The organism is Pseudomonas sp. FW305-7, from assembly GCF_058786735.1.
Map to the genome: position 1 here is coordinate 53,419 of NZ_JBYSZA010000017.1, position 87,434 is coordinate 140,852.

75 protein-coding genes (1 of these 75 running past the window's edge) are annotated in these 87,434 nt (G+C 59.0%); 26 read left to right on the top strand and 49 right to left on the bottom strand.

Going from position 1 to position 87,434, the window contains the following annotated elements:
• The 5 genes from surE to AC3WMT_RS19765 form a co-directional block, all read right to left on the bottom strand.
• A protein-coding gene (surE, locus tag AC3WMT_RS19745) for a 5'/3'-nucleotidase SurE (protein ID WP_103303015.1) crosses the window boundary here: on the bottom strand, positions 1 to 52 show its start. The gene continues 698 nt to the left of window position 1, outside the view; 52 of the gene's 750 nt are visible here — the first part of the coding sequence; the start codon lies at positions 50 to 52; its stop codon lies beyond the left edge, outside the window.
• Complete coding sequence (gene truD / locus AC3WMT_RS19750) at positions 40 to 1,098, bottom strand: tRNA pseudouridine(13) synthase TruD (RefSeq protein ID WP_103303016.1); 1,059 nt, start codon at positions 1,096 to 1,098, stop codon at positions 40 to 42. The genes surE and truD overlap by 13 nt, the downstream gene beginning before the upstream one ends.
• A complete protein-coding gene (gene ispF / locus AC3WMT_RS19755; RefSeq protein WP_103303017.1) occupies positions 1,095 to 1,568 on the bottom strand; it encodes a 2-C-methyl-D-erythritol 2,4-cyclodiphosphate synthase in 474 nt (157 codons plus the stop codon). The genes truD and ispF overlap by 4 nt, the downstream gene beginning before the upstream one ends.
• Before the next feature lie 43 nt (positions 1,569 to 1,611).
• Positions 1,612 to 2,457, bottom strand: a complete 846-nt coding sequence (fghA, locus tag AC3WMT_RS19760) for an S-formylglutathione hydrolase (RefSeq protein ID WP_103303018.1) — start codon at positions 2,455 to 2,457, stop codon at positions 1,612 to 1,614.
• A gap of 65 nt (positions 2,458 to 2,522) precedes the next feature.
• Positions 2,523 to 3,635 (bottom strand): S-(hydroxymethyl)glutathione dehydrogenase/class III alcohol dehydrogenase, encoded by a 1,113-nt coding sequence (locus AC3WMT_RS19765; protein ID WP_103303019.1) that lies wholly within the window; start codon positions 3,633 to 3,635, stop codon positions 2,523 to 2,525.
• Between the two features lie 116 nt (positions 3,636 to 3,751).
• Between AC3WMT_RS19765 and AC3WMT_RS19770 the strand changes: the two genes are divergently transcribed.
• Positions 3,752 to 4,648, top strand: a complete 897-nt coding sequence (locus tag AC3WMT_RS19770; protein WP_103303020.1) for a LysR family transcriptional regulator — start codon at positions 3,752 to 3,754, stop codon at positions 4,646 to 4,648.
• 116 nt (positions 4,649 to 4,764) lie between these two features.
• Here AC3WMT_RS19770 and ispD read toward each other — a convergent pair whose 3' ends face one another.
• The 23 genes from ispD to rpsB form a co-directional block, all read right to left on the bottom strand.
• Positions 4,765 to 5,472: a 2-C-methyl-D-erythritol 4-phosphate cytidylyltransferase gene (ispD, locus tag AC3WMT_RS19775; protein WP_103303021.1), complete on the bottom strand. Its 708-nt coding sequence runs from the start codon at positions 5,470 to 5,472 to the stop codon at positions 4,765 to 4,767.
• Entirely contained in the window at positions 5,469 to 5,747 is a 279-nt protein-coding gene (gene ftsB, locus AC3WMT_RS19780; protein WP_007908838.1) for a cell division protein FtsB, read from the bottom strand. The genes ispD and ftsB overlap by 4 nt, the downstream gene beginning before the upstream one ends.
• 171 nt (positions 5,748 to 5,918) lie before the next feature.
• Positions 5,919 to 7,208, bottom strand: a complete 1,290-nt coding sequence (gene eno / locus AC3WMT_RS19785) for a phosphopyruvate hydratase (protein WP_093436567.1) — start codon at positions 7,206 to 7,208, stop codon at positions 5,919 to 5,921.
• Between the two features lie 156 nt (positions 7,209 to 7,364).
• Positions 7,365 to 8,210 (bottom strand): 3-deoxy-8-phosphooctulonate synthase, encoded by an 846-nt coding sequence (gene kdsA / locus AC3WMT_RS19790; protein WP_103303022.1) that lies wholly within the window; start codon positions 8,208 to 8,210, stop codon positions 7,365 to 7,367.
• 5 nt (positions 8,211 to 8,215) lie between these two features.
• The gene (gene pyrG / locus AC3WMT_RS19795) at positions 8,216 to 9,847 is read right to left on the bottom strand and encodes a CTP synthase (protein ID WP_103303023.1); all 1,632 of its coding nucleotides are present in this window, start codon (positions 9,845 to 9,847) and stop codon (positions 8,216 to 8,218) included.
• Positions 9,848 to 10,121: 274 nt separating this feature from the next.
• The gene (gene tilS, locus AC3WMT_RS19800; protein ID WP_103303024.1) at positions 10,122 to 11,450 is read right to left on the bottom strand and encodes a tRNA lysidine(34) synthetase TilS; all 1,329 of its coding nucleotides are present in this window, start codon (positions 11,448 to 11,450) and stop codon (positions 10,122 to 10,124) included.
• A 132-nt stretch (positions 11,451 to 11,582) separates the two neighbouring features.
• Positions 11,583 to 12,530: an acetyl-CoA carboxylase carboxyltransferase subunit alpha gene (locus AC3WMT_RS19805; protein ID WP_038357918.1), complete on the bottom strand. Its 948-nt coding sequence runs from the start codon at positions 12,528 to 12,530 to the stop codon at positions 11,583 to 11,585.
• Positions 12,531 to 12,669: 139 nt separating this feature from the next.
• The gene (dnaE, locus tag AC3WMT_RS19810) at positions 12,670 to 16,191 is read right to left on the bottom strand and encodes a DNA polymerase III subunit alpha (RefSeq protein ID WP_103303025.1); all 3,522 of its coding nucleotides are present in this window, start codon (positions 16,189 to 16,191) and stop codon (positions 12,670 to 12,672) included.
• 76 nt (positions 16,192 to 16,267) lie between these two features.
• Positions 16,268 to 16,894: a ribonuclease HII gene (rnhB, locus tag AC3WMT_RS19815; RefSeq protein WP_007908845.1), complete on the bottom strand. Its 627-nt coding sequence runs from the start codon at positions 16,892 to 16,894 to the stop codon at positions 16,268 to 16,270.
• Positions 16,895 to 16,905: 11 nt separating this feature from the next.
• Complete coding sequence (lpxB, locus tag AC3WMT_RS19820; protein WP_103303026.1) at positions 16,906 to 18,036, bottom strand: lipid-A-disaccharide synthase; 1,131 nt, start codon at positions 18,034 to 18,036, stop codon at positions 16,906 to 16,908.
• Between the two features lie 2 nt (positions 18,037 to 18,038).
• A complete protein-coding gene (gene lpxA, locus AC3WMT_RS19825; RefSeq protein WP_103303027.1) occupies positions 18,039 to 18,815 on the bottom strand; it encodes an acyl-ACP--UDP-N-acetylglucosamine O-acyltransferase in 777 nt (258 codons plus the stop codon).
• The gene (gene fabZ, locus AC3WMT_RS19830) at positions 18,812 to 19,252 is read right to left on the bottom strand and encodes a 3-hydroxyacyl-ACP dehydratase FabZ (RefSeq protein WP_003222142.1); all 441 of its coding nucleotides are present in this window, start codon (positions 19,250 to 19,252) and stop codon (positions 18,812 to 18,814) included. The genes lpxA and fabZ overlap by 4 nt, the downstream gene beginning before the upstream one ends.
• A 106-nt stretch (positions 19,253 to 19,358) precedes the next feature.
• Positions 19,359 to 20,414, bottom strand: a complete 1,056-nt coding sequence (gene lpxD, locus AC3WMT_RS19835) for a UDP-3-O-(3-hydroxymyristoyl)glucosamine N-acyltransferase (protein ID WP_103303028.1) — start codon at positions 20,412 to 20,414, stop codon at positions 19,359 to 19,361.
• Between the two features lie 3 nt (positions 20,415 to 20,417).
• On the bottom strand, positions 20,418 to 20,921 hold the full coding sequence (locus AC3WMT_RS19840; protein ID WP_007908849.1) for an OmpH/Skp family outer membrane protein: 504 nt from the start codon (positions 20,919 to 20,921) through the stop codon (positions 20,418 to 20,420).
• A 45-nt stretch (positions 20,922 to 20,966) separates the two neighbouring features.
• Entirely contained in the window at positions 20,967 to 23,342 is a 2,376-nt protein-coding gene (gene bamA / locus AC3WMT_RS19845; RefSeq protein ID WP_103303029.1) for an outer membrane protein assembly factor BamA, read from the bottom strand.
• Positions 23,343 to 23,416: 74 nt separating this feature from the next.
• Positions 23,417 to 24,769 carry a sigma E protease regulator RseP gene (gene rseP / locus AC3WMT_RS19850; RefSeq protein ID WP_103303030.1) on the bottom strand — a complete coding sequence of 451 codons (1,353 nt, stop codon included), beginning with the start codon at positions 24,767 to 24,769 and terminating at the stop codon, positions 23,417 to 23,419.
• Between the two features lie 54 nt (positions 24,770 to 24,823).
• Positions 24,824 to 26,014, bottom strand: coding sequence for a 1-deoxy-D-xylulose-5-phosphate reductoisomerase (gene ispC, locus AC3WMT_RS19855; RefSeq protein ID WP_103303031.1), 1,191 nt, complete (start codon positions 26,012 to 26,014; stop codon positions 24,824 to 24,826).
• The gene (locus tag AC3WMT_RS19860) at positions 26,011 to 26,817 is read right to left on the bottom strand and encodes a phosphatidate cytidylyltransferase (protein WP_103303032.1); all 807 of its coding nucleotides are present in this window, start codon (positions 26,815 to 26,817) and stop codon (positions 26,011 to 26,013) included. The genes ispC and AC3WMT_RS19860 overlap by 4 nt, the downstream gene beginning before the upstream one ends.
• Entirely contained in the window at positions 26,817 to 27,572 is a 756-nt protein-coding gene (uppS, locus tag AC3WMT_RS19865) for a polyprenyl diphosphate synthase (RefSeq protein WP_103303033.1), read from the bottom strand. The genes AC3WMT_RS19860 and uppS overlap by 1 nt, the downstream gene beginning before the upstream one ends.
• A gap of 14 nt (positions 27,573 to 27,586) precedes the next feature.
• A complete protein-coding gene (frr, locus tag AC3WMT_RS19870) occupies positions 27,587 to 28,144 on the bottom strand; it encodes a ribosome recycling factor (protein ID WP_096819627.1) in 558 nt (185 codons plus the stop codon).
• Complete coding sequence (gene pyrH / locus AC3WMT_RS19875; RefSeq protein WP_011332683.1) at positions 28,141 to 28,884, bottom strand: UMP kinase; 744 nt, start codon at positions 28,882 to 28,884, stop codon at positions 28,141 to 28,143. Before pyrH ends, frr begins: the two co-directional genes overlap by 4 nt.
• Before the next feature lie 209 nt (positions 28,885 to 29,093).
• A complete protein-coding gene (gene tsf / locus AC3WMT_RS19880) occupies positions 29,094 to 29,957 on the bottom strand; it encodes a translation elongation factor Ts (RefSeq protein ID WP_103303034.1) in 864 nt (287 codons plus the stop codon).
• Positions 29,958 to 30,160: 203 nt separating this feature from the next.
• On the bottom strand, positions 30,161 to 30,898 hold the full coding sequence (rpsB, locus tag AC3WMT_RS19885) for a 30S ribosomal protein S2 (protein ID WP_103303035.1): 738 nt from the start codon (positions 30,896 to 30,898) through the stop codon (positions 30,161 to 30,163).
• Positions 30,899 to 31,271: 373 nt separating this feature from the next.
• Between rpsB and map the strand changes: the two genes are divergently transcribed.
• From map to AC3WMT_RS19905, 4 genes are all read left to right on the top strand, one after another.
• A complete protein-coding gene (gene map, locus AC3WMT_RS19890; protein WP_103303036.1) occupies positions 31,272 to 32,054 on the top strand; it encodes a type I methionyl aminopeptidase in 783 nt (260 codons plus the stop codon).
• 41 nt (positions 32,055 to 32,095) lie between these two features.
• A complete protein-coding gene (locus tag AC3WMT_RS19895) occupies positions 32,096 to 34,798 on the top strand; it encodes a [protein-PII] uridylyltransferase (protein ID WP_103303037.1) in 2,703 nt (900 codons plus the stop codon).
• A gap of 60 nt (positions 34,799 to 34,858) precedes the next feature.
• Positions 34,859 to 36,061 (top strand): succinyldiaminopimelate transaminase, encoded by a 1,203-nt coding sequence (gene dapC / locus AC3WMT_RS19900; RefSeq protein WP_103303038.1) that lies wholly within the window; start codon positions 34,859 to 34,861, stop codon positions 36,059 to 36,061.
• A 194-nt stretch (positions 36,062 to 36,255) separates the two neighbouring features.
• Positions 36,256 to 36,975 (top strand): M12 family metallopeptidase, encoded by a 720-nt coding sequence (locus tag AC3WMT_RS19905; protein WP_256583490.1) that lies wholly within the window; start codon positions 36,256 to 36,258, stop codon positions 36,973 to 36,975.
• Here AC3WMT_RS19905 and AC3WMT_RS19910 read toward each other — a convergent pair.
• Positions 36,968 to 38,599 carry a Na+/H+ antiporter gene (locus tag AC3WMT_RS19910; RefSeq protein WP_103303039.1) on the bottom strand — a complete coding sequence of 544 codons (1,632 nt, stop codon included), beginning with the start codon at positions 38,597 to 38,599 and terminating at the stop codon, positions 36,968 to 36,970. The two genes, AC3WMT_RS19905 and AC3WMT_RS19910, sit on opposite strands and share 8 nt — an antisense overlap.
• A 294-nt stretch (positions 38,600 to 38,893) precedes the next feature.
• Between AC3WMT_RS19910 and AC3WMT_RS19915 the strand changes: the two genes are divergently transcribed.
• From AC3WMT_RS19915 to AC3WMT_RS19930, 4 genes are all read left to right on the top strand, one after another.
• On the top strand, positions 38,894 to 39,256 hold the full coding sequence (locus tag AC3WMT_RS19915) for an ArsC family reductase (protein ID WP_103303040.1): 363 nt from the start codon (positions 38,894 to 38,896) through the stop codon (positions 39,254 to 39,256).
• A gap of 31 nt (positions 39,257 to 39,287) precedes the next feature.
• Positions 39,288 to 40,322, top strand: a complete 1,035-nt coding sequence (gene dapD / locus AC3WMT_RS19920) for a 2,3,4,5-tetrahydropyridine-2,6-dicarboxylate N-succinyltransferase (protein ID WP_011332675.1) — start codon at positions 39,288 to 39,290, stop codon at positions 40,320 to 40,322.
• Between the two features lie 132 nt (positions 40,323 to 40,454).
• A complete protein-coding gene (locus AC3WMT_RS19925) occupies positions 40,455 to 41,660 on the top strand; it encodes an aminotransferase class V-fold PLP-dependent enzyme (protein ID WP_103303041.1) in 1,206 nt (401 codons plus the stop codon).
• Positions 41,657 to 42,061 (top strand): SufE family protein, encoded by a 405-nt coding sequence (locus tag AC3WMT_RS19930; RefSeq protein ID WP_103303042.1) that lies wholly within the window; start codon positions 41,657 to 41,659, stop codon positions 42,059 to 42,061. The genes AC3WMT_RS19925 and AC3WMT_RS19930 overlap by 4 nt, the downstream gene beginning before the upstream one ends.
• 115 nt (positions 42,062 to 42,176) lie before the next feature.
• Here AC3WMT_RS19930 and tcdA read toward each other — a convergent pair whose 3' ends face one another.
• Positions 42,177 to 42,995: a tRNA cyclic N6-threonylcarbamoyladenosine(37) synthase TcdA gene (tcdA, locus tag AC3WMT_RS19935; RefSeq protein WP_103303043.1), complete on the bottom strand. Its 819-nt coding sequence runs from the start codon at positions 42,993 to 42,995 to the stop codon at positions 42,177 to 42,179.
• Between the two features lie 214 nt (positions 42,996 to 43,209).
• Between tcdA and AC3WMT_RS19940 the strand changes: the two genes are divergently transcribed.
• The 4 genes from AC3WMT_RS19940 (at position 43,210) to AC3WMT_RS19955 (ending at position 48,428) form a co-directional block, all read left to right on the top strand.
• Positions 43,210 to 45,801 carry a glycosyltransferase gene (locus AC3WMT_RS19940; RefSeq protein WP_103303044.1) on the top strand — a complete coding sequence of 864 codons (2,592 nt, stop codon included), beginning with the start codon at positions 43,210 to 43,212 and terminating at the stop codon, positions 45,799 to 45,801.
• Between the two features lie 213 nt (positions 45,802 to 46,014).
• Complete coding sequence (gene dapE, locus AC3WMT_RS19945; RefSeq protein ID WP_103303046.1) at positions 46,015 to 47,166, top strand: succinyl-diaminopimelate desuccinylase; 1,152 nt, start codon at positions 46,015 to 46,017, stop codon at positions 47,164 to 47,166.
• Positions 47,166 to 47,975 (top strand): putative RNA methyltransferase, encoded by an 810-nt coding sequence (locus AC3WMT_RS19950; protein ID WP_103303047.1) that lies wholly within the window; start codon positions 47,166 to 47,168, stop codon positions 47,973 to 47,975. Before dapE ends, AC3WMT_RS19950 begins: the two co-directional genes overlap by 1 nt.
• Positions 47,976 to 48,050: 75 nt before the next feature.
• The gene (locus AC3WMT_RS19955) at positions 48,051 to 48,428 is read left to right on the top strand and encodes a hypothetical protein (RefSeq protein WP_103303048.1); all 378 of its coding nucleotides are present in this window, start codon (positions 48,051 to 48,053) and stop codon (positions 48,426 to 48,428) included.
• Between the two features lie 131 nt (positions 48,429 to 48,559).
• Here the strand turns inward: AC3WMT_RS19955 and AC3WMT_RS19960 are convergent, their stop codons facing one another.
• The gene (locus tag AC3WMT_RS19960) at positions 48,560 to 48,769 is read right to left on the bottom strand and encodes a cold-shock protein (RefSeq protein WP_007908870.1); all 210 of its coding nucleotides are present in this window, start codon (positions 48,767 to 48,769) and stop codon (positions 48,560 to 48,562) included.
• A 238-nt stretch (positions 48,770 to 49,007) separates the two neighbouring features.
• Here AC3WMT_RS19960 and plsB point away from each other — a divergent pair, with 238 nt between their 5' ends.
• From plsB to AC3WMT_RS19975, 3 genes are all read left to right on the top strand, one after another.
• Positions 49,008 to 51,509, top strand: a complete 2,502-nt coding sequence (gene plsB / locus AC3WMT_RS19965) for a glycerol-3-phosphate 1-O-acyltransferase PlsB (RefSeq protein WP_103303049.1) — start codon at positions 49,008 to 49,010, stop codon at positions 51,507 to 51,509.
• Positions 51,510 to 51,617: 108 nt separating this feature from the next.
• Positions 51,618 to 52,016 carry a YbaY family lipoprotein gene (locus tag AC3WMT_RS19970; RefSeq protein ID WP_103303050.1) on the top strand — a complete coding sequence of 133 codons (399 nt, stop codon included), beginning with the start codon at positions 51,618 to 51,620 and terminating at the stop codon, positions 52,014 to 52,016.
• A gap of 27 nt (positions 52,017 to 52,043) precedes the next feature.
• The gene (locus AC3WMT_RS19975) at positions 52,044 to 52,733 is read left to right on the top strand and encodes a DUF4197 domain-containing protein (RefSeq protein ID WP_103303051.1); all 690 of its coding nucleotides are present in this window, start codon (positions 52,044 to 52,046) and stop codon (positions 52,731 to 52,733) included.
• Here the strand turns inward: AC3WMT_RS19975 and AC3WMT_RS19980 are convergent.
• From AC3WMT_RS19980 to AC3WMT_RS19990, 3 genes are all read right to left on the bottom strand, one after another.
• The gene (locus tag AC3WMT_RS19980; protein ID WP_103303052.1) at positions 52,730 to 54,118 is read right to left on the bottom strand and encodes a Fic family protein; all 1,389 of its coding nucleotides are present in this window, start codon (positions 54,116 to 54,118) and stop codon (positions 52,730 to 52,732) included. The genes AC3WMT_RS19975 and AC3WMT_RS19980 overlap by 4 nt on opposite strands.
• Positions 54,119 to 54,985: 867 nt before the next feature.
• Positions 54,986 to 58,054, bottom strand: a complete 3,069-nt coding sequence (locus AC3WMT_RS19985; protein ID WP_103303053.1) for an efflux RND transporter permease subunit — start codon at positions 58,052 to 58,054, stop codon at positions 54,986 to 54,988.
• 6 nt (positions 58,055 to 58,060) lie between these two features.
• Positions 58,061 to 59,161 carry an efflux RND transporter periplasmic adaptor subunit gene (locus tag AC3WMT_RS19990; RefSeq protein WP_103303054.1) on the bottom strand — a complete coding sequence of 367 codons (1,101 nt, stop codon included), beginning with the start codon at positions 59,159 to 59,161 and terminating at the stop codon, positions 58,061 to 58,063.
• A 94-nt stretch (positions 59,162 to 59,255) separates the two neighbouring features.
• Between AC3WMT_RS19990 and AC3WMT_RS19995 the strand changes: the two genes are divergently transcribed.
• Positions 59,256 to 59,891, top strand: coding sequence for a TetR/AcrR family transcriptional regulator (locus AC3WMT_RS19995; RefSeq protein WP_103303055.1), 636 nt, complete (start codon positions 59,256 to 59,258; stop codon positions 59,889 to 59,891).
• A gap of 132 nt (positions 59,892 to 60,023) precedes the next feature.
• On the opposite strand, the gene AC3WMT_RS20000 is transcribed toward AC3WMT_RS19995, so the two are convergent.
• Positions 60,024 to 60,806, bottom strand: a complete 783-nt coding sequence (locus AC3WMT_RS20000) for a class I SAM-dependent methyltransferase (RefSeq protein WP_103303056.1) — start codon at positions 60,804 to 60,806, stop codon at positions 60,024 to 60,026.
• 93 nt (positions 60,807 to 60,899) lie between these two features.
• Here AC3WMT_RS20000 and AC3WMT_RS20005 point away from each other — a divergent pair, with 93 nt between their 5' ends.
• Entirely contained in the window at positions 60,900 to 61,520 is a 621-nt protein-coding gene (locus tag AC3WMT_RS20005) for an energy transducer TonB (RefSeq protein ID WP_103303057.1), read from the top strand.
• 3 nt (positions 61,521 to 61,523) lie between these two features.
• Here AC3WMT_RS20005 and AC3WMT_RS20010 read toward each other — a convergent pair whose 3' ends face one another.
• From AC3WMT_RS20010 to ppc, 7 genes are all read right to left on the bottom strand, one after another.
• Complete coding sequence (locus AC3WMT_RS20010; protein ID WP_103303058.1) at positions 61,524 to 62,216, bottom strand: extensin-like domain-containing protein; 693 nt, start codon at positions 62,214 to 62,216, stop codon at positions 61,524 to 61,526.
• Positions 62,217 to 62,218: 2 nt separating this feature from the next.
• Positions 62,219 to 63,055, bottom strand: a complete 837-nt coding sequence (locus AC3WMT_RS20015; RefSeq protein WP_103303059.1) for an isocitrate lyase/PEP mutase family protein — start codon at positions 63,053 to 63,055, stop codon at positions 62,219 to 62,221.
• Between the two features lie 33 nt (positions 63,056 to 63,088).
• Positions 63,089 to 63,949, bottom strand: a complete 861-nt coding sequence (locus tag AC3WMT_RS20020) for a DUF72 domain-containing protein (protein ID WP_103303060.1) — start codon at positions 63,947 to 63,949, stop codon at positions 63,089 to 63,091.
• The gene (locus AC3WMT_RS20025) at positions 63,949 to 64,257 is read right to left on the bottom strand and encodes a hypothetical protein (RefSeq protein ID WP_103303061.1); all 309 of its coding nucleotides are present in this window, start codon (positions 64,255 to 64,257) and stop codon (positions 63,949 to 63,951) included. Before AC3WMT_RS20025 ends, AC3WMT_RS20020 begins: the two co-directional genes overlap by 1 nt.
• Before the next feature lie 324 nt (positions 64,258 to 64,581).
• Positions 64,582 to 65,256, bottom strand: coding sequence for a tRNA (adenosine(37)-N6)-threonylcarbamoyltransferase complex dimerization subunit type 1 TsaB (gene tsaB / locus AC3WMT_RS20030; protein ID WP_103303062.1), 675 nt, complete (start codon positions 65,254 to 65,256; stop codon positions 64,582 to 64,584).
• Positions 65,257 to 65,350: 94 nt separating this feature from the next.
• Positions 65,351 to 65,998: an adenylate kinase gene (gene adk, locus AC3WMT_RS20035; RefSeq protein ID WP_103303063.1), complete on the bottom strand. Its 648-nt coding sequence runs from the start codon at positions 65,996 to 65,998 to the stop codon at positions 65,351 to 65,353.
• Between the two features lie 301 nt (positions 65,999 to 66,299).
• The gene (gene ppc / locus AC3WMT_RS20040) at positions 66,300 to 68,930 is read right to left on the bottom strand and encodes a phosphoenolpyruvate carboxylase (RefSeq protein ID WP_103303064.1); all 2,631 of its coding nucleotides are present in this window, start codon (positions 68,928 to 68,930) and stop codon (positions 66,300 to 66,302) included.
• 215 nt (positions 68,931 to 69,145) lie between these two features.
• Between ppc and AC3WMT_RS20045 the strand changes: the two genes are divergently transcribed.
• From AC3WMT_RS20045 to lptF, 3 genes are all read left to right on the top strand, one after another.
• Entirely contained in the window at positions 69,146 to 69,490 is a 345-nt protein-coding gene (locus tag AC3WMT_RS20045; protein WP_103303065.1) for a pilin assembly protein, read from the top strand.
• A 366-nt stretch (positions 69,491 to 69,856) separates the two neighbouring features.
• A complete protein-coding gene (locus tag AC3WMT_RS20050; RefSeq protein WP_103303066.1) occupies positions 69,857 to 70,261 on the top strand; it encodes a DUF4398 domain-containing protein in 405 nt (134 codons plus the stop codon).
• Positions 70,262 to 70,316: 55 nt separating this feature from the next.
• Positions 70,317 to 71,105 (top strand): lipotoxin F family OmpA-related lipoprotein LptF, encoded by a 789-nt coding sequence (lptF, locus tag AC3WMT_RS20055; RefSeq protein WP_016983302.1) that lies wholly within the window; start codon positions 70,317 to 70,319, stop codon positions 71,103 to 71,105.
• Positions 71,106 to 71,627: 522 nt separating this feature from the next.
• Here the strand turns inward: lptF and AC3WMT_RS20060 are convergent.
• The 7 genes from AC3WMT_RS20060 to prfB all read right to left on the bottom strand — a co-directional run bounded on the left by AC3WMT_RS20060 (position 71,628) and on the right by prfB (position 78,589).
• Positions 71,628 to 71,957 carry a PA3694 family proteiin gene (locus tag AC3WMT_RS20060; protein ID WP_103303067.1) on the bottom strand — a complete coding sequence of 110 codons (330 nt, stop codon included), beginning with the start codon at positions 71,955 to 71,957 and terminating at the stop codon, positions 71,628 to 71,630.
• Complete coding sequence (locus AC3WMT_RS20065) at positions 71,954 to 72,859, bottom strand: alpha/beta hydrolase (protein WP_103303068.1); 906 nt, start codon at positions 72,857 to 72,859, stop codon at positions 71,954 to 71,956. Before AC3WMT_RS20065 ends, AC3WMT_RS20060 begins: the two co-directional genes overlap by 4 nt.
• Before the next feature lie 181 nt (positions 72,860 to 73,040).
• Positions 73,041 to 74,318, bottom strand: a complete 1,278-nt coding sequence (locus tag AC3WMT_RS20070; RefSeq protein ID WP_103303069.1) for a flavohemoglobin expression-modulating QEGLA motif protein — start codon at positions 74,316 to 74,318, stop codon at positions 73,041 to 73,043.
• A gap of 32 nt (positions 74,319 to 74,350) precedes the next feature.
• Positions 74,351 to 74,905 (bottom strand): hypothetical protein, encoded by a 555-nt coding sequence (locus AC3WMT_RS20075; RefSeq protein ID WP_103303070.1) that lies wholly within the window; start codon positions 74,903 to 74,905, stop codon positions 74,351 to 74,353.
• Between the two features lie 155 nt (positions 74,906 to 75,060).
• Positions 75,061 to 75,774: a TetR/AcrR family transcriptional regulator gene (locus tag AC3WMT_RS20080; RefSeq protein WP_103303071.1), complete on the bottom strand. Its 714-nt coding sequence runs from the start codon at positions 75,772 to 75,774 to the stop codon at positions 75,061 to 75,063.
• 105 nt (positions 75,775 to 75,879) lie between these two features.
• A complete protein-coding gene (gene lysS, locus AC3WMT_RS20085) occupies positions 75,880 to 77,382 on the bottom strand; it encodes a lysine--tRNA ligase (protein ID WP_103303072.1) in 1,503 nt (500 codons plus the stop codon).
• A 111-nt stretch (positions 77,383 to 77,493) separates the two neighbouring features.
• Positions 77,494 to 78,589, bottom strand: a protein-coding gene (gene prfB, locus AC3WMT_RS20090) for a peptide chain release factor 2 (protein ID WP_098967418.1) whose coding sequence is annotated in 2 segments (ribosomal slippage) — positions 77,494 to 78,516 and positions 78,518 to 78,589 — 1,095 coding nt in all. Because the reading frame shifts where the segments join, the coding sequence is not laid out codon by codon here.
• A gap of 251 nt (positions 78,590 to 78,840) precedes the next feature.
• Between prfB and AC3WMT_RS20095 the strand changes: the two genes are divergently transcribed.
• The 5 genes from AC3WMT_RS20095 to AC3WMT_RS20115 all read left to right on the top strand — a co-directional run.
• Entirely contained in the window at positions 78,841 to 80,907 is a 2,067-nt protein-coding gene (locus AC3WMT_RS20095; protein WP_103303073.1) for a type VI secretion system Vgr family protein, read from the top strand.
• Positions 80,904 to 81,599, top strand: a complete 696-nt coding sequence (locus AC3WMT_RS20100; protein ID WP_158249165.1) for a DUF4123 domain-containing protein — start codon at positions 80,904 to 80,906, stop codon at positions 81,597 to 81,599. The genes AC3WMT_RS20095 and AC3WMT_RS20100 overlap by 4 nt, the downstream gene beginning before the upstream one ends.
• Positions 81,596 to 85,324, top strand: coding sequence for a toxin VasX (locus tag AC3WMT_RS20105; protein ID WP_103303075.1), 3,729 nt, complete (start codon positions 81,596 to 81,598; stop codon positions 85,322 to 85,324). The genes AC3WMT_RS20100 and AC3WMT_RS20105 overlap by 4 nt, the downstream gene beginning before the upstream one ends.
• Complete coding sequence (locus AC3WMT_RS20110; protein WP_103303076.1) at positions 85,321 to 86,385, top strand: hypothetical protein; 1,065 nt, start codon at positions 85,321 to 85,323, stop codon at positions 86,383 to 86,385. Before AC3WMT_RS20105 ends, AC3WMT_RS20110 begins: the two co-directional genes overlap by 4 nt.
• Positions 86,386 to 86,525: 140 nt before the next feature.
• On the top strand, positions 86,526 to 87,434 hold a 909-nt coding region (locus tag AC3WMT_RS20115), incomplete at its 3' end, for a hypothetical protein (protein ID WP_492577921.1).

The following is an 87,434-nucleotide window of genomic DNA, read 5'->3' on the forward strand; positions in this document are numbered from 1 at the left end:
CGGCGAGACCGGGTGCGGTTACCCCATCGTCGTTAGAAATCAGAATACGCATGGGCTGTCCGTCTGCCCCACCGGCACCAGATCAACGAGTTCGCGCACCAATACAGTGGCGAAGCATCCGGCCGGGAGGACGAATTCCAGTTGCAGAATGTCAGGCTGGGGATAATGCCACGTCAACCCGCCAATGGGCAGCCGCAGGATGCGACGTTCGTGGCTCATGCCGGCGTGAATCAACCAATCACGCAGCTCCGCTTCACGGGCGGCAATCCCCTGCTCCAGATCATGGACAGCGCCAGCGGCGGGCGAGTCACCTTCGCCCCACTGCGGCCCGGTCGGGTGCAGATCGAGAATCGCCAGGCGTGGGTCGCTGCACTCGGCTTCACCGGCCGGGAAAAAACTGCGGCTGTCAGTGAATGCGAGCAGATCGCCGACTTGTGCCTTTTGCCAGGTGCCATCGGCGACCCGCGCCGCGAGCACCTGATTGAACAGGAAACTGCGCGCGGTCGAGAGCAGGCGTGAACGCACATTGCGCTGCTCCGGCAAGGCCTTGCGCGCCGCCCACGAACGCGCATCAACGACGTTGCCGCCGTCATGGCCGAAACGCTGGGCGCCGAAATAATTGGGAATGCCTTGTTTGGCGATCAGTTGCAGACGCTCTTCAATGGCAGCTCTGTCACCGGCAAACTGAGTCAGGCGCAACGTGAAACCGTTGGCCGAATGCGCACCGCGTTGCAACTTGCGTTTGTGGCGGATGGTCTTGAGGATCTTCAGCGTGTCATTTTCCGCTGCCGTCAGATCGGGGTCAGCCTTGCCTGGCAGTTGCACGCTGAACCACTGACGGGTCAACGCCTGGCGATCCTTGAGGCCGGCATAGCTGACGGTACGCAACGGCACACCCGCAGCCTTGGCGATACGCCGCGCTGCCTCTTCGGTGTTCAGGCCACGCTTTTCCACCCAGATCCACAGATGTTCGCCATCGCCGCTGAACGGGATATCGAGCACTTCATCGACCTGAAAATCTTCAGCGACCGCTTTCAGTACGGCGCTGCCCAGGGATTCGCCATAGGCACGCGGGCCGAGCAATTGCAGTTCGTTCATGCGCGCAGCAACAAGGCAACGGAGTGCACGGCGATGCCTTCTTCGCGACCGACAAAGCCAAGCTTTTCGGTGGTGGTAGCTTTCACGTTCACTTGATCCAACTCAACTTGAAGATCCGCCGCGATCAGCGCGCGCATCGATTCGATATGCGGAGCCATTTTCGGCGCCTGGGCAACGATGGTGTTGTCGACGTTGCCGACTTTCCAGCCTTTGGCATGGATCAGCGCGACCACATGACGCAGCAGTGCGCGGCTGTCGGCGCCCTTGAATTGCGGGTCGGTGTCCGGGAAGTGTTTGCCGATATCGCCCAGCGTCGCCGCGCCGAGCAAGGCATCGCTCAAGGCGTGCAGCAGGACGTCACCGTCGGAATGAGCGAGCAGCCCGAAGCCGTGTGCAATGCGCACGCCGCCCAGAGTAATGAAATCGCCTTCAGCGAAACGGTGCACATCATAGCCGTGGCCAATACGCATAAAAAAACGCCCCGATTTTTGTCAGGGCGTGATTCTACCTGCATTAATCCCGAAGGGCGCGTGCGTGATGCTGCAAGTGGTCGTCAATGAAGCTTGAGATGAAGAAATAGCTGTGGTCGTAGCCCGGTTGCAGGCGCAGCGTCAGTGGATGGCCTGCCTGTTTGGCTGCTTGTTGCAGCGCTTCTGGCTTGAGTTGGTTGGCGAGGAAGTCGTCGCGATCACCTTGATCGACCAGCAGTGGCAGTTTCTCAAAAGCTTCAGCAATCAACGCGCAGGCATCCCATTCTTTCCACTTCGAACGGTCTTCGCCCAGGTAACGGGAAAAAGCCTTTTGGCCCCACGGGCAATCCATTGGATTGTTGATCGGTGAAAACGCCGACACCGACTGGTAACGCCCCGGATTACGCAACGCACAAATCAACGCACCGTGGCCGCCCATGGAGTGGCCGCTAATACTGCGCTTATCGGACGCCGGGAAATGCGCTTCAACCAGTGAAGGCAATTCCTGCACGACATAGTCATGCATCCGATAGTGACGGGACCAGGGTTCCTGCGTGGCATTCAGATAAAACCCTGCACCCAGGCCGAAATCCCAGGCATTGTCAGGATCGCCCGGCACATCAGGGCCACGCGGGCTGGTGTCCGGTGCGACGATGATCAATCCCAGTTCGGCAGCCATGCGCATCGCGCCAGCCTTCTGCATGAAGTTCTCATCGGTGCAGGTCAGACCCGAAAGCCAGTACAGCACCGGCAACGTGCCGCCCTGCTCTGCCTGCGGTGGCAGGTACACGGCAAATACCATGTCACAACCGAGCACATCGGAGCGATGGCGATAGCGTTTGTGCCAGCCGCCGAAACTCTTCTGACAGGAGATATTTTCCAGACTCATGTAAAGACTCCTACGCGGTCACGGCAGCAAGCCTTCGAGACTTGCGGCCATGTCGCCACGATTGATCAGAAATGAATAACGGTACGAATGCTCTTGCCTTCGTGCATCAGGTCGAACGCCTTGTTGATGTCTTCCAGGCCCATGGTGTGGGTGATGAAGGTATCCAGCGGAATTTCACCGCTCTGGGCCATGTCGACATAGCTTGGCAACTCGGTACGACCACGCACACCGCCGAACGCAGAACCGCGCCAGACGCGACCGGTGACCAACTGGAACGGACGGGTAGCGATTTCCTGGCCGGCACCGGCCACGCCGATGATCACCGACTCGCCCCAGCCTTTGTGGCAGCACTCAAGCGCTGCGCGCATCAGTTGCACGTTGCCGATGCATTCGAAGGAGAAGTCGACGCCGCCATCGGTCATGTCGACGATCACTTCCTGGATCGGACGATCAAAATCTTTCGGGTTCACGCAGTCGGTGGCACCCAATTGTTTAGCGATTTCGAACTTTGCCGGGTTGATATCGATGGCGATGATGCGCGCAGCCTTGGCCTTCACTGCGCCGATCACTGCAGACAGGCCGATACCGCCCAAACCGAAGATCGCCACGGTGTCACCCGGTTTGACCTTGGCAGTGTTGAGGACTGCGCCGATACCGGTGGTGACGCCACAGCCGAGCAGACAGACCTTTTCCAGCGGTGCATCCTTGGAGATTTTGGCGACGGAGATTTCCGGCAATACGGTGTATTCCGAGAAGGTCGACGTACCCATGTAGTGGAAAATCGTCTCGCCTTTGTAGGAAAAACGCGAAGTGCCATCCGGCATTAAACCTTTGCCCTGGGTCGCGCGAATCGCCTGACACAGGTTGGTCTTGCCCGACTTACAGAATTTGCACTGGCCGCATTCCGGGGTGTACAGCGGAATCACGTGATCGCCGACGGCAACCGAAATCACACCTTCGCCGATGGCTTCAACGATTGCGCCACCTTCGTGGCCAAGGATCGACGGGAAGATGCCTTCCGGGTCAGCGCCGGACAAGGTGTAGGCGTCAGTGTGGCAGACCCCGGAAGCCACCACACGCAGCAGCACTTCACCGGCCTTGGGCATGGCGACATCGACTTCTACGATTTCCAGCGGCTTCTTGGCTTCGAAGGCAACGGCGGCGCGCGACTTGATCATGCTGACTCTCCAGTGAATCCATTGAATAAAAAAGCAGACAAGGAGTGTAATACATGGCCTGACGATGAATAATCCGGACAAAAGCAAAACATTATTGCCACACAGGGATAATCCTGATGTCCGAAAACCGTTGGGAAGGCATTGACGAGTTCGTCGCCGTCGCCGAATGCAGCCAATTCACCGCCGCTGCCGAACGTCTTGGGGTTTCTTCCTCGCACATCAGTCGACAAATCGTACGACTGGAAGAGCGTTTGCAGACGCGACTGCTGTATCGCAGCACCCGACGGGTGACGCTGACCGAAGCTGGACAGACTTTCCTGCAACATTGCCAGCGCTTGCAGGATGGTCGTGAAGAGGCTTTGCGCGCAGTCGGCGACCTGACCAGCGAACCGAAGGGCATGCTGCGCATGACCTGTGCCGTTGCCTACGGTGAACGTTTTATCGTGCCGCTGGTAACGCGGTTCATGGGGCTCTACCCACAACTGCGCATCGATATTGAATTGAGCAATCGCCAACTCGACCTGGTACACGAAGGACTGGATCTGGCGATCCGGTTGGGACGCCTGCAGGATTCGCGATTGGTCGCGACGCGCCTGGCGCCAAGGCGCATGTACCTGTGTGCGTCACCGTCCTACCTCGAACGGTACGGCCGCCCACACAGTTTGTCGGAACTGAGCCGCCACAATTGTCTGATTGGTAGCTCGGACATATGGCAACTGGAGCAAAACGGGCGGGAATTTTCCCAGCGCGTGCAGGGAAACTGGCGCTGCAACAGTGGGCAAGCGGTGCTGGATGCGGCGCTGCAAGGCGTCGGGTTGTGTCAGTTGCCGGATTATTACGTGCTGGAGCATCTGCACAGTGGTGCGTTGATTTCGCTGCTGGAGACGCATCAGCCGCCGAATACCGCAGTGTGGGCGCTGTATCCGCAACAACGGCATTTGTCGCCGAAGGTGCGCAAACTGGTGGATTATTTGAAGGTGGGGTTGGCTGAGCAGCCGGAGTATCAGGAATGAGTTTGCGTTGCCTGTAAATGCGCTATCGCGAGCAGGCTCGCTCCTACAGGGGAACGCATTTCAAAATGCAGGAGTGAGCCTGCTCGCGATGGCGATTCAACAGGCAACACAGAAATTCAGCAGCGGTTAGCCCAACGCTGACGCAACCATTCGAGATCTTCCGGTCGGGTGACTTTGAGGTTATCCGCCCGCCCTTCAACCAGACGCGGCGCCAGGCCTGCCCACTCCATCGCCGAAGCTTCATCCGTAATCACAGCATCGGCAACAAGGCTATCCGCCAATGCACGATGCAACGCCCCCAGGCGAAACATCTGCGGCGTATACGCCTGCCAGATCACGCTGCGATCCACGGTCTCAACCACACGGCCGTGTTTGTCGACCCGCTTCAACGTGTCGCGCGCAGGCACCGCCAGCAAACCGCCCACCGGATCATCCGCCAGTTCATCCAGTAATTTGTCGAGATCTTCGCGACTCAGATTCGGTCGTGCCGCATCGTGCACGAGCACCCAATCCTCATCATCAGCACCTTGCGCATGCAAATGCAGCAAGGCATTGAGCACCGAGCCGGAGCGCTCGGCCCCGCCCTCAACGCGCTGAATACGCGGATCGCTGACGCAGGCCAGATTCGGCCAGTAAGGATCATCAACCGCAAGACTGACCACCAAACCCTTGAGGCTTGGGTGATCAAGGAAACAGCCAAGGCTGTGTTCGAGAATTGTGCGTCCGCCCAGTTGCAGGTATTGCTTGGGACGGTCCGCGGCCATTCGGGCACCGACGCCCGCGGCAGGAATCACGGCCCAGAAGGCCGGCAGGGAATTGATCATTGGGCCAACTGGTAAAGGGTTTCACCGTCCTTGACCATGCCCAACTCGTGACGAGCCCGTTCTTCAACGGTCTCCATGCCTTTTTTCAGCTCGCTGACTTCAGCGTCCATCACCCGGTTGCGCTCCAGCAAACCTTCGTTCTCGGCATGTTGATCAGCAATCTGCTGATTCAGCTCGGCAACTTGCGCCAGACTGCCATTGCCCACCCACAGGCGGTACTGCAGACCGGCCAGCAGCAAGAGCAAAACGAGAAACAACCAGTAAGGACTGCGCATCGAATATCAGGTATCCAGTGAAAAAAGACAGCCACGCCAAAACTTTGAAGCATCTGATAGCACGAAGCCTGGAAGACCCAGGCTTGTGCTGTTAAGGCATCAGATTAGTGGCAAATCCATCGCTGTCACGACTTTTTCGACACAATCCGGTGTCCTTTTATCAGTTTCCGCTTAACCGCGGAATTCGCTGCGACCGTTGTACTTGGCTTTGCCATTCAACTGCTCTTCGATACGCAGCAGTTGGTTGTACTTCGAAACGCGGTCGGAACGGCACAGCGAACCCGTCTTGATCTGGCCAGCCGAGGTGCCCACAGCCAGGTCGGCAATGGTCGAATCTTCGGTTTCGCCCGAACGGTGCGAGATCACGGCGGTGTAACCGGCAGCCTTGGCCATCTGGATGGCTTCCAGGGTTTCGGTCAGGGTGCCGATCTGGTTGAACTTGATCAGGATCGAGTTGGCGATCTTTTTATCGATGCCTTCTTTCAGGATCTTGGTGTTGGTCACGAACAGGTCGTCGCCCACCAGCTGAGTCTTCTCGCCGATCTTGTCGGTGAGGATCTTCCAGCCAGCCCAGTCGGACTCGTCCAGACCGTCTTCGATCGAGATGATCGGATAACGTTCGGTCAGGCCTTTCAGGTAGTCAGCGAAACCTTCCGCGGTAAACACCTGACCTTCGCCGGACAGGTTGTACTTGCCGTCTTCGTAGAATTCGCTGGCCGCGCAGTCCAGGGCCAGGGTCACGTCGGTGCCCAGCTTGTAACCGGCGTTGGCCACAGCTTCCGAGATCACTTTCAGCGCGTCTTCGTTGGACGCCAGGTTCGGTGCGAAACCGCCTTCGTCGCCAACGGCGGTGCTCAAGCCACGGGCCTTCAGCACAGCTTTGAGGTGATGGAAAATCTCGGTGCCCATGCGCAGACCTTCCGAGAAAGACTTGGCGCCAACCGGCTGCACCATGAATTCCTGGATGTCGACATTGTTATCGGCGTGCTCGCCACCGTTGATGATGTTCATCATCGGCACCGGCATCGAGTAAACACCCGGCGTGCCGTTGAGGTTGGCGATGTGTGCGTACAGCGGCAGATCCTGATCCTGCGCAGCAGCCTTGGCCGCAGCCAGGGACACGGCGAGGATGGCGTTGGCGCCCAGGGTCGCTTTGTTTTCAGTACCGTCGAGCTTGATCATCGCGTGATCCAGGGCTTTCTGGTCGCTTGGGTCAGTACCCAGCAGCAGATCGCGGATCGGACCGTTGATGTTGGCTACCGCTTTGAGCACGCCCTTGCCCAGATAACGGCTCTTGTCGCCATCACGCAGCTCGAGCGCTTCACGCGAGCCAGTGGATGCACCGGACGGCGCGCAAGCGCTGCCGATGATGCCGTTGTCGAGAAGCACGTCCGCTTCCACGGTGGGATTGCCACGGGAGTCGAGAACTTCACGACCTTTGATGTCGACGATTTTTGCCATTGTTGTAAACACTCCAAAGTTGACGAAAACGACGCAGCTAGAGGAAATCTTTTTACCGTCGGCAAGTGGTGTGCAGCGGGCAGCTTGCAGACGACAACGCACATGCCCGAGGGCATGTGCGACAAATCGTGCGGTACTTTACCGGAGAAATGAGTGTTACGCGGTTTCTACCGTCGGAAAACTCTTAACCAGTTCGTCCAAAGCTTTGAGCTGGGCCAGGAATGGCTCCAGTTTGTCCAGACGCAAGGCGCAAGGGCCGTCGCATTTGGCGTTGTCCGGATCCGGATGCGCTTCGAGAAACAGACCCGCCAGCGACTGGCTCATACCGGCCTTCGCCAGATCCAGAACCTGTGCACGGCGACCGCCGGCAGAGTCGGCACGACCGCCCGGCATTTGCAGCGCGTGGGTCACGTCGAAGAATACCGGGTACTCGAACTGCTTCATGATGCCGAAGCCGAGCATGTCGACCACGAGGTTGTTGTAGCCGAAGCTCGAGCCACGCTCGCAGAGGATCAATTGATCGTTACCCGCTTCCACGCACTTGTTCAGGATGTGTTTCATTTCCTGAGGCGCGAGGAACTGGGCTTTCTTGATGTTGATCACTGCATTGGTCTTGGCCATCGCGACGACCAGATCGGTCTGACGCGACAGGAAGGCCGGCAGCTGGATGATGTCGCAGACCTCAGCGACGACCGCTGCCTGTTCAGGCTCGTGGACGTCGGTGATGATCGGCACGCCGAAGGCTTGTTTGATGTCCTGGAAGATGCGCATGCCCTCTTCCAGGCCAGGACCGCGATAAGAGGCCACAGAAGACCGGTTGGCCTTGTCGAAACTGGCCTTGAACACATAAGGGATACCGAGTTTTTCGGTGACCTTCACGTACTCTTCGCAAACCTGCATGGCCATGTCACGGCTTTCCAGCACGTTCATGCCGCCGAACAGCACCATGGGTTTGTCGTTGGCAATCTCGATGTCGCCGACGCGGATGATCTTCTGTGCCATCGGGGTTACGCCTTCTTCTGGTGTTGAGCCAACGCTGCTTTGACAAAACCGCTGAACAGCGGATGGCCATCACGCGGTGTCGAGGTGAACTCAGGGTGGAACTGGCAAGCGACGAACCATGGATGATCCGGCGCTTCAACCACTTCAACCAGCGCTGCGTCAGCGGAGCGACCGGAGATTTTCAGGCCGGCTTCGATGATTTGTGGCAGCAGGTTGTTGTTCACTTCGTAACGGTGACGGTGACGTTCGACAATCACGTCCTTGCCATAGCAATCGTGAACTTTGGAGCCGGCTTCAAGCAGGCATTCCTGAGCGCCGAGGCGCATGGTGCCGCCCAGATCGGACGCTTCGGTACGCACTTCGACGGCACCGGTGGCGTCTTCCCACTCGGTGATCAGACCGACAACCGGATGGCCGCTGGCGCGGTCGAACTCGGTGGAGTTGGCGTCTTTCCAGCCCATGACGTTACGAGCGAACTCGATGACCGCCACTTGCATGCCGAGGCAGATACCCAGGTACGGAACCTTGTTTTCGCGAGCGTACTGAACGGCAGTGATCTTGCCTTCCACGCCACGCAGACCGAAGCCGCCTGGAACCAGAATCGCGTCGACACCTTCGAGCAGCGCAGTGCCCTGGTTTTCGATGTCTTCGGAATCGATGTAGCGCAGGTTGACCTTGGTGCGGTTGCTGATGCCGGCGTGACTCATCGCCTCGATCAGCGACTTGTACGCGTCCAGCAGCTCCATGTACTTGCCGACCATGGCGATGGTCACTTCGTGTTCCGGGTTCAGCTTGGCGTCAACCACTGCTTCCCACTCGGACAGATCGGCGCTGCCGCATTGCAGGCCAAAACGCTCGACGACGAAGTCATCCAGACCCTGCGAATGCAGGATGCCCGGGATCTTGTAGATGGTGTCGGCGTCTTCCAGCGCGATCACCGCACGCTCTTCAACGTTGGTGAACTGAGCGATCTTGCGGCGCGACGAAACGTCGATCGGGTGATCGGAGCGGCACACCAGCACGTCTGGCTGAAGACCGATCGAACGCAGTTCCTTGACGGAGTGCTGGGTTGGCTTGGTCTTGGTCTCGCCAGCGGTGGCGATGTACGGCACCAGCGTCAGGTGCATCAGCATCGCGCGCTTGGCGCCGACTTCGAAACGCAATTGACGGATGGCTTCGAGGAACGGTTGCGACTCGATGTCACCGACGGTGCCACCGATTTCAACCATCGCCACGTCGGCGTCACCGGCACCCTTGATGATGCGGCGCTTGATTTCGTCGGTGATGTGCGGAATCACCTGGATGGTTGCACCCAGGTAGTCACCACGGCGCTCTTTGCGCAGCACGTGCTCGTAGACACGGCCGGTGGTGAAGTTGTTGTTCTGGGTCATGGTCGTGCGGATGAACCGCTCGTAGTGGCCCAGGTCCAGGTCGGTCTCGGCGCCGTCGTGGGTGACGAACACTTCACCGTGCTGGAACGGGCTCATGGTGCCCGGGTCGACGTTGATGTACGGATCCAGCTTAAGCATGGTGACCTTAAGCCCCCGCGCCTCCAGGATGGCCGCCAATGAAGCCGAGGCAATGCCTTTCCCCAATGAAGAAACAACACCGCCCGTGACGAATATGTAGCGCGTCATGAAAAACCCTAGAAGTCTGCGTTAAAGCGGTACGAGCCGCCGGGGAAAGCGAAGGAAGGCCGAAGCCCCCGATCACCTGCATTAATCACAGTGCACCTTTCAAAAAAACCGCCGCGTTGGGACAGACCGGCAGATGAAACACCGGTACGTTGCTCGCTACACATTTTTTGGAATCGCCCAGCAAAGACTGCTTGGTAATCGGCAACTCCTGCAATTCAGGCGAATCCACAGAAGTTGTATCAAGAAGGGAGCGTAGTCTACCGGAATGCTCCTTTCAGCTCAAACCTTGATCTTCGTCTATTGGCTGCCAATGCAATTTCCAGCCTTCCTGCGCATTGCCATCAAGACCCGGCAGGTTCGCCACCGCGAGCAATTCTTCGCCGCGAAACAGCAGCGGCAATCTGCCACGCACGAAGCCCGGCACCGCACGCTCGTTGAGCAGGCGTTTGAGGTCGCGATGACCCCGCTCGGCCAGATGCATCACTTCGCCGCCCTGCCGATAAGCAATGCGCAACGGCCCGCGAGGAGTCTGTCCGCTGAACATGACACGCCCGTTATCGGGCAAGCGTAGCGGTGACGCCGGAGCCTGCCAGTCGCTGCCGATCACTGGCGCGCGTAGCCAGTCGCCGCTGAGCCACCACAGACGACCGGCGCTACGGTGCAGCTCACCATCGGCCAGACACCAGACAGGCGAAGCGCTCTGAGCGGCGTCGCAAAGATTTTTCCAACCCGACCAATGGTCAGTGTCAGGCAGACGCGTCAGTGGTTCGAGCCAGTGACTCGCCGCATTGCGCTGACGGGCGGCAGACAACCCTGCCAGCGACGCCAGTTCCAGCGACTGCAATCCCAGCCATTCGAATGCATGAGGGGATTGCGCCTGAGCCAGATCCATCTGTGCCAGCTCATCGAGCAGGCCTTGCGCTTCACGCAGATGCGCAGCGCTACGGGTCATGCTGGCCTGTGCTTGCGGCCAGCGTTCAGTCAGCAGTGGCGTGATTTGCTGGCGCAAATAATTGCGCGAGAATTGCGAATCCTGATTCGACGGGTCTTCGATCCAGCGCAGTTGATGACTGTGGGCGTAGGACTCCAGCTCCGCCCGAGTGACATCGAGCAACGGCCTAACCAAAGCCCCCTGCCCCAACGGACGCTGTTGTGGCATCCCCGAAAGACCGCGCACTCCCGCACCGCGCATCAGACGAAAAAGCAGGGTTTCGGCTTGATCGTCACGGTGCTGGCCTGTCAGCAACACCTCATCCAACTGCGTCACCGAACTGAACACCGCATACCGTGCATCCCGCGCCGCCCGCTCCAGACTGGCTCTCGGCTGCACATTCACCCGCACCACTTGTAACGGTATACCCAACACATCGCAGACAGACTGGCAATGCGCCGGCCACGCATCAGCCGCAGCCTGAAGGCCGTGATGGATGTGGATGGCGCTGAGCGTCGGGAGGGATTCGGTTTTTGCCAGATCGGCAAGCAGGTGCAGCAGGACGGTGGAATCGAGACCACCGGAAAACGCGATGCGCCAATGAGTGGCGTTGCGCCACGGCTCAAGATTCAGCAGAAGCCGGGAAGGCAAATCAATCATGGACTGGCCCATATTTAACTCTTTGCCCCAAAACAAATGTAGGAGTGAGCCTGCTCGCGATAGCGGTGTGACAGCCAACACATTGGTTGAATGTTACGCCCTCATCGCGAGCAGGCTCACTCCTACAGGGGTATTGCGTTCGACTTAGAGGCCGTAGCTCATCAGTCGATCGTAACGACGCTTCAACAGCGCTTCGTTATCGAACTTCTTCAGCATCGCCAGTTGCGAGCTCAGCTCGGCACGGATCGACGCAGCAGCAGCGGCTGGATCACGGTGGGCGCCGCCCAGAGGCTCGCCAATCACCTTGTCGACAATGCCCAGACCTTTCAGACGCTCGGCGGTGATGCCCATCGCTTCAGCGGCATCCGGCGCCTTTTCTGCGGTTTTCCACAGAATCGAAGCGCAGCCTTCCGGCGAGATCACCGCGTAAGTCGAGTATTGCAGCATGTTCAGCTGATCGCAGACGCCAATGGCCAATGCACCACCGGAACCACCCTCACCGATAACGGTGGCGATGATAGGGGTTTTCAGGCGCGACATCACACGTAGGTTCCAGGCGATGGCTTCGCTCTGGTTGCGCTCTTCAGCGTCGATTCCAGGGTAGGCGCCCGGAGTGTCGATGAAGGTCAGGATCGGCATTTTGAAACGCTCGGCCATCTCCATCAGACGGCAAGCCTTGCGGTAGCCTTCCGGACGCGGCATGCCGAAGTTGCGGCGCACCTTCTCACGGACTTCACGGCCTTTCTGGTGACCGATGATCATCACCGGCTGGTCTTCCAGACGGGCGATACCGCCAACGATAGCCGCGTCGTCGGAGAAGTGACGGTCGCCGTGCAACTCGTCGAACTCGGTGAAGATGTGCTCGATGTAATCGAGGGTGTACGGGCGTTTCGGGTGACGCGCAAGGCGTGCGATCTGCCAGCTGGTCAGCTTGCCGAAGATGTCTTCGGTCAGCGTTTTGCTCTTGTCCTGCAGGCGGGAGATCTCATCGCCGATATTCAGCGAATTGTCATTACCGACCAAGCGCAACTCTTCGATCTTGGCTTGCAGGTCGGCGATCGGCTGTTCGAAATCTAGAAAATTCGGGTTCATAGGCGTCCGTCTTGGGTCGTGTCCCAAATGAGCTTGGGCCGGCCGGTTGTCTATTCGCGCCCTACCTTAAGGGAGAGGCGCGCTGAGGTCGAGATTAAAAATTCAGGTTGTGGGCAGGCATTCTGATACCACCTGCCGGTCAACGGTATTGGAGGAAGACGTTGTCTCGCCCGAACTGGTCACGCAGGGCTTGAATCAAGGCATCCGCCGGGTCGATTCGCCAGGTCTCGCCAAACTGCAGCAAGGTCTTCGCATCGGGGCTGGTGTACTCCATGGTAATCGGGCACGCCCCGCGATGACGCTTGAGCAAGTCGCCCAACCAGCGTAGCTGATCACCCTTCAAGTCCTGGGTTTGCAGCTTCAGACGCAGGCTTTCGGCAAGGTTGGTGCGCGCGTCTTCCATGCTCATCACACGCTTGACCCGCAGACGCAGCCCGCCGGAGAAGTCGTCATTGCTGACCTCGCCTTCGACCACCACCATCGCATCGGTCTGCAGCAGCGATTGCGCAGAGTGGAAAGCATCGGCAAACAGCGACGCCTCGATCCGCCCCGAACGGTCGTCAAGGGTGATGAAACCCATCTTGTCGCCCTTTTTGTTCTTCATCACCCGCAGCGCGATGATCATGCCTGCCACGGTCTGCGTATCGCGAGCCGGCTTCAGATCAATGATGCGCTGCCGGGCGAAACGGCGGATCTCGCCTTCGTATTCGTCAATCGGGTGACCGGTCAGGTACAGGCCCAAGGTGTCTTTCTCACCCTTGAGGCGCTCCTTGAGGGTCAGTTCCTTGGCTTTGCGATGGCTCGCATAAACGTCGGCATCTTCCTCGACGAACAGCCCGCCAAACAGGTCGGCGTGACCACTGTCGTGGGTGCGCGCGGTCTGCTCGGCAGCCTTGATCGCCTCTTCCATCGCCGCCAGCAACACGGCGCGGTTGCGGTCGATGTTGGCCTGGTAGGCCTTTTGTTCGTCATGGAAGTACGGGCCAAGACGATCCAGCGCACCGCTGCGGATCAGACCGTCCAGCGTGCGCTTGTTGATACGTTTGAGGTCAACCCGGGCGCAGAAATCGAACAGATCCTTGAACGGACCTTCCTGGCGTGCCTCGGTGATCGCTTCCACCGGGCCTTCGCCGACACCTTTGATCGCGCCGAGGCCGTAAACGATGCGGCCGTCGTCGTTCACCGTGAACTTGAACTCCGAAGTGTTCACGTCCGGCGCGTCGAGGCGCAGTTTCATCGTGCGCACTTCCTCGATCAAGGTCACGACCTTGTCGGTGTTGTGCATATCCGCCGACAGTACCGCGGCCATGAACGGCGCCGGGTAGTGGGCTTTCAGCCAGGCGGTCTGGTACGAGACCAGGCCGTAGGCGGCGGAGTGGGATTTGTTGAAGCCGTAACCGGCAAACTTCTCTACCAGGTCGAAAATGTTACCGGCGAGGTCAGCGTCAATATTGTTGGTCGCGCAACCTTCAATGAAACCGCCGCGTTGCTTGGCCATTTCCTCGGGCTTTTTCTTACCCATCGCCCGACGGAGCATGTCCGCACCACCGAGGGTGTAACCGGCCATGACCTGGGCAATCTGCATCACCTGTTCCTGATACAGGATGATGCCGTACGTCGGTGCCAATACTGGCTTGAGGCCTTCGTACTGGTAGTCCGAGTGCGGGTACGCCAGTTCGGCGCGACCGTGCTTACGGTTGATGAAGTCGTCCACCATGCCGGATTGCAGCGGGCCCGGACGGAACAGCGCTACCAGTGCGATCAAGTCTTCCAGGCAGTCGGGCTTGAGCTTTTTGATCAGCTCTTTCATGCCGCGCGATTCAAGCTGGAACACCGCTGTGGTTTCAGCTTTTTGCAGCAATGTGTAAGTCGGTTTGTCGTCGAGCGGGATAAACGCGATATCCAGCGGCGGTTCGTTGACCTTGGCGCGGTCACGGTTGATGGTTTTCAGCGCCCAATCGATGATCGTCAGGGTCCGCAGACCGAGGAAGTCGAACTTCACCAGACCGGCGGCCTCAACGTCATCCTTGTCAAACTGGGTTACCAGACCGTCACCAGCCTCGTCGCAATAGATTGGCGAGAAGTCGGTCAGCTTGGTCGGTGCGATCACCACACCACCGGCGTGTTTACCGACGTTACGCACAACGCCTTCGAGCTTGCGCGCCATCTCCCAGATTTCCGCAGCCTCTTCATCGACCTTGATGAAGTCACGGAGGATTTCTTCCTGCTCGTAGGCTTTTTCCAGGGTCATGCCGACTTCGAACGGGATCATCTTCGACAGACGATCCGCCAGGCCGTAGGACTTGCCCTGCACCCGCGCCACGTCACGCACCACAGCCTTGGCGGCCATGGAACCGAACGTGATGATCTGGCTTACCGCGTTGCGGCCGTATTTCTCGGCCACATAGTCGATCACCCGGTCACGACCGTCCATGCAGAAGTCGACGTCGAAGTCGGGCATCGATACCCGTTCCGGGTTAAGGAAACGTTCGAACAGCAGGTCATATTCCAGCGGATCAAGGTCGGTGATCTTCTGCACGTAGGCCACCAGCGAGCCGGCACCCGACCCACGGCCAGGACCGACCGGTACGCCGTTGTTCTTGGCCCACTGGATAAAGTCCATCACGATCAGGAAGTAACCGGGGAAGCCCATCTGGATGATGATATCCAGCTCGAAATTCAAGCGATCGACGTAGACCTGACGCTTGGCTTCATAGTCTTCGGTGGTGTCTTTGGGCAGCAGTACCGCCAGTCGCTCTTCGAGTCCGTCGAAGGAGACTTTGCGGAAATACTCGTCGATGGTCATGCCATCGGGAATCGGGAAGTTGGGCAGGAAGTGCGTGCCCAGTTTCACGTCGATGTTGCAGCGCTTGGCGATCTCGACGGTGTTTTCGATAGCGTCAGGAATGTCGCTGAACAGCTCGGCCATTTCCTCGGCGCTTTTGAGGTATTGCTGATCGCTGTAATTCTTCGAACGGCGCGGATCGTCGAGGGCGCGGCCCTCACCAATGCACACGCGGGTCTCGTGGGCGGCGAAGTCTTCCTGCTTGATGAAGCGCACATCGTTGGTCGCCACCAGCGGCGCACCAAGCTTGTCGGCCAGAGCCACGGCGCCGTGCAGTTGTTCTTCATCGTTGGGGCGATTGGTGCGCTGGATCTCCAGATAGAAACGATCCGGGAACACTGCCATCCATTCGCGCGCCAGGGCTTCAGCCTCGGCCGGGTTGCCGCCGATCATCGCCATGCCGATCTCGCCCTCTTTGGCAGCGGAGAGCATGATCAGGCCTTCGTTGGCTTCGGCGACCCACTCGCGTTCGACAATGATCATGCCGTTGCGCTGGCCTTCGATGAAGCCGCGCGAGATCAATTCGGTGAGGTTGCGATAGCCCTTGGCGTTCATCACCAACAGGCTGATCCGGCTCAGCGGTGCGTCCGGATCCTTGTTCGACAGCCACAGGTCGGCACCGCAGATCGGCTTGATACCCGCGCCCATGGTGTTTTTATAGAATTTGACCAGGGAACACATGTTGTTCTGGTCGGTGACCGCGACCGCCGGCATGTTCATGGCGGTCAGCGCCTTGACCAGTGGCTTGATCCGCACCAGCCCGTCGACCAGGGAGTATTCAGTGTGCAGGCGTAGATGAACGAATGAAGCCGGCATAGTGATCCTGTCCAGTTACATAGAGACAACAAGGCCCGGATTGTACCGGGCCTTGAATAAAACATCAGCCTTGCGACTAAACCTGCGTCAGACCTTCCAGCGCCTCATAAGCCTGACGCACCGGGGCGAACGAGCGCCGGTGGATCGGCGTCGGACCAAGACGCACCAGCGCTTCCAGATGAACGGGCGTCGGGTAGCCTTTATGGCCCCCAATGCCGTAACCCGGATAGATCAATTCAAACGCGGCCATTTCGCGGTCACGGCTGACTTTGGCCAGAATCGACGCAGCGGCAATCGCCGGCACCTTGCCGTCGCCTTGCACAACAGCTTCAGCGCGCATCGGCAGTTGCGGGCAGCGGTTGCCGTCGATCATCGCCAGTTTCGGCTGAATGTGCAGACCCGCCACTGCGCGCTGCATGGCCAGCATGGTCGCGTGGAGGATGTTCAACTCGTCGATTTCTTCGACTTCGGCGCGGGCGATGCACCAACTGAGAGATTTCTCGATGATCTCGTCGTAGAGCTTTTCGCGCTTGGCTTCGGTGAGTTTCTTCGAATCGTTGAGACCGAGGATCGGCCGGTTCGGATCGAGGATCACCGCCGCCGTCACCACTGCACCGCACAACGGGCCACGACCGACTTCATCGACACCGGCAACCAATTCTTCAACTTCGGCGACCAAGGTGAAATCCAGACCCATTTGCATATCTTTCTTGCTCATCGTGTTTGACCGATCAGGTTGAGGACGGCGTCCGCCGCCTGATTGGATGCGTCCCGGCGCAGGGTGCGATGAATCTCGTCAAAGCCGCGCGTCTGTTCCTCGCCACCCTCGATCAATGGCGACAAGGTCTGTGCGAGCGTCTCAACTGTCGCATCATCCTGCAACAATTCCGGCACCAGCAAGCGTTGGGCCAGCAGGTTAGGCAAGGACACATACGGACTCTTGACCATGCGTTTGAGAATCCAGAACGTCAGGGGCGCCAGGCGATAGGCGACCACCATCGGCCGCTTGTACAGCAACGCCTCAAGGGTCGCCGTGCCGGAAGCGATCAATACTGCGTTGCACGCTGCCAAGGCCAGATGGGACTTGCCGTCGAGCAACGTCACCGGCAGATCGCGGCCGACCAACAGTGCCTCGATCTGCGCGCGCCGTTCTGCGTTGGCGCACGGCATGACGAAACGCAAACCCGGGCGCATGGCACGCAGGCGTTCGGCAGTATCGAGGAAAAGTGCGCCCAGCCGACTGACTTCTCCGCCGCGACTGCCGGGCATCAAAGCAACCAGCGGGCCATCGGGCAAGCCCAACTCGGCACGCGCTGCGGCTCGATCAGCTTCCAGAGGAATGGTATCGGCCAGCGTATGACCGACGAACCGCACCGGTACGCCCTTCTCTTCATAGAATCTGGCTTCGAACGGCAGCAGGGTAAGCATCAGATCGCAGCCTTCACGGATCTTCAGCACACGTTTCTGCCGCCACGCCCACACCGACGGGCTGACGTAGTGCACGGTCTTGATCCCGGCCTGACGCAGTTTGAGTTCGATATTGAGATTGAAATCCGGCGCATCGATACCGATGAACACGTCCGGTTTCTCGGCGATCAACGTGGCGATCAGATCCTTGCGACGCTTGAGCAACTCACGCAGCCGGCCAAGCACTTCCACCAAACCCATGACCGACAAGCGCTCCATGGGAAAGTAAGACGTCAGGCCTTCAGCCTGCATCAACGGACCGCCGACACCGATGAACTCGACCGCCGGATGCTGTGCCTTGAGGGCGCGCATAAGACCGGCGCCCAGAATGTCACCGGAAGCCTCACCCGCCACCAGCGCAATACGCAAATTGGCCATGATCAGCGAGTGATGCCGCGAGTCGACGACTGGATGGAGTCGCGGAACACCGCAACTTCCGGGAATTGGGCCGCAGGCTCAACCAGCTCCGCCAGAGCCTGCTCGACCGTCAGTCCTTGGCGATAAACGGTTTTGTATGCGCGGCGCAACGCATGGATAGCGTCTTCGCTGAAACCGCGACGGCGCATGCCTTCGAAGTTCATGCTGCGCGCTTCGGCAGGGTTGCCAAATACCGTGACATACGCCGGAACGTCCTTGCCGATGGCGGTACCCATGCCGGAAAAGCTGTGAGCACCGATGTGGCAATACTGGTGAACCAGGGTGAATCCGGAAAGGATCGCCCAGTCTTCAACGTGCACATGGCCGGCCAATGCGGTGTTGTTGACCAGAATGCAGTGATTGCCGATGACGCTGTCATGACCGATGTGGGCATAGGCCATGATCAGGTTGTGATCGCCCAGCGTGGTTTCCGAGCGGTCCTGCACGGTACCACGGTGAATCGTCACACCTTCGCGGATGACGTTGTGGTCACCGATCACCAGACGGGTTTCTTCACCCTTGTACTTCAGATCGGGCGTGTCCTCACCTACCGAGGAAAACTGGTAGATGCGATTGTGCTTGCCGATGCGGGTCGGGCCTTTGAGGATCACATGCGGCCCGATCACGGTACCCTCGCCGATTTCCACACCTGCGCCGATGATCGACCACGGGCCGACCTCGACGCCGTCTGCCAATACGGCCGACGGATCGATGATTGCGCGAGGGTCAATCAAACTCATAGCTTGCGTTCCGCGCAGATGATTTCAGCGGAGCAGACTGGCTTGCCGTCGACCGAAGCCTGGCATTCGAATTTCCAGATCTGGCGCTTGCAGCTGATGAACTTGGCTTCGAGGATCAACTGATCACCCGGCAGCACAGGCTGGCGGAAGCGCAGCTTGTCGGAACCGACGAAGTAATACAGGGTGCCGTCGGCCGGTTTGACGTCGAGCATTTTGAAACCGAGGATCCCGGCAGCCTGAGCCATCGCCTCGATGATCAGCACGCCCGGCATGATTGGATGCGCCGGGAAGTGACCATTGAAGAACGGCTCATTGATGCTGACATTCTTGTAGGCGCGAATGCGCTTGCCTTCAGTGTCCAGTTCCACCACCCGGTCCACCAGCAGGAACGGGTAACGGTGAGGCAGGTATTCGCGAATCTCGTTGATGTCCATCATTTCGGGGGGAAGCCTATGTAAAGATTGGGAGCGCGACTGACGCGCACTCCTCTAGCAAATCAAGGAGGCAGTCTAGAGGCTGTGCACACTTGATATGGAAATGGTATCAGCCATCTGATGAAGCATTGCCGTCAGGGGTCACTTCCCCTACGCGCTTTTCCAGCTGTTTCAAACGTCGCGCGATGTCATCGAGCTGACGGATGCGTGCCGCGCTTTTGCGCCATTCGGCCGCTGGTTGCATGGCTGTGCCGGAAGAATACGCGCCCGGCTCGGTAATCGAGTGGGTCACCATGGTCATCCCGGTCAGGAAAACGTTGTCGCAAATATCAATGTGACCGACCAGACCGACACCGCCGGCGAGCATGCAGTGCTTGCCGATTTTGGTGCTGCCGGAGATCCCCACGCACGCCGCCATAGCGGTGTGATCACCGACCTGGACGTTGTGGGCAATCTGAATCTGGTTGTCGAGCTTCACGCCATTGCCGATCACGGTATCGGCCAGGGCGCCGCGGTCGATGGCGGTATTCACGCCGATCTCGACATCGTCGCCGATGGTCACGCCACCGATCTGGGCGATTTTCTGCCAGATACCTTTCTCATTGGCGAAACCGAAGCCTTCACCACCGAGCACCGCACCGGACTGGATCACCACCCGCTTGCCGATGCGCACATCGTGATACAGCGTCACCCGTGGAGCGAGCCAGCCGCCCTCACCGATTTCGCTGCGCGCACCGATCACGCAATGGGCACCCAAGGTCACTTGCGCACCAATCCGCGCACCGGCCTCGATCACCACGAAAGGCCCGACACTGGCGCTCGGATCAACCACCGCGTCTGCAGCAATCACCGCTGTGGGATGGATACCCGCTGTGGCTTTTGGCTTGGGATCGAACAAGTGAGAGAGGCGTGCGTAAGCCAGATAAGGGTCCGGCACGACCAGCGCATTACCGGAAAAACCTTCGGCATCCGCGTCCTTGAGCAGCAATGCTGCTGCCTGCGAACCCGCCAGGTATTTACGATATTGAGGATTTGCCAGAAAGCTCAACTGAGCTGGGCCAGCCTCTTGCAAAGTGGCTAGCCCAGTAATTTGCTTCTCCGGGTCGCCACGCAGGGTGGCGCCGAGGAACTCGGCCAACTGGCCGAGCTTGATAGTCACTGTCATGGGTTACTTCAGCTGATTCATGCGCTCGATAACCTGGCGTGTGATGTCGTACTGAGGTTTGACATCAATCACTGCGCCACGCTCGAACACCAGGTCAAAACCACCTTTTTTGATGACTTCTTCCACTGCGCTATCCAGTTTCGGCTTCAGTTGCTTGAGCATTTCGCGGTCGGCAACGGCTTTGGCTTCGTTCAGCTCCTTGGACTGGAACTGGAAGTCACGGGCCTTTTGCTTGAATTCCAGCTCCAGACGCTCACGCTCGCCTTGCTGCATCTTGTCGCCACCAGCCATCAGACGATCCTGAATACCCTTGGCACTGCTTTCCAGAGTCTTCAGTTTGGTCAGTTGAGGACCGAACTTTTTCTCGGCATCCACGGCGTACTTCTTCGCCGCATCGGATTCGAGCAGGGCCATCTGATAGTTCAGAACGGCAATTTTCATGTCGGCAAATGCCGGGCCTGCCACCATCAAGGAGGCCAGGAGAACCAATTGAGTCAACTTACGCACGATGCACTCCTACAAAATCCATTGTCGTTATCTTGGGTCAGACGCTTAGAACGTCTGGCCGAGGGAGAATTGGAACACTTGAGTTTCAGCTTCATCCGGTTTCTTGATCGGCATGGCCAACGCGAAGCTCAGAGGACCCAGTGCGGTGACCCATGTCACACCAACACCGACGGAACTGGCCATGTTGCTCAGGCTGATGTCGTTGCACTTGGTGTTCGACGACGAGCCATTGGCGTTGGTGGTGTCCTTGCACTGCGAATCGAATACGTTACCCACATCCCAGAATACCGACGTACGCAGGGAGCGTTGATCCTTGACGAACGGCAGCGGGAACAGAACTTCCACGCCGCCCTGAATCAGGACGTTGCCACCGAACGGCAGCGGGTCCTGGTCCGGGTCTCTCGAAGTACCCGGGTTGTTGCCACGGCTAGGGGTACTGCGTGGACCCAGCGTACTGTCCTTGAAGCCACGTACCGAGTTGAAACCACCAGCATAGTAGTTTTCATAGAACGGCAAGCCGTCAGTCGAACCATAACCGTCGCCATAACCCAGCTCGGTATGCAGACGCAGGGTGTAGTTTTCGCTGATCGGCTGGAACAGCTGACCGCGGTAATCAAGCTTGTAGAACGACAGGTCGCTGCCCGGAATGGTGGTTTCCAGGGTCAGGCTCTGGGAACGACCACGGGTTGGCAGTACGCCTTTGTTCAGGGTCGACTCGGACCAGCCGGCCGACGCCTTGAAGTTCAGGTAGTTGTCGCCTTCCTTGTTAACGAAGTCAAAAATCTCGTCAACGGTGTATTTACCGGTCTTGATCTTGTCTTGCTGCGCGGACAGACCGAAGGTCAGACGCGAAGTCTCGCTGATCGGGTAGCCCACGTTCACGCCGGCACCCAGGCTGTCTACCGCATAGCTGGCTACGTCGACGTCGAGGTCTTTGTAGTCGGTGGTGCGATAGAACGCGTTGTAACCCAGGCTCACGCCATCGGCGGTCCAGTACGGGTCAACATAGCCAAAGTTGTAGCGGCTCTGGTATTCGCTTCGGGTCAGACCGACGCTGACGCGGTTACCGGTACCGAGGAAGTTGTTCTGGGTAATCGAACCACCGAGGATCAGACCCGCGCTCTGGGCGAAACCGACGCTGGCAGTGATCGAACCGGAAGCCTGCTCTTCAACGCTGTAGTTCACATCAACCTGGTCATCGACACCCGGAACAGCCGGAGTCTCGACGTTGACTTCTTTAAAGAAGCCCAGACGCTCAAGACGGGTCTTGGACTGGTCGATCAGGTAGGTCGAAGCCCAGCCACCTTCCATCTGACGCATTTCACGACGCAGCACTTCGTCTTCGGACTTGGTGTTGCCACGGAAGTTGATGCGGTTGACGTAGGCACGCTTGCCCGGATCGACAGCAAACAGGATGTCCACGGTGTGGTCATCATCGTGCGGCTGAGGCACGCCGTTGACGTTGGCGAAGGTGTAACCCTCGTTACCCAGACGGCGGGTGATCAGTTCGGAGGTGGTGGTCATCAGCTTGCGCGAGAACACCTGGCCTTTCTGCACCAGCAACAAGGACTTGACCTGATCTTCAGGGACTTTCAGATCACCGCTGAGCTTGACGTCGCGGACGGTGTACTTCTCGCCCTCGGTCACGTTGACGGTGATGTAGACGTGCTTCTTGTCCGGGGTGATGGACACCTGGGTCGAAGCGATATCCATGTTGATATAGCCGCGGTCCAGATAGTAGGAACGCAGACGCTCCAGGTCACCGGAGAGTTTTTCACGGGCATATTTGTCATCGTTCTTGAAGAACGACAGCCAGTTGGTGGTTTTCAGCTCGAACAGATCGGTCAGGTCTTCCTCGGGGAAAACCGTGTTACCCACCACGTTGATGTGCTGAATGGCAGCAACGGTGCCTTCGTTGATCTTCACTTTCAGACCGACGCGGTTACGCGGCTGCGATACCACTTCGGTATCGACGGTCGCCGAGTAGCGGCCCTGTGCAACGTACTGACGTTGCAGTTCGTTACGCACACCTTCAAGGGTAGCGCGCTGGAAGATCTCGCCTTCGGCCAGACCGGATTGCTTGAGGCCTTTCATCAAGTCTTCAGTGGAGATCGCCTTGTTACCCTCGATCTCGATACTGGCGACGGATGGACGCTCGACAACCGTGATTACCAGAACGTTGCCTTCGCGACCCAGCTGGATATCTTGAAAGAAACCGGTTTTGAACAACGCACGAGTGGATTCCACCAGGCGACGATCATCCGCCTGCTCGCCGACGTTCAACGGCAAGGCACCAAAGACACTACCCGCGGAGACCCGCTGGAGGCCATTGACGCGAATATCAGAGATAGTGAAGGACTCGGCGTGAACTTCGGCGATCATCAATACGGTGAGAACCGCAGTTAGCAGCAGACGTTTCATGAAGTCCTTTCTTATTCCAACTGGCAATAAACAAACTGCCGCAAAATGCGGCAGATTCGCAATTCAGCGAAGCGTTACAGTCGACCCAGATCGTTGACCAGAGCAAGCAACATCACCCCGACCACCAAACTGATACCGATCTGTATCCCCCAACCTTGCACCCGATCCGACAAGGGACGACCACGCGCCCACTCGATCAGATAAAACAACAGATGCCCCCCATCCAGTACAGGAATGGGCAGCAAATTCAGAACCCCCAGGCTAATACTCAGATAAGCAAGGAAATTCAGGAAATCAGCGACGCCCGACTGGGCAGAAGCGCCCGCCACTTTAGCAATGGTTATCGGTCCACTCAAGTTTTTTACCGAGAGCTCGCCGAAGAGCATTTTCTTTAGCGAATCGAGCGTCAGAATGCTCATGGTCCAAGTGCGACGGGCACCCTCGCCAATTGCGGCCAACGGCCCGTAACTGACCTCGCGAATCATCTCCGGCGGCCAGTCGATGGCTTTCACGCCGGCACCCAGGTAACCGCTTGGCGACTTGCTTTCACCGCGAGCGGCCAAGGTCACCGGGACGTCGATTTGAGCACCATCACGCTCGATGCGCAGCATGATTTTGGTATCAGGACGCGTACGAACGGTATCCACCACTTGCTGCCAGTCATTGAGTGCCTGGCCATCAAGCGTCAGCAGACGATCACCGGTTTTCAGGCCAGCCGCCTGAGCCGGGCCCTTCGGATCAAGCTCGGCAAGCACCGGCGGCAAGGCCGGACGCCATGGACGAATACCCAGAGAACGGATCGGATCCGGCTCATCAGCACCCTTGAGCCAGTGATCCAGCGCCAGTTCGCGCGGCGAATCTGCAGTAGAACCCTGCTCACGGACCAGCAACTGCAACGAGCCGCTCTCACCGAGTCGACGAACCAGTTGCAGATTGACAGCAGCCCAGCCAGAGGTCGGCTCGCCATCAATCGCAACAATTTCCTGGCCTGCGCTCAAACCAGCCTTGGCCGCAATGCTACCGGACTCGACCGCCCCGATCACCGGACGCACCTGCTCGCTTCCGAGCATGGCCAGCACCCAGAAGAACACCAAGGCCAAAAGGAAGTTGGCAATTGGGCCGGCGGCGACAATGGCGATACGCTGGCGAACCGACTTGCGGTTGAACGACTGGTCGAGTTGATCGACCGGCACTTCACCTTCGCGCTCATCGAGCATCTTCACGTAACCACCCAACGGGATGGCAGCGACGACGAACTCGGTGCCTTGCTTGTCGTGCCAACGCAGCAACGGCATACCGAAGCCTACGGAAAAGCGCAGAACCTTGACGCCGCAGCGACGCGCGACCCAGAAATGGCCGAATTCGTGAAAGGTGACCAGCACACCCAAAGCGATCAGGGTGCCGGCAATCATATAGAGCGCGCTCATCTACTTTCTCCGCAATCCCGTTCAGTGCCGCGTGAAGCCATTGTGTTTCTAAATCTATCGGTCGTGACGCTTCAACCATTGTTCCGCCAGGACTCGCGCCCTGGCGTCTGCCTTGAAGACCGCATCGAGATCGCCGAGTGCCACAACCGGCTCGAGACTCAAGACCTCCTCGATGATACTCGCGATTTCCAGATAACGAACCCGTCCGTCGAGAAACGCTGCGACCGCCACTTCATTGGCGGCATTGAGCATCGCCGGCGCGCTGTCGCCCGCCTCGGCAGCCTGCCGCGCCAGACGCAGGCAGGGGAAGCGCTCTTCGTCCGGCGCTTCGAAGTCCAGACGCGCGATCGCAAAGAGGTCCAGCGGCGCCACGCCGGAATCAATTCGCTCCGGCCAGGCCAGTGCATTGGCAATTGGCGTACGCATGTCGGGATTGCCCAACTGCGCCAACACCGAACCATCGACATAATCGACCAGCGAGTGAATCACGCTCTGCGGATGGATCACCACCTCGACTTGGGACGGCTTGGCATCAAACAACCAGCAGGCCTCGATCAACTCGAGACCTTTATTCATCATGCTCGCCGAATCCACGGAAATCTTGCGCCCCATGGACCAGTTCGGGTGCGCACAGGCCTGGTCAGGTGAAACATGCGCCAACTCACTCATGGGCGTCTGTCGGAACGGGCCGCCAGAGGCTGTGAGTAAAATCCGACGCACGCCGACGTTGCTTAATCCACGGGCGAAATCCTGTGGCATGCACTGGAAAATCGCGTTGTGCTCACTGTCGATCGGCAGCAGCACCGAACCGCTCTTGCGTACCGCCTGCATGAACAAGGCGCCGGACATCACCAACGCCTCTTTATTGGCCAACAGGATCTTCTTGCCCGCCTCGACGGCTGCCAGTGTCGGGCGCAAGCCTGCCGCACCGACGATCGCAGCCATGACCGCATCGACTTCCGGCGCAGAGGCGACCTGACACAGGCCCTCCTCCCCCACCAGCACACGGGTTGGCAAACCGGCTGCGCGCAAATCGTCCTGCAAACCGCGAGCGGCGGCGACTTCCGGCACCACGGCAAACTGCGGCACATGACGTACGCACAAGGCCAGCAGCTCAGCCAGACGAGTGAACCCACTCAAGGCGAAAACCTGGTAACGCTCAGGGTGGCGAGCAATCACATCCAGAGTGCTCAGGCCGATCGAGCCGGTAGCCCCCAGAACGGTAATCTGCTGCGGGCGGCTCACGGTGCAGCCATCCACAGCAATACAGCGAAGACTGGAATAGCCGCCGTCAGACTGTCGATGCGATCAAGCACGCCGCCATGACCCGGCAGCAAATTGCTGCTGTCCTTGATGCCGGACTGACGCTTGAACATGCTTTCGGTGAGATCACCGACGACCGAGATAAATACGATCAGTGCCGCGCCAATCAGGCCTTTAAGCAACTCTGCCACTGTCCAGTCGCGCACCAGCCCGACAATGGCGGTAATCACCAGGCTCAGCGCCAGGCCACCATAAACGCCTTCCCAGCTTTTGCCCGGGCTGACCTGAGGCGCCAACTTGCGCTTGCCGAATGCACGACCCGAGAAGTAGGCGCCGATATCCGCACCCCAGACCAGCACCATCACCGCCATGATCAGCCAGTTGCCCAACGGGTACTGCTTGATCTGCACCAGGCCTTGCCAGGCCGGCAGCAGAATCAACAGGCCGATCACCAGTTTGGTGGCCGCACTGGACCAATGCTCGCTGGAGCGCGGGTATGTCAACACGAGAAACGTTGCCACGGCCCACCACAACACCGAAGCACCGAGCACCCAAGGCGCAAGACCGGGTAGCACATACATGACGAACAGCATCAATGCGACGACAGCGGCAAAGCCGACGCGGAACGATTGTGCGGTGAAGCCCGCCAGACGCGCCCATTCCCAGGCGCCGAGACTCACGACCAGACCAATGAACAGCGCAAAAGCGGAACCTTCGAGCAGGAAAAACCCGCACAAGGCAATCGGCAGCAGGATCAGCGCAGTGATGATTCGTTGTTTAAGCATTAAACCCGGGCTCCAGCTTCGACCTGCTCGCTCGTTTTACCGAAGCGACGCTGGCGCGAAGCGAAATCGGCCAGCGCATTGCGCATGGCATCGTGTTTGAAGTCCGGCCAGAACAGGTCGGAGAAGTACAACTCGGCGTAAGCCAGTTGCCACAGCAGGAAGTTACTGATGCGGTGCTCGCCACCCGTGCGAATGCACAGGTCCGGCAACGGCAGATCGCCGGTCGCCAGACAGGTTTGCAACAGATCAGGGGTGATGTCTTCCGGACGCAGATGCCCGGCCTGGACTTCACGGGCCAGACGCTGCGCAGCTTGCGCGATATCCCACTGACCACCATAGTTGGCGGCAATCTGCAGGATGAAGCGGTTGGCACCCGCAGTCATGGCCTCGGCTTCGCGCATCGCGGTTTGAAGCTCCGGATGAAAGCGCGAACGATCGCCAATGATGCGCAGGCTGATGTTGTTGTCATTGAGACGCTTGGCTTCACGACGCAAGGCCTTGAAGAACAGATCCATCAAGGCACTGACTTCATCGGCCGGGCGCTGCCAGTTTTCACTGGAAAAAGCGAACAGGGTCAACACTTCGACCTTGGCTTCAGCGCACACCTCAATAACGGCCCGCACAGCATCCACGCCCGCTTTATGCCCGGCGACACCTGGCATAAAGCGTTTTTTCGCCCAGCGATTGTTGCCATCCATGATGATCGCGACATGGCGCGGCACCGCGGACGGCGCAGTCTGCTTGGTCTTGTCCATTTAAAGCTCGACCCTTATACGGCCATCAGGTCTTTTTCTTTCTCTGCCAGCTTCGCGTCGATTTCAGCCACGAATTTCTTGGTCAGATCGTCGATCTCGCCAGTGGCGCGACGCTCTTCGTCTTCGCTGATCTCTTTTTCCTTGACCAGGTCCTTCAGCGAGCTGTTGGCATCACGACGAATGTTGCGCACGGCAACACGGGCGTCTTCAGCCACATCACGCGCCTGCTTGGTGAAACCGCGACGGGTTTCTTCGGTCAGGGCCGGCATGCTGATCAGCAGCAGTTCACCCAGGTTGGTCGGGTTCAGGTTCAGGCCTGCACTGCCGATCGCCTTGTCCACAGCACCGAGCATGTTGCGCTCGAACGCGACAACTTGCAGGGTACGCGCGTCTTTGACGGTGATGTTGGCGACTTGCTTGATCGGGGTGTCAGAGCCGTAGTACGGCACCATCACGCCTTCCAGAATGCTTGGGTGCGCTTGACCGGTACGGATGCGGCCGAAGTTGTGAGCCAGGGACTCAACCGACTTCGTCATGCGCTCTTTAGCGTCTTTCTTGATTTCGTTGATCATTGTTGGACTTCCTCGATCAGAGTGCCTTCAGCGCCGCCATGCACGATGTTCAGCAGGGCGCCGGGCTTGTTCATGTTGAATACGCGCAGCGGCATTTTGTGGTCGCGGCACAGGCAAATAGCCGTCAGGTCCATTACACCCAGCTTGCGATCCAGGACTTCATCATAAGTCAGATGATCGAACTTCTCGGCATGCGGGTCTTTGAACGGGTCTGCGGTGTAGACGCCATCGACCTTGGTCGCCTTCAGAACGACGTCGGCATCGATTTCGATTGCACGCAGGCAGGCTGCCGAATCCGTGGTAAAGAACGGATTGCCGGTACCGGCCGCGAAGATCACGACGTCCTTGGAGTTCAGGTGGCGCATGGCTTTGCGGCGATCATAATGATCGGTCACGCCAACCATGGAAATGGCCGACATCACGATGGCCGAGATATTGGCACGCTCCAACGCATCGCGCATGGCCAGGGCGTTCATCACAGTGGCCAGCATGCCCATGTGGTCGCCTGTAACCCGATCCATACCGGCTTTGCTCAGCGCTTCACCGCGGAACAGGTTGCCACCGCCGATCACCAGACCGACCTGTACGCCGATGCCGACCAGCTGGCCGACTTCCAGCGCCATCCGATCCAGCACTTTTGGATCGATCCCGAACTCTTCCGAGCCCATCAGGGCCTCGCCGCTAAGCTTGAGTAGAATGCGTTTATAGCGAGCCTGATAACCACTGCCCTGCTGAGCCATTGCGAATCTCTCCTGCGGCGTATTTAAAAATTCTTTGCGAGCTGTTTACAGCTGGCGTTCACTCTAGCTTGGCGCTGCTTCAGCGCCATCGGAACATGGCTTTGTAAGTCAGTTCCAAGTGGAAACCAATTAAAAATTGATAACCCCATCTGAAAAGAGGCTGCGCGCGTGAGCGGGCAGCCTCTTTCGGGCGACAGTTGAAAACCGTCTTATTGCTTGGCGGCAGCCAGCTGGGCAGCAACTTCTTCAGCGAAGTTGTCGACCGGCTTCTCGATGCCATCACCTACTTTGTAGTAAGTGAAGGAAACGATTTCTGCGCCGCCTTTCTTGGCCAGCTCGCCAACCTTGATTTCAGGGTTCTTGACGAACGCCTGCTCAACCAGGCTCGCTTCTGCCAGGAACTTGCTGATACGGCCTTTGACCATGTTCTCAACAATGTTTTCTGGCTTGCCTTTGATTTTTTCTTCGTTCAGCTGCAGGAACACAGCTTTTTCACGCTCGATCGCTTCATCGGAAACTTGCGAAGGCAGCAGGAACTCAGGGTTGCTTGCAGCTACGTGCATCGCGATGTCTTTGGCCAGCTCGACGTCACCGCCTTTCAGAGCCACAACCACACCGATCTTGTTGCCGTGCAGGTACGAACCTACAACGTCACCTTCAATACGGGTCAGACGACGGATGTTCACGTTCTCGCCTACTTTGGCAACCAGTGCTTCGCGAGCGGCTTCTTGAGCAGCGATCAGCGGAGCAGCGTCGGTCAGCTTGTCAGCGAAGGCTTTTTCAACGCTGGCAGCAACAAAGTTTTTGAAGTCGTCTTGCAGAGCCAGGAAGTCGGTCTGCGAGTTCACTTCCAGGATAACGGCAGCTTTACCGTCGTCCTTGATTGCGATTGCGCCTTCAGCGGCAACGTTGCCAGCCTTTTTCGCAGCTTTGATCGCGCCCGAAGCACGCATATCATCAATGGCTTTTTCGATGTCGCCGTCAGCCTTTTCCAGGGCTTTCTTGCAGTCCATCATGCCTTCGCCGGTACGCTCGCGCAGTTCTTTAACCAACGCTGCAGTAATTGCTGCCATTTTCAAATTCCTCTTGGATAGGTTTTCAACCATTCCACCCGATCGAACGGGCGTTCAATTCTTCCCGAACCACCGTTGTAGCCGCTGCACGTTACAGGTGCAGGGTGAGCGCTGCCACACGTGGGCGCCGACAACGGTTTTCGAGGTGGCAAAAAGGGGGCCAGGCCCCCTTTTTGCTTACTGAGTCAACGCCAGGGCGTTAATTACTCAGCTGCAGCCTGAGTTTCTTCAGCTGCGAATTCTACAGTGCCGCCGCCAACATTGTTGCGACCACGGATAACTGCGTCAGCCATCGAACCCATGTACAGCTGGATAGCGCGGATTGCGTCATCGTTGCCTGGGATGATGTAGTCAACGCCTTCCGGGCTGCTGTTGGTATCGACAACGCCGATTACCGGGATGCCCAGCTTGTTGGCTTCGGTGATCGCGATGCGCTCGTGGTCAACGTCGATCACGAACAGTGCGTCTGGCAGACCGCCCATGTCCTTGATGCCGCCCAGGGAGCGATCCAGCTTCTCAAGATCACGGGAGCGCATCAGCGCTTCTTTCTTGGTCAGCTTGGCGAAAGTACCGTCTTCGGCCTGAACTTCAAGGTCACGCAGACGCTTGATGGAAGCACGAATGGTTTTGAAGTTGGTCAGCATGCCGCCCAACCAGCGGTGATCGACGTACGGCGAACCGCAACGTGCTGCTTCTTCAGCAACGATCTTGCCAGCGGAACGCTTGGTGCCGACGAACAGAATCTTGTTTTTGCCCTGGGCCAGACGCTCTACGAAAGTCAGAGCTTCGTTGAACATTGGCAGGGTTTTTTCAAGGTTGATGATGTGAATCTTGTTACGCGCGCCGAAAATGTACTTACCCATTTTCGGATTCCAGTAACGGGTTTGGTGACCGAAGTGCACACCGGCCTTCAGCATATCGCGCATATTGACTTGGGACATGATAGTTCCTTAATAAGTCGGGTTTGGCCTCCACGTATCCCAATGACCAACCAGTGGCATAAAGCCAAAAGCACCCAGGTCATCGTGTCGACACGTGTGTGGATTTAAGCCTTTCGGGGTATCCCCGGAAAGCGGCGCATTTTATATCACAGGGAAGGCAGAAACGGAACCCGAAATCTGCAATCGCACCAAGGACATGGGCTCGGCCCCCTTGGAATCGGCCCTGGGCGCACCATTGTATAGAGACAAGCGATACACGCAGGCGCGGATTTGCTCCTTCCGTCTGGTAGAATCGCGTTTTTCAGGGTCGCAAAACGCACAGCTGCCACCCTATCCGTATCAGCAAGCGCCGCCGAGCGCAGAGAGAGCCTGTATGACCGTCAACCTCAAAACCCCCGAGGACATCGCTGGCATGCGTGTCGCCGGCAAACTGGCCGCCGATGTGCTGGAAATGATTGCCGAACATGTCAAACCGGGCATTACCACCGATGAGCTGAACCAGATCTGCCACGACTACATCGTCAACGTGCAGCAAGCCATCCCTGCCCCGCTCAACTACAAAGGCTACCCAAAGTCGATCTGCACCTCGATCAACCATGTGGTCTGCCACGGCATCCCGAATGACAAGCCGCTGAAAAACGGCGACACGCTGAACATCGACGTCACCGTGATCAAGGACGGTTACCACGGCGATACCAGCCGCATGTTCCACGTCGGCACCGTGCCAGTCTGGGCCGAGCGTCTGTCGCAGATCACTCAGGAATGCATGTACAAGGCCATCGAAATCGTCAAACCCGGCTGCCGCCTGGGTGACATCGGTGAAGTCATCCAGAAACACGCCGAGAAGAACGGTTTCTCGGTGGTTCGCGAGTTCTGCGGCCACGGCATCGGCAAGGTGTTCCACGAAGAGCCGCAGATCCTGCACTACGGCCGCGCCGGCACCGGCATGGAACTCAAGGCCGGCATGACCTTCACCATCGAGCCGATGATCAACCAGGGCAAGGCCGACACCAAGGTATTGGGCGACGGCTGGACTGCGATCACCAAGGACCGCAAGCTTTCGGCGCAGTGGGAACACACCCTGCTGGTCACTGACACCGGCTACGAGATCTTCACCCTGCGCGCCGACGACACCATCCCGCGCATGTCGGCCTGACCCCCAGAACGCTCCCAGCCTTATAGAAGGAAAGCCAATCGATGCCGCAGGTGGATCCCGAACTCTTCGACCGCGGCCAGTTCCAGGCTGAACTGGCCCTGAAAGCGAGCCCTATCGCCGCATTCAAGAAGGCGATCCGCCAGGCCCGCGAAGTGCTCGACGCACGTTTTCGCAACGGCCGTGATATCCGTCGGCTGATCGAGGACCGTGCCTGGTTCGTCGATAACATCCTGCAAAAGGCCTGGGAGCAGTTCAACTGGAGTGAAGACGCCGACATCGCGCTGGTTGCGGTCGGCGGCTATGGCCGTGGTGAGTTACACCCCTATTCCGACATCGACTTGCTGATCCTGCTGGACAGCGCCGATCACGAAGTTTTCCGCGATTCCATCGAGCGTTTTCTGACGCTGCTGTGGGATATCGGCCTGGAAGTCGGCCAGAGCGTGCGCTCGGTCGACGAATGCGCCGAAGAGGCCCGCGCCGACCTGACAGTCGTCACCAACCTCATGGAAAGCCGCACCATCTGCGGTCCCGAGCGCCTGCGCCAACGCATGCTCGACGTCACCAGCACCGCACACATGTGGCCGGCCAAGGAGTTCTTCCTGGCCAAACGTGCCGAACAGAAGGCTCGCCACCACAAGTACAACGACACCGAATACAACCTGGAACCCAACGTCAAAGGCTCGCCCGGCGGCCTACGGGATATCCAGACGATTCTATGGGTTGCCCGTCGCCAGTACGGCACCCTGAACCTGCGCGCCCTCGCTGGCGAAGGCTTCCTGGTCGAGAGCGAAAACGCCCTTCTCGCCTCCTCTCAGGAATTCCTCTGGAAAGTCCGCTACGCCCTGCACATGCTTGCCGGTCGCTCGGAAGACCGCCTGCTGTTCGATCATCAACGCACCATCGCCGGCCTGCTCGGCTTCGAAGGTGACGACGCCAAACAGGCTGTCGAAAACTTCATGCAACAGTATTTCCGCGTGGTGATGAGCATCGCCCAGCTAAGCGACCTGATCATCCAGCACTTCGAAGAAGTCATCCTCGCCCCTGAGGACGAAGCGCCGCCGCAGCCAATCAACTCGCGCTTCCAGTTGCACGATGGCTATATCGAGGCGCGTAACGACAACGTGTTCCGCCGCACGCCGTTCGCCATGCTCGAGATCTTCGTGCTGATGGCGCAGCAGCCGGAAATCAAAGGGGTGCGCGCCGACACCATTCGCCTGCTGCGCGAAAACCGTCATCTGATCGACGACAATTTCCGCAACGACATCCGCAACACCAGCCTGTTCATCGAGCTTTTCAAGTGCAAGATCGGCATCCACCGCAACCTGCGCCGGATGAATCGTTACGGCATTCTCGGGCGTTATTTGCCGGAGTTCGGTTTCATTGTCGGGCAGATGCAGCACGACCTGTTCCACATCTATACGGTCGATGCGCACACGCTGAACCTGATCAAGCACCTGCGTAAGCTTCAGTACACCCAGGTCTCGGAAAAATTCCCGCTGGCCGCCAAGCTCATGGCCAAACTGCCCAAGCCCGAGCTGATCTACATGGCCGGCCTGTATCACGACATCGGCAAAGGCCGGCATGGCGATCACTCGGAGATCGGCGCCGTCGATGCCGAAGCGTTCTGCCAGCGCCATCAATTACCGGTGTGGGACAGCCGCTTGATCGTCTGGCTGGTGCAAAACCATCTGGTGATGTCGACCACCGCGCAGCGCAAGGACTTGTCCGACCCGCAGGTGATTCATGACTTCGCACAAGCCGTCGGCGACGAAACCCGCCTCGACTACCTGTACGTGCTGACCGTGGCCGACATCAACGCAACCAACCCGACGCTGTGGAACTCGTGGCGTGCCAGCCTGTTGCGCCAGCTCTACACCGAGACCAAGCGTGCCCTGCGCCGTGGCCTGGAGAACCCGGTGGATCGCGAAGAGCAGATTCGCCAGACCCAGAGCGCGGCGCTGGACATTCTGGTGCGCGGCGGCACCGACCCGGACGATGTCGAACAATTGTGGGCGCAACTGGGCGATGACTATTTCCTGCGCCACACCGCTGGCGATGTGGCCTGGCACAGCGACGCGATCCTCCAGCAGCCGGCCGATGGCGGGCCGCTGGTGCTGATCAAGGAAACCACCCAGCGCGAGTTCGAGGGCGGCACGCAGATCTTCATTTACGCACCGGATCAACACGACTTCTTCGCCGTAACCGTGGCCGCAATGGATCAGCTCAACCTGAACATTCACGATGCCCGGGTCATTACCTCAAGCAGCCAATTCACCCTCGACACCTACATCGTGCTCGACAACGACGGCGAATCCATCGGCGACAACCCGGCACGGATCAAGCAGATTCGCGAGGGCCTGACCGAAGCCCTGCGCAACCCGGACGACTACCCGACGATCATTCAGCGCCGGGTACCGCGCCAGCTGAAGCACTTTGCCTTCGCACCGCAGGTGACGATCCACAACGACGCTCAGCGACCGGTGACTGTGCTGGAACTCACCGCGCCGGATCGCCCGGGGTTGCTGGCGCGGATCGGCGGGATCTTCCTCGAGTTCGACCTGTCGCTGCAGAACGCCAAGATTGCGACATTGGGCGAACGGGTAGAGGACGTGTTCTTCATCACTGATGCCCACAACCAGCCGTTATCCGACCCCTTGCTGTGCAGTCGCTTGCAGGATGCGATCGTTGAACAGTTGAGCGTCAATCAGGAACCCGATATCAAGCTTTCGCGCATCAGTATCTGATCCAACAACTTCCCCCCTGTGGGAGCAGGCTTGCTCGCTCCCACATTGAACGAGGCCCCCATGAACAACGCTCTGAACCAGCTCCAGCCCTACCCGTTCGAGAAGCTCCGCGCCCTGCTCGGCAGCGTGACGCCAAACCCGGACAAGCGTCCGATCGCGCTGTCGATCGGTGAGCCGAAACACCGTTCGCCAAGCTTCGTCGCCGAGGCGCTGGCGAACAGTCTGGATCAGATGGCCGTGTACCCGACCACCCTCGGTATTCCCGCCCTGCGCGAAGCCATCGCTGGCTGGTGCGAACGCCGCTTTGGCGTGCCAACCGGCTGGATCGATCCGGCGCGTAACGTGCTGCCGGTCAACGGTACCCGCGAAGCGTTGTTCGCGTTTACCCAGACCGTGGTCAACCGTGGCGACGACGCACTGGTGGTCAGCCCCAACCCGTTCTATCAGATCTACGAAGGCGCCGCGTTTCTCGCCGGAGCCAAGCCGCATTACCTGCCATGCCTTGATGAAAACGGCTTCAATCCTGACTTTGACGCGGTGTCGCCGGATATCTGGAAGCGCTGCCAGATCCTGTTTCTGTGCTCGCCGGGCAACCCGACCGGCGCACTGATCCCGGTCGAGACCCTGAAAAAGCTCATCGCCCTGGCCGACGAATACGACTTCGTCATCGCCGCCGACGAGTGCTACAGCGAACTGTACTTCGACGAACAGACCCCGCCGCCGGGCCTGCTCACAGCCTGCGTCGAACTGGGCCGCAAGGACTTCAAACGCTGTGTGGTGTTCCACAGCTTGTCCAAGCGTTCCAACCTGCCGGGCCTGCGCTCCGGTTTCGTCGCCGGCGACGCCGACATCCTCAAGGGTTTCCTGCTGTATCGCACCTACCACGGTTGTGCGATGCCGGTACAAACGCAACTGGCCAGCGTCGCTGCGTGGAATGATGAAGTGCATGTACGCGCCAACCGTGCGTTGTATCGCGAGAAGTTCGACGCGGTGCTGGAGATTCTCAGCCCGGTGATGGACGTACAACGTCCGGATGGCAGCTTCTACTTGTGGCCGAATGTGCAAGGCGACGATGCGGCGTTTTGCCGGGATCTGTTTGCCGAAGAACATGTGACTGTCGTGCCCGGCTCCTATTTGTCTCGTGACGTGGATGGCGTCAATCCGGGGGCGGGTCGAGTGCGGATGGCGTTGGTTGCGCCACTGGCGGAATGCGTTGAAGCCGCCGAACGCATTCGAAACTTCATTACCCGTCATCGCTCGTAAAACTTACATCCCGCACGGTGCAATGCCGTGCGGGAATACCCTGCTCGCTGTTTCACGCAGACGGGGATTTGTTATCAGTATCAAGTTACAACTTCGACCAGCCAAAAAAGTACAAAGCCTATTACCTTCCCTTTTCCAAACGCGACGCCTTACGGATCAAGGCACGACGTTCACAATCAATAAGGATATTGACCATGCACACCTGTCATTTTGTGAGAATGCTGGAGCCCGGCACTCGCCAGGAACAAGCCCGACAGAACCTCCCTCCGCAAACGCGCCACAGGCGTTCAGTCGCTTACTCAAACAGCTTCTGGGAAAACGCCAGTACGGTGACCTTCTCGTTCAAAGAGGACGTACCGGCCAATCTAAGGGTAAGGATAGAATTCTGCCTCAGGCGATGGGAGCCCTTTATCAGCCTGGCGCTCGAACTGGTCGATGACGGCGACGGCCAGATACGCATTGCAGTGGAAGGCAACGACAGTTACTCGGCCATTGGCACGTGGGCCCTGCAAGAGGATCCGGACGAGCCCACCCTGGTGATAGGCAAAAGCCCTGATGATCGTTTTTTTGAGCAAACGATCCTGCATGAATTCGGCCATGCGCTGGGATTTCATCATGCGCATCTGCATCCCGACGCTAACATCCCTTGGGATAAACCCGCCGCCTATGACTTTTTCAAACAGAACCATGGCTGGAGCAAAGCCCAGGTTGATCACAACTTCTTCAACCTTGACTCCAGGCAGTCGGCATTCCTCGGCAGCTACGACAGACACTCGATCATGCATTACCCGACTCCCGAATTTCTCACCTACAAGAAATGGGATATCGGCGACAACATGACCCTCAGCGAAGGGGACAAACTCTTCGCCAGACAAGCTTATCCCGCCCTTGACTACTGGCAACTGCCTACTTGACCTGCCCCAGATTCGCTTCACTCAGGTCAAGGTCAGCCAATACTTCCCTGAGCACGTCATCACCAATCTCATGTTGACGGCTGAGGCTGTACAGCTCCAGGCGTTGCGCGCGCAGCGCCTTCAAGCGTAAACGGCGTTCCAGCAGATCCATCTGGAACGCCAGCGCCTGGGCTTCGGCGGAATCGTTGAAGACGTCGAGTTGATGGCGGTACTCGGACATGATCCGCGCCTTCAATTCTGCCGACAGCGCCGCTTGCGCGGCATCCTGCGGGCCGACCTCTTCGGTTTCCAGCGCATGGATCGCCGCTTCGGCGGTCTTGCGCCAGGCGTCGCGGACTTCCTGACGGCGTTTATCGTCAGGGCTTTTTTCGATGCCGCGCAACAGCAATGGCAAGGCGATACATGCCGAGACCAGTGACAGCAGAATCACTCCGGCGGCAATGAAAATCAGCAGGTCACGCTCGGGAAATGCCTCACTCCCCATCAACATCGGCACCGACATCACACCCGCCAGCGTTACCGCGCCGCGTACACCGCCGACTGTCAGCAGCCAGCAGGAGCGGGCGGTCGGGACTTGCGTCAGATCTCCCTTGCCGCGCAATCGTCGCAACAGCACTGACAAACGCCAGATGCTTTGCACCCAGATAAATCGCAGCAGCACTAACGCGAGGAAAATCGCCAGCACATCTAGGCAGCGATACAGCAGCGTTGGCCACAGCGTCGGCTCATGGCTGACCACGGCTTTGATGATGTCCGGCAGTTGCAGACCCAGCAGCAGAAAAATCAAACCGTTGAAAGCAAACTCCAGCAGCGACCAGACGCTCCGGTTAAGCAGTCGCGTGCTGGTCTGGCGCGGCAACAGATCGAGCCAGCTCTGCATCATTCCCGCCGCGACCGCCGACAGGATGCCCGATACACCGAGACGCTCGGCCAGTACATAGGCGGCAAACGGCAACAACAGCATGAACACCACGTGAGTCGCCGGGTCATCCCAGCCTCGGGCGATCATCCATGCCCGCAATCGCCCGACCAGCCAGCTCAACGCGACGCCGACCGCCAAGCCTCCAAGTGCCACGACCACAAAGGTCAGGCTGGCGTTGGTCAGCGAGAAAACGCCCGTCACGGCGGCAGCCAAGGCAAACTTGAACGTCACCAGACCGGACGCGTCGTTCATCAACGCCTCGCCTTGCAACATATGCATCAACGGCGTGGGCAAACGGTTTTGCGAGATGGCCGACACCGCAACAGCGTCCGTTGGCGACAGCACAGCGGCCAACGCGAAAGCCACTGGCAGTGGAATTGTCGGCAGCAGCCAATGGATGAAGTACCCGGCGCCCACCACCGTAAACAGCACCAGCCCGACCGCGAGCGTCAGAATCGGTCCGCGCAAATGCCAGAGTTCACGTTTGGGCATGCGCCAACCGTCGGAAAACAGCAGCGGCGGCAAGAACAGAAACAGGAAAAGTTCGGGATCAAGGGCGACATGCAGACCCAGCGTCGGCCAGGCCAGCAAGGCACCGGCGGCGATCTGGACCAAAGGCAGCGGCAGCGGGATGACCCGTCCGACCAGACGGGAGACGCTGACCAGCATCAGCAGGATCAGGACGGTGTAGGCAGTTTGCATAAAGCGGAAATCTCAGACAATCGACAGCGTTGAACTGCCATATTAGCCGCTTAGGCTGTGCCTGACCGTTGCACCTATGTCGCAGCCCTGCCACAACCCCCCTTCTAGGAGTGAGCCTGCTCGCGATAACGGTTTAACATTCAACAATGCGATTGGCAGGTAAATCGCCATCGCGAGCAGGCTCACTCCTACAGGGTTTTGCGGTGGGAAATCGACCTCAGGCGCCGCGAAACCGTTTGGTCATGGCATAATCCGACACCATTTTTCTCCAGCACCTGTAAAGGGGGCGATTCCTTGACGGTTTCAAGTAAAACGTTGCACCTTTTCGGCATCAAAGCCTGCGACACCATGAAAAAGGCGCGCACCTGGCTCGATGAACACGCTGTCAGCTACGACTTTCACGATTACAAAACCGCCGGTATCGACCGTCAACACCTGACTCAATGGTGTGACGAGCACGGCTGGCAAACGGTGTTGAACCGTGCAGGCACGACCTTTCGCAAACTCGACGACGAACGCAAAGCCGATCTCGACCAAGCGAAAGCCATCGAACTGATGCTCGCTCAACCCTCGATGATCAAGCGCCCGGTGCTCGATCTCGGTGACCGAACCCTGATTGGCTTCAAGCCAGATATCTACGCGGCCGCTCTGAAGTAAGCAGCCCGTCACTCTTTGTAGAGGTATTCACATGTCCAACTCCCTGTTCAGCATCGCCTTCGGTGTCGGCACGCAAAACCGTCAAGGCGCCTGGCTCGAAGTGTTCTACGCACAGCCACTGCTCAACCCGTCGGCCGAACTGGTCGCCGCCGTTGCGCCGATCCTCGGCTACACCGAAGGCAACCAGGCCATCACCTTCACCACCGCACAGGCTGCGCAACTGGCTGAAGCCGTGAAAGGCATCGACGCCGTTCAAGGCAAATTGCTGACCCGCCTGGCCGAGAGCCACAAGCCGCTGGTCGCCACGCTGCTGGCCGAAGACGCACAACTGACTTCCACGCCTGAGGCGTACCTGAAGCTGCACCTGCTGTCCCATCGCCTGGTCAAGCCGCACGGCGTGAGCCTGGCCGGGATCTTCCCGCTGCTGCCGAACGTAGCGTGGACCAGCCAGGGTGCGATCGACCTGAGCGAACTGGCAGAGCTGCAACTCGAAGCCCGTCTGCGTGGCGAGCTGCTGGAAGTGTTCTCGGTGGACAAGTTCCCGAAAATGACTGATTACGTTGTCCCTGCTGGTGTGCGTATCGCTGACGCCGCGCGTCTGCGTCTGGGCGCGTACGTGGGCGAAGGCACCACCGTGATGCACGAAGGTTTCATCAACTTCAACGCCGGCACCGAAGGCCCGGGCATGATCGAAGGCCGCGTATCGGCTGGCGTTTTCGTCGGCAAGGGTTCGGACCTGGGCGGCGGTTGCTCGACCATGGGCACCCTGTCGGGCGGCGGCAACATCGTGATCAAGGTCGGCGAAGGCTGCCTGATCGGCGCCAACGCCGGTATCGGTATTCCGCTGGGCGACCGCAACACCGTCGAGTCTGGCCTGTACGTGACCGCCGGCACCAAGGTGGCGCTGCTGGACGAGAACAACAATCTGGTCAAAGTTGTGAAAGCGCGTGAGCTAGCCGGTCAGACTGACCTGCTGTTCCGTCGCAATTCGGAAACCGGTGCCGTGGAATGCAAAACCCACAAATCGGCGATCGAACTGAACGAAGCGCTGCACGCTCACAACTGAGTGCTTGGATAATCCATTGTAGGAGTGAGCCTGCTCGCGATGCTTTTAGCGCCCTCACGGACGCCATCGCGAGCAGGCTCACTCCTACAGGATTTGGCGTACATCCCGCCCATTTCACCAGGGCTATAAACCGTGATGATTCCCTCTCCCTGGCGTGCCGATTTCCCGGCCATCGCCGCCCTGCAACGGCAAGACCAGACCTATCTGGACAACGCCGCCACCACGCAAAAACCCCAGGCCCTGCTCGACGCGCTGGCGCATTACTACGCCAACGGCGCGGCCAATGTGCATCGTGCGCAACATTTGCCCGGCGCCCACGCCACGCAAGCGTTCGAAGACAGTCGGCTCAAGGTTGCCCAGTGGCTGAACGCCGGTGACAGCGGGCAAATCATCTTCACCCACGGCGCCACCAGTGCGCTGAATCTCCTGGCGTATGGCCTGGAACATCTTTTCCATCCGGGCGATGAAATTGTCATCAGCGCCCTGGAGCATCACGCCAACCTGCTGCCGTGGCAGCAACTGGCGCAACGTCGCCAACTGAAACTGGTGATCCTGCCGCTGGATGACGAAGGTGTGATCGACCTCGGCGCCGCTGTCCATCTGATCGGCCCGCGCACGCGTTTGCTGGCGGTCAGCCAGTTGTCCAACGTGCTCGGCGCCTGGCAACCACTGCCTGCACTGCTTGGCATGGCCAAGGCGCAGAACGCGCTGACCGTGGTCGATGGCGCCCAAGGCGTGGTGCACGGTCGGCATGACGTGCAGGCGCTGGGCTGCGATTTTTATGTGTTTTCCAGCCACAAACTGTACGGCCCCGATGGCCTCGGCGTGCTGTTCGGCCGCAATGCCGCGCTCGGACAGCTGAAGCCGTGGCAGTTTGGCGGTGAGATGGTGCTGGAAGCCAACTACCACGACTCACGCTTTCGCCCTGCCCCGCTGGGTTTCGAGGCAGGCACGCCGCCGATTGCCAGTGTGATCGGCCTCGGCGCGACCCTTGATTATCTCGCCGGGCTTGATCAGGACGCGGTGTCTGCTCACGAAGCCGCGCTACATGATTACCTGCTGCGCGGCCTCGCCGCCCGCAATGGCATTCGCCTGCTGGGCAAGCCGCAACTGGCGCTGGCGAGTTTTGTTGTCGAGGGTGTGCACAACGCCGACCTGGCGCATCTGCTGACCGAGCAAGGCATCGCCGTGCGCGCCGGGCATCACTGCGCCATGCCGTTGCTGAAAAGCTTCGAACTGGCCGGGGCGATTCGGGTGTCGCTGGCGCTGTACAACGATTCCGAAGATCTGGAGCGGTTTTTTGAAGCGCTGGATCAGGCACTGGAGTTGTTGCGATGAAATTGCCGGCTGAAGCCGCCGAAGCGCTGCACACCTTTCAGAATGCCGCAGGCTGGGAACAGCGGGCGCGGTTGCTGATGCAGTTTGGTGATCGTCTGGCGCCGTTGAATGACTCGGACAAGTGCGAAGCCAACCGGGTGCATGGGTGTGAAAGTCAGGTGTGGCTGGTTGGGGAATTGCGTGATGGTCACTGGCAGTTCGCGGCGAGCAGCGATGCGCGGATGATTCGCGGGTTGGTGGCGTTGCTGTTGTTGCGGGTCAATGGACTGAGCGCTGATGAATTGCAGGAAGTTGATTTGCCGGACTGGTTCAATCAACTCGGCCTTTCGCGCCAGTTGTCGCCGTCGCGCAGCAATGGCCTGAATGCCGTGCTCCAGCGGATGAATGAGTTGGCAGGTTGATCGCTATCGCTGGCAAGCCAGCTCCCACAGGGTCCATGGTGTTCACAAATGTAGTGAACCTGCCAAATACCTGTGGGAGCTGGCTTGCCAGCGATGAGGTCATCAACTCCACCGATCAAACCTGAGGTTTCACTCGGTCAGCCGGACGCCGAACACCCGCCACAATCTTGTCCACAGCCTTGGTCGCCGCGACCATGCCGAACGTCGCCGTGACCATCATCACCGCGCCAAACCCTCCCGCGCAGTCCAGTTTCACGCCATCGCCGACAAAACTCTTCTGCAAACAGATGCTGCCGTCCGGTTTCGGATAGCGCAGTTGTTCGGTGGAGAACACACACGGCACGCTGTAATGACGGGTTACGGTGCGTGAGAAGCCGTAGTCGCGGCGCAAGGTCGATCGTACTTTCGAGGCCAGCGGATCGTTGAACGTACGGTTCAGATCGCAGACCTGAATCAGCGTCGGATCAATCTGCCCGCCCGCGCCGCCGGTGGTGATGATCTGGATCTTGCGGCGCTTGCACCAGGCGATCAGCGCAGCCTTGGCGTTGACGGCGTCGATGCAGTCAATCACGCAATCGATGTTCGGCGTGATGTACTCGGCCATGGTCTCGCGGGTCACGAAATCCGCCACAGCGTACACGGTGCAATCCGGGTTGATCCCGCGCAACCGCTCGGCCATCACTTCGACCTTGGGCTTGCCGACGGTGCTGTCCAGCGCGTGCAACTGCCGATTGGCGTTGCTGACACAGACATCGTCGAGGTCGAACAGCGAAATTTCGCCGACACCACAACGGGCCATGGCTTCCGCCGCCCAGGAACCGACGCCACCGACGCCGACGATCGCCACGTGGGCGGCGCGCAAGCGCTCCAGGCCTTCGATGCCATACAAACGGGCGATGCCTGCAAACCGCGGATCTTCTGTACTCATGACCATTACCCCAAAAACCGGCGCGCATTATAGGGCTACGCAGCGACAAGTTTTAACCTTCGATCTACAAGTGTAAGAACTTAAGTCAAAGAGGATTGCCCAATATCGGGCATTTCCCTGTCTGTTGTACGACTTGTGAACTACCGGTGTAGGATGCGCGCCCCTTTGGCGTATAGCCTACCGATCCTCCGTTCCACAGCCTTTGGAACCTGAAACAGCTATGTCATCGCGTAAATTTGGACTCAACCTGGTGGTGGTTCTGGCAATCGCCGCCCTGTTCACCGGCTTCTGGGCGCTGATCAATCGCCCGGTCACCGCGCCGAACTGGCCGGAGCAGATCTCCGGTTTCTCCTATTCGCCGTTCCAACAGGGACAATTCCCGCAGAAGGATCAGTTCCCATCTGACGAGGAAATGCGCCGCGATCTGGAGATCATGAGCAAGCTGACGGACAACATCCGTATCTACTCGGTCGACGGCTCTTTGCAAGACATCCCGAAACTGGCGGAAGAGTTCGGCCTGCGCGTGACCCTCGGGATCTGGATCAGCCCCGACCAGGAGCGCAACGAACGAGAAATCACCCGCGCCATCGAACTGGCCAACACCTCGCGCAGCGTGGTTCGCGTGGTAGTCGGCAACGAGGCGATCTTCCGCAAGGAAATCACCGCCGAACAACTGAGCGTGCTGCTCGATCGCGTGCGCGCAGCGGTCAAAGTGCCAGTGACCACCTCCGAGCAGTGGCACGTCTGGGAAGAACACCCGGAACTGGCCAAGCACGTTGACCTGATCGCCGCCCACGTTCTGCCGTACTGGGAATTCATCCCGGTCGACAAGGCTGGCCAGTTCGTTTTCGACCGTGCCCGCGACCTGAAAAAGCTGTTCCCGAAAAAACCGCTGCTGCTGTCCGAAGTGGGCTGGCCGAGCAACGGCCGTATGCGCGGTGGTGCTGATGCGTCGCCGGCAGATCAGGCGATCTACCTGCGCAACCTGGTGAACAAGCTCAATCGCCAGGGCTTCAACTACTTCGTGATCGAAGCGTTTGACCAGCCGTGGAAGGCCAGTGACGAAGGTTCTGTCGGCGCCTACTGGGGCGTGTTCAACGCCGCGCGTCAGCAGAAATTCAACTTCGAAGGCCCGGTGGTGGCGATTCCACAATGGCGCGTGCTGGCGGTCGGTTCGGTGGTGCTGGCGCTGTTGTCGCTGACGTTGCTGATGATCGACGGCTCGGCGTTGCGCCAGCGCGGCCGGATCTTCCTGACCTTTATTGCATTCCTGTGTGGTTCGGTGCTGGTGTGGATCGGTTACGACTACAGCCTGCAATACAGCACGTGGTTCAGCCTGACGGTGGGTTTCCTGTTGGCGCTCGGTGCGCTCGGGGTGTTTATCGTGTTGCTCACCGAAGCGCATGAACTTGCCGAGGCGGTGTGGATTCACAAGCGTCGACGGGAATTCCTGCCGGTTGAGGGCGATTCCAGCTACCGACCAAAAGTCTCGATCCACGTGCCTTGCTACAACGAGCCACCGGAGATGGTCAAACAGACCCTCGACGCCCTGGCCGCCCTCGATTACCCGGACTACGAAGTCCTGATCATCGACAACAACACCAAGGACCCGGCCGTTTGGGAACCGGTGCGCGACTATTGCGAAACCCTCGGCCCGCGCTTCAAGTTCTTCCACGTTGCGCCATTGGCAGGCTTCAAGGGCGGCGCGTTGAATTACCTGATTCCGCACACCGCCAAGGACGCCGAAGTGATCGCGGTGATCGACTCCGATTATTGCGTGCACCCGAACTGGCTCAAGCACATGGTGCCGCACTTCGCCGATCCGAAAATCGCCGTGGTGCAGTCGCCGCAGGATTACCGCGACCAGAACGAAAGCACCTTCAAGAAGCTCTGCTACGCGGAATACAAAGGCTTCTTCCACATCGGCATGGTCACCCGCAATGACCGTGACGCGATCATCCAGCACGGCACCATGACCATGACCCGCCGTTCGGTTCTGGAAGAATTGGGTTGGGCTGACTGGTGCATCTGTGAAGACGCCGAACTAGGTCTGCGCGTGTTCGAGAAAGGCCTGTCGGCGGCGTATTACCACGACAGCTACGGCAAGGGTCTGATGCCGGACACCTTCATCGACTTCAAAAAGCAGCGTTTCCGTTGGGCTTACGGTGCGATCCAGATCATCAAGCGCCACACCCGCAGCCTGCTGCGCGGCAAGGACACCGAACTGACTCGTGGCCAGCGCTACCACTTCCTCGCTGGCTGGTTGCCGTGGGTCGCGGACGGCATGAACATCTTCTTCACCGTCGGCGCGCTGTTGTGGTCGGCGGCAATGATCATCGTGCCGCAACGGGTCGATCCGCCGCTGCTGATTTTCGCGATCCCGCCGTTGGCGCTGTTCGTGTTCAAGGTCGGCAAGATCATCTTCCTCTACCGTCGCGCCGTTGGGGTGAACCTGAAAGATGCTTTCTGCGCGGCACTGGCCGGGCTGGCGTTGTCGCACACCATCGCCAAAGCGGTGCTGTACGGTTTCTTCACCAGCAGCATTCCGTTCTTCCGTACGCCGAAAAATGCCGACAACCATGGCTTCTGGGTGGCGATTTCCGAAGCGCGGGAGGAGCTGTTCATCATGTTGCTGTTGTGGGGCGCGGCGCTGGGGATTTTCCTGGTCAACGGCATGCCGAGCAATGACATGCGTTTCTGGGTGGTGATGCTGCTGGTGCAGTCGCTGCCGTACCTGGCGGCGTTGATCATGGCGTTCCTGTCGTCGCTACCGAAACCTGCGCCCGCGCCTGAACCGGCGCCGGTCGTCTAAATCCTCATCGATGCACTAAACGGCGGCCAATGGTCGCCGTTTTGCTTTAAGATAACCGCCATTTTGCGGGGCTCAGCTCTAATCCCTGTGGGAGCGAGCCTGCTCGCGAAGGCGTTGTAACAATCACCAACTATGTTGACTGACACACCGCATTCGCGAGCAGGCTCGCTCCCACATTGGTCCCTGCTCAAATTCATGATCCCGGAGTTTTCCATGACGGCCCACGCCGACCTTTCGCCGACCCTCCAACTCGCCATCGATCTGATCCGCCGTCCGTCCGTAACGCCGGTCGATGCCGATTGCCAGAAGCAGATGATGCAGCGCCTGGGCGATGCCGGTTTCACCCTCGAACCGATGCGCATCGAGGATGTGGATAACTTCTGGGCCACCCACGGCAACACCGACGGCCCGGTGCTGTGTTTCGCCGGCCACACCGACGTGGTGCCGACCGGTCCGGTAACGGCGTGGCAGATCGACCCGTTCAACGCGGTGATTGATGAACACGGCATGCTCTGCGGTCGTGGCGCGGCGGACATGAAAGGCAGCCTGGCGTCGATGACCGTTGCCGCCGAACGCTTTGTCACCGACTACCCGAACCACAAGGGCAAGGTCGCGTTCCTGATCACCAGCGACGAAGAAGGCCCGGCGCATCACGGCACCAAGGCTGTGGTTGAACGCCTGGCTGCGCGCAACGAGCGTCTGGACTGGTGCATCGTCGGCGAACCGTCGAGCACCACTTTGGTTGGCGACGTTGTGAAAAACGGCCGCCGTGGCTCGCTCGGTGCCAAGCTCACCGTCAAAGGCATTCAGGGCCACGTCGCCTACCCGCACCTGGCGAAAAACCCGATCCACCTTGCTGCTCCGGCGCTGGCCGAACTGGCCGCAGAGCATTGGGATCACGGCAACGATTTCTTCCCGCCGACCGGTTTCCAGATTTCCAACGTCAATTCCGGCACCGGCGCGACCAACGTGATTCCGGGTGATCTGGTGGCGGTGTTCAACTTCCGCTTCTCCACCGAATCGACCGTCGAAGGCCTGCAGAAACGTGTCGCCGACATCCTCGACAAGCACGATCTGGACTGGCACATCGACTGGGCGCTGTCCGGCCTGCCGTTCCTCACCGAGCCGGGCGCGCTGCTCGACGCCGTGTCGGCGAGCATCAAGGACATCACCGGCCGCGAGACCAAGGCATCCACCAGCGGCGGCACTTCCGATGGCCGTTTCATCGCAACCATGGGCACGCAAGTGGTTGAGCTGGGGCCGGTCAACGCGACCATTCACCAGGTCAACGAGCGCGTACTGGCGGCCGATCTCGACGTGCTGACCGAGATCTACTACCAGACTCTGATCAAGTTGCTCGCCTGATGCTCGCTTGCCCCATTTGCAGTGAACCGCTGAATGCAGTGGACAACGGCGTGGTCTGCCCCGCCGGCCATCGCTTCGACCGTGCGCGGCAGGGTTATCTGAACCTGCTGCCGGTGCAGCACAAGAACAGCCGCGACCCTGGCGACAACCAAGCCATGGTCGAGGCGCGCCGTGACTTTTTGAACGCCGGCCATTACGCGCCGGTGGCCAAGCGTCTGGCCGAACTGGCGGCGAGCTATGCGCCGGATCGCTGGGTCGACATCGGTTGTGGCGAGGGTTATTACACCGCGCAAATCGCCGAGGCCCTGCCGGATGCCGATGGCTACGCGCTGGACATCTCGCGTGAAGCGGTCAAACGCGCCTGCAAGCGCAACCCGGCGCTGACCTGGTTGATCGCCAGCATGGCTCGCGTGCCATTGGCGTCGGGCAGTTGCCAGTTTCTCGCCAGCGTTTTCAGTCCTTTGGACTGGGAAGAAGCCAAGCGTCTGCTCAGCGTTGGCGGCGGTCTGATGAAAGTCGGCCCGACCAGCGGCCATCTGATGGAATTGCGCGAGCGGCTGTACGACGAAGTGCGCGAATACACCGACGACAAGCATCTGGCCCTGGTGCCCGAAGGCATGGCGTTGGCGCACAGTGAAACCCTGGAATTCAAACTGACGCTGGACAAGCCCGAGGACCGCGCCAACCTGTTGGCGATGACACCTCACGGCTGGCGTGCCAGTGCCGAACGTCGCGCGGCGGTGATCGAGCAGGCCGAGCCGTTCGAGACCACCGTGTCGATGCGCTACGATTATTTCGTTCTTCAATAACTTTTGGTCTCGGGCCAATGCCCGGGGCCGGCTAAATCCGCGAATGGATTTTTCAGACCCGCAGTGAGGACATCCATGCGCCAACCGGATATCGAGATTTACCTGAAAGACGCCGACGTCGACCACAAGGCCATTTCGGCCTGGCTGGGCGAAGCGTTGGGCCCATGCAGCGACTGGGTGCAGAAAGGCCAGACCTACAAGTGCAAGGCCGGCAACGTGCCGGTGACCTGGCTGCCGAAAGCCGTCGGCAAGTGGAACAGCCTGTACCTGGAAAGCGACCAGACGCCTTGGGACGACGACATCGCCTGCGCTCGCGCAGCCTTTGCTGCGCTGAACGTCGAAGTGCGTTGTGCGCCGGGGACGTGGGTCGAGGAAGAAGGCGAAGAGACAGCAGATCGCTGGATTCGCATCAGCGAAGACGGTGAAGAAGAGATCACCTGGAAAACTGCATAAAACTTGCACAAAACCTGTGGGAGCGGGCTTGCCCGCGATTGCGGCTTGTCAGTCACGTCTATGCCGGATGTGCCGCCGTCTTCGCGGGCAAGCCCGCTCCCACAGGATTTTATGGTCAGTCTGAAATTTGATTACAGACCTACAACATCCTCAGCCTGCAACCCCTTCTCGCCGGTAATCACCGCGTACTCGACCTGCTGACCTTCCGTCAGTGACCGATGCCCTTCGCCGCGAATCGCGCGGTAGTGCACGAAGACGTCCACCCCGTCTTCGCGCTGAATGAAGCCATAGCCCTTGGCGTCGTTGAACCACTTCACGTTGCCGGTTTCACGTGTTGCCATCTGTTCATACTCCTTTTTTATTATTGAACAGGCTTTTCGCAGGAAAGCCTTTGAGGAACGTCAGCCTGCGTCCGACGTCCATAAAAGGGCCCCGGCGGCAGATCGCCGAGTATATGACAGGCGGCAAAACTCTCAACAGGAGATTACTTCGCCGCTTTTTTGCCGATTTTCGATGAATCCGGCACACTAGCCACCGCCCGAGCACCTGCTCGGTTTTATCCACTCACGCAGAAGCCGTATGACCCGTTCCCCGTTCCGCCGTCTTGTGTTTGGCACCTTGCGCCGACTGTTGTATCTCTGGGTTCGCTCCGAGACGATCAACCAGTCGTCGCTCTCCCTCAACCTCGACCGCAGTCGTCCGGTGTTCTACGTCCTGCAAAACCCCTCGCTGACCGATCTGGCAGTGGTCGACACCGAGTGCACCAAGGCCGGCCTGCCGCGTCCGGTACTGCCGGTGTCAGTGGGTTCGCTGATCGAGCCTGCCGCATTCTTCTATCTGACGCCGGACCCGGACTGGCTCGGCCGTCAGGACAAACGCGGTGCGCCGCCGACCCTGACACGGCTGGTCAGCGCGCTCACGCAGAACGCTGCCGAAGACGCACAGATCATTCCGGTCAGCGTGTTCTGGGGCCAATCGCCGGACAGTGAAAACAGTCCCTGGAAATTGTTGTTCGCCGACAGCTGGGCCGTCACCGGCCGTCTGCGTCGACTGCTGAGCATCATCGTCCTCGGGCGTAAAACCCGCGTGCAATTCTCCGCGCCGATCCACCTGCGCGAGCTGATCGAACACAACAAGGGCCACGAACGCACCGTGCGCATGGCCCAGCGCATCCTGCGTGTACACTTCCGCAATCTGAAAGCGGCAGTGATCGGTCCGGACATTTCCCACCGCCGCAATCTGGTCAAAGGCCTGCTCAACCAGCCGCTGGTCAAGCAAGCGATCCTCGACGAAGCCGAGCGCGAAAACATCTCGCCGGAAAAAGCCAAAGCCCAGGCCCTGCGCTACGGCAACGAGATCGCCTCGGACTACACCTACACTGCGATCCGCTTCCTTGAAGTGGTGCTGAGCTGGTTCTGGAACAAAATCTACGACGGCATCAAGGTCAACCACATCGAAGGCGTGCAAAAGGTCGCCCAGGGTCACGAAGTGATCTACGTGCCGTGCCACCGCAGCCACATTGACTACCTGCTGCTCTCGTACTTGCTGTTCCGCAACGGCTTGACCCCGCCGCACATCGCCGCCGGGATCAACCTGAACATGCCGGTGATCGGCAGCCTGCTGCGCCGTGGCGGCGCGTTTTTCATGCGCCGCACGTTCAAGGGCAATCCGCTGTACACCTCGGTGTTCAACGAATACCTGCACACCCTGTTCACCAAAGGTTTTCCGGTCGAGTACTTCGTCGAAGGCGGTCGCTCGCGCACCGGACGCATGCTGCAACCGAAAACCGGGATGCTCGCCATTACCATGCGCAGCTTCCTGCGTTCGTCGCGCATGCCGATCGTGTTTGTGCCGGTGTACATCGGCTATGAGCGCGTACTTGAAGGTCGCACCTACCTCGGCGAACTGCGTGGCGCGAGCAAGAAGAAAGAGTCGATCTTCGACATCTTCAAAGTCATCGGCGCGCTCAAACAGCGCTTCGGTCAGGTCGCGGTGAACTTCGGCGAGCCGATCAAACTGGCGGAGTTCCTCGACGCCGAACAACCGGACTGGCGCCAGCAGGAACTTGGCCCGCAGTACAAACCGGCGTGGCTCAACGAGACCACCAACCGCCTCGGCGAGAAAGTCGCGCAGCATCTGAACGAAGCGGCGGCGATCAACCCGGTCAACCTGGTGGCCCTGGCGCTGCTGTCGACCAGCCGTCTGGCGCTGGATGATCGGGCGATGGCGCGGGTACTGGATCTGTATCTGGCCCTGCTGCGCAAGGTCCCGTACTCGCCGCACACCACATTGCCGGAAGGCGATGGTCGCGCGCTGATCGAGCATGTGAAGGACATGGATCTGCTGTCCGAACAAAACGATGCGCTGGGCAAGATTCTCTATCTGGACGAGCAAAATGCCGTCCTGATGACCTACTACCGCAACAACGTGCTGCACATTTTCGCCCTGCCATCGCTGCTGGCGAGCTTCTTCCAGAGCACCTCGCGCATGAGCCGCGAACAGATCCTGCGCTACACCCGCGCGCTGTATCCGTACTTGCAGTCGGAGCTGTTCATCCGCTGGAGCCTGGACGAACTCGATGCGGTGGTCGATCAATGGCTGGAAGCGTTCGTCGAACAAGGCCTGCTGCGCTTCGAGAAAGACGTGTACCTGCGTCCGGCACCGAGCTCGCGGCATTTCGTGCTGCTGACCTTGCTGTCGAAGAGCATTGCGCAGACCCTGCAACGTTTCTACATGACCGTCTCGCTGCTGCTCAACGCCGGCCAGAACAGCGTCAGCGCCGAAGAACTGGAAGACCTCTGCACGGTCATGGCCCAGCGCCTGTCGATCCTGCACGGCCTGAATGCCCCGGAGTTTTTCGACAAGAGCCTGTTCCGCCACTTCATCCAGACCCTGCTCGACCTCGACGTGCTGCGTCGCGACGAGGCCGGCAAACTGAGCTACCACGAACTGCTCGGCGAACTGGCCGAAGGCGCGGCCAAACGTGTGTTGCCGGCGGAGATTCGTTTGTCGATCCGTCAGGTCGCGCTGCATCGCAGTGAAGATGCGGCCGATCAACCGGCCATACAGCCCGAAGCCTGATGAGAACCTGTAGGAGTGAGCCTGCTCGCGAAAACGCTGGGTCAGACAACAGAGATGTTGAACCGCCATCGCGAGCAGGCTCACTCCTACATTGAAAGGAGATTTGCCATGAAAAAACTGACCGTTCTCGCTGCCGCTGCCCTGCTCAGCGCCTGCCAATCGACCACCCCCGCCGGCAAAACCAGCCTCGACGGCGAAGTGTTCTACCTGCAACGCATCGCCCTGCCACCGAGCGCGACCCTGAGCGTAAGCCTGCAAGACGTTTCGCTGGCCGACGCACCAGCCGTCGTACTCGACGAACAGAAAGGCCCGGTCAAAGGCCAGGTGCCACTGCCGTTCCACTTGAGCTACGATCCGGCGCAGGTCAAACCCGGCCACCGCTATTCGGTCAGCGCGCGTATTGAGGTCAATGGTGAGTTGATGTTCATCACCACCGAAAACCACGCCGTGCAACTCGACGGCAACGATCCGCAGCCGCTGAAAATCCGCGTCGACGCCGTTCGTTAATTCATTTTCTGCAACAAGGAAGCCGCCATGCTCCGCCCTACCCTCCGCTTCGCCGGCCTCTGCGCGGGCCTGATGATCTCCGCCAGCGCCATGGCCCTGTCGCTCAACGATCTGTCGCAACAAGACGCCACCGGCGGCCTCAAGGACGCCCTGACCCAAGGCGCGCAACTGGCCGTCAAACAACTGGGCACCCCGGGCGGTTTCAGCAACAACCCTGAGGTGAAGATCGAACTGCCGGGCAAACTCGGTAAAGCCGCCAGGAAAATGAAAGCCTTCGGTATGGGCGCCCAGGTCGAAGAACTGGAAACCGCGATGAACAAGGCTGCGGAAACCGCCGTGACCCAGGCCCAGCCGATCCTCGTCGACGCCGTGAAAAAAATGAGCGTGGCCGACGCCAAAGGCATCCTCAGCGGCGGCAGCGATTCGGCCACCCAATACCTCGACAAATCCAGCCGCGAACAGATCCGCGCCAAGTTCCTGCCGATCGTCAAACAGGCGACCGACAAGGTCGGCGTAGCGCAGAAATACAACGCCTTCGCCGGCCAGGCCGCGACCTTTGGTGTGGTGGACGCGAAGAGCGCCAACGTCGAAAACTACGTCACCGAACAAGCGCTCAACGGCTTGTTCGAAATGATCGGCAAACAGGAAGAAACCCTTCGCAAAAACCCGGCCGCTGCGGCGACGAGTCTGGCGAAGAAGGTGTTTGGCACCCTTTAAGCCGACTCCGAACGGGAGCGAGATCGCTCGCTCCCGTTTTTCAATTCATTGGCAATGTGCAAGAAGAACACCCACTCGGAGCCCATTTTTCTCTTCTCGAAAATCTGCAACTCGACCAGCCCGTTGAGCGTCGACATCGCTGAATTGCAAGAGCAGCCAAGATGCTCCATCACATTGCCTGCCGTAAACTCCTTCGCCACGCCGTTCTTGGCAGCCTGATACAGCGACCGCTGCGGCTCCGTCAGCCGCTCAAAGAATCCCGCCCCCGTCAGCCATTGCTCGAAGTCCTCGCTGAACGCCACGCTCTTGCGCCAGGCCTCATCAAAACGGCTCACCGCCCGCACAATCACCGAGCACTGGAACTCGATGAAGTAGGTCAGATCCAGCTCATCCGCCTCGGTATGCAGATATGAGCGTCCATACTTCACCGGCGCATTACGCAACAACAGACTGATCGCAATGTAGCGAAACGCCGCGAACTCGTTCTTGAACATGAACCAATAAAACAACGCCCTCGCGACCCGGCCATTACCGTCACGAAACGGATGCTCATAGCCCAAGGCAAAGTGCAGCGTGATCGCCTTGATCAGCGGATGCAGATAGTTCTTGTGGTGAGGTAATTCATGGGCAAGATTGATCCACTGCGAAAGCCGCTCCAGCCGCAAGACCAGCCCGGTGGCGGGTGGCGGCCGATGCACAGTGTTGCCTGCACCGTCCTGAACAACCACTTCATCATTCGCCCTGAACATACCGGGAGAATACTGCTCGTCATCAATCCCCTCGACGCCAACCCGATGCATCGCGCTGATCAACTCGACACTCAAAGGTTCGTAGCGTTTTTCCCAAGCGAAATTCATCATCCGGTAGTTACCCATGACCATACGCTCGTCCGGCGTACGCGGCTGGCGCTGACGCCTGAGCATGTCCTTGGCCACACGCGTGGTCGTCGCAGCACCTTCCAGCTGACTGCTGGCGATCGCTTCGTCCTCGATCAGATCATTCAGCAAATAACTGAAATGCGCCCGCTCGCCGATCTGACTGGTCATGTAGTCCAGCGCGGCACTGGTCGTCTGCCGGTCCACAATCGACAGGGTTCTCTGCGCCAACGGCGTCAGCAAATACTTGCCCCACTGCAACGGCTCTCCCAACGGCAGCAAATCGACGTACTGCGCAACCCGCGCCTTCTTGACAAGAGCCCAACAAAAATTGACATCCAGCCCCGCCGCCCAGCGATAGCGCAACGCTTCAAAGGGCAGATAACGCCCTTGATCATCGAGCGGCTTGAGCAACGCGAGATAATCCGCCAAACGTTGCTTGTGAGGCGGACGCACCAATAAGTCGAACACCCGGTCAGTTCTGCCTTTCAATGCTGGCGGCTTTTTCATCAAGACAAACTCAGGAACGCTGGAAAGCAGAGGCTGGAGTACAGCATCCGAGGCGCCGAGGCTCAATATCGGAGGTTTCTGAAAAAGATGTAGGAATTGACGGAGGCAGAACGGGCCAAGGGTATTCAGATAGAAATGGAGCGGCTGGCAGGCCACCATCGCTGGCAAGCCAGCTCCCACAATTTGGATTGGGTTCGTTCAGATAGAAATGGGGCGGCTGGCAGGCCGCCATCGCTGGCAAGCCAGCTCCCACAATTTGGATTGGGTTCGTTCAGATAGAAATGGAGCGGCTGGCAGGCCGCCATCGCTGGCAAGCCAGCTCCCACAATTTAGATCGGGTGCGTTCAGATAGAAATGGGGCGGCTGGCGGGCCGTCATCGCTGGCAAGCCAGCTCCCACAATTTGGATCGGGTGCGTTCAGATAGAAATGGGTCGGCTGTCAGGCCGCCTTCGCGAGCAGGCTTCCTCCCACAGAAGAGCAAGAGCAGATCGCTTCTGCTCTCACCACTCAACAGGATGAGCGTTAGCTCGGCTGCGGCTTTTGATCTTAGAGCCCGTCGGCAGGCTGAGTGGAGGGATTGATCCGGGGGGCAGGCGCGTAGCGCCGTTCGACGAAGTCGAACACATCGAGAGGAGGTGCAGCGAAGCAAACCGGAGGCGATGCGCCCGGATCAATCCCGGAGCGAAGGAACCCGAGCCACAGCGAGGGCCGAACGTCAGGGCAAAGCCTTTTGGGTTACCTTTTCGGCGTTTGGAAAAGGTGACTCGCTGTAAGAGCGAAACCGCCAGCGACAACACCCGCAGAAACGGATATTCACCCAAAACCCAAGAACCTGGTCGGCCCGAAGGCCGCCAAGCCCAAAAAAATCAAGCCTCCCGCCGAACCCTGAACCAAGCCGCATACAAAGCAGGCAAAAACAACAGCGTCAGCGCAGTCGCAACAATCAACCCCCCCATGATCGCCACCGCCATAGGCCCAAAAAACACACTCCGAGACAACGGAATCATCGCCAAAACCGCCGCCAGAGCCGTCAACACAATCGGCCGAAAACGCCGCACCGTAGCCTCGATAATCGCCTGCCAAGGCTTGAGCCCAGAAGCAATATCCTGCTCGATCTGATCCACCAGAATCACCGAATTACGCATGATCATCCCGGACAACGCGATCGTCCCCAACATCGCCACAAACCCGAACGGCTGCCGGAACACTATCAAAAACAACGTCACCCCGATCAACCCCAACGGCGCCGTCAAAAACACCATCGCCGTACGCGAAAAACTGCGCAACTGCACCATCAAAAGCGTCAGCACCACGACAATGAACATCGGCACCCCGGCATTCACCGACTTCTGCCCGCGCTCCGAATCCTCCACCGTGCCGCCGACATCCAGCAGATAACCATCCGGCAACTCAGCGCGAATCGAATCCAGCGTCGGCATGATCTGCTTGACCAGCGTCGCCGGTTGCTCCTTGCCATAAATGTCCGCCCGCACAGTCACGTTCGGCAGACGATTACGGTGCCAGATAATGCCTTCCTCAAAGCCGTATTCCAGCGTGGCAATCTGCGACAACGCCACACTGCGACCGTTATCCGTCGGCACCGCCAGACTCGGCAACAACGACAGTTCAGTACGCTCATGCACCGTGCCGCGCAGCAGAATCTCGATCAACTCATTGTCTTCGCGATACTGACTGACGCTGGACCCGGTCAACGAACTCTGCAGAAACTTCGCCAGATTCGCAGTGCTAACGCCAAGCGCCCGGGCGCGATCCTGATCAATGTTCAGGTACACAACCTTACTCGGCTCCTCCCAATCCAGATGCACGTTAACCACATGCGGATTCTCGCGAACCTTGGCCGCAACCTTGCGCGCCAAAGCACGGACTTCCTCGATGTGCTCGCCAGTGACACGGAACTGCACCGGATAGCCAACCGGCGGACCGTTTTCCAAGCGCGTGACCCGCGAGCGCAGCGCCGGGAATTGTTCGTTGAGGGTGTCGATCAGCCAGCTGCGCAACGCTTCACGCTCCTCGATGTTTTTCGCCAGCACCACAAATTGCGCAAAGCTCGCTGCGGGCAACTGCTGATCGAGCGGCAGATAAAAACGCGGCGAGCCCGTACCGACATACGCCACATAATTGTCGATACCGGCGTGCTCCTTGAGCATCGCTTCAAGGCGCTTGACCTCAGCCGTGGTGTTCGCCAGCGAAGCGCCTTCAGCCAGTTTCAGATCAACCATCAGTTCCAGCCGATTTGAAGCCGGGAAGAATTGCTGCGGCACGAAGCGGAACAACATCACCGAGGCAATAAACAGCCCGACTGTCAGCACGATGACGGTCTTGCGATGAGCCACGCACCACTCGACCAAACGACGAACCCGCTGATAGAACGGCGTGCCGTAAGGATCCGGCTGACCATCAGACGTGCCGTGTTTGGCCGCATGAATTTTCGCCAGATCCGGCAGGAGCTTTTCCCCCAGATACGGCACGAACATCACCGCCGCCACCCATGACGCGAGCAGCGCGATGGTCACTACCTGAAAGATCGACCGGGTGTATTCGCCGGTGCCCGACTGCGCCGTGGCAATTGGCAGAAAGCCTGCGGCGGTGATCAGCGTTCCGGTGAGCATCGGGAACGCCGTGCTGGTCCAGGCATAGCTCGCCGCGCGGATCCGGTCGAAGCCCTGCTCCATTTTGATCGCCATCATTTCCACGGCAATGATCGCGTCGTCCACCAGCAGCCCCAGCGCCAGCACCAACGCGCCAAGGGAAATCTTGTGCAGGCCGATGCCGAGGTAATACATGCAGGCGAAGGTCATCGCCAGCACCAGCGGAATCGTCAGCGCGACGACCATGCCGGTGCGCACGCCGAGGGAGAAAAAACTCACCAGCAACACAATCGCCAACGCTTCGACCAGCACCTGGACGAACTCGCCAACCCCGGTTTTCACCGCCGCTGGCTGGTCGGAGACCTTACGCAACTGCATGCCGGCCGGGAGGTTTTTCTGGATGCGCGAGAACTCGCCTTCCAGCGCTTTACCCAGCACCAGAATGTCGCCGCCGTCCTTCATCGCCACGGCCAGACCGATTGCGTCTTCGCCCATGAAACGCATGCGCGGCGCCGGTGGATCGTTGAAACCGCGACGCACGTCGGCGACATCGGAGATGCGGAACGTACGATCGCCGACCCGGATCGGAAAGTTTTTTATCTCATCGACTGTCTGAAAATTCCCCGAAACCCGTAGCTGCAATCGCTCGCTGCTGGTTTCGAAGAAGCCGGCAGTGGATACCGCGTTCTGCTCTTCCAGCGCCTGCTGCACCGCCGCCAGCGGCAAGCCGAGGGTGGCGAGTTTGACGTTGGACAGTTCGACCCAGATCTTTTCGTCCTGCAAACCGAGCAGATCGACCTTGCCGACATCCTTGACCCGTTGCAGCTGAATCTGGATGCGATCGGCGTAATCCTTGAGCACGGCGTAGTCGAAACCGTCGCCGGTCAACGCGTAGATATTGCCGAACGTGGTGCCGAATTCATCGTTGAAGAATGGTCCCTGAATGCCCGGCGGCAAGGTCTGGCGGATGTCGCCGACTTTCTTGCGCACCTGATACCAGAGGTCGGGGATTTCCTTGGAATGCATCGAATCGCGGGCAATAAAGGTGACCTGCGATTCACCGGGACGCGAGAACGAAACAATACGTTCGTACTCACCGGTTTCCATCAGCTTCTTTTCGATACGCTCGGTGACCTGGCGCGAAACTTCCTGCGCGGTCGCACCCGGCCAGCGGGTCTGGATGACCATGGCCTTGAAGGTGAACGGCGGGTCTTCACTCTGACCCAGTTTGGTGTAGGACAACGCACCGACGATCGCCAGCAAAAGCATCACGAACAGTACGATCTGGCGATTACGCAACGCCCATTCGGAAAGGTTGAAGCGCATCGGGACTTACTCCTTGTCCGCCAGATTGACCACACGGTTGGAGCGATCAACGGGACGCACCTGCTGCCCTTCGAGCAACACATGCACGCCAGCGGCGACCACCCAATCGCTGGCGTTCAAACCTTCGAGCACCGGCACGGTTTTCTCGCCGAAAGGGCCGACGCGCACGGGCGTTTTCTTCAGCGTGTTGTTGGCGTTGACCACCCAGACGTAGGTCGCGCCGTTTTCAGCGGTCAGCGCCGACAGTGGAACGGACAGCGGCACGACATCGGCAGATTGCACGAACACCCGGGCGCTCTGGCCGAGCTCGGCCGGGACTTTGCCGCTGGTGAAGGAAATGCGTGCGGCGAAGGTGCGAGAGCGCGGATCGGCGGCGGGAGACAGCTCGCGGATCTGCCCGGCAAAACGCTGGTTCTGCTGCGTCCACAACTCGACCGTCACCGGTTGCCCGACCTTGAAGCGGCCAAAACTCTGTTCCGGCAGGCTGATCAACACTTCACGTTCGCCGTCTGTGGCGAGGGTGAATACAGTTTGCCCGGCCGCGACGACCTGCCCGACTTCCACCGAACGCTGGGCCACCACGCCATCCTGTGGCGCACGCAAAACCGCGTAACTGGCCTGATTGGTCGACACGTTGAATTCGGCTTTGATTTGCTTGAGACGGGCTTCGCCGGAGCGGTAGAGATTCTCGGCGTTGTCGTACGCGGAGCGGCTGACCATCTGCCGATCCATCAAGGTCTTGTAGCGATCACGCTCGGCGCGCACCAGATTCAGATTGGCTTCGGCAGCTGCGACTTGGGCGCGGGTGGCTTCCAGTTGCAGGCGCACATCCTGCGGATCGAGTTCGGCGAGTGGCTGATCGGCCTTCACGCGCTGGCCTTCGTCAACCAGCCGTCGGCTGACTTTGCCACCGATGCGGAACGCCAGACTCGGCTCGTAACGGGCGCGGACTTCGCCCGGATAACTTTCCATCGCCTGCGCCGAAGGCTCTGGCTGCACCACCATGGCCGGTCGCACGGCCACTTGCGTCACCTCTTCCTGACCGCATGCCGATAATAAAAATGCCAGACCGGCTGGCAACGCAAAGGACAACGCATGGCGGAACATGGTGACGGACCTTTCGCTAATGGTGCTTGGAATAATTATACTGGCCGGCATGTTATTAATAGCAAACTCACCAGTCCAGTATTAAAAGCGAAGAATGTCGAACAATCTTTCAGCTCCAAACGGCCCGGGCCGCCCCAAGGATCTGGCCAAGCGCCAGGCGATCCTCGACGCGGCGAAAATTCTTTTTCTGAGTCACGGCTATGCCAACACCAGCATGGACGCGGTCGCTGCCGAGGCCGGCGTGTCGAAGCTGACGGTCTACAGCCATTTCAACGACAAGGAGACGCTGTTTTCTGCTGCCGTGATGGCCAAATGCGAGGAGCAACTGCCACCGCTGTTCTTCGAATTGCCGGAAGGCATTGCCGTGGAAAATGTGTTGCTGAACATTGCGCGAGGCTTTCACCAACTGATCAACAGCGATGAGTCGGTGAATCTGCATCGTTTGATCATGGCGCTCGGCAGTCAGGATCCGAATCTGTCGTTGATCTTCTTTGAAGCGGGCCCGCAGCGCATGGTGCAGGGCATGGAGCGGCTGTTAACGCGCATCCACGAGACGGGCGCACTGAGCATCGACCTGCCACGTAATGCGGCCGAACATTTCTTCTGCCTGATCAAGGGCGCGGGAAATTTTCGTCTGTTGTATGGCTGCGGCGAGCCGCTGAGCGAAGAGGCTTCAGAGAGCCATGTGCAGGAAGTGGTGGGGTTGTTTATGCGGGCTTATAGACCCTAGTTTCTGCGGTGTCTGTACTGACGCCATCGCTGGCAAGCCAGCTCCCACAGGGATCAGAGTGTGATCACCAATTGTGTGCACACCACCAAAACCTGTGGGAGCTGGCTTGCCAGCGATTGGCGCGACTCGGTCTCAAGGCTTGAGCGCTTTCTTCGGGTAGATATCGTAGCGGCTCGATTTACCATCCAGCGCATGACTCGGCTTCGGCCCTTCAATGCACGGCGCCTTGCGCGGGCGTTTGACCACTACCCGGTGTGTGGCCAGCGCCAATGCGGCTTCCAACAGCGCCGGTGCATCCGGATCATCCCCGACCAGCGGCCGGAACAGGCGCATCTCCTTCTTCACCAGTGCGGTTTTTTCACGATGGGGGAACATCGGGTCGAGGTAGATCACCTGCGGCGGCTCGCCTTCCCAGTTGCGCATGACCTCGATGGAGTTGCCCTTGAGCAATTTCATCCGCGCCACGATCGGCGCCACATCGAAATCTTCCGCGCCACGCGCCAGACCATCCTCCAGCAACGCACCGATCAGCGGTTGGCGCTCGATCAGGCTCATCTCGCAACCAAGACTGGCCAGCACGAACGCATCCTTGCCCAATCCCGCCGTGGCATCCAGCACCCGCGGGCGCACGCCTTGGGCGATACCGACAGCCTTGGCGATCATCTGCCCGCTACCGCCGCCATACAACCGCCGATGCGCCGCGCCGCCCTCGACAAAGTCCACGCGCACCGGCCCCGGTGCATCCGGGCCGAGTTGCTGGAGCTGCAAACCCTGCTCACCGACCTGCAAGGCGAACTCGCCGTCGGCCACTTGCAACGGCAGACCCAGGCGTTCGGCCCACTGCTCGGCTTGCGCTTCAAACGTCGGGCCGAGGGCTTCGACATGGATGCGGCAGGCCGCGGGTTGCTCAATCATGGAAAACACGCTCAAAAAAGTTAAGGATCGGCAAAAACCGCCGATAACCCAATCAACGCGCATTTTGCCAGAGCTGAGCGTCAACCGAAAAAAATGTCAGGCATTCTTCCCACATCGATTGGCTACATTTCGCCCCATGGCGATTTCAGCCGTCAAAACACTCAAGCACTGAGCGGCGTCAGTCACCTGTGGCAGGATTTCTTTGCCCAGGCGCTGGCCGAACAGACGAGTGAAGTGGTGCCTGCCTGCGGCAAGTTTCCACCGGTTGACCTTAACAGCACTGAAGAGCCGACCGTGGGCAGCGAGTTGCACGCGCACATCATCGAGCAGCGCGAATGCAATGTCGTCGAAACCGAAGTGCGTCCGCCAGAGCCGTTGTTCCTGCCGATCGCCGAGTTCGAAACGGAGCTGCTGGACAAGCCGTTCCCACCGTTCCCGTCAGAAGAGCTCAAGGCTCAACAGTCGCAGCAGGATTTCGACAGCAGCTGGGTTCGCCCGATCGTGATCAATAACGGCCAACCGATTCCGGAACCGGGTGCTGCGCCGCAAAAGCGTCCGCTGTACCTGCCGATTGCCGAATTCGACCTCGATCTGCTGCAGAAGCCGTACCCACCATTCCCGCCGGAAGAAATCGTCGAGCAGCAGAAAGCCCTGGACTTCGATAACGGCTGGGCGCGCCCGATCGTTTTGCAAAACCTGCGCATCGCCGCCTGACCTTCAGCGACACACGCTCCAGCGCCCGACATCGACATGAAAGTGATTGCGATGGGCAGCGTTGTATTCCGGACTCAACACCACACTGAACGCTTCGCAGGCGCCGTCGCGCACCTTGCGGAGAAACTGCGCGTCCTGATTCTGCTTGGGCCAGTCCTTGAGCACGCTGATGGTTCGGCCATCCGCCAGCCGAAAGCCAGCGATATCCAACGCATCGGCACTGGCATGACGACTCAGTGCGCCGCTTTCGCGGTTGTAGATATTGCGGCAGGCGAAGCTGCCGAGGTGATCGAGGCGCACGACTTTCTCGCCGTAAACGGACTGTGCGGCGGGTTGCAGGGTATGACGTTCGAATAGGGCGTAGGCGACTGCCAGCGGGCAACTGGCGAGGAAGCTGCTGCTGAGCGCCACTTCGCCGCCCTGCACGCGCAAGGCGCCGATCAGCGGACACTTGGCATCCGGGCTGTCGGACTGCGGCGTCACGCGCAACGCCGAGCTGCGCAGTGCCTGGGCGCAGAGTTCGGGGTCGCTGCGTAAACGCATCAGCTTGTAACCGGTCAGCCAGTTGGGCGTGGCTTTCACATCCAGCGGCGCCCACGGATTCCACTGCGGCGGCACTTCCAGCCAGCCGCGCCAGACACTGACCACGGCTGCGCCAACAATCAGCAACACAAACAGTGCAATCCACCGCGCCATGCTCAGCCTTTGAAAAACTGGTTGGCCTTGGCGTACGGCATCGACTGCGAAGTGAAGCCGAAAGTGCCGGACTGTTGAATTTCTTCGGCGGCGCGGAAGAACTCACCGAACGCCGCGAGCGCCAGCGCCGAACCGGTGCTGATCCGCCGCACACCGATTTCTTCAAGTTGCTGCACGGTCAGTTTCAGCCCGCCGGACATCAACACGTTGACCGGTTTTGGCGCTACCGCGCGCACCACGGCGAGAACTTCTTCAGCAGTGCGTAAACCTGGCGCATACAGCACGTCGGCGCCGGCCTCGGCGAAAGCCTGCAAGCGACGGATAGTGTCGTTGATGTCAGGATTGCCGTGCAGATAGTTCTCCGCGCGGGCGGTCAGCAGGAAGGGGAATGGCAGCGTGCGCACAGCGGCAACGGCCGCTTCGATGCGCGCCACGGCGTGTTCGAAGCAATAGATCGGCGCGTCTGCACGTCCCGTGGCGTCCTCGATCGAACCACCCACCGCCCCCGCCTCGGCCGCTCGCAGCAAACTCTTCGCGCACTCGGCCGGGTCATCGGCGAAACCGTTTTCCAGATCCACCGCCACCGGCAAATCGGTCGCCGCGACAATCGCGCGGACGTTGGCCAAGGTGTCATCGAGACTCAAGGCTCCATCGGCCTTGCCCTGGGAAAACGCATAACCGGCGCTGGTGGTCGCCAATGCCTGATACCCCAGACTGGCGAGCATCTTCGCCGAGCCGGCATCCCACGGATTGGGAATGACGAAAATCCCCGGGCGCTCATGCAGGGCTTTGAAGGCTTGGGCTTTACGGACTTGTTCTTGAAGGGCAGAGGCATCCATCGGCAGGCTCCCGGGCAGAAAAACGAGTTCGCCTCAGAGCAGGCCAAGTTGCTCCGCGGCGGGTTCTCTGTATAGCTCAGGCAGAGATGGCAGGCCAGGCAAACGTTGCATCAGTTGTGCGTGAAATCGTTGCGCCAGCTTCGCCGCCAACAGGTTGTCGGCGGTGTGCAGGAAGATGTAGGGCGTGCGGCCCTCTTCGATCCACTCGGCGATTTTCGCCACCCACGGCACCAGGAACGGATCGTTGGCTTCAAGTTCGGGATGGCCGATGAAGCGCACTTGCGGGAACTGCGTGAACGCCGCCGGACGCGTCGGCACCCGCGGCTTTTTCGATTGTGCGTGGATCACCGAAGACTCGGTCGACAGGCAACTGAACAACGCACGCGGATCGAGGCAGATACGCTCGACGCCACGGTCCAGCAACAGGCGATTGAGCAGGCGCTCGCTCTCACCCTTGGCGAAGAACTGCTCGTGTCGCACTTCCACTGCCAGCGGGCAGTCCAGCGCATCGATGAACGCCGCCAGCTCCGGCAGCCGATGCGGCGTGAAGCTTTTTGACAGTTGCAGCCACAGCGGCGCTACACGCTCGCCGAGGGGTTTGAGCAATTGCACAAAGGTGTCGGCGGCGGTCAGTTGATCGCGCAAGTCGCCACTGTGGCTGATGTCACCGGGAAACTTGGCGGTAAAGCGAAAATGCGCAGGCATGATTTCGGCCCAACGCTGCACGGTGGCCGGCGAAGGACTGGCGTAGAAAGTCGTATTGCCTTCAACGGCGTTGAACACCTGGCAGTAGAGGCCCAAAAAGTCGGAGGTTTTGGCGTCTTCCGGGTACAGATACTCGCGCCAGGCGTTTTCGCTCCAGGACGGACAACCGAGGTAGTAAGGCAGATCCATCAGATGTACAGATCGAGGCCCAGCACGTCCGCATCCCAATCGACAAATCCGGCGGTGCTCAGGTAGCTGGCGAGGGCCATGGCTACGCTCTTTTTCATCGCGCGGTGATAAATCATGTCTTGCTGACGGGCAGGCAGATTGGACAGGCGTTGGGCAGAGGCTTTGGCAGCGCGGGCGGCCAGTTGCTCTTCAGTCGGGAATTCCACCTCGCCATCGATATCGTCGACGGATTCATCCAGCGCCGGATTGCCTTTGCGAGGCTTGCGCTTGATCGGGTAGGACTGAGAGGAGAGGCCGTCTATACGCATAAATTCATGCTCGGTATCGATGATGGCAATTTAGCGGCACTTGACCGACTTAGCAAACCGCCGAGTGATAACTAGAACACATAAAGCGCAAAAGGTTTAAAGCGCGGGGTTTGAAACTGACGATTGGCAGGATTTGGAAAAGGCATTCATTCAGGGAAAAGCTTGTGGAGGCTTTTTGTGGAGAGGGGATTTATCCCCGACCGGCTGCGCAGCAGTCGTAAATGCTGATAATGCAGTTTCACTGGAGGAATGCAGAGGGAGCGCTGCGCACTCCATCGGGGATGAATCCCCTCGCCACAAGTGAACAGCAAGGATCCGGGTGAATCAGCGGGCTTTGGGGGTGGCGACTTTGTCGCGCAGGTAAACCGGCTGCGCATCATCCGCGGGAATCGACTCGCCGCGCTCCCAGGCAAAACGCGCCAGGGTCAGCAAGTCTTCAGCGTGGGGCAGCATGCCGGCATCGGAGCCGGTCAGGTTGACGGCGATGCGTTCACCGTAGCCCCAACCAGTGCCCGCACCAAACCAGTCGCCGCTGGCATCGGTCGGCAGCGCGGCAACTTCCGGCGGCAACACCGCTTCGGCGCCGACCAGACGCATTTCGCCAGCCGTCTCGCGGTAGCAACCCCAATACACCTCATCCATGCGCGCATCGATGGCGGCCGCGACCTGACTCACGCCATGCTCACGAAATGCCCGCTGCGCCAGCACCGCAAGATTGGACACCGGCAACACCGGACGATCCAGCGCGAACGCCAGACCCTGCACCACACCAATGGCGATCCGCACACCCGTGAACGCGCCCGGGCCGCGACCGAAAGCAATCGCATCCACCGCTTGCAGCGTAGTGCCGGCGTCGGCCAGCAGTTGCTGGATCATCGGCAACAACTTCTGCGCATGCAGGCGCGGGATCACCTCGTAATGGCTCGTGACCTTGCCGTCATGCAGCAAAGCAACGGAGCAAGCTTCAGTCGCGGTGTCCAGGGCCAGCAAGGTACTCATCGATGTATCCAGAACAGGGTGGGGAAAAAAGTGCGTCAGTATAAACAACTACGGCCCGCAAGCGGGCCGTGGATGATGCAGCCGATCAGCTTTTTCAGCTCAGCGCTTCAAGCACCTTGGCGGTGATCGCTTCGACCGAACCGACGCCAGGAATGTGGCTGTACTTCGGCTTGCCGTTGGCAGCCGACAGCTTCTGGTAGAAATCCACCAGCGGCTTGGTCTGCGAGTGGTAGACCGACAGGCGATGACGCACGGTTTCTTCCGTGTCGTCCTTGCGCTGTACCAGCTCATCGCCGGTGATGTCGTCTTTGCCAGCGATTTTCGGCGGGTTGTAGACGATGTGGTAAACGCGGCCGCTGGCCTCGTGCACACGACGACCGGCGATACGCTGAACGATTTCTTCGTCTTCAACGGCGATTTCGACCACGGCGTCCAGCTCGACACCGGCAGTGACCAGTGCTTCAGCCTGCGGAATGGTGCGCGGGAAACCGTCGAACAGGAAACCGTTGGCGCAGTCTGGCTGGGCGATACGATCCTGGACCAGTGCGATGATCAGGTCATCCGACACCAGGCCGCCGGCATCCATGATGCTCTTGGCTTGAACGCCCAGCGGAGTGCCGGCCTTGACCGCTGCACGCAGCATGTCACCGGTGGAGATTTGCGGAATGCCGAATTTTTCGGTGATGAACTTAGCCTGAGTACCTTTACCGGCCCCGGGAGCTCCCAGCAGAATGACGCGCATTAGATGTGCTCCTCAATTTTTTTATAAAAAGCTTTTACAAAACAAAGGACTCGCCACTTGGGACGAATCCTGAAAAATACGGGTCGTGGCCGCACAAACGGCCAAAGGCTGATCAAGATACACAGCAGGCTGCGCCCACACAAGACGCCAAAAGTCGGAGAAACCGACGCCCGCCGAGCCCCCGCGACAAGGTGACCCAAGTCGCAACCCCATCATTAACTGTCGCCTTGCGGCACATTCCCCCTCAACGCGAAGCGGCACCCGAGGTTGACTGCGGGTGCCGCGCGCCACAGCAAAAACCTTAGCCGGTATTTCGCAAACCGGCGGCAATCCCCGCCACAGACACCAGCAGCGCCTGTTCCACGGGGCTGCCCTGCTCGACATTCTGCTGCCGCGAACGAGCCAGCAACTCGGCCTGCAATAGATGAAGCGGGTCGAGGTAGGTGTTGCGCAGACGGATGAATTCCAAGGTATCGGGGCTATGTGCCAGCAGTTGCGACTGACCGGTCAGGCCAAGCACCACCGTGCACGCCTGCGACAATAGGTCGCGTAAGTGCGCGCCCAACGGCAGCAACGCCGGCTCGACCAGACGTTGGTCATAAGACAGCGCAATATCGGCGTCTGCCTTGGCCAGCACCATTTCCAGCATGTCGATGCGCGTGCGGAAAAACGGCCACTGTTCGCGCATCTGCCCGAGCAGTTCGCCCTCCCCGCGCGCCAGTGCCTTGCTCAACGCGGTTTCCCAGCCGAGCCAGGCGGGCAACATCAGGCGCGTTTGCGTCCAGCCGAAAATCCACGGAATCGCCCGCAGGCTCTCGATGCCGCCGGCACGCCGCTTGGCGGGACGACTGCCGAGCGGTAAACGACCCAGCTCCTGCTCCGGCGTGGACTGGCGGAAATACTCGACGAACTGCGGATTTTCCCGCACCACCTGACGATAAGCGCTGACGCCGTCGGCGGCCAATTCGTCCATCAGATGACGCCACTCGGGCGTAGGCGGCGGTGGTGGCAGCAACGTCGCTTCAAGCACCGCCGCGAGGTAAAGATTGAGGTTTTGCTCGGCAATGTCCGGCAGGCCGAATTTGAATCGAATCATTTCCCCTTGCTCGGTGGTGCGGAACCGTCCTGCCACCGAACCCGGTGGCTGCGACAGGATCGCCGCGTGGGCCGGACCACCGCCACGCCCCACAGTGCCACCGCGACCGTGGAACAACAGCAGCTCGACTTGCTGCTCGCGGCAGATTTCCACCAGCCGTTCCTGCGCGCGGTATTGCGCCCATGCCGCTGCGGTCGTGCCGGCGTCCTTGGCCGAGTCGGAATAACCGATCATCACTTCCTGCGGGCCTTGCAGCCGCGCGCGGTAACCCGGCAACAGCAACAGCCGCTCGATCACCGGGCCGGCGTTATCGAGGTCGGCGAGAGTTTCGAACAGCGGCACCACGCGCATCGGCCGCAGTACACCGGCCTCTTTGAGCAGCAGCTGCACGGCCAGCACATCGGAAGCCGCGCCGGCCATGGAGATCACGTAGGAACCCAGCGAGGCACCCGGTGCGGCGGCGATTTCCTTGCAGGTGTTGAGCACTTCCGCCGTGTCGGCGGAGGGTTTGAAATGCGCTGGCAGCAATGGGCGACGATTGGCCAACTCTCGACTCAGGAAGGCAATGCGGGCGTCTTCGTCCCAGTCTTCGTAACGACCGAGGCCCAGATAATCGGTGATTTCCGTCATCGCCGCGCTGTGCCGCGATGAGTCCTGGCGCACATCGAGACGCACAAGGAACAAGCCGAACGTCACCGCCCGGCGCAGACAATCGAGCAGCGGCCCGTCGGCGATCACGCCCATGCCGCATTCGTGCAGCGAGTTGAAGCACAGTTCGAGAGGATCGAGCAGATCGCGATTGTTGTGCAATACATCGGCAGGCGCCGGCGTTGTCGCCGTCAATGAAGCATGCGCCCAATTGCGCGTGGCACGCAGGCGTTCACGCAATTGCTTGAGGACTGCGCGATACGGCTCGGCACTGTCGCCAGCCTTGGCTTTCAGCGCATCGCTGGCCTGTTGCATCGACAGTTCGGCGGCGAGGTGATCGACATCGCGAAGGTACAAATCGGCGGCCATCCAGCGCGCCAGCAACAGCACTTCGCGAGTCACCGCGGCGGTGACATTGGGATTGCCGTCACGGTCGCCGCCCATCCACGAGGCAAAGCGAATCGGTGCGGCCTCCAATGGCAAACGCAGGCCGGTCGCGGCATGCAGCGCTTGGTCGGCCTTGCGCATGTGGTTGGGAATCGCCTGCCACAGCGAATGCTCGATCACCGCAAAACCCCACTTGGCTTCGTCTACCGGGGTCGGTCGCGTGCGGCGGATTTCTTCGGTGTGCCATGCTTCGGCGATCAGCCGTTGCAAGGTGTTCTGGATCTGCTCGCGTTCGGCCGTGGTCAGGTCGCGATGATCCTGTGCGGCAAGTTGCGCGGCGATCGCGTCGTACTTCTGGATCAGCGTGCGGCGCGCCACTTCGGTCGGGTGCGCGGTCAGCACCAGCTCGATTTCCAGTCGCGCCAGTTGCCGGGCCAACGACTCGGCGCTGTGGCCTTCGTTGCGCAAGCGCGCAAGCAATTCCGGCAGGACACGGGATTCGAACGGCGCCGGCTGCGACTCTTCGCGACGATGGATCAATTGATACTGCTCGGCGATGTTCGCCAGATTCAAAAACTGGTTAAACGCCCGCGCCACCGGGAGCAATTCGTCTTCGCTCAATTGATTGAGGCTGGCGCTCAGTTCGGCGTCCATCGAGCCGCGGCGATCGGCCTTGGCGCCCTTGCGAATCTGCTCGATCTTGTCGAGAAAGTCCTCGCCGTACTGGTCTCGAATGGTGTTGCCCAGCAGCTCTCCGAGCAGGTGAACATCTTCGCGCAAGCGTGCATCAATATCGGTCATCAGCAGTTCTCCAGCGGTAATCCGGGCGGCCTAGAAACGAGTGCATGGCCTAGAGAGTGCCGCTCTGCGCCGCTTCTTACAAGCCGGCCGACGAAGGGACTTTAAACCTTGTCACCGAAAGCTAGTCTCAACAGTAAGCCGCACAACGGCTTGCCGCCGGCCCCGGCCGGACACTCACCAAGGCCTGCCACCCGCAGGCGCGACATGAGGTTTTTATGAAAATTCGTGAACTCGCCCAGCATTGGGAAGAAAACGCCAAGGGTCGCCTGACCGACACTGGCTACACGATTCATCTGGATGTCGAAGCGGCTGCGCGCCTGGCGGCGATTGCCGAGATGTACCCCAAACGCCACCCCGAAGAGCTGCTCGGCGAACTGATTGGCGCCGCGCTCGAAGAGTTCGAAGCGAGCCTGCCGTATGTGAAGGGGTCGACCGTGGTGGCGACGGATGAGGAAGGTGATCCGCTGTATGAAGACGTCGGGCCGACGCCGCGGTTTCTGGCGTTGTCGCGCCGACATTTACATGACCTCTCGGCCGCAGACGGCAAACAGAAACACTGATCCGAAATTGCGTTAAACCTGTGGGAGCGGGCTTGCCCGCGATAGCGCCACTTCAGTCAAAGATGCGTTGAATCCGGTGGCCCCATCGCTGGCAAGCCAGCTCCCACAGGGGCTTTATTTTTCCTGTAGCACTACGTCGTATTCCCCCGCGCGTACCACTCCAAACCGTCAAAGTTCCCGCTTTAGAGCCTTGTCCATTCGGTCAAAGTTTTTTTTGGCGATAGGCCATCTTTTCTGAACTTTTGAAAATCGCCTCCGGTCGGAAGCTGTAACCACTCCTGGAACGAGCGTTTCAAAAACGCGCTTTCACACGACGCTTTCGGCTCCTCGACCAGGATGGATTTAGATGTTTTCAGGAGATGCCTAATGGAGTTGAAGACCATGAAAAACCAAACCTCGTTTACCCACCTGCGCGGTCTGAAACTGGCGGCCCTGGCAATCGGCACCAGCTTCGTACTGGCCGGTTGCGCCGGTAACCCACCAACCGAGCAGTACGCTGTGACCCAATCGGCGGTCAACAGCGCGGTCAGCGCCGGTGGTACCGAGTTCGCCGCAGTCGAGATGAAGCAAGCGCAGGACAAATTGAAACAAGCCGAAATCGCCATGCACGACAAGAAGTATGACGAGGCCCGTCGCCTGTCCGAACAGGCCGAGTGGGACGCTCGTGTAGCCGAACGCAAGGCTCAAGCCGCCAAGGCCGAACTGGCTGTGAAGGATTCCCAGAAAGGTGTTCAGGAACTGCGTCAGGAAAGTCAGCGCCCAGTGCAGTAAGCGCGCATCCCGACCGCAAAGCTGAAACTTTTATTGATAGAAAGGACGACAAATTATGCGTAAGCAACTGATGATCCCCGCTCTCCTGGCTGCAAGCGTTGCCCTGGCTGCCTGCTCCACCCCGCCTAACCCGAATCTGGAACAGGCACGCACCAACTACGCCGGCCTGCAAGCCAACCCGCAAGCGAGCAAAGTAGCCGCTCTGGAAACCAAAGACGCCAGCGATTATCTGGACAAGGCCGACAAGGCTTATCTGGACAAGCAAGACGCCGCCAAGGTTGACCAACTGGCCTACCTGACGAACCAGCGTGTGGAAGTGGCCAAGCAGACCATCGCTCTGCGCACCGCTGAAAACAACCTGAAAAACGCCGCTGCCCAACGTGCCCAGGCCCGTCTGGACGCTCGTGATCAGCAGATCAAACAGCTGCAGGACAGCCTCAACGCCAAGCAGACCGATCGCGGTACGCTGGTGACTTTCGGTGACGTGCTGTTCGCCACCGACCGTGCCGACCTGAAATCCAGCGGTCTGGTGAACATCAACAAACTGGCGCAATTCCTCCAGGAAAACCCTGATCGCAAAGTGATCGTCGAGGGTTACACCGACAGCACCGGTACCGCCAGCCACAACCAGTCGCTGTCCGAGCGTCGCGCCAACTCCGTGCGCACTGCGCTGGTGAAAATGGGTGTTGATCCAGCGCGTATCGTCACTCAAGGCTACGGCAAGGAATATCCGGTTGCCGAGAATGGCAGCGCTTCGGGCCGTGCGATGAATCGTCGTGTGGAAGTGACCATTTCCAACGACAACCAGCCTGTGATGCCACGTTCGGCTGTCAGCTCGAACTAAGCATTACTTGGTAATGTAAAAGCCCCGCCTGAGTGATCAGGCGGGGCTTTTTTGTGGGAGCTGAAATCGCGGCCCCTCACCCCAGCCCTCTCCCGAGGGAGAGGGAGCCGAATGGGGGATGCTCAAGAAGTACATCGACCTGAAAGTGCTTTGCCGAATTCATAATCGACACAATCTTTCAGGTCGGTGTATAGCGAAAGACAACTCGGTCAGTCCCCTCTCCCGAGGGAGAGGGAGCTGAATGGGGGATGCTCAAGAAATACATCGACCTGAAAGTGCTTGGCCGAATCCATAATCCACACAACCTTTCAGGTCGGTGTATAGCGAAAGACAACTCGGTCAGTCCCCTCTCCCGAGGGAGAGGGAGCCGATTGGGGGATGCTCAATAGCTGCGTCGACCTGGGAGTGTTTTGCCGAATCCATAGTCGACACTCTCTTTCAGGTCGGCGTAACTCGAAAGACAGCTCGGTCAGTCCCCTCTCCCTCTGGGAGAGGGTTAGGGTGAGGGCTGAACCTGCAGAATCACTTCTCCAGCTTCTGCGGCGTCTCCTGCCCGATGCAACGCACGGCTTTTTTCTGCGCATTGATCAGTACACCGGTCAAACCCTTTTGCTCGGTATCGAACAACACCAGCACGCCATCGATGCACTGCGCCACTTGCGGTGCCGGGTCGAGCGAAACCTTGTAGTCCTCACCCGGCACCGTCTTGAGCATGGTGAATTCGTTGAGCAGCAACGCATCCTCAGGCTTGGCGAAATGCAGGTAACCGTAGTACCACAGCGCCCCGACGGTGCCGAGGATGCTGCAGATACCGGTGATGATCAGTGGGATGGCGTTACGTTCTTCAGTCATTGCGGACTCTCGTCTTCAGCATTCGGGGGTGTCGGGTAATTGGGGATTTCGCCGAGGCGGCGCAAGCCGTTGAAGTGCTCGGGATCGTCGAGGTAACGCAGCATCACCTGGCGCCAGATCGGGTCGCCGAAAGTCTGCACATGACCGCCACGGGTCAATTGCAGCACACGCGGCGGCGGCGCAGCTTGATACAAGCGGATGCCATTGGAAAGCGGCACCAGTGGATCATCGATGCTGTGGAAGATCAGTTTGGGCACGCCATTGAGCTGCGGCATCGAGTTGATCGCACTGTCGCCATCCGGCACCAGCCACGACAGCGGTACCTGAAACGGCCAGGTCAGCCACGAGGTGCTAAGGGCATATTGGCCGACGCTGCGGTAACTGGCGGGCACGCCGTCAAGAACCAAGGCTTTGAGTTGTTTCTGCCGCTCAGGATGCTGCACCAGCCAATGCACGGCCATCGCGCCGCCAAGGCTTTGGCCGAGCAGGATCAACGGCTTGCCTTTGACCTCCGGGGCCTTGTCGAGCCAGGCGAACGCGGCGTCGATATCCTGATAAATCGCCGGCAGGCTAGGCTCACCCTCGGACAAGCCATAACCGCGATAGTCCACCAGCAGCACTTGATAGCCGTTTTTCGGCAACCACCAACTGCCACCCAAGTGCATCGGCAAATTGCCGCCGTTGCCGTGCAGGTGCAGGACCGTGCCTTTGACTTCCACACCCGGTTTGGCCGGTAGCCACCAGGCGTTGAGCTTCAAACCGTCCGCCGTTGTCAGGGTAACGGTGCGGTATTCGAGTTTGGCTTTTTCCGGGGTGAAGATCTGACCGGGCTCGGGGTAGAACAACAGCGAACTGCAACCGCCGAGGGTCAGGAGCAGGCAAAGAATGCCGAGGATTCTCATCCGGTGAAACCTCGCGAAGGAAATTGGCAAACAAACGATTCAGAGAAAAACAAATAACCCTGTGGGAGCTGGCTTGCCAGCGATGGCGGTGGGTCAGCCAACATCAATTTTGACTGACAGAATGCAATCGCTGGCAAGTCGAATCGTCGAACCGCAGCTCCCACAGGGGATTGTGTTTGGGTTAAAGGATATTGGAGTAATCCGCTTCGATCCGGTCCAGGCTCAAATGGTTGAGGAAGTTGGAGAAACACATCCACGCCGACAACGCGTTCAGGTCGCGGAACTGGTCCGGCAGATACTTCGGCGGCACGACAAGCCCCTCATCGACCAACTGACGCAGGGTACGCATGTCTTCCAGCGTGGTCTTGCCGCAGAACAACAGCGGAATCTGCTCAAGCTTGCCCTTACGCACGGCCAACTGAATGTAGTTGTAAACCATGATAAAGCCCTTGAGGTAGGACAAGTCTTTGGTGAATGGCAGACCGGTCGGCGTCGATCCACGGAAAACCCGACTGGCGTTGCCGTAGCTTTCCGCCATTTCGAAGCCCTGTTCACGGAAGAACTCGAACACCTGCAAGAAGTCCGCGCCCTCCTCGACCATGTGGATGGCGCGGGTACGGTTGGTCAGTTTGCGCAAGCGGCTCGGGTAGGAGGCGAAGGTGATGATTTCCATCAGAATCGCCAAGCCTTCCTGAGTCACCGTCGACGAGGGCGGGCCCTTGGACAGGAAGGTGCAGATCGGCTGGTTCAGACCGTTGAGTGTGGTGCCGACGTGGACCAGGCCTTCGTGGACCTCCAGCGCGCGCACATCGCGGTCGTTGAACAGCGCATCGGTGCGGATCTTGATGTAGTCGGCGCCCGCCGCCGCGTCGGCAACGATGCCGTCGGACTCGAACACGCGGATGGTTTCCTCGGCCTCGCCGAACACCTTGTTCAGGCGGGTTTGCAACAGATGCACGGCATCTTTGGCGGTGAGGATTTTCGGCTCGTCCTTCAGATCGCCACGGCCATCGATGTTGTTCAGATAGTCGGACATCATCAGGCCGAGGTCGGCCAGGGTCGGATCACCGGCGTGAAACGCATCGGACGCGGCGCCGTACAGCTCTTGCGAGATCAGGCCGAAATCCTCGGTGCCGCGCGCTTCGAGCATGCGCACCACCATGCGGTATTCCTTGCACATGCGCCGCATGATCTGGCCGACCGGGTTGAACTGGCCGAGTTGGCGGGTGATGTCGCGCTCGATGTTCTGGAATTCCAGTTTGACCTTGCTTGAATCGAACGACAGCGGCCGATTGAGGTAGTAGTCGCGATCCACCGCCGGCATTTCCTTGCCCTTGCCCTTGAGAAAGCCCTTGCGGATGTTCTCGTCCCACTTGACGGCATCGAGGACGCGGATCGGCGTCTGCGCCAGCACGATGCGATCAGACAATATGCGTATCGACTGCTGGTAATCGTCCACCCGAAACTCCTGTAGAAAACCTGACCTGTGAATTATTTGGCGCGAGCCTGGCGCTGATAGCGCGCCGCTTCAACAAAAACATCGGAATTAGCCGGATCATCGAGGTAAGCGAAGACCTTGTCGAGGCTGCTGTCGACCTCCACGCCGTCGCCATCGTCGGTCTGGAAGGACCGACCGTCGAGGGCTTTTTGCTGGATCGCTTGATTGATCTGTTCGAGATCGAGGTTGTACACCACCAGTTCGTGCTTGTCGGTGAGTTCGAACCCGGCGATGGTGTAATGGCCACCGTAGCGGGCCGGCACTTTCGCTGACAGATACCAACGGCTGCCATGGCGCGACACGGTGAACGGATAGGCTTCGCGTTCGCGGGGTTTGGCCTTGAAGTACGTGACGGCCTGATAGCGGTCGTTACCGACGCGGGTCAGTTCAAGGTTCATCGGCTCGCCCCAGGCATTGATGCTCGACCACTTGCCGAGCAGGCCCTTGGGCGCCGGATCACTGGCGGGCAGCGGCTCCCTGAAAGTCACCAGACAGCCACTGAGCAGCAGGAACGACAAGGCGATCAGCACGCCACGCCAGGCTTTCATTCAAAACTCCCTATGAACGTACCACCCTGAACATCACTACAGTCCCCTGTGGGAGCGAGCCTGCTCGCGAATACGGTCTGACATTCAACATCTGTGTTGCCTGACACACCGCTTTCGCGAGCAGGCTCGCTCCCACAGGGTGATGCAGCAGCCAATCAGACTGACGCGAGTACGAGGTGCATATACCGCGTCAGAATGCCGAGCATGTCTTGTTCGTCCAAAGGCTCGGCATCGTTGAGCAGGCCCTGATATTCCATCCGCCCGATAATCGCCGTCAACACCTTGGCATCCTGCTGCGGTTCACGCGAGCCCAATACCTGAAACAACTGGCAGGTGCCCTGCAACAGAATCTGCTGATGGGAACGCACCAGAATCGCCAGACGCGGGTTAAGCAGCGCTTCCTGACGGAAGGCCTGTTCGGCCATCAGATGCTCGCGACGATTGACCAGTTGCCGATGCACGTAATCGGCCATCAACCGCGCAATATCATCCGCCAGTTGTGAGCGCGACTCGGGGCTGCCGTCACCGCTGACGACCATTTCACGCAACAGACCTTCGTTGTTGATCCACAGCTTGGCCATGTAAGCCGCACTGCGTTCGACGTATTGAGCGAAGGTATCGGTGAGCAGGTCATCGATGTCCTTGAAGTAGTACGTGGTCGCCGACAGCGGCACACCGGCCTCGGCGGCCACGGCGCGGTGACGCACGGCGCGCACACCATCACGCACGACGATGCGCATCGCCGCATCGAGAATATCCTGGCGACGCTGTTCGCTGCCCTGTCGGCTGGCCTTGCGGCCCTGGTACTGAACACTTTCAGCGACCGCAGTGGCGATACCCGCTGCACCTTCTTGAGCGATTGCAACCATCACGACAGGACTTCCTCTGCTATTTCAAAAGTAACCAATTGATACATTTGTACCAGACAGGCAATAAAAAGCCGCCTGTTTTAGGCGGCTTTTTAACTGAAACGTTTACGCTTGCGGTCGCATGTGCGGGAACAGGATCACATCGCGGATCGACGGCGAGTTGGTCAGCAACATCACCAGACGGTCGATGCCGATACCTTCACCGGCCGTTGGCGGCATGCCGTACTCCAGCGCGCGCACGAAGTCGGCGTCGTAGTGCATGGCTTCGTCGTCGCCGGCGTCCTTGTCCGCCACCTGCGCCATGAAGCGCTCGGCCTGGTCTTCCGCGTCGTTCAACTCGGAATAGGCGTTGGCGATCTCACGGCCACCGATGAACAGCTCGAAACGGTCGGTGACGTTCGGGTTGTCGTCGTTGCGACGGGCCAGCGGCGACACTTCGAACGGGTACTGAGTGATGAAGTGCGGCTGCTCGAGTTTGTGCTCGACCAGCTCTTCGAAAATCATCACCTGCAGCTTGCCCAGACCTTCGAAGCCCAGCACCTTGGCGCCGGCCTTCTTGGCGATGGCGCGCGCCTTGTCGATGTCGTTCAGGTCATCGGCGGTCAGCTCAGGGTTGTACTTGAGGATCGAGTCGAACACCGACAGGCGCACGAACGGCTCGCCGAAGTGGAACACCTTGTCGCCGTACGGCACGTCGGTGCTGCCCAGAACCAGCTGCGCCAGTTCGCGGAACAGTTCTTCGGTCAGGTCCATGTTGTCTTCGTAGTCGGCGTAAGCCTGGTAGAACTCCAACATGGTGAATTCAGGGTTGTGACGAGTCGAAACGCCTTCGTTACGGAAGTTGCGGTTGATCTCGAACACTTTCTCGAAACCGCCAACCACCAGACGCTTGAGGTACAGCTCTGGGGCGATACGCAGGAACATTTCCATGTCCAGCGCGTTGTGGTGGGTTTCGAACGGCTTGGCTGCGGCGCCGCCCGGGATGGTCTGCAGCATCGGCGTTTCGACTTCGAGGAAGTCGCGCTTCATCAGGAAGCTGCGGATGTGCGCGATCACTTGCGAACGCACGCGGAACGTCTGGCGCACTTCTTCGTTGACGATCAGGTCAACGTAACGCTGACGATAGCGCTGTTCGGTGTCGGTCAGGCCGTGGTGCTTGTCCGGCAGTGGGCGCAGCGACTTGGTCAGCAGGCGCACTTCGGTCATTTCAACGTACAGGTCGCCTTTGCCGGAACGGGCCAGGGTGCCGACAGCAGCAATGATGTCGCCCATGTCCCAGGTTTTCACCGCGGCCAGGGTTTCTTCGGACAGGGTTTTACGGTTGACGTAGACCTGGATGCGGCCGGTCATGTCCTGAATCACCATGAACGAGCCACGGTTGAGCATGATGCGACCGGCAACCTTGACCGGGATTGCAGCCTCTGCCAGCTCTTCCTTGGTCTTGTCCGCGTACTTCTTCTGCAGTTCTTCGCAGTAGTTTTCGCGGCGGAAGTCGTTCGGGAAGGCATTGCCCTTGGCGCGCTCGGCAGCAAGCTTTTCCTTGCGCAGGGCGATCAGGGAGTTTTCTTCCTGTTGCAGGGCTTGCGGATCGAGTTGTTGGTCGCTCATGTCTTTAAATTTTCCATCACAGGTTCGTTGCCCCCAGCCTGCGGCTGGGGATCGCGGGCAGGCCCACTCCTACAGGGATCGTGTTGAATCAGCGATCCTGCAGCTTATTTCTTACAGCCCCGATTTCAGGCTGGCTTCCAGGTACTCATCGATGTCGCCATCGAGCACCTTGTCGCAGTCGCTGCGTTCGATGTTGGTGCGCAGGTCCTTGATGCGCGAGGCATCAAGCACGTACGAGCGGATCTGGTGACCCCAGCCGATGTCGGACTTGGTGTCTTCCAGCGCCTGGGACGCCGCGTTGCGTTTCTGCATCTCCTGCTCGTACAACTTGGCCCGCAGCATTTTCATGGCGGTGTCCTTGTTGGCGTGCTGGGAACGTTCGTTCTGGCAGCTGACCACGGTGTTGGTCGGTACGTGGGTGATACGTACGGCCGAGTCGGTGGTGTTTACGTGCTGACCACCGGCACCGGAGGAACGATAGGTATCGATCCGCAGGTCTGCCGGGTTGATTTCGATTTCCACTTTGTCGTCGATCTCTGGCGAGACGAAAACCGCGGAGAACGAGGTGTGGCGACGGTTGCCGGAGTCGAACGGACTCTTGCGCACCAGACGGTGCACGCCGATCTCGGTGCGCAACCAGCCAAAGGCGTATTCGCCCTTGATGTGCACGGTCGCACCTTTGATACCAGCGACTTCACCGGCCGACAGTTCCATGATGGTCGCGTCGAAACCGCGTTTGTCAGCCCAGCGCAGGTACATGCGCAGCAGGATGTTGGCCCAGTCCTGGGCCTCGGTGCCGCCCGAGCCGGCCTGGATGTCAAGGTAGGCGTTGTTCGGGTCCATCTCGTGGCTGAACATGCGACGGAATTCAAGCTTGGCGAGGTTTTCCTCGAGACGGGCCAGTTCGGCGACGACATCGCCCACTGCGCCTTCGTCGTTTTCTTCGACGGCCATGTCCAGCAAGTCGCGGCAATCGGCCAGACCGGCGTTCAGTTCGTCGAGGGTGTCGACGATCTGCGCCAGCGCCGAGCGCTCACGGCCCAGTTCCTGGGCGTATTCAGGTTTGTTCCAGACACTCGGATCTTCAAGCTCGCGATTGACTTCAGTCAGACGCTCATGCTTTTGATCGTAGTCAAAGATACCCCCGAATAGTTTCGGAGCGCTCGGACAGGTCCTTGATGGTGTTCAGGATCGGATTGATTTCCATGACGGGCAGCACTCGTTGGCGAACTTTTGAAAGCCGGCGAGTATAACGTAATCAGGCTGGGACGGCAGCCCGTCTGGCGGACTGAATACGCCTTGATTGCGCGTTTACAGGCGCAAACACAAGGCACTTTCTCCAGAAAAATCCCACACGGCAAAGGACTAGTCCTACAACAGAAACAGAATTGCCCGGCATTCAACGCACTTTCACTCATTCACAGTCCCGCCCTTCTAAATCAGCACAAGGGACGTGTGATGTTCAGCCCTGCCAACCCAGCCTCTTTCTTCCTGGACATCGAGGGGTTCGAACACGACCTGCAGGTCCTTGAGTTCACTGGCAAGGAAGCTATCAGCCAGCCCTTTCGCTTTGATCTGACACTGGTCAGTGAACGCCCCGACCTCGACCTGGAAAGCCTTCTGCATCGTCTGGCCTTTCTCGGTTTTGACCGTCACGGCAGCGGCATTCATGGCCAGATCTACAGCGTCGGCCAGGGCGACTCCGGCAAACGCCTGACGCAATACCAGATCAGCCTGATGCCCGGCCTTGCCTGGCTGGGCCACCGTTTCGAGCAGAAAATATTCCAGAAACTCAGCGTGCCGCAGATCATCGCTCAGGTTCTGGAAAGCCACGGCATCCTGCGCAATGGCTATCGATTTGCCCTCGGTACGGACTACCGCCCACGAGACTATTGCGTCCAGTACGACGAGAGTTGCCTGCATTTCCTGCAGCGGCTGTGCGAAGAAGAGGGCCTGCACTACCACTTCGAGCACAGCCGCGCGGGGCATGTGCTGGTGTTCGGCGATGATCAGACCGTCTTCCCCAGGCTGCACCGCCCCACCAGCTACCTTCAGGACAGCGGGATGGTCGCTGATGAGCAAGTGATCAACGCGTTCACCCTCTCGTTCAACACCCGCCCCACTGCCGTGACCCGTCGCGACTACGACTTTGAAAAGCCTTTGCTGCAACTGGAGAGCACTGCGAAAGATCCTTCGCCGTTGCGACTCGAAGACTACGGCTTTCCCGGTCAATTCACCGACCGCGAACACGGCAAGCAGCGCGCCCGACGAGCACTTGAACGGCACCGCAGCGATTATCGGCAAGCCACCGGACGCAGCGACCAGCCCATGTTGCTCAGTGGCCACTTCCTGTCGTTGACCGGCCACCCACGCCAGGAATGGAACGACCTGTGGTTGCTGACCGAAGTCATCCACACCGCGAAACAACCGCAAGTGCTTGAAGAGTCGGTTACCAGCATCCCGAGCAACGGCTTTTCCCAAGGCTACCGCAACACCTTTCTCGCGACCCCATGGGATACCCCTTTCCGACCCTCGCTCGTGCACCGCAAAAAAACCATCACTGGCTACCAAAGCGCCGTGGTCTGCGGCCCGCCTGGCGAAGAAATCCACTGCGACGAATATGGCCGTGTCCGTGTTCAGTTCCCGTGGGACCGCGATGGCGACCACAACGATCATTCCAGTTGCTGGGTGCGCGTTGCCAGCGGCTGGGATCACGACCGTTATGGCAGCGTGCTGATCCCCCGCGTCGGTATGGAAGTGCTCGTCAGTTTTTATCAGGGCGACCCGGATAACCCGTTGATCGTCGGCTGCCTGCCCAATGGCACCAATCGCCCTGCGCTCGACCTTCCCGCCGAACACACTCGCAGCACCTTCAAGACCCAAAGCAGCCCTGGTGGCGGAGGCTTCAACGAACTGCGCGTGGAAGATCGCAAGGGGGCCGAGGAAATTTCCATCCGCGCCCAACGCGATTTCGTCCAACACGTGCTGAACGACCAGCGGGTGCAAGTCGACAACCAGTGCAGCGTCGTAGTCGGCGGCAATGCCCGGCATGAACTGCACGCAGAAGAACAACACATCACCCACGGCAACCGACAGACGGAAATCAGACAAGACGACCACCTGACGGTGCATGGCGACCGGCATATTCGCACCACCAACCATCGGTTGAGCGCTCAACAGCAAGTCCACGTCAGCGCCGACCAGCGCATCGTTATCGACGGCGGCACCAGCGTCACGATTCAGGCCGGTGGCGGCTGGATCACGATCAATGCGACAGGCATTTTCAGCAGCGTGCCGGTTGAGCAAGGAGGGGCACCAATGCCGCTGATGGCGGCCGCACCGGTGGCGCTCGACGCGAGCGAACCACCTCTCCCCGACACCGTTTCAACCGCACTCCTCAAGCAACTGCTCGGCGACGAAGCGTTGATTGAACTGTGCCAGATGCCCAACGGCGGTACGCCGATGGACTGCCCGCTGAGCGACTGTCAATGCCGCAAAGCCTTGGGCAATGGAGCTCGCTCATGAATACCTGGATTTTGCTCGAGCGCCCTGCTGCGCAACTCGAAACGCTCTATCGCCTGACGACACATCCCGACACCCAGAAGCTGTTCGCCGGCACGTCACTCAACGGTTTCGCCGAACACAGCCCACTGCTGGTCCGTCTCGACAACCAGTCAATACTCACTCAGGCCATCGAGCAGACCCCGGCGCAATGGCCCGGCCTGCTGATTGAAAGTGCGTGTGACATGTCCTCGCTTCTCGCGCATTTGCGGCAGATCCTGTTCGTCAACTTCGACCAGCAACGCAAAGGCGTGCTGCGCTACAGCAACCCGACCGTCGCCAGTTATTTTTTTGCCGCGTGTACCGCGCAAGACCTCAGCCTGTGGCTCGGTCCGATCAACGAACTGCGTTGGTTCGGTGCGACATGGGCCACTCAAGCGACAGGCGAGTCTGGCTGGCAGCAACTGAACAACCTCCACGCCAACGACTGGCACATCGAACGCACACACCGGGCCATGGTGCTGAGCGCCGCCCAGGAAGAGGCCCTGACGCGCCAGCGCAATGAACAGTTTCTCTATCGCTGGTGGCGGCAACATCCACAGCACTCCTATGTGCAGGCGGCGCAGTTGATGGCGCAAGCCCTGACTCAGGGCATCGACGACAGCGACGCGATCAGCGCCTTCCTGAGCGCCCATTGCACGCAGGCCCAGTCATGACGCGCCTGGGGAAGTTGACCGGAGGCCCCGGCTGCGAACGCGACAAGCTGATTATTCAAGTAATTGGCACGGCACATGGCAATAACCAGCGCCTGCTGATCGTCGATCAATCCGGCATCGAACCTCTTCTGGCCCTGACCGATGAAGCCGTACGCGAAACAGACCGCTTGACCAGCGTTCACAGCGAATTGTTTGTGTGGGACTGGTCGGCACAGCTCAAGCATCAGTTGTGGCTGGAAATTGCTACTCGCCAAGGCCCGCCCATTCGCCTGCCGTTGCTGGAAGACTTGCGTGTCACTCCGCGCCAACTGGAAGTGCAGTGCAATCAGATCGTGCCGATCCTGCCGTTCTCCGCCCTGCCCGGCACTCGTAGCCACTACGACCTCGGCACGCCGGTGCTGTGTCGCAGTGGTTACGTCTATGTGTTTTACCGTGATCGTCTCTGGCGCGAACTGGAAGTGCAGCAAGACGGCGAACTCACGACTTACCGCGATATCGACCTACAGGCCTCTCGCCAGAGCCAGGAATTCAGCAGCGATTACCGACAAGCCAGTGGTGTCGATCTCAGCGAGATCTGGCTGCCCACGACCTGGAACAATCAACCCGCCGAAGCCGTGCAAATGTGTTTCAGCGAAATCCAGCTCAGCGCGGCGCGCATCAAGCGGCTTGAGGAAGATCCTGCGTTGCGCGCTCTGCGGTGTCAGAGCCCAACGCTGCTGTGCGAGAGCCAGACGTTTGAACGGCTATTCGAGCAGAAACCCGATGGTGCGGCGATGCTAGAGACTTTCAGTCGCTTCGACGCGTGGAATGCACAAGTGTCCGATGCGGCGACGAAAGCCAGCATTACTTGGCGCAACCTGGCCGAGCGGGCCTTTCCCGTCGCGCTGATCGCCCCGCAACGGGCACGCCAAAGCGGTTTCGAATACGTTTTTGAGCATCCGGGCCGCTACGTTTGCGACCTCTCGGGGCAATTCGCGGCGCAGCGTAAAACCGAGGCCCAGGCCTGTCTTGATCAGTGGGAGCAAGGCGCCACACCTACGCTGCCTGAAACGTTCGAAAGCAGCGCGTGGGCCGATTGCCTCACCACGTTGCTGGATCAATTGCGCGGTAACCCGCCGAGCGCCGATGAAACGGATCTCTGGCAGCCCCAGCCTTCTGTCGTCGACGTACTGCAAGCGGCTCGGCAACGACGCGTGTGCGGCGTGCTGCTGGAAGACCCGCGCTACCGCGTGCGGCATCTGGTTTCGCAGATCCAGCAACAACAGCAACTGCTGGCGCGGCATGCCGAGCGCGCCAGCCTGCACCCGCACCACGCCGGCGCGGTCATGGTTCAGCAACTGATCGTGCCAGCGAGCATCGGTGGCCAGAAAAATCCGTTGCACGCCTGCTTCGACAAGGTGAAAGAGGCCGGCCGCCGCGACATCAACCGCTTCACCGCCACCGCAGAACGCGCGCTGCTCTGGCAGCAACTGAACAGGGCGCAGGCGCTGCTCGCCGAGTGCCTGCAACAACCGGTCACCCAGCAAACCCTGGCCGATCATTTGAGCCTGGAGGGCTTTGACTACCTCGCCGCGTTGTTTGCCGTCAGCCAGGTGTTCGCCAGCCTGGCGACCGTGCCGGCACAACTTGATCCGCTGGCTAAAAATGGCGATGTCACCAACGCGCTGACCGGCTTGAGCCTCTACAGCCCGCAGGCCAGTATCGGCCAGACATTGCTCAACGACATCGCCCACGACCCGGCGCATCCACTGCACGGGATGCTTTGGCCGGCCGTTGATGAAGCCGCGCTGGCTGCGCCTTATGTGCCGCCCACAGAGAAAACGCTTAACGAGGGCGATGGCCGTTTACGCGCCGAACACCTCGCCGAATTCGAGACCGACCCGGGGCCTTACTACCCGCAGCTCGAACACCTCGACGGGCACTTGCTGGAAGGATTACTGGCCAGCGGCAGCCTGAACAGCACACTGACTGGCCAATCGAAAGCGGCGGCCAGCACGCTGGTCAGCATTTATGAAAATCTCGCGGGCGCCGTTGAAACCGCCAGCGGCGCGGTGAAGGCCCAGATCGCACACGCCCCCACCAGCGCCTACCTGCACGGACTTGGCGTGGGGTTGCTGCGCAGTTTGATGCCCAAGACCTTTGGCGAAATGCATTTCATCAATCGCCGTGACGCTGATCCGCAGCGGTATTACCTCTTCGGCTTGTCCGACGTGCCGGCCGGAGATCAGCGACCACGGCGGGTGATGGGGGAATACCTGGATGCTCAGGGACGACCGTTGAAGGCAGGGAACGCTGCGGACGTGTTCGAGACTCCGAGCGCTTCTCGCATGGGTCATTACAAATTATTGGTGATGCCGGTGGGGCATTCGACGGTGCGGAGTCTGAGTGAGCTGAATCGGCGGATTAATGCCGTGCACAAAGAGGATGTCGAAGCGCGGGGGGCGGATGACGCGAGAGTGAAAGGCACGTTGCAGTGGGGGGTGGATGAGCATGGGGCGTTGCGGAACAGCAGGGTACATCGCGTGTTGGGCTCGTTGCCTTTTGCGGCTGGGGTTTTGATGCTGGAGGTTTGGAATGTCAGGACGGAGTGGGAAGGTAGGGAGCAGGTAAATCAGGAGAAAGGTTTATTACGTGTGGGCTTATCTTTCGTGGGAGCCGGCATTGATCTGGTTATCGCGCTGGAGATGCTGACGGTAAAACTTGCGGGCACTAGATCCGTTTTAGCAGTTGGCCGCAAGGTGCTTTTTACTATTTCAAAGGACGCAGCGAAAAAAACCTTAGGTGCTCTAGCCGCAGAGTATTTAGCCAAGGAGTTTACCGGGCGAATATTTGCTCAAATAGGATCTGGATTAATTCTTGCGGCCATTTGCCTGACAGACGCCTGGTATGCCTACAGATGGGGCGATAACGCGAGCTGGGCATATTTGATGATGGCAGTGGGTGGAGTCTTCAGCGCTCTCAGCGGCATGATTGTCACCACCGTCACCTTCCTTGGTCTTGGCCCGGCAGGGTGGGTAGCGCTGATATTGATCGTGATCGGCGCCGGAACTGCATGGTGGCTGACCGACAAACCTATCGAAGAATGGCTGGTCAACGGCCCTTTCGGCACGCAAGCTCATTCGGGCAATGCTCACCTGCTAGATCCACAGAGCGGCTTTTATTACTTGATCAGTTTGTTCGCCGATATTCGCATTAACGTGGGCTCCAACCCCGAATTCATCCCCAATGCCAAAATGGACATTCACGCTAAAACGCCGTTTCAGGTGACCTCATCCAACACCTGCATTCGAATTGAAAGTAACTTACCGGGTTTAGTTTCAAACTTAGGTACGCTCAACATCAACGCCCACTGCCGGCTCAACACATTTGAAGTCAGAGGCGGTCGCATTAAAAGCGAAACCGTGCCGTTCACAAAGCTGCTCAACAGCCAACTTGCCCAACCTAAAGCACAAAGGCTGTTACCGCAGGGACTGGAACTGTTTTTCGAAACCCCATCTAATTACGCCTTCGATTTGGTAACAGGATTATCTGGCACCTCACAACAGTGGCAAGTAAGAGCACAATGTGTACTAGAACAGAAAAATCAAATCTGGTACTTTCCTGCTCCACCACCAAAGGATGGCACACCATTTAGCGAGTTCCACAAAAAACCAACATTTGACGGTGAGGGTAAACTTTTCTGGGCAGATGAGATTACAAATAAATCGCGGAATAGTGATTCATGACTGATCAATCGTGGTACGCCAAGGCTGCTTACGGGGCGAATGAAGTCCCGCAACAAGAACCCTCGGCTGGACGTCCGTGGATAATGCGTTTCGCCAAAATCAGACTGCCTTGGGGTAATGCGGATGAACTGATACCTGTAAACATCCTTGAAAAATTCACACCAAAAAAACTTCGTCTTCATGACGACCTCAAGAAAAAGCGTGAAGAAAATTTCACCACAAGCGCCTACGCACCGCCCCTATACGAACTTATAGACTTTCACATAAGGGATAATCATGAGCGCTTCAGGTACGCACTTCTTCCCGCTAGTTCCCACTTCTGGTTATACATGAATCTTTTGGGCAAATGGATTTTTTACATATGTTTTATATTTAGCATTCCCGGACACATCTCATTAACTTTGTTGGTAGATGAAAGTTGGTGGGAATTCACTAAGAACTCATTTATCGAGTACTACTCCTGGTTTCTCGGCGTACCACTTCTATGCTGGGCAATCGGCTCAATCGTCATAAAACACTTCCCCAGCCTCTGGCTAAAACCCTCCCGAGGCCCGCTCTGGGAACTCAACCGCCGCACCGGGCTGGTCACCGTCTTCGACTACAAAAACAACGGTGAATATAAAAAGAACGGCACCATCGGTGAACTCACCGCACCCTTCTACGAGTTCGACGCCTACATCGCCACGTCCCCGGACAGTCAGGGCATGCCGATGAATGTGCTCTACCTCGCCCATCGCTACCGCAACATCATGATCAACTTCGGCGCGCTGCTCTGCCCCGGCCCCGAGACTCAACCCGCGTGCGCCCTGTGGGATTTCATCCAGAACTACATGGACGTCAGCCGCCCCCTGCCCGACCTGCCGCAATACGAGGAATACCGCCACCTCGACCCCACCACCGCCGAATACGACCGCCTCACCGGCCGCAACCCGCGTTTCTGGATCGACATGGACGATGCAAAGTTCAAACAGGTAGTCAGGGAGATGCATCAACGCGTGAACAACATCGACACGTTTCAGCGGCCAAACCTGATGGCGAGGTATGTGACGTATGTCGATTGATGGGAGTGCGGGCACTTTCACGCGCCACCGCCCAAGGATGGCACGTCGTTTGGCGAGTCCCACAAAAAACGGGAGTTCGGCGGTGAAGGCAAACTTTAATGGGCAGATGAGATTACAAATAAATCGCGGAATAGTAATTAATGAATGATGAATCGTGGTACGCCCAGACTGCTTACGGGACGAATGAGGTTCCGCAACAAGAACCCTCGACTGGCCGTCCGTGGATTATACGTTTCGCCAAGGTCAGACTGCCTTGGGGTAACGCAGATAAACTAATACCTGTAAATATTCTTGAAAAATTCACACCAGAAAAACTTCGTCTTCATGAAGGATTCAAGAAAGAACGTGAAGAAAAAATCGCCACAACCCCCTATACCGCCAGTCAGGATGAATTTATTGACTTCCATATTAGGGATAACCACGAAAGGTTCAGATTTGCCCTTCTTCCCGCAAGCTCCCACTTCTGGATGTATATGTCTGGAGGGGGACGATTTATGTTCTTCCTACTTTTCATTGTCAGCATACCTGCCTATTTCGCGGTTATTTCCATAGACCACGAGCCCATATGGGAAACAACCAAAACTATATTTATTCAACTATTCTCTTGGCTTCTCGGCGTACCACTCCTATCCTGGGCAATCGGCTCAATCGTCATAAAACACTTCCCCAGCCTCTGGCTAAAACCCTCCCGAGGCCCGATCTGGGAACTCAACCGCCGCACCGGGCTAGTCACTGTCTTCGACTACAAAAACAACGGTGAATATAAAAAGAACGGCACCATCGGAGAACTCACCGCCCCCTTCTACGAGTTCGACGCCTACATCGCCACGTCCCCGGACAGTCAGGGCATGCCGATGAATGTGCTCTACCTCGCCCATCGCTACCGCAACATCATGATCAACTTCGGCGCGCTGCTCTGTCCCGCCCCCGAGACTCAACCCGCGTGCGCCCTGTGGGATTTCATCCAGAACTACATGGACGTCAGCCGCCCCCTGCCCGACCTGCCGCAATACGAGGAATACCGCCACCTCGACCCCACCACCGCCGAA

Bases quoted from the DNA above. Each gene is read 5' to 3' on its own strand.
- lpxB (WP_103303026.1), bottom strand. From the start codon at position 18,036: ATGGCCAATTTGCGTATTGCGCTGGTGGCGGGTGAGGCTTCCGGTGAC.
- AC3WMT_RS19955 (WP_103303048.1), top strand. From the start codon at position 48,051: ATGCGCCAACCGGATATCGAGATTTACCTGAAAGACGCCGACGTCGAC.
- lpxA (WP_103303027.1), bottom strand. From the start codon at position 18,815: ATGAGTTTGATTGACCCTCGCGCAATCATCGATCCGTCGGCCGTATTG.
- AC3WMT_RS20060 (WP_103303067.1), bottom strand. From the start codon at position 71,957: ATGACTGAAGAACGTAACGCCATCCCACTGATCATCACCGGTATCTGC.
- plsB (WP_103303049.1), top strand. From the start codon at position 49,008: ATGACCCGTTCCCCGTTCCGCCGTCTTGTGTTTGGCACCTTGCGCCGA.
- AC3WMT_RS20050 (WP_103303066.1), top strand. From the start codon at position 69,857: ATGGAGTTGAAGACCATGAAAAACCAAACCTCGTTTACCCACCTGCGC.
- AC3WMT_RS19950 (WP_103303047.1), top strand. From the start codon at position 47,166: ATGCTCGCTTGCCCCATTTGCAGTGAACCGCTGAATGCAGTGGACAAC.
- AC3WMT_RS20045 (WP_103303065.1), top strand. From the start codon at position 69,146: ATGAAAATTCGTGAACTCGCCCAGCATTGGGAAGAAAACGCCAAGGGT.
- AC3WMT_RS20015 (WP_103303059.1), bottom strand. From the start codon at position 63,055: ATGGATGCCTCTGCCCTTCAAGAACAAGTCCGTAAAGCCCAAGCCTTC.
- AC3WMT_RS19860 (WP_103303032.1), bottom strand. From the start codon at position 26,817: ATGCTTAAACAACGAATCATCACTGCGCTGATCCTGCTGCCGATTGCC.
- rpsB (WP_103303035.1), bottom strand. From the start codon at position 30,898: ATGTCCCAAGTCAATATGCGCGATATGCTGAAGGCCGGTGTGCACTTC.
- pyrH (WP_011332683.1), bottom strand. From the start codon at position 28,884: ATGGCTCAGCAGGGCAGTGGTTATCAGGCTCGCTATAAACGCATTCTA.
- tcdA (WP_103303043.1), bottom strand. From the start codon at position 42,995: ATGGTCATGAGTACAGAAGATCCGCGGTTTGCAGGCATCGCCCGTTTG.
- AC3WMT_RS19970 (WP_103303050.1), top strand. From the start codon at position 51,618: ATGAAAAAACTGACCGTTCTCGCTGCCGCTGCCCTGCTCAGCGCCTGC.
- fabZ (WP_003222142.1), bottom strand. From the start codon at position 19,252: ATGATGGACATCAACGAGATTCGCGAATACCTGCCTCACCGTTACCCG.
- tsf (WP_103303034.1), bottom strand. From the start codon at position 29,957: ATGGCAGCAATTACTGCAGCGTTGGTTAAAGAACTGCGCGAGCGTACC.
- AC3WMT_RS19940 (WP_103303044.1), top strand. From the start codon at position 43,210: ATGTCATCGCGTAAATTTGGACTCAACCTGGTGGTGGTTCTGGCAATC.
- AC3WMT_RS19905 (WP_256583490.1), top strand. From the start codon at position 36,256: ATGCACACCTGTCATTTTGTGAGAATGCTGGAGCCCGGCACTCGCCAG.
- AC3WMT_RS19995 (WP_103303055.1), top strand. From the start codon at position 59,256: ATGTCGAACAATCTTTCAGCTCCAAACGGCCCGGGCCGCCCCAAGGAT.
- frr (WP_096819627.1), bottom strand. From the start codon at position 28,144: ATGATCAACGAAATCAAGAAAGACGCTAAAGAGCGCATGACGAAGTCG.
- AC3WMT_RS20105 (WP_103303075.1), top strand. From the start codon at position 81,596: ATGACGCGCCTGGGGAAGTTGACCGGAGGCCCCGGCTGCGAACGCGAC.
- AC3WMT_RS20100 (WP_158249165.1), top strand. From the start codon at position 80,904: ATGAATACCTGGATTTTGCTCGAGCGCCCTGCTGCGCAACTCGAAACG.
- AC3WMT_RS20065 (WP_103303068.1), bottom strand. From the start codon at position 72,859: ATGAGAATCCTCGGCATTCTTTGCCTGCTCCTGACCCTCGGCGGTTGC.
- AC3WMT_RS20025 (WP_103303061.1), bottom strand. From the start codon at position 64,257: ATGCGTATAGACGGCCTCTCCTCTCAGTCCTACCCGATCAAGCGCAAG.
- ispD (WP_103303021.1), bottom strand. From the start codon at position 5,472: ATGATCAATTCCCTGCCGGCCTTCTGGGCCGTGATTCCTGCCGCGGGC.
- ppc (WP_103303064.1), bottom strand. From the start codon at position 68,930: ATGACCGATATTGATGCACGCTTGCGCGAAGATGTTCACCTGCTCGGA.
- AC3WMT_RS20020 (WP_103303060.1), bottom strand. From the start codon at position 63,949: ATGGATCTGCCTTACTACCTCGGTTGTCCGTCCTGGAGCGAAAACGCC.
- AC3WMT_RS19910 (WP_103303039.1), bottom strand. From the start codon at position 38,599: ATGCAAACTGCCTACACCGTCCTGATCCTGCTGATGCTGGTCAGCGTC.
- AC3WMT_RS19960 (WP_007908870.1), bottom strand. From the start codon at position 48,769: ATGGCAACACGTGAAACCGGCAACGTGAAGTGGTTCAACGACGCCAAG.
- AC3WMT_RS19765 (WP_103303019.1), bottom strand. From the start codon at position 3,635: ATGATCAAGTCGCGCGCCGCCGTTGCCTTCGAAGCCAAGAAGCCGCTG.
- AC3WMT_RS19805 (WP_038357918.1), bottom strand. From the start codon at position 12,530: ATGAACCCGAATTTTCTAGATTTCGAACAGCCGATCGCCGACCTGCAA.
- uppS (WP_103303033.1), bottom strand. From the start codon at position 27,572: ATGGACAAGACCAAGCAGACTGCGCCGTCCGCGGTGCCGCGCCATGTC.
- rnhB (WP_007908845.1), bottom strand. From the start codon at position 16,894: ATGCAAATGGGTCTGGATTTCACCTTGGTCGCCGAAGTTGAAGAATTG.
- AC3WMT_RS20110 (WP_103303076.1), top strand. From the start codon at position 85,321: ATGACTGATCAATCGTGGTACGCCAAGGCTGCTTACGGGGCGAATGAA.
- fghA (WP_103303018.1), bottom strand. From the start codon at position 2,457: ATGAGTCTGGAAAATATCTCCTGTCAGAAGAGTTTCGGCGGCTGGCAC.
- map (WP_103303036.1), top strand. From the start codon at position 31,272: ATGACCGTCAACCTCAAAACCCCCGAGGACATCGCTGGCATGCGTGTC.
- AC3WMT_RS20075 (WP_103303070.1), bottom strand. From the start codon at position 74,905: ATGAAAGCCTGGCGTGGCGTGCTGATCGCCTTGTCGTTCCTGCTGCTC.
- AC3WMT_RS19985 (WP_103303053.1), bottom strand. From the start codon at position 58,054: ATGCGCTTCAACCTTTCCGAATGGGCGTTGCGTAATCGCCAGATCGTA.
- lysS (WP_103303072.1), bottom strand. From the start codon at position 77,382: ATGAGCGACCAACAACTCGATCCGCAAGCCCTGCAACAGGAAGAAAAC.
- AC3WMT_RS20095 (WP_103303073.1), top strand. From the start codon at position 78,841: ATGTTCAGCCCTGCCAACCCAGCCTCTTTCTTCCTGGACATCGAGGGG.
- truD (WP_103303016.1), bottom strand. From the start codon at position 1,098: ATGAACGAACTGCAATTGCTCGGCCCGCGTGCCTATGGCGAATCCCTG.
- AC3WMT_RS19930 (WP_103303042.1), top strand. From the start codon at position 41,657: ATGAAATTGCCGGCTGAAGCCGCCGAAGCGCTGCACACCTTTCAGAAT.
- bamA (WP_103303029.1), bottom strand. From the start codon at position 23,342: ATGAAACGTCTGCTGCTAACTGCGGTTCTCACCGTATTGATGATCGCC.
- AC3WMT_RS19990 (WP_103303054.1), bottom strand. From the start codon at position 59,161: ATGTTCCGCCATGCGTTGTCCTTTGCGTTGCCAGCCGGTCTGGCATTT.
- kdsA (WP_103303022.1), bottom strand. From the start codon at position 8,210: ATGGCACAGAAGATCATCCGCGTCGGCGACATCGAGATTGCCAACGAC.
- AC3WMT_RS20000 (WP_103303056.1), bottom strand. From the start codon at position 60,806: ATGATTGAGCAACCCGCGGCCTGCCGCATCCATGTCGAAGCCCTCGGC.
- AC3WMT_RS20005 (WP_103303057.1), top strand. From the start codon at position 60,900: ATGTCAGGCATTCTTCCCACATCGATTGGCTACATTTCGCCCCATGGC.
- ftsB (WP_007908838.1), bottom strand. From the start codon at position 5,747: ATGCGCAGTCCTTACTGGTTGTTTCTCGTTTTGCTCTTGCTGCTGGCC.
- tsaB (WP_103303062.1), bottom strand. From the start codon at position 65,256: ATGAGTACCTTGCTGGCCCTGGACACCGCGACTGAAGCTTGCTCCGTT.
- lpxD (WP_103303028.1), bottom strand. From the start codon at position 20,414: ATGACAGTGACTATCAAGCTCGGCCAGTTGGCCGAGTTCCTCGGCGCC.
- AC3WMT_RS20080 (WP_103303071.1), bottom strand. From the start codon at position 75,774: ATGGTTGCAATCGCTCAAGAAGGTGCAGCGGGTATCGCCACTGCGGTC.
- dapC (WP_103303038.1), top strand. From the start codon at position 34,859: ATGAACAACGCTCTGAACCAGCTCCAGCCCTACCCGTTCGAGAAGCTC.
- AC3WMT_RS19770 (WP_103303020.1), top strand. From the start codon at position 3,752: ATGTCCGAAAACCGTTGGGAAGGCATTGACGAGTTCGTCGCCGTCGCC.
- rseP (WP_103303030.1), bottom strand. From the start codon at position 24,769: ATGAGCGCGCTCTATATGATTGCCGGCACCCTGATCGCTTTGGGTGTG.
- AC3WMT_RS20010 (WP_103303058.1), bottom strand. From the start codon at position 62,216: ATGGCGCGGTGGATTGCACTGTTTGTGTTGCTGATTGTTGGCGCAGCC.
- dapE (WP_103303046.1), top strand. From the start codon at position 46,015: ATGACGGCCCACGCCGACCTTTCGCCGACCCTCCAACTCGCCATCGAT.
- dapD (WP_011332675.1), top strand. From the start codon at position 39,288: ATGTCCAACTCCCTGTTCAGCATCGCCTTCGGTGTCGGCACGCAAAAC.
- ispF (WP_103303017.1), bottom strand. From the start codon at position 1,568: ATGCGTATTGGCCACGGCTATGATGTGCACCGTTTCGCTGAAGGCGAT.
- dnaE (WP_103303025.1), bottom strand. From the start codon at position 16,191: ATGCCGGCTTCATTCGTTCATCTACGCCTGCACACTGAATACTCCCTG.
- pyrG (WP_103303023.1), bottom strand. From the start codon at position 9,847: ATGACGCGCTACATATTCGTCACGGGCGGTGTTGTTTCTTCATTGGGG.
- AC3WMT_RS19975 (WP_103303051.1), top strand. From the start codon at position 52,044: ATGCTCCGCCCTACCCTCCGCTTCGCCGGCCTCTGCGCGGGCCTGATG.
- eno (WP_093436567.1), bottom strand. From the start codon at position 7,208: ATGGCAAAAATCGTCGACATCAAAGGTCGTGAAGTTCTCGACTCCCGT.
- AC3WMT_RS19895 (WP_103303037.1), top strand. From the start codon at position 32,096: ATGCCGCAGGTGGATCCCGAACTCTTCGACCGCGGCCAGTTCCAGGCT.
- tilS (WP_103303024.1), bottom strand. From the start codon at position 11,450: ATGGGCCAGTCCATGATTGATTTGCCTTCCCGGCTTCTGCTGAATCTT.
- AC3WMT_RS19980 (WP_103303052.1), bottom strand. From the start codon at position 54,118: ATGAAAAAGCCGCCAGCATTGAAAGGCAGAACTGACCGGGTGTTCGAC.
- lptF (WP_016983302.1), top strand. From the start codon at position 70,317: ATGCGTAAGCAACTGATGATCCCCGCTCTCCTGGCTGCAAGCGTTGCC.
- adk (WP_103303063.1), bottom strand. From the start codon at position 65,998: ATGCGCGTCATTCTGCTGGGAGCTCCCGGGGCCGGTAAAGGTACTCAG.